At 66.1% G+C, this 115,343-nt stretch carries 106 protein-coding genes (1 of these 106 running past the window's edge); 38 read left to right on the top strand and 68 right to left on the bottom strand.

The genetic code is table 11. The annotated features are described in order from the left end of the window. Positions 1 to 671, top strand: partial view of an RNB domain-containing ribonuclease gene (locus NA3_RS08585; protein WP_062963047.1) — the 3' end only. The gene continues 772 nt to the left of window position 1, outside the view; 671 of the gene's 1,443 nt are visible here — the last part of the coding sequence; its start codon lies off the left edge, out of view; its stop codon occupies positions 669 to 671. Here NA3_RS08585 and NA3_RS08580 read toward each other — a convergent pair. The 8 genes from NA3_RS08580 to NA3_RS08545 all read right to left on the bottom strand — a co-directional run bounded on the left by NA3_RS08580 (position 652) and on the right by NA3_RS08545 (position 8,456). Then, positions 652 to 1,059, bottom strand: coding sequence for a MerR family transcriptional regulator (locus NA3_RS08580; protein ID WP_062963046.1), 408 nt, complete (start codon positions 1,057 to 1,059; stop codon positions 652 to 654). The two genes, NA3_RS08585 and NA3_RS08580, sit on opposite strands and share 20 nt — an antisense overlap. A 34-nt stretch (positions 1,060 to 1,093) precedes the next feature. Then, positions 1,094 to 2,110 (bottom strand): NADP-dependent oxidoreductase, encoded by a 1,017-nt coding sequence (locus tag NA3_RS08575; protein WP_062963045.1) that lies wholly within the window; start codon positions 2,108 to 2,110, stop codon positions 1,094 to 1,096. Between the two features lie 44 nt (positions 2,111 to 2,154). Continuing rightward, a complete protein-coding gene (locus NA3_RS08570; protein WP_062963044.1) occupies positions 2,155 to 3,024 on the bottom strand; it encodes a CHAD domain-containing protein in 870 nt (289 codons plus the stop codon). After that, positions 3,021 to 3,983, bottom strand: a complete 963-nt coding sequence (pip, locus tag NA3_RS08565) for a prolyl aminopeptidase (protein WP_062963043.1) — start codon at positions 3,981 to 3,983, stop codon at positions 3,021 to 3,023. Before pip ends, NA3_RS08570 begins: the two co-directional genes overlap by 4 nt. Beyond that, a complete protein-coding gene (locus tag NA3_RS37595) occupies positions 3,983 to 4,447 on the bottom strand; it encodes a hypothetical protein (protein WP_062963042.1) in 465 nt (154 codons plus the stop codon). The genes pip and NA3_RS37595 overlap by 1 nt, the downstream gene beginning before the upstream one ends. An 88-nt stretch (positions 4,448 to 4,535) precedes the next feature. Beyond that, positions 4,536 to 5,429, bottom strand: coding sequence for a phosphotransferase family protein (locus NA3_RS08555; protein WP_062963041.1), 894 nt, complete (start codon positions 5,427 to 5,429; stop codon positions 4,536 to 4,538). Positions 5,430 to 5,494: 65 nt separating this feature from the next. After that, on the bottom strand, positions 5,495 to 6,832 hold the full coding sequence (glnA, locus tag NA3_RS08550; protein ID WP_062963040.1) for a type I glutamate--ammonia ligase: 1,338 nt from the start codon (positions 6,830 to 6,832) through the stop codon (positions 5,495 to 5,497). Positions 6,833 to 6,905: 73 nt separating this feature from the next. Further along, the gene (locus NA3_RS08545) at positions 6,906 to 8,456 is read right to left on the bottom strand and encodes an alpha/beta hydrolase (RefSeq protein WP_181838449.1); all 1,551 of its coding nucleotides are present in this window, start codon (positions 8,454 to 8,456) and stop codon (positions 6,906 to 6,908) included. Positions 8,457 to 8,662: 206 nt separating this feature from the next. On the opposite strand from NA3_RS08545, the gene panB reads away from it, so the two are divergent. From panB to NA3_RS08525, 4 genes are all read left to right on the top strand, one after another. Continuing rightward, a complete protein-coding gene (gene panB / locus NA3_RS08540; protein WP_104362915.1) occupies positions 8,663 to 9,526 on the top strand; it encodes a 3-methyl-2-oxobutanoate hydroxymethyltransferase in 864 nt (287 codons plus the stop codon). Positions 9,527 to 9,804: 278 nt separating this feature from the next. Continuing rightward, positions 9,805 to 12,813: a bifunctional [glutamine synthetase] adenylyltransferase/[glutamine synthetase]-adenylyl-L-tyrosine phosphorylase gene (locus tag NA3_RS08535; RefSeq protein WP_062963039.1), complete on the top strand. Its 3,009-nt coding sequence runs from the start codon at positions 9,805 to 9,807 to the stop codon at positions 12,811 to 12,813. 385 nt (positions 12,814 to 13,198) lie between these two features. Further along, positions 13,199 to 14,572: a bifunctional lysylphosphatidylglycerol flippase/synthetase MprF gene (locus NA3_RS08530; RefSeq protein ID WP_084491395.1), complete on the top strand. Its 1,374-nt coding sequence runs from the start codon at positions 13,199 to 13,201 to the stop codon at positions 14,570 to 14,572. 375 nt (positions 14,573 to 14,947) lie between these two features. Then, entirely contained in the window at positions 14,948 to 16,402 is a 1,455-nt protein-coding gene (locus tag NA3_RS08525) for a neutral zinc metallopeptidase (RefSeq protein ID WP_062963038.1), read from the top strand. A 49-nt stretch (positions 16,403 to 16,451) separates the two neighbouring features. Here NA3_RS08525 and NA3_RS08520 read toward each other — a convergent pair whose 3' ends face one another. From NA3_RS08520 to NA3_RS08495, 6 genes are all read right to left on the bottom strand, one after another. Beyond that, positions 16,452 to 16,919 (bottom strand): 6,7-dimethyl-8-ribityllumazine synthase, encoded by a 468-nt coding sequence (locus NA3_RS08520; RefSeq protein ID WP_062963037.1) that lies wholly within the window; start codon positions 16,917 to 16,919, stop codon positions 16,452 to 16,454. Positions 16,920 to 16,928: 9 nt separating this feature from the next. Continuing rightward, a complete protein-coding gene (locus NA3_RS08515) occupies positions 16,929 to 17,765 on the bottom strand; it encodes an alpha/beta hydrolase (protein ID WP_062963533.1) in 837 nt (278 codons plus the stop codon). 92 nt (positions 17,766 to 17,857) lie between these two features. Continuing rightward, positions 17,858 to 18,265 carry a DUF3224 domain-containing protein gene (locus NA3_RS08510; RefSeq protein ID WP_030515341.1) on the bottom strand — a complete coding sequence of 136 codons (408 nt, stop codon included), beginning with the start codon at positions 18,263 to 18,265 and terminating at the stop codon, positions 17,858 to 17,860. A gap of 37 nt (positions 18,266 to 18,302) precedes the next feature. Then, a complete protein-coding gene (locus NA3_RS08505) occupies positions 18,303 to 19,661 on the bottom strand; it encodes a M20/M25/M40 family metallo-hydrolase (RefSeq protein WP_062963036.1) in 1,359 nt (452 codons plus the stop codon). Continuing rightward, a complete protein-coding gene (locus NA3_RS08500; protein ID WP_062963035.1) occupies positions 19,658 to 21,340 on the bottom strand; it encodes a CocE/NonD family hydrolase in 1,683 nt (560 codons plus the stop codon). The genes NA3_RS08505 and NA3_RS08500 overlap by 4 nt, the downstream gene beginning before the upstream one ends. A 79-nt stretch (positions 21,341 to 21,419) precedes the next feature. Continuing rightward, positions 21,420 to 22,331, bottom strand: a complete 912-nt coding sequence (locus NA3_RS08495; RefSeq protein ID WP_062963034.1) for an oxygenase MpaB family protein — start codon at positions 22,329 to 22,331, stop codon at positions 21,420 to 21,422. A gap of 196 nt (positions 22,332 to 22,527) precedes the next feature. Here NA3_RS08495 and NA3_RS36765 point away from each other — a divergent pair, with 196 nt between their 5' ends. Next, on the top strand, positions 22,528 to 22,695 hold the full coding sequence (locus tag NA3_RS36765; RefSeq protein ID WP_157126542.1) for a hypothetical protein: 168 nt from the start codon (positions 22,528 to 22,530) through the stop codon (positions 22,693 to 22,695). 73 nt (positions 22,696 to 22,768) lie between these two features. Here the strand turns inward: NA3_RS36765 and glnA (NA3_RS08490) are convergent, their stop codons facing one another. Beyond that, complete coding sequence (gene glnA, locus NA3_RS08490; protein WP_062963033.1) at positions 22,769 to 24,205, bottom strand: type I glutamate--ammonia ligase; 1,437 nt, start codon at positions 24,203 to 24,205, stop codon at positions 22,769 to 22,771. A gap of 463 nt (positions 24,206 to 24,668) precedes the next feature. Between glnA (NA3_RS08490) and NA3_RS08485 the strand changes: the two genes are divergently transcribed. Next, positions 24,669 to 25,130: an RDD family protein gene (locus NA3_RS08485; RefSeq protein ID WP_036500011.1), complete on the top strand. Its 462-nt coding sequence runs from the start codon at positions 24,669 to 24,671 to the stop codon at positions 25,128 to 25,130. Positions 25,131 to 25,139: 9 nt separating this feature from the next. On the opposite strand, the gene NA3_RS08480 is transcribed toward NA3_RS08485, so the two are convergent. Continuing rightward, entirely contained in the window at positions 25,140 to 25,706 is a 567-nt protein-coding gene (locus NA3_RS08480) for a TetR/AcrR family transcriptional regulator (protein ID WP_062963032.1), read from the bottom strand. 84 nt (positions 25,707 to 25,790) lie between these two features. Here NA3_RS08480 and NA3_RS08475 point away from each other — a divergent pair, with 84 nt between their 5' ends. Then, positions 25,791 to 26,651 carry an aldo/keto reductase gene (locus NA3_RS08475; RefSeq protein WP_062963031.1) on the top strand — a complete coding sequence of 287 codons (861 nt, stop codon included), beginning with the start codon at positions 25,791 to 25,793 and terminating at the stop codon, positions 26,649 to 26,651. A 30-nt stretch (positions 26,652 to 26,681) separates the two neighbouring features. Here NA3_RS08475 and NA3_RS08470 read toward each other — a convergent pair whose 3' ends face one another. The 7 genes from NA3_RS08470 to sucB form a co-directional block, all read right to left on the bottom strand. Further along, entirely contained in the window at positions 26,682 to 27,317 is a 636-nt protein-coding gene (locus NA3_RS08470; RefSeq protein ID WP_063917378.1) for an IclR family transcriptional regulator, read from the bottom strand. 152 nt (positions 27,318 to 27,469) lie between these two features. Further along, the gene (locus tag NA3_RS08465) at positions 27,470 to 28,213 is read right to left on the bottom strand and encodes a DUF4191 domain-containing protein (RefSeq protein WP_062963030.1); all 744 of its coding nucleotides are present in this window, start codon (positions 28,211 to 28,213) and stop codon (positions 27,470 to 27,472) included. A 66-nt stretch (positions 28,214 to 28,279) separates the two neighbouring features. Continuing rightward, positions 28,280 to 30,481: an elongation factor G-like protein EF-G2 gene (locus NA3_RS08460; RefSeq protein WP_062963029.1), complete on the bottom strand. Its 2,202-nt coding sequence runs from the start codon at positions 30,479 to 30,481 to the stop codon at positions 28,280 to 28,282. 178 nt (positions 30,482 to 30,659) lie between these two features. Then, positions 30,660 to 31,670 (bottom strand): lipoyl synthase, encoded by a 1,011-nt coding sequence (gene lipA / locus NA3_RS08455; protein ID WP_062963530.1) that lies wholly within the window; start codon positions 31,668 to 31,670, stop codon positions 30,660 to 30,662. 74 nt (positions 31,671 to 31,744) lie between these two features. Next, on the bottom strand, positions 31,745 to 32,296 hold the full coding sequence (locus NA3_RS08450; RefSeq protein WP_305781561.1) for a GNAT family N-acetyltransferase: 552 nt from the start codon (positions 32,294 to 32,296) through the stop codon (positions 31,745 to 31,747). A gap of 102 nt (positions 32,297 to 32,398) precedes the next feature. Next, a complete protein-coding gene (locus NA3_RS08445) occupies positions 32,399 to 33,298 on the bottom strand; it encodes a TIGR01777 family oxidoreductase (protein WP_062963028.1) in 900 nt (299 codons plus the stop codon). A gap of 32 nt (positions 33,299 to 33,330) precedes the next feature. Beyond that, positions 33,331 to 35,166: a 2-oxoglutarate dehydrogenase, E2 component, dihydrolipoamide succinyltransferase gene (sucB, locus tag NA3_RS08440; protein WP_062963027.1), complete on the bottom strand. Its 1,836-nt coding sequence runs from the start codon at positions 35,164 to 35,166 to the stop codon at positions 33,331 to 33,333. Between the two features lie 411 nt (positions 35,167 to 35,577). On the opposite strand from sucB, the gene NA3_RS08435 reads away from it, so the two are divergent. Next, a complete protein-coding gene (locus NA3_RS08435) occupies positions 35,578 to 35,928 on the top strand; it encodes a hypothetical protein (RefSeq protein WP_062963026.1) in 351 nt (116 codons plus the stop codon). Positions 35,929 to 35,989: 61 nt separating this feature from the next. On the opposite strand, the gene NA3_RS08430 is transcribed toward NA3_RS08435, so the two are convergent. Further along, on the bottom strand, positions 35,990 to 37,498 hold the full coding sequence (locus NA3_RS08430; protein WP_062963025.1) for a leucyl aminopeptidase: 1,509 nt from the start codon (positions 37,496 to 37,498) through the stop codon (positions 35,990 to 35,992). 179 nt (positions 37,499 to 37,677) lie between these two features. Here NA3_RS08430 and NA3_RS08425 point away from each other — a divergent pair, with 179 nt between their 5' ends. Beyond that, positions 37,678 to 38,235 (top strand): RNA 2'-phosphotransferase, encoded by a 558-nt coding sequence (locus tag NA3_RS08425; protein ID WP_062963024.1) that lies wholly within the window; start codon positions 37,678 to 37,680, stop codon positions 38,233 to 38,235. Positions 38,236 to 38,286: 51 nt separating this feature from the next. On the opposite strand, the gene NA3_RS08420 is transcribed toward NA3_RS08425, so the two are convergent. Continuing rightward, entirely contained in the window at positions 38,287 to 38,949 is a 663-nt protein-coding gene (locus NA3_RS08420) for a phosphate signaling complex PhoU family protein (RefSeq protein WP_062963023.1), read from the bottom strand. A 375-nt stretch (positions 38,950 to 39,324) separates the two neighbouring features. Between NA3_RS08420 and NA3_RS08415 the strand changes: the two genes are divergently transcribed. Both NA3_RS08415 and NA3_RS08410 read left to right on the top strand, forming a co-directional pair. Then, positions 39,325 to 40,167: a ParA family protein gene (locus NA3_RS08415; protein ID WP_062963529.1), complete on the top strand. Its 843-nt coding sequence runs from the start codon at positions 39,325 to 39,327 to the stop codon at positions 40,165 to 40,167. A gap of 100 nt (positions 40,168 to 40,267) precedes the next feature. Beyond that, positions 40,268 to 41,080 (top strand): class I SAM-dependent methyltransferase, encoded by an 813-nt coding sequence (locus NA3_RS08410; RefSeq protein WP_062963022.1) that lies wholly within the window; start codon positions 40,268 to 40,270, stop codon positions 41,078 to 41,080. Positions 41,081 to 41,269: 189 nt separating this feature from the next. On the opposite strand, the gene NA3_RS38135 is transcribed toward NA3_RS08410, so the two are convergent. The 4 genes from NA3_RS38135 to NA3_RS08390 all read right to left on the bottom strand — a co-directional run bounded on the left by NA3_RS38135 (position 41,270) and on the right by NA3_RS08390 (position 43,636). Next, positions 41,270 to 41,650: a TetR-like C-terminal domain-containing protein gene (locus tag NA3_RS38135; RefSeq protein WP_062963021.1), complete on the bottom strand. Its 381-nt coding sequence runs from the start codon at positions 41,648 to 41,650 to the stop codon at positions 41,270 to 41,272. A 21-nt stretch (positions 41,651 to 41,671) separates the two neighbouring features. Next, positions 41,672 to 42,205: a dihydrofolate reductase family protein gene (locus NA3_RS08400; RefSeq protein ID WP_062963528.1), complete on the bottom strand. Its 534-nt coding sequence runs from the start codon at positions 42,203 to 42,205 to the stop codon at positions 41,672 to 41,674. Positions 42,206 to 42,207: 2 nt separating this feature from the next. Further along, positions 42,208 to 43,125: a helix-turn-helix domain-containing protein gene (locus NA3_RS08395; RefSeq protein ID WP_218021789.1), complete on the bottom strand. Its 918-nt coding sequence runs from the start codon at positions 43,123 to 43,125 to the stop codon at positions 42,208 to 42,210. A gap of 85 nt (positions 43,126 to 43,210) precedes the next feature. Next, a complete protein-coding gene (locus NA3_RS08390; RefSeq protein ID WP_062963019.1) occupies positions 43,211 to 43,636 on the bottom strand; it encodes a DUF1707 SHOCT-like domain-containing protein in 426 nt (141 codons plus the stop codon). A gap of 369 nt (positions 43,637 to 44,005) precedes the next feature. Between NA3_RS08390 and NA3_RS08385 the strand changes: the two genes are divergently transcribed. Next, positions 44,006 to 45,058 (top strand): mechanosensitive ion channel family protein, encoded by a 1,053-nt coding sequence (locus tag NA3_RS08385; RefSeq protein ID WP_062963018.1) that lies wholly within the window; start codon positions 44,006 to 44,008, stop codon positions 45,056 to 45,058. Between the two features lie 19 nt (positions 45,059 to 45,077). Further along, positions 45,078 to 45,932 (top strand): TIGR03621 family F420-dependent LLM class oxidoreductase, encoded by an 855-nt coding sequence (locus tag NA3_RS08380; protein WP_062963017.1) that lies wholly within the window; start codon positions 45,078 to 45,080, stop codon positions 45,930 to 45,932. A gap of 4 nt (positions 45,933 to 45,936) precedes the next feature. Here NA3_RS08380 and NA3_RS08375 read toward each other — a convergent pair whose 3' ends face one another. Both NA3_RS08375 and NA3_RS08370 read right to left on the bottom strand, forming a co-directional pair. Next, positions 45,937 to 47,067, bottom strand: coding sequence for a helix-turn-helix domain-containing protein (locus NA3_RS08375; protein WP_062963016.1), 1,131 nt, complete (start codon positions 47,065 to 47,067; stop codon positions 45,937 to 45,939). Positions 47,068 to 47,173: 106 nt separating this feature from the next. Next, on the bottom strand, positions 47,174 to 48,001 hold the full coding sequence (locus NA3_RS08370; protein WP_062963015.1) for an SGNH/GDSL hydrolase family protein: 828 nt from the start codon (positions 47,999 to 48,001) through the stop codon (positions 47,174 to 47,176). Positions 48,002 to 48,367: 366 nt separating this feature from the next. On the opposite strand from NA3_RS08370, the gene NA3_RS08365 reads away from it, so the two are divergent. The 5 genes from NA3_RS08365 to NA3_RS08345 all read left to right on the top strand — a co-directional run bounded on the left by NA3_RS08365 (position 48,368) and on the right by NA3_RS08345 (position 53,063). Next, entirely contained in the window at positions 48,368 to 48,844 is a 477-nt protein-coding gene (locus NA3_RS08365) for a nuclear transport factor 2 family protein (protein WP_062963014.1), read from the top strand. After that, positions 48,841 to 49,638: an SDR family NAD(P)-dependent oxidoreductase gene (locus tag NA3_RS08360; protein ID WP_062963013.1), complete on the top strand. Its 798-nt coding sequence runs from the start codon at positions 48,841 to 48,843 to the stop codon at positions 49,636 to 49,638. The genes NA3_RS08365 and NA3_RS08360 overlap by 4 nt, the downstream gene beginning before the upstream one ends. A gap of 144 nt (positions 49,639 to 49,782) precedes the next feature. Further along, entirely contained in the window at positions 49,783 to 51,717 is a 1,935-nt protein-coding gene (locus tag NA3_RS08355; RefSeq protein ID WP_063917377.1) for a UvrD-helicase domain-containing protein, read from the top strand. 48 nt (positions 51,718 to 51,765) lie between these two features. After that, a complete protein-coding gene (locus NA3_RS08350; RefSeq protein WP_062963012.1) occupies positions 51,766 to 52,572 on the top strand; it encodes a hypothetical protein in 807 nt (268 codons plus the stop codon). A gap of 74 nt (positions 52,573 to 52,646) precedes the next feature. Next, positions 52,647 to 53,063: an alpha/beta-hydrolase N-terminal domain-containing protein gene (locus NA3_RS08345; protein WP_062963011.1), complete on the top strand. Its 417-nt coding sequence runs from the start codon at positions 52,647 to 52,649 to the stop codon at positions 53,061 to 53,063. 2 nt (positions 53,064 to 53,065) lie between these two features. On the opposite strand, the gene NA3_RS08340 is transcribed toward NA3_RS08345, so the two are convergent. The 3 genes from NA3_RS08340 to NA3_RS08330 all read right to left on the bottom strand — a co-directional run bounded on the left by NA3_RS08340 (position 53,066) and on the right by NA3_RS08330 (position 56,881). Further along, positions 53,066 to 55,183 carry an oxidoreductase gene (locus tag NA3_RS08340; protein ID WP_128145155.1) on the bottom strand — a complete coding sequence of 706 codons (2,118 nt, stop codon included), beginning with the start codon at positions 55,181 to 55,183 and terminating at the stop codon, positions 53,066 to 53,068. A 93-nt stretch (positions 55,184 to 55,276) separates the two neighbouring features. Next, on the bottom strand, positions 55,277 to 55,792 hold the full coding sequence (locus tag NA3_RS08335) for a gluconokinase (RefSeq protein WP_062963010.1): 516 nt from the start codon (positions 55,790 to 55,792) through the stop codon (positions 55,277 to 55,279). Positions 55,793 to 55,999: 207 nt separating this feature from the next. Continuing rightward, entirely contained in the window at positions 56,000 to 56,881 is an 882-nt protein-coding gene (locus tag NA3_RS08330; protein WP_062963009.1) for a sterol desaturase family protein, read from the bottom strand. 76 nt (positions 56,882 to 56,957) lie between these two features. Here NA3_RS08330 and NA3_RS08325 point away from each other — a divergent pair, with 76 nt between their 5' ends. Together NA3_RS08325 and NA3_RS08320 are read left to right on the top strand one after the other, a co-directional pair. Beyond that, entirely contained in the window at positions 56,958 to 57,578 is a 621-nt protein-coding gene (locus NA3_RS08325) for a TetR/AcrR family transcriptional regulator (RefSeq protein ID WP_062963008.1), read from the top strand. Between the two features lie 86 nt (positions 57,579 to 57,664). Then, positions 57,665 to 58,444 (top strand): histidine phosphatase family protein, encoded by a 780-nt coding sequence (locus NA3_RS08320; RefSeq protein WP_227995315.1) that lies wholly within the window; start codon positions 57,665 to 57,667, stop codon positions 58,442 to 58,444. Positions 58,445 to 58,459: 15 nt separating this feature from the next. Here the strand turns inward: NA3_RS08320 and NA3_RS08315 are convergent, their stop codons facing one another. Further along, entirely contained in the window at positions 58,460 to 59,047 is a 588-nt protein-coding gene (locus tag NA3_RS08315) for a TetR/AcrR family transcriptional regulator (protein ID WP_062963007.1), read from the bottom strand. 86 nt (positions 59,048 to 59,133) lie between these two features. Here NA3_RS08315 and NA3_RS38480 point away from each other — a divergent pair, with 86 nt between their 5' ends. After that, a complete protein-coding gene (locus tag NA3_RS38480; RefSeq protein WP_227995314.1) occupies positions 59,134 to 60,060 on the top strand; it encodes an anthrone oxygenase family protein in 927 nt (308 codons plus the stop codon). Positions 60,061 to 60,379: 319 nt separating this feature from the next. On the opposite strand, the gene NA3_RS36755 is transcribed toward NA3_RS38480, so the two are convergent. Further along, positions 60,380 to 60,631 carry a hypothetical protein gene (locus NA3_RS36755; protein ID WP_157126541.1) on the bottom strand — a complete coding sequence of 84 codons (252 nt, stop codon included), beginning with the start codon at positions 60,629 to 60,631 and terminating at the stop codon, positions 60,380 to 60,382. A 236-nt stretch (positions 60,632 to 60,867) separates the two neighbouring features. Between NA3_RS36755 and NA3_RS08300 the strand changes: the two genes are divergently transcribed. Then, a complete protein-coding gene (locus NA3_RS08300; RefSeq protein WP_062963006.1) occupies positions 60,868 to 62,040 on the top strand; it encodes an aminoglycoside phosphotransferase family protein in 1,173 nt (390 codons plus the stop codon). Positions 62,041 to 62,189: 149 nt separating this feature from the next. Beyond that, positions 62,190 to 63,461: a cytochrome P450 family protein gene (locus tag NA3_RS08295; RefSeq protein ID WP_062963005.1), complete on the top strand. Its 1,272-nt coding sequence runs from the start codon at positions 62,190 to 62,192 to the stop codon at positions 63,459 to 63,461. Between the two features lie 24 nt (positions 63,462 to 63,485). On the opposite strand, the gene NA3_RS08290 is transcribed toward NA3_RS08295, so the two are convergent. Both NA3_RS08290 and NA3_RS08285 read right to left on the bottom strand, forming a co-directional pair. After that, positions 63,486 to 63,989: a hypothetical protein gene (locus tag NA3_RS08290; protein ID WP_128145156.1), complete on the bottom strand. Its 504-nt coding sequence runs from the start codon at positions 63,987 to 63,989 to the stop codon at positions 63,486 to 63,488. Positions 63,990 to 64,215: 226 nt separating this feature from the next. Continuing rightward, entirely contained in the window at positions 64,216 to 64,449 is a 234-nt protein-coding gene (locus tag NA3_RS08285) for a hypothetical protein (RefSeq protein ID WP_062963003.1), read from the bottom strand. A gap of 315 nt (positions 64,450 to 64,764) precedes the next feature. On the opposite strand from NA3_RS08285, the gene NA3_RS08280 reads away from it, so the two are divergent. Further along, complete coding sequence (locus NA3_RS08280) at positions 64,765 to 65,625, top strand: CE1 family esterase (protein WP_084491392.1); 861 nt, start codon at positions 64,765 to 64,767, stop codon at positions 65,623 to 65,625. A gap of 171 nt (positions 65,626 to 65,796) precedes the next feature. On the opposite strand, the gene NA3_RS08275 is transcribed toward NA3_RS08280, so the two are convergent. From NA3_RS08275 to NA3_RS08260, 5 genes are all read right to left on the bottom strand, one after another. Then, positions 65,797 to 66,228 carry a hypothetical protein gene (locus NA3_RS08275; RefSeq protein ID WP_062963001.1) on the bottom strand — a complete coding sequence of 144 codons (432 nt, stop codon included), beginning with the start codon at positions 66,226 to 66,228 and terminating at the stop codon, positions 65,797 to 65,799. 81 nt (positions 66,229 to 66,309) lie between these two features. Further along, positions 66,310 to 66,468: a hypothetical protein gene (locus tag NA3_RS36750; protein WP_157126540.1), complete on the bottom strand. Its 159-nt coding sequence runs from the start codon at positions 66,466 to 66,468 to the stop codon at positions 66,310 to 66,312. Between the two features lie 143 nt (positions 66,469 to 66,611). After that, positions 66,612 to 67,052 carry a hypothetical protein gene (locus NA3_RS38130; protein WP_062963000.1) on the bottom strand — a complete coding sequence of 147 codons (441 nt, stop codon included), beginning with the start codon at positions 67,050 to 67,052 and terminating at the stop codon, positions 66,612 to 66,614. Positions 67,053 to 67,300: 248 nt separating this feature from the next. Further along, entirely contained in the window at positions 67,301 to 69,520 is a 2,220-nt protein-coding gene (locus NA3_RS08265) for a 3'-5' exonuclease (protein WP_062962999.1), read from the bottom strand. Then, entirely contained in the window at positions 69,520 to 75,870 is a 6,351-nt protein-coding gene (locus NA3_RS08260; RefSeq protein ID WP_062962998.1) for a DEAD/DEAH box helicase, read from the bottom strand. The genes NA3_RS08265 and NA3_RS08260 overlap by 1 nt, the downstream gene beginning before the upstream one ends. Before the next feature lie 349 nt (positions 75,871 to 76,219). On the opposite strand from NA3_RS08260, the gene NA3_RS08255 reads away from it, so the two are divergent. The 5 genes from NA3_RS08255 to NA3_RS08235 all read left to right on the top strand — a co-directional run bounded on the left by NA3_RS08255 (position 76,220) and on the right by NA3_RS08235 (position 79,050). Further along, a complete protein-coding gene (locus NA3_RS08255; protein ID WP_062962997.1) occupies positions 76,220 to 76,546 on the top strand; it encodes a WXG100 family type VII secretion target in 327 nt (108 codons plus the stop codon). After that, the gene (locus NA3_RS08250; protein WP_062962996.1) at positions 76,546 to 76,839 is read left to right on the top strand and encodes a WXG100 family type VII secretion target; all 294 of its coding nucleotides are present in this window, start codon (positions 76,546 to 76,548) and stop codon (positions 76,837 to 76,839) included. The genes NA3_RS08255 and NA3_RS08250 overlap by 1 nt, the downstream gene beginning before the upstream one ends. Continuing rightward, positions 76,836 to 78,221 (top strand): WXG100-like domain-containing protein, encoded by a 1,386-nt coding sequence (locus tag NA3_RS38125; protein ID WP_218021788.1) that lies wholly within the window; start codon positions 76,836 to 76,838, stop codon positions 78,219 to 78,221. Before NA3_RS08250 ends, NA3_RS38125 begins: the two co-directional genes overlap by 4 nt. Positions 78,222 to 78,229: 8 nt before the next feature. After that, complete coding sequence (locus NA3_RS08240) at positions 78,230 to 78,529, top strand: immunity protein CdiI family protein (RefSeq protein WP_062962994.1); 300 nt, start codon at positions 78,230 to 78,232, stop codon at positions 78,527 to 78,529. Positions 78,530 to 78,615: 86 nt separating this feature from the next. Next, entirely contained in the window at positions 78,616 to 79,050 is a 435-nt protein-coding gene (locus NA3_RS08235; RefSeq protein ID WP_062962993.1) for a YbaB/EbfC family nucleoid-associated protein, read from the top strand. Between the two features lie 227 nt (positions 79,051 to 79,277). On the opposite strand, the gene NA3_RS39245 is transcribed toward NA3_RS08235, so the two are convergent. From NA3_RS39245 to NA3_RS08195, 10 genes are all read right to left on the bottom strand, one after another. Further along, the gene (locus NA3_RS39245; protein WP_369689783.1) at positions 79,278 to 79,358 is read right to left on the bottom strand and encodes an excalibur calcium-binding domain-containing protein; all 81 of its coding nucleotides are present in this window, start codon (positions 79,356 to 79,358) and stop codon (positions 79,278 to 79,280) included. An 85-nt stretch (positions 79,359 to 79,443) separates the two neighbouring features. Beyond that, complete coding sequence (locus NA3_RS08230) at positions 79,444 to 79,893, bottom strand: DUF4234 domain-containing protein (RefSeq protein WP_128145157.1); 450 nt, start codon at positions 79,891 to 79,893, stop codon at positions 79,444 to 79,446. Positions 79,894 to 80,317: 424 nt separating this feature from the next. Beyond that, positions 80,318 to 84,037 (bottom strand): DEAD/DEAH box helicase, encoded by a 3,720-nt coding sequence (locus NA3_RS08225; protein ID WP_157126539.1) that lies wholly within the window; start codon positions 84,035 to 84,037, stop codon positions 80,318 to 80,320. A gap of 1,015 nt (positions 84,038 to 85,052) precedes the next feature. Further along, a complete protein-coding gene (locus tag NA3_RS08220) occupies positions 85,053 to 85,349 on the bottom strand; it encodes a hypothetical protein (RefSeq protein WP_063917375.1) in 297 nt (98 codons plus the stop codon). A 10-nt stretch (positions 85,350 to 85,359) separates the two neighbouring features. Next, positions 85,360 to 86,733, bottom strand: a complete 1,374-nt coding sequence (locus tag NA3_RS08215) for a hypothetical protein (RefSeq protein ID WP_062962989.1) — start codon at positions 86,731 to 86,733, stop codon at positions 85,360 to 85,362. Next, a complete protein-coding gene (locus tag NA3_RS08210) occupies positions 86,730 to 87,035 on the bottom strand; it encodes a WXG100 family type VII secretion target (protein WP_062962988.1) in 306 nt (101 codons plus the stop codon). The genes NA3_RS08215 and NA3_RS08210 overlap by 4 nt, the downstream gene beginning before the upstream one ends. 4 nt (positions 87,036 to 87,039) lie before the next feature. Next, complete coding sequence (locus NA3_RS08205; RefSeq protein ID WP_227995312.1) at positions 87,040 to 87,384, bottom strand: type VII secretion target; 345 nt, start codon at positions 87,382 to 87,384, stop codon at positions 87,040 to 87,042. Positions 87,385 to 87,608: 224 nt separating this feature from the next. After that, positions 87,609 to 87,800 (bottom strand): hypothetical protein, encoded by a 192-nt coding sequence (locus NA3_RS08200; protein WP_062962987.1) that lies wholly within the window; start codon positions 87,798 to 87,800, stop codon positions 87,609 to 87,611. 178 nt (positions 87,801 to 87,978) lie between these two features. Next, positions 87,979 to 88,122 carry a hypothetical protein gene (locus tag NA3_RS37590; protein WP_167354972.1) on the bottom strand — a complete coding sequence of 48 codons (144 nt, stop codon included), beginning with the start codon at positions 88,120 to 88,122 and terminating at the stop codon, positions 87,979 to 87,981. A 144-nt stretch (positions 88,123 to 88,266) separates the two neighbouring features. Continuing rightward, positions 88,267 to 88,527 carry a hypothetical protein gene (locus tag NA3_RS08195; RefSeq protein WP_128145160.1) on the bottom strand — a complete coding sequence of 87 codons (261 nt, stop codon included), beginning with the start codon at positions 88,525 to 88,527 and terminating at the stop codon, positions 88,267 to 88,269. 249 nt (positions 88,528 to 88,776) lie between these two features. Here NA3_RS08195 and NA3_RS08190 point away from each other — a divergent pair, with 249 nt between their 5' ends. Next, positions 88,777 to 90,270 (top strand): helix-turn-helix domain-containing protein, encoded by a 1,494-nt coding sequence (locus NA3_RS08190; RefSeq protein ID WP_084491391.1) that lies wholly within the window; start codon positions 88,777 to 88,779, stop codon positions 90,268 to 90,270. Beyond that, on the top strand, positions 90,254 to 90,823 hold the full coding sequence (locus NA3_RS08185) for a flavin reductase family protein (RefSeq protein WP_167354971.1): 570 nt from the start codon (positions 90,254 to 90,256) through the stop codon (positions 90,821 to 90,823). Before NA3_RS08190 ends, NA3_RS08185 begins: the two co-directional genes overlap by 17 nt. A gap of 138 nt (positions 90,824 to 90,961) precedes the next feature. Here NA3_RS08185 and NA3_RS36735 read toward each other — a convergent pair whose 3' ends face one another. The 11 genes from NA3_RS36735 to NA3_RS37580 all read right to left on the bottom strand — a co-directional run bounded on the left by NA3_RS36735 (position 90,962) and on the right by NA3_RS37580 (position 103,689). Continuing rightward, positions 90,962 to 91,714, bottom strand: a complete 753-nt coding sequence (locus NA3_RS36735; protein WP_157126538.1) for a hypothetical protein — start codon at positions 91,712 to 91,714, stop codon at positions 90,962 to 90,964. Positions 91,715 to 91,733: 19 nt separating this feature from the next. After that, positions 91,734 to 92,612 (bottom strand): HAD family hydrolase, encoded by an 879-nt coding sequence (locus NA3_RS08180; protein ID WP_062962983.1) that lies wholly within the window; start codon positions 92,610 to 92,612, stop codon positions 91,734 to 91,736. Positions 92,613 to 92,819: 207 nt separating this feature from the next. Continuing rightward, entirely contained in the window at positions 92,820 to 97,436 is a 4,617-nt protein-coding gene (locus NA3_RS08175) for a DNA methyltransferase (protein ID WP_062962982.1), read from the bottom strand. 2 nt (positions 97,437 to 97,438) lie between these two features. After that, positions 97,439 to 100,324, bottom strand: a complete 2,886-nt coding sequence (locus NA3_RS08170; RefSeq protein ID WP_062962981.1) for a helicase-related protein — start codon at positions 100,322 to 100,324, stop codon at positions 97,439 to 97,441. Between the two features lie 125 nt (positions 100,325 to 100,449). Beyond that, positions 100,450 to 100,734, bottom strand: coding sequence for a DUF2510 domain-containing protein (locus tag NA3_RS08165; RefSeq protein ID WP_218021787.1), 285 nt, complete (start codon positions 100,732 to 100,734; stop codon positions 100,450 to 100,452). Positions 100,735 to 101,062: 328 nt separating this feature from the next. After that, on the bottom strand, positions 101,063 to 101,518 hold the full coding sequence (locus tag NA3_RS36730; RefSeq protein ID WP_128145162.1) for a hypothetical protein: 456 nt from the start codon (positions 101,516 to 101,518) through the stop codon (positions 101,063 to 101,065). Between the two features lie 116 nt (positions 101,519 to 101,634). After that, positions 101,635 to 101,805: a hypothetical protein gene (locus tag NA3_RS36725; protein WP_157126537.1), complete on the bottom strand. Its 171-nt coding sequence runs from the start codon at positions 101,803 to 101,805 to the stop codon at positions 101,635 to 101,637. Between the two features lie 102 nt (positions 101,806 to 101,907). After that, complete coding sequence (locus NA3_RS08155) at positions 101,908 to 102,531, bottom strand: DUF4352 domain-containing protein (protein ID WP_062962978.1); 624 nt, start codon at positions 102,529 to 102,531, stop codon at positions 101,908 to 101,910. A gap of 10 nt (positions 102,532 to 102,541) precedes the next feature. Further along, entirely contained in the window at positions 102,542 to 102,859 is a 318-nt protein-coding gene (locus tag NA3_RS08150) for an Rv1352/Rv1906c domain-containing protein (RefSeq protein WP_062962977.1), read from the bottom strand. A gap of 30 nt (positions 102,860 to 102,889) precedes the next feature. Next, positions 102,890 to 103,258, bottom strand: coding sequence for a DUF732 domain-containing protein (locus NA3_RS37585; RefSeq protein WP_062962976.1), 369 nt, complete (start codon positions 103,256 to 103,258; stop codon positions 102,890 to 102,892). 53 nt (positions 103,259 to 103,311) lie between these two features. Further along, positions 103,312 to 103,689 carry a hypothetical protein gene (locus NA3_RS37580; protein ID WP_167354970.1) on the bottom strand — a complete coding sequence of 126 codons (378 nt, stop codon included), beginning with the start codon at positions 103,687 to 103,689 and terminating at the stop codon, positions 103,312 to 103,314. Between the two features lie 218 nt (positions 103,690 to 103,907). Here NA3_RS37580 and NA3_RS08140 point away from each other — a divergent pair, with 218 nt between their 5' ends. Genes NA3_RS08140 through NA3_RS08130 form a run of 3 tightly spaced genes read left to right on the top strand, consistent with a single transcriptional unit; the run spans position 103,908 to position 107,983 of the window. Beyond that, the gene (locus tag NA3_RS08140) at positions 103,908 to 105,881 is read left to right on the top strand and encodes an N-6 DNA methylase (RefSeq protein ID WP_062962975.1); all 1,974 of its coding nucleotides are present in this window, start codon (positions 103,908 to 103,910) and stop codon (positions 105,879 to 105,881) included. Continuing rightward, a complete protein-coding gene (locus tag NA3_RS08135) occupies positions 105,878 to 106,513 on the top strand; it encodes a restriction endonuclease subunit S domain-containing protein (protein WP_062962974.1) in 636 nt (211 codons plus the stop codon). Before NA3_RS08140 ends, NA3_RS08135 begins: the two co-directional genes overlap by 4 nt. A gap of 39 nt (positions 106,514 to 106,552) precedes the next feature. Next, positions 106,553 to 107,983 (top strand): serine/threonine-protein kinase, encoded by a 1,431-nt coding sequence (locus NA3_RS08130; protein WP_227995311.1) that lies wholly within the window; start codon positions 106,553 to 106,555, stop codon positions 107,981 to 107,983. A 191-nt stretch (positions 107,984 to 108,174) separates the two neighbouring features. On the opposite strand, the gene dapA is transcribed toward NA3_RS08130, so the two are convergent. Next, positions 108,175 to 109,065: a 4-hydroxy-tetrahydrodipicolinate synthase gene (dapA, locus tag NA3_RS08125; protein ID WP_062963522.1), complete on the bottom strand. Its 891-nt coding sequence runs from the start codon at positions 109,063 to 109,065 to the stop codon at positions 108,175 to 108,177. A gap of 81 nt (positions 109,066 to 109,146) precedes the next feature. On the opposite strand from dapA, the gene NA3_RS08120 reads away from it, so the two are divergent. From NA3_RS08120 to NA3_RS08110, 3 genes are all read left to right on the top strand, one after another. Next, the gene (locus NA3_RS08120) at positions 109,147 to 110,145 is read left to right on the top strand and encodes a DUF3048 domain-containing protein (RefSeq protein ID WP_308189537.1); all 999 of its coding nucleotides are present in this window, start codon (positions 109,147 to 109,149) and stop codon (positions 110,143 to 110,145) included. Between the two features lie 728 nt (positions 110,146 to 110,873). Next, positions 110,874 to 111,236, top strand: a complete 363-nt coding sequence (locus NA3_RS08115; protein WP_062962972.1) for a trypco2 family protein — start codon at positions 110,874 to 110,876, stop codon at positions 111,234 to 111,236. Positions 111,237 to 111,251: 15 nt separating this feature from the next. Then, positions 111,252 to 112,571 (top strand): bifunctional trypsin-like peptidase domain-containing/SEL1-like repeat protein, encoded by a 1,320-nt coding sequence (locus NA3_RS08110; protein ID WP_062962971.1) that lies wholly within the window; start codon positions 111,252 to 111,254, stop codon positions 112,569 to 112,571. Positions 112,572 to 112,580: 9 nt separating this feature from the next. Here the strand turns inward: NA3_RS08110 and NA3_RS08105 are convergent, their stop codons facing one another. From NA3_RS08105 to NA3_RS38120, 3 genes are all read right to left on the bottom strand, one after another. Further along, positions 112,581 to 113,981, bottom strand: a complete 1,401-nt coding sequence (locus tag NA3_RS08105; RefSeq protein ID WP_084491454.1) for an SNIPE associated domain-containing protein — start codon at positions 113,979 to 113,981, stop codon at positions 112,581 to 112,583. A 437-nt stretch (positions 113,982 to 114,418) separates the two neighbouring features. Then, on the bottom strand, positions 114,419 to 114,877 hold the full coding sequence (locus NA3_RS35815; RefSeq protein ID WP_084491386.1) for a DUF488 domain-containing protein: 459 nt from the start codon (positions 114,875 to 114,877) through the stop codon (positions 114,419 to 114,421). Between the two features lie 203 nt (positions 114,878 to 115,080). Further along, the coding region (locus tag NA3_RS38120) for a hypothetical protein (RefSeq protein WP_218021785.1) at positions 115,081 to 115,343 on the bottom strand (263 nt) is incomplete at its 5' end.

The following is a 115,343-nucleotide window of genomic DNA, read 5'->3' as shown; positions in this document are numbered from 1 at the left end:
GCGATTCCGATGCCCGCATCGGATTGCTGCGCACCATGCCGGCGCCGCCGGCCTCGGCGATCGCGTCCATGCGCCGCACCGCCGCCGCGCTCGGGGTGCCGTGGCCGGCGGGTATGCCGGTGGGCCGGATGCTGGCCGGACTCGACCCCAACACCCCCGCCGCGCTGGTGCTGAACTCGGAGGCGACCACCCTCCTGCGCGGCGCGTCCTACACCGTGCTCGACGGTCAAGCCCCGGATGTGGTGCAGCACAGTGGCATCGGCGCCTCCTACGCGCACGTGACGGCGCCGCTGCGCCGCCTCGCCGACCGGTACGCCACCGAGATCTGCCTGGCTCGCTGCGCCGGCACCCCGGTACCGCGGTGGGTTCGCGACGGACTCGGCGCCGCCGCCGAGGCGATGCGGCGTAGCGACGCGGTCGGTGGCAAACTCGAACGCGCGTGCATCGACCTCACCGAATCCACCGTTCTCGCACCACGTTTGGGTGACGTTTTCGAGGCCGTGGTCATCCGCGAGGGCAACGGCAACCGATCCGCCGAAATCTTCGTCGCCGATCCGCCGGTGCTCGCCAAATGCACCGGCTCGCCGCCCGAAGGGCGGCGGGTGCGCGTACGCCTGGACATCGCGGACCCCGATAAACGCGTGGTGGGCTTCAGCTTCCCGGCGGACTGACCCGTTCGTGGCCGGAGACGTGCTCCGGATCGAGCCACGGCATCCGGCTCACCAACTGATCCCGAAGGCGTGTCAGCCGGGTGATGCGCTCGTTCAGCTCCGCCACCCGTGGCGGTCCGACCACCGCATATCCGGAGGCGCAGCGTGGCTCGTAGGGAAAGACGTCGGGAAGCTCCCGGTCCAGATAGGGAGCGAAGGCACGCACGTCCTCGACGGTGAATCCGAGTTGCAGCAATTCCCGTATGTTGCCTACCCGGGCCACCGCATCCTCCTCGTATTCGCGGTATCCCGCGGAGGTGCGCCCGGAGGTGAGCAGTCCCTGTTCCTCGTAGAAGCGCAGCGCCCGAGTCGTGACTCCGGTGCGGGCCGCCAGTTCGCCGATCAACATCCCGCGTCTCCTCTCTGCCGTCTCACCCTTGTGCTCAACGCGCCAGCCGCACCACAACCTTCCCGGTGTAGCGCCCCCGGACCGCGTCCAGCAGTGCGCGCGGCGCGTTCTCGAGGCCGTCGATGACGGTTTCGGTGCGTACGATGTCTCCCGCTGCCGTCCATTCCCGCAGCTTCCGGCCGAATTCCGGGGCCAGATCCAGGTGATCGAGAGTGGTGAAGCCGCGCAACGTCAATCGCTTGCCGATCACCGACAGCAGATCACCCGGCCCCGCATCCGGCTCACCGCCCGCGCGCTGCCTGGCCAGAGCTCCGCAGAGCGCGATGCGTCCGCCGGCATTCATCACCTCGATCGCCGCACGCAATTGGCTTCCGCCGACATTGTCGAAATACACGTCCACGCCGTCGGGCGCCGCGGCTCGTAGCCGATCGACGAAGGGTTCGTCGTGGTAGTCGACGGCGGTGTCGTAGCCGAGTTCGTCGACGATGTAGGCGGCCTTACGCGGTGAGCCGACGCTGCCGACGACACGACCGGCGCCGAGCAGTCGCGCGATCTGCCCGGCCATGCTCCCGGTCGCACCGGCGGCGCTGGACACGAAGACGGTGTCGCCGGCGGTCAAGCCGGCGACCAGGGTCAGCCCGACATAGGCGACCAGACCGAAGCCCAGATATCCGGACGGCGAGGGATAGGCATCCGGATCCACCACCCGAACCGTCTGCGCCTCGGCGAGGGCGTGTTCGCGCCAGCCGAGCCGGTGCAGGACCAGCGCGCCCTCCGGCACGGTCGGATCGCCGGATTCGATCACCTCGCCGATCGCGTCGCCGGACAGCACGTCACCGATCGCGAACGGCGGCATCGGGATTCCGGGATAGGCGCCGATTCGCATGAGGCTGCCGGGGTCGATCGACATGAAGAGATTGCGGATCAGCAGCCGGCCGGCCTCAGCGGACGGCATCGGATGCTCGACCATGCGGAAATCGGTGAGTTCGGGGAAACCGGCCGGGCGAGCGGCCAGGTGGATCGAGCGGGTGGTCGCGGTCGTGGAGGTCATGGGGCGACCGTAGGGGTTGACGTATACGTGAAGGTCAAGCCCGATCAGGACAGGTAGTCGTAGTTCAGGAATTCGATGAGGGACGGGTACTGGTCGAGGGCGGTGCGCGCGGCTTCGACTTCGGCGGCGCACAGCAAGTCGTAGGGGGTCGTATCGTCGCCGCGGCCGCGCACGATGTCGGCGCGGGCGGTGATGGTGGCCAGCGCCTCGATGGCGTCGCGGTGGTCGCCGAGGACGCCTTGCACCTTCTTGGCGCGGCGGGCCAGGTCCTCGGCGGGGCCGTCGAGGACATCGGTGGCGGCTTCGGCGCTGTAGCGTAATCGCTTGGCGGCCTTGCGGATATCGTGCAGCGCTTCGACGCGATCGGCGTCCTCGACGTCTCGCTCCGCGTCGACTCGTGCCTTCAGCCGGCGCAGGTCCGCGCGCACCGCGGCCGCGAACACGCGGTCGGCATCGCGGCGGGCGCGTTTGCGGCGCAGCGGCGGATCGGTGCGCAGGCCGACCACGCGCGCACGCAGCAGGGCATAGCGCTCACCGTCGAGTTCCCGCAGCACGGTGTGGTGGGCGTCGGTGTAGGCCGCGCGTTCCGCGCTCACCAGCCGCCGCCCGAGATGCCGCTGCACATCGGGATATTCGTCCAGCAGCGCGGCGAACCGGTCGGCGCGCACCTCGGCGTCGCGGGCGATACCGAGCAGCCCGGCCAGCCACCGCAATTCGTCGCGGATGGCATCTATTTCACTGCGGTGGAATACCTTTCGATACGACCGCAGCACCGACCGTAGCCGCCGGGTGGCGACCCGCATCTGATGAACCGAATCCGCCTCGTCGGCACGCACCTTCGGTTCCGCCGACAGCAGCCGGTCCACGTCCTCGCCGAGGGCGGCGACGACGGCGGGACCGGCCGCGCCGCTCATCGCCGATCCCGGAATCCGTCGGTGGCCTCGATCAGATGATGGGTGGTCCCCGGCTCGGCCGCGGCATGACCGGCGTCGGCCACCAGATGCAGGCGCGAACCGGGCCAGGCCCGATGCAGATCCCAGGCGCTGACCGCCGGGCAGACGATATCGTGGCGGCCCTGCACGATCACCGCCGGAATATGCGCGATGCGGTCGATATCGCGCAGCAGCTGGCCCTCTTCCAGGAATCCGCCGTGCACGAAGTAGTGGTTCTCGATGCGGGCGAAGGCCAGCGCGAAGCGGGGTTCGGCGGATTCGGCGACCCGTTCCGGTTGCGGCAGCAGCGAACTCGTCGCGCCCTCCCAACTGGACCACGCCACCGCGGCGGCGGTCGCCACCTCGTGATCGGGGGAGTGCAGCAGGCGGTGATAGGCCGCGACCAGATCCCCGTCGCGCTCGCCGTCCGGGATCGGCGCCAGGTACCTCTCCCATTCGTCGGGATAGACGAATCCGGCGGCGCCGTTGTAGTACCAGTCGATTTCCTTGCGCCGCAACAGGAAAACGCCGCGCAGCACCATCTCCGTCACGCGTTCGGGGTGGGTCTGGGCGTAGGCCAGCGCCAGTGTCGAACCCCAGGACCCGCCGAAGACCTGCCAGCGCTCGATGCCCAGATGGGTGCGCAGCCGCTCGATATCGGCCACCAGATGCCAGGTGGTGTTGACGTCCAGGCTCGCCCCGTCGGCCACGTGCGGCGTCGAACGCCCGCAACCGCGCTGGTCGAACAGCACGATCCGGTAGGCGGCGGGATCGAAGAATTGCCGGTGCATCGGATCGGTGCCGCCGCCCGGGCCGCCGTGCAGGAACACCACCGGCTTGCCGTCGGGGTTGCCCGACTCCTCCCAGTAGAGGTGCTGACCGTCGCCGACGTCGAGCATGCCCTCACGGTGGGGCTCCAGCGGCGGGTAGAGGGTGCGCATCAGAAGGCGATTCCCGAGGCGAGATCGGGCAGCTCCAGCGCCTGCAGCGCCTGCGTACGAGTATCCGAGCAGGTCTTGGTGGTGATCCGGTCCACCACGGCCTTGTCGCCGAGCACCGCCAGGTTGATGCCGCCGTTCTCCGCGGCCCACTGGTGCACCGTGATGTTCAGCGCCACCTTGCCCAGCGTCGGGCCCTGGACCCGCCAGTCCGACAGCTGCGGCGAGATGGCGTCGCAGAGCTTCTGCGCGACCGGGTCGGGAACCTGGACGGGGCTGGTCTGTCCCGGCTTGGCGGTGACGCCGGCCGAACCGCTGGGCCGCGCGGCCGTCGACGTCGCCGAGGCGCCGGATTTCTCGGGGCCGGCCGAACCCGTGCTTTGGCCACCACATCCGGCGACCAGCGCGACGGCCAGCGCCGCACCGACGGCGAGCGGTCCGCGAGTCAACCAACGGCTCTGCGACATCTGTTCCCTTTGTTCGATTCCGGCGTTCAACCGGAGTTCCTGCTGTGGTCCTACGAGTCTGCCACCTCGCCGCGGGTGGCCGGGTGGCTCAGGCGAAGTTCGCGCGCAGCAGGTCCAGCATCTCGGTGACGAAGGGCGCGAACCGTTCGCCCGGGCGGCCCGGCGCGGTGTCGATGGTCAGCCAGGAATGCAGGGTGGTCAGGGGTGCGAGGCGTTCGGCGAGTTCGATCTCGCGGTCGGTGACGGTGGTCAGTTCCCGCCAAGCGTCGAAATACGCCGACCGCTGCGGATCCCGGAACGTGCGCACGGACAGGAAGGGGTGGGTGATCAGCGCGTCGCCCCAGTCGAACACCGCGGCGGTGGTGCGGAAGACGTGGCCCGGATACAGGTCGTTGTGTTCCACGCTCAGCCGGCCGTACCGCGCGAGTTCGGCGGCGGCCGACTCGATCGCGGACTCCAGTCCGGGGGCACGATCGGCGAAGTGTCGGTAGACCTCGATCAGGCGCGCGGGTGGAAGGTGCGGAGTTCCGGTGTCGCGCAACGACTCCGCGTGCGCGCACAGGGTGTGCTGCAGGCCGGCATAGGACCGCAGCACCGATTCCCATTCCGGCGGACGCGGCGGTGGCGCGTCCGTACCGTCGAGTGCGAACCCGCGGTCGAGGGGTCCGGTTCGCAGGGTCTCGCCGCCGTCGCCCGCGAGGAACCATCCGTTCTCGCGGTGTACCGCAAGGGGTTTCGGCACCGATCCCGGAACCAGCCGATCCAGCGCCGCCAGCAGCGGGCCCTCGTGGGCGAACGCACGCGCACTCGCCTTCGCCCAGACAGCTCCGCGGTTGGTATCGATGCGCGCGAGCAGCGTCCAGTCCCGGCGCCGCATCTCCTGCGCGCCGGTCACGGTGAGTCCCAGCCGCGCGAGTTCCCGGGTGGCCCAGTCGGTCAGCGGTTGCAGTGGTTGATCGGCGACCGATACAGGCGCGTTCATCGGGACAATCTAACCCGCTCACGGATCGTCGGTGCGCCCGGCCGAAGCCGGTCTCGCACAGGCGATCATAGGGTCAGGTACTCGCCCAGCTCCCACGGGGTGACCTGCGCGCGGTAGGTGGCCCACTCGTGGCGCTTGTTGCGCAGGAAGAAGTCGAACACGTGCTCGCCCAGTGTTTCGGCGACCAGCTCCGACCGTTCCATGGCCTTCAGCGCCTCGTCCAGGGTCGAGGGCAGCTCGCGGAAGCCCATCGCGCGGCGCTCGGCGGTGGTCAGCGACCACACGTCGTCCTCGGCCTCGGGCGGCAGCGTGTACCCCTTCTCGATACCGCGCAGACCGGCGGCCAGCAGCACCGCGAAGGCCAGATACGGATTGCAGGCCGAGTCTGGGCTGCGGATCTCGACTCGCCGTGAGGACTGCTTGTTCGGCGTGTACATCGGAACCCGGACCAGCGCCGAACGATTCGACCGCCCCCAGGACGCGGCGGTCGGCGCCTCGCCGCCGTGGATCAGCCGCTTGTAGGAGTTCACCCACTGGTTGGTGACGGCGCTGATCTCGTTGGCGTGTTCGAGAATGCCCGCGATGAACGCGCGCGCGGTCTCGGACAGGTTGTTCGGGTCGTCGGGATCGGCGAAGGCGTTGTGCTCGCCCTCGAACAGGCTCATGTGCGTGTGCATGGCCGAACCCGGATGGTCGGAGAAGGGTTTGGGCATGAACGAGGCCCGCACGCCTTCGTCGATGGCGACCTCTTTGATGAGGTAGCGGAAGGTCATCACGTTGTCGGCCATCGACAGCGCGTCGGCGTAGCGCAGGTCGATCTCCTGCTGGCCGGGCGCACCCTCGTGGTGGCTGAACTCCACCGAGATGCCCATCGACTCGAGCGCGTCGATGGCGTGGCGGCGGAAGTTCGGGGCCTCGTCGTGCACGGCCTGATCGAAGAAGCCGCCGTTGTCGGCGGGCACCGGACGGCCGTCCTTGAGCGCCGAGCGGATCAGGAAGAATTCGATCTCCGGATGCACATAGCAGCTGAACCCCAGGTCACCGGCCTTGTTCAGCTGCCGGCGCAACACATGCCGCGGATCGGCCCACGACGGCGATCCGTCGGGCATCGCGATATCGCAGAACATGCGGGCCGAATGCTGGTGGCCCTTGCTGGTGGACCAGGGCAGCACCTGGAACGTCGACGGATCGGGCTTGGCGACCATATCGGCCTCCGACACCCGGGCGAAGCCCTCGATCGCCGAGCCGTCGAATCCGATGCCCTCCTCGAAGGCGCCTTCCAGCTCCGCGGGGGCGATCGCCACCGACTTCAGATATCCCAGGACGTCGGTGAACCAGAGTCGCACGAAGCGGATGTCCCGCTCCTCGAGCGTCCGCAGCACGAATTCCTTCTGGCGATCCATACGCGCGAGCGTAGGCACCCGCGGTTAAATCCGTGTTACATCGTGCAACAACCGCCGGTCCGCATGTGTGGCGTCAGCCGCAGGTGAGTCCTTCCGGCGGTGTCTTCAGGTCGATGAGGTAGGCGAAGACGGCGTCGTCCACGCACGCAACCCCGCCGGAGAGGAAGGCGGTGTGGCGGGTTCCCTTGTTGGTGATCAGCGCCGCGCCCAGCTGATGGGCCAGATCGACACCGGCCTGATACGGCGTGGCCGGATCCGCGGTCGTGGAGATGACCACGGTCTTGGGCAGTCCCGGCGCGGAAATGTTGTGCGGGGAGGCGCTGTTGGGCACCGGCCAGAACGCGCACATCTGGAGCGGCGCCTGCCCGGTGGCGTGGCCGTCGTCGAGGAACGGGGCAACCTTGCGGTATTCCGCGTCCTGCTTATCGGTTTCGGTGCGGTCCTTGATGGCCGGATCGTCGACGCAGTGGATGGCCAGGAACGCGTCCTGCGAATTGTCGTAGGTGCCGTCCTTGCTGCGGCCGTCGTAGAGATCGGCGAGCTGCAGCAGGATGTCGCCCTTGCCCTTGGCCAGCTGAGCCAGGCCCGCGCTCAGCACATTCCAGCTGTCCTCGGCGTAGAGGGTGTTCTGCACACCGGTGACCGCGTCGTTGTAGGTGAGCCCGCGGCCGTCGCGAGTGTCGGCCGGGTGGTTCCAGAGCGGGTTGACCAGATCGTGGAAGCGGGCCACCGCCTGGCTCGCGTCCTGGCCCAGCGGGCAGTCCGGTTTACTCGCACAATCGGCGGCGTAGGCGTCGAACGCCTTCTGGAATCCGGCGGCCTGCTGCACCGATTCCTTCTCCGGATCGGCGTTCGGATCGAGGGCGCCGTCGAGCACCATGGCCCGCACCTTGTCCGGGAACTTCTCGGCGTAGGTGTAGCCGAGCCTGGTGCCGTAGGAATAGCCGACGTAGGTCAGCTTGTCGTCGCCGAGTACTCCCCGGATGATGTCCATGTCCTGCACCACCTCGCGGGTGCCGACGTGGGCGAGGAATTCGTTGCCGGTCTTCTCGGTGCAGTGCGCGGCGAAATCCTTGTTCTCCTGCTCGGCGGCCGCGATCCCGGCGGGGGTGTAGTCCTTGGGCGGTTCGGCGCGTTGCTGATCCCACTGCTGCCCGGTGAGGCATTCGATCAGCGGCGTGGACGCGCCCACACCGCGCGGATCGAAACCGATGCGGTCGAACCGCTGCGCGAGCGGGGTGTCCTGTCCTTGCGCGGCCATCCACAGTCCGGCCTGGCCGGGCCCGCCCGGGTTGAACAGCAGCGATCCGATGCGCTGTCCGGTCGCCTTGATCCGGGAGACCGCGATCTGCGCCGTCGCGCCCTCGGGCTTGTCGTAATCGATCGGCACCGAGATGTGTGCGCATTCGGTGCCCTGCGGGAACCGGGTCGAGGAATCGCCGAATCCGTCGCAGCTGCCCCACGCCGGAACCTGGGTGTAGTACTTCTGCAGCGCGGCCGGACTCGGCGCGGACGACTGGGCGACGGGGTGGTTCTTCGACGTCGACGAGCAGGCGGCGGCCACACACATCAGGGCCACCGCGGCTGCGACGCGACCGGATCGCGACAAGGACATGCGCGCCATCCTTCCATCTCCGCCTGTGTCCCTCAGCGGTGTCCGCGGGGGCCTCCGCGGGTACGCAGGCTGCCTCCTCCGGCCACGTCGCTCCCACCGCTGTGACAAATCCCATCCCGGGCACGCCTTAAATGCGGCCCTGTCGCGGTGGCAGACTGGACGGGTCATAGCAACCCGGGGACCCGATCGGGCCTCGAGGACGGACGAAAGGGACGATGATGTCCGCTGCTCAGGATAATCCTGCTTCCGAAACCACCGCCTACGGTGCCGCACCGACAACTTCCCGGCGGAAGACGCGAGTACAGCACCTGCAGCAATGGAAATCCGCGGGCGAGAAGTGGGCGATGCTGACCGCCTACGACTACTCCACCGCGAAGCTGTTCGAAGAGGCCGGCATCCCCGTGCTGCTGGTCGGCGATTCGGCGGCCAACGTGGTCTACGGCTACGACACCACCGTGCCGATCACGATCGAGGAACTGCTGCCGCTGGTACGCGGCGTGGTACGCGGGGCGCCGCACGCCCTGGTGGTGGCCGACCTGCCGTTCGGCAGCTACGAGGGATCGCCGGAACAGGCGCTGGCCAGCGCCACCCGTTTCATGAAGGAGGGTGGTGCGCATGCGGTGAAACTCGAAGGTGGAGAACGCGTTTCCGAGCATATCGCCCGGCTCACCGCCTCCGGCATCCCGGTGGTGGCGCATATCGGCTTCACCCCGCAGAGCGTGAACACCCTCGGCGGCTACCGCGTGCAGGGCCGCGGCGACGGGGCCGAACAGCTGATCGCCGACGCCATCGCGGTGCAGGAAGCCGGGGCCGTCGCCGTGGTCATGGAGATGGTGCCCGCCGAGCTGGCCGGGCAGGTCACCCACAAGCTGACCATCCCGACCGTCGGAATCGGCGCCGGCAGCGACTGCGACGCCCAGGTCCTGGTCTGGCAGGACATGGCCGGCTACACCAGCGGCAAGACGGCCAAGTTCGTCAAGCGCTTCGGCCGTGTGGGCGACGAATTGCGCAGCGCCGCAGCGGAATACGCGCGCGAAGTGGCGCAGGGGACCTACCCGGGGCCGGAACACAGCTTCTGAGGAACGGGGTCGACCGCGGGTGCGTGCGCGCGATCCGCGGTCGATCCGACCGCACCGTCGACGCCGATGCCGCGTCTCGCGCCCGGCGGCGGCGCGGGGCGTTCGGATCGAGGCCGGGCTCGCGACGGATACAGCCGGCCCGTGGTCCCGATAGCCCGCCGGCCGGACTGCGTTCCTCCGGCCTGGCCGAGCGGAATCGACTCCGTCGGCCGAGCACCCCTCCACGGCCTGCGAACAGGCAACTTCCGCATGCTCGGCCGTAACGGTAATTTGAGAGAATGGTCCGGCCACCGACTGCACGTCCCGCAGTGCCCGGTGCCGGTCGGCTGGGATTGCTGGAGCCGACGGCAGCCGCGTCGTTACGAGAGCTCGCCTGGGACAATGTCGACAGTGTTGCACTGCTGTGGGCGTTGTCGCGGTCGCCGGATGCCGATCTGGCGCTGCTGACCCTGATCCGCCTGCGCGAGGCGCTCGGGTCCGATTGGGCCGCATTGGATTCCGCGTTGCGCACCGATCTGTCGTTGCGCGGCAGGCTGTTCGCGCTGATCGGCTCGTCGAGCGCGTTCGCCGACCATCTGGTCGCGGACCCGGCGAGCTGGCAGCTGTTGCGGCGCGAACTGCCGAGCACGCGCGAGATGCTCGACGATCTGCTCGACGCGGTCGGCGCCGCGCCCGAGACGGGACCGAATGCCGCGCCGATGCTCTACCGCGCCACCCACGCCGGACCCGACGCGATCGCCTTGCTCCGCAAGCGATATCGCGATCAGCTGATGGTGCTGGCCGCCCACGATCTGGCCGCCACCGTCGAGAACGAACCGGTGCTGCCGTATCAGCAGGTCGGCAACCATCTCACCGATCTCGCCGATGCCGCGCTCACCGCCGCGCTCTCGGTGGCGGTGGCGCGGATCTGCCCCGACGACCCGGTTCCGGTCCGCCTGGCGGTGGTCGCGATGGGCAAATGCGGTGCGCGCGAACTCAATTACGTCTCCGATGTCGATGTGGTGTTCGTCGCCGAACCCGCCGACACCACCGCAACCCGGCTGGCCGCGGAGCTGATGGGCATCGCCGGCAGCGCGTTCTTCGACGTCGATGCCGCGCTGCGCCCGGAAGGCAAGGCCGGGGCGCTGGTGCGCACGCTGGATTCGCACATCACCTACTACAAGCGCTGGGCGCGCACCTGGGAATTCCAGGCCCTGCTGAAGAACCGCCCCGCCACCGGCGATCTGGAACTCGGCAGGCAGTACAGCGAGGCCCTGATGCCGATGGTGTGGAGCGCCTCGGAACGACCGGATTTCGTCAGCGACGTGCAGGCGATGCGGCGGCGGGTCGAGAGCCTGGTGCCCGAGGAGATGCGCGAGCGGGAGCTGAAACTCGGCCACGGCAGCCTGCGCGACGTCGAATTCGCGGTACAGCTGTTGCAGCTGGTCCACGGCAAGGCCGATGAATCGCTGCACGTGCCGGGGACGGTCGAGGCGCTGACCGCGCTGGCCGCGCGGGGCTATGTGGGCCGCGACGATGCCGCGAATCTCACCGCCTCCTACGAATTCCTGCGCCTGCTCGAGCACCGCCTGCAGTTGCAGCGGCTCAAGCGCACCCACACCTTGCCCGCACCCGACGACGAGGAGGGGATGCGCTGGCTCGCCCGCGCCGCGCATATGCGCCCCGACGGTCGCCAGGACGCGGTCGGGGTGTTGCGCAGCGAGATCAAGCGCAACACCCTGCGGGTGCGCCGGCTGCACGCGAAGCTGTTCTACCGCCCGCTGCTGGAATCGGTGGCGCGCCTCGACGCCGCCGCACTGCGGCTGAGCCCCCAGGCCGCGGTCCGCCAGCTCGCCGCGCTCGGCTACGCCGCCCCGGAGAACGCCCTCGGCCACCTCAAGGCGCTCACCGGGGAGGTGGGGCGCAAGGGCCGCATCCAGGCGCTGCTGTTGCCGACCCTGCTCGAATGGCTCGGTGACACACCGAATCCCGATGCCGGGTTGCTGGCCTACCGGCGGGTGTCGGAGGGCCTCGACGACCAGATCTGGTTCCTGCGTGAACTCCGCGACGAGGGCGCGATCGCGCAGCGGCTGATGATCGTGCTGGGTTCCTCGGCCTATCTGCCCGATCTGCTGATCAACGCGCCCGAGACGATCCGGATGTTCGCCGACGGACCCGACGGGCCGCTGCTGCTGACCCCGAAGGCCGAGGACGTGCGCGCCAGCATCCTGGCCGGGGCCGCCCGCTACGACGATCCCCGGCGCGCCGTCGCCACCGCCCGCTCGCTGCGCCGCCACGAGCTGGCCCGCATCGCCTCCGCCGACGTGCTCGGCATGCTGGAGGTGCCGCGGGTGTGCCGGGCGCTGTCGTGGGTCTGGGTCGCGGTGCTCGAGGCGTCGCTGCAGGCGGTGATCCGGGCCTGGGAGGCCGAACACGCGGCGCCGGCGCCCGCGGACTTCGCCGTGATCGGCATGGGTCGGCTCGGCGGAATGGAGCTGGGCTACGGATCCGACGCCGACGTGCTGTTCGTCTGCGATCCGCGTCCCGGCGCGGACGAGACGGTCGCGGTGAAGTGGGCGATCGGCGTGGCCGAGCAGGTGCAACGGCTGCTCGGCGCGCCCAGCACCGATCCACCGCTGCAGGTCGATGCCGGACTGCGGCCCGAGGGACGCAACGGTGCGCTGGTCCGCACGCTGGCCGCCTATCGCGCCTACTACCAGCAGTGGGCCCAGCCGTGGGAAGTGCAGGCGCTGCTGCGCGCGCATCAGGTCGCCGGCAACGAAGAGCTGGGTCTGCGGTTCCTGCATTCGATCGATCCGGTGCGTTATCCCAAGGGCGGGGTCTCCGAGGACGCCGTGCGCGAGATCCGGCGGATCAAGGCGCGGGTCGACTCCGAACGTCTGCCGCGCGGCGCGAATCCGGCCACCCACACCAAACTCGGCCGCGGCGGTCTCGCCGATATCGAGTGGACCGTGCAACTGCTGCAGCTCCAGCACGCGCACGAGGTGCCCGAACTGCACAACACCTCCACCCTGGAATGCCTCGCGGTGATCGAACAGAACAAGCTGCTCGACGCCCTCGATGTGGAGCTGCTGCGCGACGCCTGGCTCACCGCCACCAAGGCCCGCAACGCCCTGGTGCTGGTGCGCGGTAAACCCGCCGACCAGCTGCCCGGGCCCGGGCCGTTGCTCTCGGCCGTGGCCCGGGTCGCGGGCTGGCCGACCGACGACGGCAGCGAATTCCTCGACCACTACATGCGGGTCACGAGGCGCGCGAAGACGGTCGTCGAACGCGTCTTCGGCGGGTGAACGGGGCGTAGATCCCACGCTGGGGCGTAGATCCCACGCCGCGGGGTACGCGATGAACGACACCGCTGCATTGTCGTGGTCACGTGGCTCACCGGGGCGCCACGCGGGCGTATTCGTGGACCGGCGATGAATTCTGGCGATACGGCAGGCCCGGCGGGCCGAAAACGTGTTGCGGGGAACAGACCGGACGCGATATCGGTTGATACAGAGTGTGCTGTGCCGTCGTCACCGTGCGAGGGGCCCCGCAGAGCCGGAACGAGCGTTCCGCATACTGTATCGGTACGCGACCATTCGGGAGGACCGCCATGGTGAGGATGTTCGTGGACGTGCGCAACGCCCACCGGCTCGATGACACACGCGCCGCGCTGTGTGATCGGAGACGGTGATGGCTGAACTCAATTCGGCCGTCACCGGTTACCGCACCTATCGGCACGCCGCCCTGAATCCGACCCGCGCCGTGCGGGTTCCGTTGATCGTGGTGCTGCTGCTGGTCGGCGTGGTGCTGCTGTACGCGGCCGACCGCGCCTCCCACGAAGGTGTCGATCGCGGCTGGTTCGTGGCGGTGTCGCTGTCGGGCCTGTTCGTGGCGCGCGGACTGCATCTGCGGCGGCCGATCACGCTGCCGCACTTCACCGTCGCGCTGATCGTGCTCGGGGTGTCCAATATCGCCTACCGCAGCGATCACGGCACCGTCGGCTTCATCTGCCTCGCCTCCACCGGCCTGATCCTGATGCTGCCGCAGAGTTCGCGCCCGCAACCGGATCAGCAGCATCGCATCGCCGCGCTGGTCGACCGCACGGTCGAGGATCCGCTGGCCCCGTTCGCCCTGCATTCGGCCAAATCCTATTTCTTCAGCGCGGATTCGAACGCCGCGATCGGCTACCGCACCCGCTTCGGCATCGCGGTCGTCGCGGGTGACCCGGTCGGCAACTGCGCCGAATTCGGCCGGCTCATCGCCGAGTTCTCCGAATTCGCGGCCGCCCACGGCTGGCGGATCGCGGTGCTGGGCGCCAGCCCCGCGGTCACCGAACTGTGGCGCACCCGCGCGGCCGATCACCATGGCTTGCACGCCATTCCGATCGGGCGCGACGTGGTGGTCGAGGTCGACTCGTTCGACATGGTCGGCCGCAAATTCCGCAACCTGCGCCAGGCGGTCAGCCGCACCCGCAACTTCGGCGTCAAGACCGAGGTGATCCCCGAACGCGAACTCGACCGTGAGATGCGCGAGACGCTGCTGGGCATCGTCGACGAGTGGGGGACCGGCCGCCAGACCCGCGGTTTCTCGATGATCCTGGACCATCTGCTCGACGGCCGGAATCCGGGCATGCTCGTGGTGATCGCCCGCGACGGTGAGGGCCGGGTCGCCGGATTCCAGCGCTACGGATCCTCCAATCACGGCAGTGAACTCAGCCTCGACGTGCCGTGGCGGCGCAAGGACGCCCCGAACGGCTTGGACGAGCGGATGATCGTCGATCTGGTCGACTACGGCCGCGACCACGACGTGCACCGCATCTCGCTGGCGTTCGCGGCGTTCCCCGAGCTGTTCGGCGACAAGGAACGATCGCGTTCCAAGCAGGCCATCTATGTGCTGGCCCGCACGCTGGACCCGCTGATCCGGCTGGAATCGCTGTATCGGTTCCTGCGCAAGTTCAATTCCTTCGGCAATCAGCGCTTCGTCCTCATTCGCTGGCGCGAGATCGTCTTCACCGCGCTCGCGTTGCTGACCCTGGAATTCGTGCCGCACCGCAAGCAGGACTGACCGGCGATCACGCCAGACCGGGGAGTGCCGCGGCTGTCGGCACCGCAGGTGTAACCGCGCCCGCCCGCGATGACGGTGGCACCCGCTGGGTGGGCGGTTCCTGCCCACAGGCAGCCGGTGGCGGGTTGGGCACATCGGCCTCTCTGCTCGCCGTCGAGCATCTACTATCTACGTAGGTAAATAGTAGTTGAACGCGTGGTGTGCGCCATGTCGTGGTCGTCGCCGTGCGGCATCCGCGCCGATATCGAGACATCCGTTGCGCATTCGGGCGGGCGCCCGATTACGATGTGAGCGCTCGGGAGACGGGGGACCGCTGTGCGGAATCCGGATCGTCGTCGGTCCGGGCGTCGACAGTGGTATCGGGGAGGACACGAGATGAGACACGACAGGCGGCTGCGCCGTGCCGCGACGGCCGGGCTGCTGGTGCTCGGGGCGGTATTGGCCGGATGTGGCACCGAGGCGAAAACGACTGTGGCACATGATGTTGCCGCGACGAACGAGAATCCGTGGGCGCTCAGCGGCGCCGCGCCCAATGCCTCGGGGCCGAGCGGTCCGCGCCCGGGTGTTCCCGACGCGCCGCTGCACGCCGACAACGGTGACGGTGGCGAGATGGACCGGCTGGCGCTCAATACGCTGTCGGATCTGCAGGACTACTGGGGTGCCGAGTACGGCAAGAACTTTCCGGGCACCTTCAAGCCGGTCGACCACTTCATTTCCTGGGATGCCAACGCGCCCAAGGAACAATCGGTCACCTTCTGCCGGTCCAGCACCTATCACGTGGTGAACGCGGCCTACTGCAAGATCGACAAGACCGTCGGCTGGGATCGCGGCAAACTGCTGCCGCTGATCTCGAACAAGTACGGGAAGATGGCCGTGGTGATGGTGCTCGCGCACGAGTACGGTCACTCGCTGCAGGACCAGGCCCGGCTCAACGGCTTTCTCACGCCCGGAATCGTGCTCGAACAGCAGGCCGACTGCTTCGCGGGTGTGTTCCTGCGGCATGTGGCCGAGGGCGGTTCGGCGCATTTCACGCTGAACACGACCGACGGGCTCAACGGTGTGCTGGGTGCGACGGTCGCCGTGCGCGACCGCGACCCCGACAACCCGAAGAATGTGCACGGGTCGGCGTTCGAGCGCGTGACCGCGGTGCAGATCGGCTGGTCCGACGGTGCGGCCGGATGTAAGGGCATCACCAAGAAGGAGATTCAGCAGCGCCGCGGCGGCTTGCCTACCACCTTCGAACCGGGCGACGAGGAGAACCAGATGGGTGTCGACGTCGACGGTCTCACTGCCGTCGCCGCCGCGCTCGGGCGGATCTACCCGTTGCCGCAACCGCCGGTGCTCGACTATTCGGGAATCGTCAAGAACTGCCCGAAAGAGGTTGCGGTGGAGCCGGTTTCGTACTGCCCGGCGAGCAATACGGTGGGCACCGATGTGCCGGAACTGGCCAAACGTGCCGGTCAGCAACCAGGCGACGAGGAACCGCTGTCGGCGGTGGTCGACGGCAATTACAACGCCTACGTCGTGTTCATCTCCCGCTACCTGCTCGCCGTGGAACGGGATCGGCATCTGTCGCTGCAGGGGCCGGAGTCCGCGGGGCTGCGCACCGCCTGCCTGTCCGGCGCCGTCACCACCAAGCTCAGCGATCCGGCCAGTGATCCCCGGCTCACCGCGGGTGACCTGGACGCCGCGGTCTCGGGTCTGCTCGCCGACGGCCTGGCCGCGAGCGATACCGACGGCAAGGTGGTGCCCAGCGGGTACCAGCGGATCGACGCGTTCCGCGCCGGAGTGCTCGACGGGGAGACGGCCTGCCTGAACACCTACAAATAACGAGCGGGGGCGACCGGATCACCGGTCGCCCCCGACTCGGGCGGCGGTCTCAGACCGCGCTGGTGGGGAGGGTGCGCAGGGAGCTGAGCGTGGTCGCGACCGCGCGAGCGGCCTCGGCGCCCTTGGTCTGGAAGTGCTTGGTGAAGTAGTCCACGTGCTCGCTGTGCTCGTGGAAGTGGTGCGGGGTCAGCACCACGGAGAACACCGGGACGTCGGTCTCGAGCTGCACCCGCATGAGTCCGTCGACCACGGCCGAGGCGACGAAATCGTGCCGGTAGATGCCGCCGTCGACGACCAGCGCCGCGGCCACCACCGCCGCGTACCGGCCGGTGCGGGCCAGCCGCTGCGCGTGCAGCGGGATCTCGAACGCGCCGGGCACGTCGAACACCTCGACGGCATCCGCCGAATATCCCAGATCGCCGTACTCGGCCAGGAAACCCGCATAGGCCTGGGTGACGATGGACTGGTGCCAGTTGGCCCGGATGAAGGCGATACGTCCCTGGTCGGTAGTGCTCATTCTCGGATGCTACTGCGCGCCGGTGTGCTCCTCCAACCAGTGCACCAGGTCGCCGAGTACCTTCTCGCGCTCGGGTTCGTTGAAAACCTCGTGGTAGAGGCCCGGATAACGAATCACCGTGAGATCGGTCGCGGTGGCGCCGGCCTCGATCCGATCGGCGCCCACCGGGGCGGCCAGGGCATCCTCGCCGCCGTGCAGCACCAGCGTCGGCACCCGCAGCGCGTCCAGGTGAGCGAGGACGAAGTCGGCGCCGCGCAGAATTTCGGTGGCCGTGCGGGCCGGCAGTTTGCCGCGGTAGACCAGCGGATCCTGATCGTAGGCGCGCACCACCTCCGGATCGCGGCTGATCTGCGTCGAATCCAGTTGCAGCACACCGAGGTTCGGCACCCAGCGGCTCAGCGCGGGGGCGAGCAGCCGTTGCACCGGATTGCCGGCCTCGATCACCACCGGCGGTGCCGACACCGCGATGCCCGCGACCTCCAGCGGCGCCCGCGTCGCCAGATACAGCGTGATCAGGCTGCCCATGCTGTGCCCGAGGACGAACCGGGGCAGACCCGGATGCTTCGCGCTCGCGATGTCGAGCATGGTGTTCACATTGTCGGCGGCCGCGTCGATCGATTCGATATTCGACCGCCCGCCGCCGGAGCGGCCGTGTCCGATGTGGTCGAAGGCGTAGACCGCGAAACCGCTGTCCGCCAGTCGTTTACCCACGTGGTCGTAGCGCCCCGAGTGTTCGGCGACGCCGTGCACCAGCACCACGACCGCGCGCGCCCGGTCGGGCAGCCAGGCCCGCCAGAACACCTGCCCGCCGCGGGCGTCGAATTCGCCGGTATCGCCTGTCGTCATCGCTGCCTCCGTCTGCGCCGTCGCTGCGCCGCCATTGTCGCGCACGGCGGGCCGAATCGTCGCGCATCGGCCCGCTGCGCCGGGATCGGCCGTCAGCCCAGGTCGTAGTCGAACCAGATCCGGTGGGTGCCGTCGGCGTCGACCGCCAGTCCGCCGGTTCCGGTGATCTCGCTCAACTCTCCGGTGCCGCTGCTGGGCACGATCGTGAAGAATTCGGCGCTGCGGTCCTCGCCCGCGGTGGTCGCCGAATGGGCGAAGTTGAACGTGCCGGCCAATCCGTTGAGCGAGCCCTCGAACGACTCCATCGCGACGTAGGTGCCTCGGCCCGACAGCTGATCGAACGCGGCGGTGAACAACGTGGCCGAGCGTCCGACCGCCTCACCCTCGAAATGCTTTTCCAGCCGGGCGATTCCGACCGGCGTCGCGGTGGGGATGTCCGGATCGGGCAGGACGTCCGTGGCGACGAAGGATTTGACGGTGAACGTTGCTGTAGCTCGCACCCGTTGAGGGTAGCGGCGGACACCGACATTCCCGGCATCAGCCGCCGGCGCCGGTGTAGTGCGCGAGGACGCGGCGGTTGAACTCGATCAGCCGCGCGTAGTTGGCCCGGGAGAGCCGTTCGTCGGTGCCGTGGATGCGCTCCAGATCCGCCGCGTCGACCACGATCGGTGCGAAGTTGCAGCGCGTGGCGGCCAGGCCGTCGTAGTGGCGCGAATCGGTGGCGCCGGGCACGATGCCCGTGGTGACCACCGCTTCGGGCACCAGGGCACGGGTGATGTCGGCGATCACGTCGAAGGCCGGTCCCGGCCCGGTGATCCGCGAAGGTTCGGAGGCCGTGCCGAGCACCTCGATCGCCACGCGCGGGTCGGCGATCACGCGGCGGCAGTGATCGAGGACGTCGGACACCGAATCACCGGGCAGGATACGGAAATTCACCAGCGCCTCGGCGCGCTGCGGCAGCACGTTCGCCTTCACCCCGCCGCGGATGACGGTCGGTGCGGTGGTGGTGCGGACCAGGGCCTCGGTCTGCGGCCGCGCCGCCATCATCCGGGTGATCACCCTGCCCGCGAGCGGCGCGAGCCGCAGGGCGGAACGGCGCGGTTCGGCCATGGCGGGCCGCATCCGGGCCAGCATGTCGGCGATCACCGGCGTCATGCGCAGCGGCATCGGATGGTCCTGGATGCGCGCGACCGCCCGCGCGATCCGGCCCACGGCGGTTTCGCGGCCGGGCATCGAGGAATGACCGCCGGTGTCGGTGGTGACCAGTTGCACCGTGGCCCAGCCTTTTTCGCCGAGCATGATGGAAGCCACGGGTGCGGTCGCCCCGTCGGCGACGCCCTGGGTGATCACCCCGCCTTCGTCGAGCAGCAGATCGGCGCGCACCTCGAGCTCGCGCAACCGGGCCGCCATCCGGGTGGCGCCGGCGCGGCCGAAGATCTCCTCGTCGTGGCCGAAGGCGAAATAGATGGTCCGGCGCGGACGGCGGCCCTCGGCCAGCAGCGATTCGGTGGCCTCGAGAATGGCCAGCACCCGGCTCTTGTCGTCGATCGCGCCTCGGCCCCAGATGAATTCGTCATCGACCACACCGGCGAACGGCGGATGGGTCCAGCGGGCCTCGTCGTCGACCGGAACCACATCCTGGTGGGCGAGCAGGACGGCCGCCGTCCCGGATTCGGTGCCGGGCCAGCGATACAACCGGCTGTGGCCGAACCGCTCCAGTTCCAGATTGCTGTGCACCAGGGGAAATTCGCTGTCGAGAAGGCTTGCGAGCCGGTCGAATTCCACCACGTCGGCGTCGGCGTCGTCGCGGGAGACGGTGACGCAGCGCAGGGCGGCCGCGAGTCGCTGTGCGGTCGCGTCGTCGACGGTGGTGGGGGTCGTACCGGTCGCTGTCATCGATCTCCTCGTCGTTGCGGGAAGTCCACGGACACACCGGGATCGCGCAGGACCGCGGGTGCCAGGCCGGTCACCGAGCGCGCACGCCATTTGCCGAGCGCTTCGCTGCTGCCGCCGGTCAGATCGAAATTCCGGGTGCCGGTGAGCAGCGGCAACTCCACGGTGCCCGAATGCACGCTCACCCGCGCGTTCGCCGGAGTGTGCGACCAGACGGTGTCGACCACATCGGTGATGCGCACACCGATCCGATGGCCGGCGGGCACGGTCCAATCCTGTGCCAGCAGGCGGATATTCGCGGTCTCGGCGACCTGCGCGATACCGCGGGTGATCACGGTGCCCGTGCCGTCCGGCGCCACATCGTAGAGTTCCGCGGCCACCGTGGCGTTCGGTGGGCCACTCAACGCCAGTGTGGCCGTGGGGATTCCGGACAGATGCTGATCGGAGGGCAGCGGCTGCGAGAGCGTCCAGTACTCGCGGTCGGGACCGGGGAGCAGCCCGCGATCGGTGTATTCGCCGGGCCGGATCGGCATGGTCACTCGTGCGGAATCGGCGGGTGGCCAGGCATTCTCGCTGCGCCACCGGCCGTCGAAACTACCGACGGTGACGCGCGGGCCCGGAATCCGGACGTCGCGTTGGGCCACATACTTGTCGAAGAAGGCCAGCGCCTCGCTGTAGAACTGCGGTGTACCGCATGCCTCGTGGCAGTTCTGGTGTCCCCACTGGCCGAACCACCCCTTGTCCTCGGGGAGATCGTGGTTCTTCCAGACGTCGAACACTCGATAGGCGCGGGTGTTGTAATCGAGGAAACCCTGGCTCAGGAACAGCGGAATCTTGCTGCCGCGAACGCGGTCGGTGAGATCACGATCGCGCCAGAACCCGGTGCCGCCGTCGTGGTCGGTGGTGCCCGCCAGATAGGACTGCGCGCATTCGATCGGTAACCGCGCCGCGTTGGCCTTGTATTCCGGTGAGTCCGAGGGGTGTGCGGGGGTGGAGGAGATCAGCAGATGTTCGAATCCGGCCATATCGCCGGGGCGAATACCGTCCTCGGTCACCGGTTTTCCGGAGAACTTCCACGAAATGCCCTGCATGTACAGGTAGCTGTAGGGGTCGACCACGGGTTCGAACGACGCCACCGCCGCCAGCCCCTTCGGGTTGGTGGCCAGACCCATGATGCCGGTCCATGCCTCGTAGGAGGTGCCGGTCAGACCGACCCGTCCGGTCGACCACGGCTGCGCCGCAGCCCATTCGACCGCGGTGCGCACATCACTCTGCTCACCGGGACCACCGAAGTCGGGGCAGCCGCTGGACCCCCCGAAACCTCGCAGGTCCACGATCACATAGGTGTAGCCGGCGTCGAGGAACAGTTCCGAATACAGATCGCGCAACGACGGCCCGCCCTGCGGATGCAGCTCGGCGGTGAATGCCAGATGGTTGCGATACGGGCTCACCGTCATGACGACGGGGGTGCGCACGTCGTCGGCCATGCCGGCGGGCCGGAGGATGTCGGCGTGCAACCGCAGACCGTCGGGGGTGGTCAGGAACTCCTCGCGCCATTGATACGCCGGGCCCGGTGCGGCGGTCGCGGTGACCGGCGCGGCCGCCGCGATCAGCAGGACCAGCCCGCACAGCACGCGCGTGAGCACGCGCCGGGCGCGTGGCGATGAATTCTCGAGCACCATAGGACTATCGAGTCTGCACGGCCACCCGTCCAGCCCTCAGAACCGGGGTCGGGAACCGGCCGATCCGCCGGCGCATCGGCTACATCGGGCGCAGATCGAGCACCCTGCGCAACCGGGCGCGGTCGCGCTCGAGTTTGCGCGCCTCGTAGGCGATGGGGAAGTAGCGGATCCGTTCCGGCAGCAGCGGCACCAGCCGGGCCAGCACCCAGCCCAGGATGCGCAGGTTGCGCTCGTCCTGCGCGGTCCAGGTCAGTCCGAGTTTGCGGCGCGCCGGTTCCGGCGTGGTGCCGACGGTGCAGAAGTACTGCATGCGGCCCAGCGGTGAGGCGGCCAGTTTCCACAGCGGCACCAGCGGTGTGGGCAGCGACTTCGGCGGGGCCACGTGTCGGATCGTCTTCAGATAGTCGCGCGCGGTGTCGGTGGCGACCAGGTGGTTCTCGACGGTGTCGGCGAAGAAGACCTCGAAATCGGCGTAGGTCGGCGGAATCTCCTTGGGCGCCACCGAGAACATGCGCAGCAGCTGCAGCACCTCCTGGTAGTACTGCTCCTTCTCCGCGTAGGTGAGCGGCGTGCGGCTGAAGTACTTCGAGCCCTCGTTGAAGGCATAGGTGCCGGTGTGCAGCACCCAGGCCCACGGTCCGGAGGCGAGTGCGGAGTGGCGCTTGCCCTGCGCGTCGACGGTGTTGAGCGAGGCGTGCATCCGCCGCAGGCGGTCGGCCTCGGCGACGGCCTCGTCACCGCCGTAGGTCCAGGTCATCACCGCCGCGAGACTGCGCATCGCGCGGCCCATCGGATCGGTGCGGAAGGTGGAGTGCTCGTCGACGACCGCGGAGATCGTCGGTTCCATGGTCTGCAGCAGGAACGCCGATCCGGCGGTGAGGGAGAAGGTGATCAGTCCTACCTCGTCCCACATGCGGGTTCCGGGCTCGATCGGCGTGCGGGGGCCGAGTTCGTGTTCGGTGCGCTCGGCGCGGGCGGCGGAGGCGGTCATTCGTGATCTCCTTCGACCACTCGACATGATGAGAGAATTACATGCGAATCATCTCACTCTCTTTCGAGCTTGGCAACCGGCCGTCGGCCGGCGACTCGCCGCGCAACCGGAAGTGAACACAACCTGAAATCTCGGTGAACTGGTGGAAGAATGGGATCCTCGCCACGTCGAACGTTCAGGGAGGAGGGATCCAGCCATGATCCACACCCACGTCCACCCCTCGTTACTGGGGACCTTGCGCACCTACGCCCGCCGCGCGCTGGCCCGCCACACCCTGACCGCCGAGGAACGCCGCAATCTCGCTGCCGCCCAAGCTCATCCGGCCGTCTACAGCGCATCCCTGGGCAGCCATCCGCATCTGTGACGAGCCTCGCAACGCACCGAAGCCCCAGCCGGATTCGGCTGGGGCTTCGTGAATTCCGCTGTGCTGTAACGACTTACACGTCGTAGTACAGCTCGAACTCGTAGGGGTGCGGACGCAGGTTCACCGGCGCGATCTCGTTGTCCCGCTTGAGCTGGATCCATGTCTCGATGAGGTCGTCGGTGAAGACGTTGCCCTCGGTGAGGTACTCGTGGTCCTGCTCGAGGCGGTCGATGACCGAGGCCAGCGAGGTGGGGGCCTGCGGGATGTTCTTGGCCTCCTCCGGCGGGAGCTCGTAGAGGTCCTTGTCGACCGGGGCCTTGGGCTCGATCTTCTTCTTGATGCCGTCCAGGCCGGCCATCATCATGGCGGCGAAGGCCAGGTACGGGTTACCCGAGGAGTCGGGCGCGCGGAACTCGATGCGCTTGGCCTTCGGGTTGTTGCCGGTGACCGGGATGCGGACCGCGGCGGAGCGGTTGCGCTGCGAGTACACCAGGTTGATCGGGGCCTCGTAGCCCGGCACCAGACGGTGGTAGGAGTTCACGGTCGGGTTGGTGAACGCCAGCAGCGACGGCGCGTGGTGCAGGATGCCGCCGATGTAGTGGCGGGCCAGGTCGGACAGGCCGCCGTAGCCGGCCTCGTCGTGGAACAGCGGCTTGCCGTCCTTCCACAGCGACTGGTGCACGTGCATGCCCGAGCCGTTGTCACCGAACAGCGGCTTCGGCATGAAGGTGACCGACTTGCCTTCCTGCCACGCGGTGTTCTTCACGATGTACTTGAACAGCTGCAGGTCGTCGGCTGCCGAGAGCAGGGTGCCGAACTTGTAGTTGATCTCGGCCTGACCGGCGGTGCCGACCTCGTGGTGGCCGCGCTCGAGCTCGAAGCCCGCGTTCTGCAGATTGGTCGAGATCTTGTCGCGCAGGTCGACGTAGTGGTCGTAGGGGGCCACGGGGAAGTAGCCACCCTTGTTACGGACCTTGTAGCCCAGGTTGCGGGTGCCGTCCGGGTTGAACTCCTCGCCGGTGTTCCACGAGCCGGAGACGGACTCGATCTCGTAGAACGCGCCGTTCATGCCGGAGTTGTAGCGCACGCCGTCGAAGATGTAGAACTCGGCCTCGGCACCGAAGAACGCGGTGTCGGCGATACCGGTCGACCGCAGGTACTCCTCCGCCTTGCGCGCGATGTTGCGCGGGTCGCGGGAGTAGGCCTCACGGGTGAACGGGTCGTGCACGAAGAAGTTCAGGTTCAGCGTCTTCGCGGCACGGAACGGGTCGATCCGGGCGGTGGAGAAGTCGGGCAGCAGCAGCATGTCCGACTCGTCGATCGACTGGAAACCGCGCACCGAGGAGCCGTCGAACGCCAGGCCCTCTTCGGCCAGGTCGGAAGTGAACGACTTCGCCGGGATGGAGAAGTGCTGCTGAACGCCAGGAAGGTCCGAGAAGCGTACGTCGACGTATTCGACGTCCTCCTCCTTGATGTACTTGATGACCTCGTCGGCCGTGCTGAACGCCACTTAGTACTCCTTACGGATCGGTTCCCAGCCTGTGCCGATTGCTGGGTTTCAGCGCTGAACGGTATGGATGCGGTGTTTCCCCGCAATCAAGGCTGTGTTTCGCCAGTGTTACACGTGCTGCTGGCCGGGTCGGCGGCATCCCCCGGCAACACCGCGCGGTGGGTTGTTCACGATGCGGTGCCGGACCAGCACCGTTATCCTGCCACCACGGCATCCGGTGCTCGATTCGAGGACCGCGCATCGTCGCCGATCGGTGCGCGCGAACGGCGAGAGTTTCCCGGCCGCAACCGCTTTGGGGCATCGTCCCGGCGGGGCCTCGTGCTGCCGTCGCCGCGGACGGCCGAAGGTCCTGATGCGGAGCTGCCGGCGGGTAACCGGAGGCCGGCGGCCGCTGTTACGTGGCAGCCGGCGGCGGGCCCGGGTGTGACGTAATCCTCACCGTCACCGCGCCTAAGCTGGGAGCATGGCGCGAATTACCGGTTCCTGGCTGTCCGGCCCGAATGCGGCCCATCCCGGCGAGCCGCAGCCCGACGACTATCCCGGCAAGCTGCTCGGCCTGCCGCAGGAGGGTGTGGGGTCGCTGGCGCCCATGTCGCGCCGCATCGTCGCGCTGTTCGTCGACTACTTCATCGCCATGGGTATCGCCGCACTGATCGTGCGCGGCGCCGGATCGCTCAACACCGTCACCTACCTGATCTGGTTCGTGATCGGCGTAGTGACGGTCATGCTGTTCGGGTTCACGCCCGGGCAGTACTTCCTGGGAATGCGCACGGTCCGCATCGATGCGTCCGCGCCGGTCGGATTCGTGCGATCGGTGGCGCGGCAGGTGTTGCTGACCTTCGTAGTGCCGGCGTTGTTCACCGACGGGGATCGGCGCGGTATGCACGACCGGGCCACCGGGACGGCGCTGATCCGCGCTCGGTGACGCGAGTGCCTACGGCCTGCTCACGCTCGCGCGCAGACCGTCGAGCAGGAGGTCGAGGAGCCGGTCGATCTGCTCGCGGTCGATACCGGCCAGCGTCGCGCCCGCCATCGCCGCGGTGATGTCCTCGGGCCGGACGTCGTCTCGCAGTGTGCCGGCCGAGATTCCCGCATCGAGGACGGAACGGATTGCCGCACTGAGTCTTTCGCGTGTCTGCGCCGAGGTCACCGCACCGGAGGCGATGACTTCGCGCAGTGCCTCGGCCATCCCGCGTTTGGTGGCCACGAAGTCGGCGTAGCGGCCGAGCCAGATGCGCAGCGCGTCCTCCGGGGCGTGGTCGGCGAGCAGGCTCGCCGCCTGATCGCACAGCTGTTCCAGTTCGCTGCGATAGACGGCTTCGATGAGCGCTTCCCGCGAGGGGAAGTGCCGATACAGCGTGCCGATGCCCACTCCGGCGGATTTGGCGATCGATTCCAGGCTGACCGTGCCTTCTTCACCGGTGAACGCGGTGAGAGCGGCATCGAGGAGCAGTTGGCGATTGCGCTGGGCATCGCGGCGGCCACGCGGCTGTCCGGACAAAGTGGAGGGTCCTCCGTTTCTGTACTACTCTGGACTTGAGCGGAGGATCCTCCGTTTGATGTCAGGGTAACGAGGGAGACCCGAATGACGGTCATGACGCAACCGCGTGACGGCGAACTGGCGGGACGTGCGGTCGGCCGGATCGGCTACGGCGCGATGCAGCTGGAATCCGGCGCGGACGGGGTGGCGGTGCTGCGGCGGGCGGTGGAACTGGGCGTGAGCCATATCGACACGGCCGGCTTCTACGGCAACGGCTCGGTCAACGCCCTGCTCCGGGAGGCGCTGCATCCGTATCCGGACGATCTGCTGCTGGTCGACAAGGTCGGCGCCATGCATACGGGCGATGGCCTCGTGCCGGCGCAGCGGCCCGGGCAGCTGCGGGCCGCGGTGGAAGCGGATCTGCGGGCGCTGGGCGCCGAGCAGTTGGCGGTGGTCAACCTGCGCCGGGTCGACGGTCCGCCCGGAATCGTGGCCACCGGTGATCAGATCGTGGATCTCGACGACCAGCTGGCCGAACTGATGTCGCTGCGGGACGAGGGCAAGGTCGGCGCGATCGGACTGAGCAATGTCACCGTCGAGCAACTCCGTCGCGCCGCCCCCGCGGGTATCGCGTGCGTGCAGAATCTGTACAACCTGCTGGAACGCGACGAGGAGCCGATGGTGGCGGAATGTTCTTCGCGGGGAATCGCTTTCGTGCCGTACTTTCCGCTCGGATCGGGATTTCCGGGCCGGCCCAAGGTGGCCGGTGACGACGTGGTGCGCGATATCGCCGGCCGCCTCGAGGTGACGCCGAGCCAAGTGGGTCTGGCGTGGTTGCTGGCCCGCGATCCGCACATCCTGCTGATCCCGGGGACTCGCCGCATCGGCCATCTCGAGCAGAACCTGGCAGCGCGAGATGTGAGGCTGGATGCCGGGATGCTCGCCGCGCTCGCAGAACGGGCCTGAGGACCGGCGGCTCACCGCGACGAGCGTTGTTCAGCCCAGTGCGGCGTACAACCGCTCGGCGGCCCGGCACACCGCATCGGCCATCGCCGGAGTTTCCTGCCCGATCAGCGTGACCACGCCGACGGACGCCGGGGGACCGGGCAGTCCCGGCAGGGACGCGACCACGCCGTGCGCGCCGGGAACGAGCTTGCCCTCGCTCTCGAAGACCCCGCGCTCGCCCCGCTGGGACGCCTCGATCGCCTCACCGAGGGCACCCTGTCCGCGCCCGGTGCGGGCACCGACCCGATAGGCGACGTGGAAGGTGGTGAACGGCGGTTCGACGACCGCGACGGCGAGCACGTCGTCCCCGTCGGCGACGCAGAAATGCGCCGTGGCCTCCACCTCGCGGGCCAGGTCCTCGAGGATCTCGCGGGTGGCCTCGCGCACCGAGCCGAGTACGTGCTGGGTCAGCACCAGCGCGCCCGCGGAGACGCTGACCGTGCCGTCCTCGGCGCGGCGCACCAGCCCGTGTTCGACCAGCGTGCCGACCAGGCGGTAGACGACCGTGCGGGACAGTCCGAGCTCCTGTGCCAGTTGCGCGGGGGTGCGGGCATGGGGGCTGCTCGCTAGCAACTTCAGCACGTCGAGTCCGCGGCTCAAGGTCTGCGAGGTGTCGGGAGCCGGCATGGCGGAAATCCTACGTGGGCGGTGCCTCGATCAGCTGGCGCTCGGCGGCCCGCAAAATATCGCCGCCACACCCCGATGCGGAGGGTGTGGCGGCGATTCGGTACTTCAGCTGGGCGGCAGCTTGCGCATGCGGTGGTGCTGCCGAGCGTCTGTCAGCGGCGGCGGATGGTGCGCTGCACTCCGCGCATCTTCGCGCCGGCCGGCAGCGGGCCCTTCGGCAGGGCCGGTCCGCCGCGGGTGGCCAGTGCGGTGAGGCGGCCCTCGATGAGGTCCATCCGCTTGGCGTCGATATTGCGGGGGAGTTTGGTGAGGTGGCGCTGCAGGTTCTTCAGCGGAACCTGGCCCTCCTCGTTGCCGATCACGATGTCGTAGATCGGGGTGTCGCCGACCAGTCGGGCGGTCTTCTTCTTCTCCTGCGCCAGCAGCGATTTCACCCGCTGCGGCGACCCCTCGGCCACCAGGACCACACCGGGCAGGCCGATCACCCGGTGGACGGCATCGAGCTGGGTGGTGGCGGCGACGGCCTGGGTGGCGCGCCACTTACCCTGCAGGTTGTCCAGCACCCACCAGGCCGCACCTGCCTGCCCCTCGGCCTTGGCATAGACGTTCTTCTGTACCCGGCGCCCGAAAATGATGAAGGCGACCAGCGCGCCCAGCAGGATGCCGACCGGCAGCAGGAACCACTGCATGTTGAACAGGAAGCCGATGAGGAACAGCACCACGGTGATGCCGACCAGCGCGCCGATCATCAGCGGCAGCAGCAGTTTGTCCTCTTTGCGCACCATCTGGAACGTCTGCCAGAGCTGCTGACGCCGCTCCTTCGACGCCTGCCTGCGCGCCGCCTTCGCCGCGGCCTTCGCTTCCTTCGACGGTGTGCCGCCCTTACCTGCTGCCATACCTCTCAGGATAGTGGTCGAGCGGGACTTACCCCGCACGGGCCGGGCACAGGTGCGACGCCCGCCTCACACGGTGGCTTCGCTGCGACTGCGCAGGTCTGCGGCGATCTGGCTCGGCATCGGTTCGTGCCGCACATAGGTGCGGTCGAACTGGGCCGCGCCGCGCGAGAGTGAGCGCAGGTCGATGGCGTAGCGGCTCAATTCCAGTTCGGGGACCTCGGCGCGGATGACGGTGCGCCCGGCGGTGGCCGGTTCGGTGCCCAGCACGCGGCCGCGGCGGCCCGCCAGATCGCCGAGGATGGTGCCGACGAAATCGTCGGCGACGGTCACCCGCACCTCGGCGATCGGTTCGAGCAGATCGATCCGCGCCGCGGTGGCCGCCTCCCGCAGGGCCAGCGCCCCGGCGGTCTGGAAGGCGGCGTCGGAGGAGTCGACCGAATGCGCCTTACCGTCGAGCAGAGTCACCCGCACATCGACCAGCGGATAGCCGGCGGCGACGCCGCGCTCGGCCTGTGCGCGCACGCCCTTCTCGACCGAGCCGATGAATTGGCGTGGCACCGCGCCGCCGACCACCTTGTCGACGAATTCGATCCCGGAACCCTCCGGCAGCGGTTCCACCTCGATATCGCAGATCGCGTACTGGCCGTGGCCGCCGGACTGTTTCACATGCCGGCCGTGCCCGGATGCCTTGCCCGCGAACGTTTCTCGCAATGCCACCCGATACTCGTCGACATCGACCTGCACGCCGAACCGGGACCGCAACCGTTCCAGCGCGACATCGCGATGCGCCTCGCCCAGACACCACAGCACCAGCTGATGGGTGCGCGGATTCTGCTCCAGGCGCACCGTCGGATCCTCGGCGACCAGGCGGGCCAGGCTCTGCGACAGCTTGTCCTCGTCGGCCTTGCCGTGGGCGCGCACCGCCACCGGCAGCAGCGGTTCGGGCAGCGGCCACGGCTCGATCAGCAGCGGAGAATCCTTGGCCGACACGGTATCTCCGGTTTCGGCGTGCCCCAGTTTGGTGACGTAGGCGATATCGCCGGCGATGGCCTGGCCGATCGGGAACTGTTGTTTACCGAACGGCGCCGTCACCGCGCCGACCCGTTCGTCGACATCGTGTCCGTTGCCGTCGGTGTGCCCGCAGATGTGCACGGTGTCGTCGGCGTGCAGGGTGCCGGAGAACACGCGCACCAGCGACACCCGGCCCACATACGGATCGGAAGCCGTGCGGATCACCTCGGCGGCCAGTGGTGCGCCCGGATCGCAAGTCAGTGCGTGCGGCGCCGCGCCGTTCGTCGGGCAGCGCGCCGCGACCGTGTGTTCGGCGGGGGTGGGGAAGCCGCGGGTGATCAGCTCCAGGATCTCGACCATGCCCAGGCCCTCTCGGGTGCCCTCGGGCGGGGGTGCCGCGATGAGGATGGGATGGAAGCGGTCGCGTGCCACCGCGCGTTCCAGATCCGCGATCAAGGTGGTGAGGTCGATCCGTTCACCCTCGAGGTAGCGGTCCATCAGGGTTTCGTCTTCGCTCTCGGCGATGATGCCCTCGATGAGCCGGTTGCGCGCGGTCTCGATCTGCGCGGTCTGGTCGGCGGTCGCGTCGGTGCGGGTGTGCGCGCCGCCGGAACAGTCGAAGACCTGCTCGGTCAACAGGTCGATCACTCCGGTGACCGGGCGGTGCCCGTCGGCGCCCTTCGGGCCGTACACCGGCAGTTGCAGTGGCAGGATCGCGTCGGAATCGCCGTCGCCGAGCAGGTCCGCGCAGGTCTGGGCCATCAGATCGAAATCGGCGCGGGCCGCGTCCAGATGGGTGATCACCAGCGCCCGCGGCATCCCGACCCGCGCGCACTCCTCCCACAGCGCCAGCGTCTGCCCGTCGACCCCGTCGGCGCCCGCGGCGGCCGAGACCACGAAAAGGGCCGCATCCGCAGCTCGCAGACCGGCCCGTAGTTCGCCGACGAAATCGGCATACCCTGGCGTGTCGATCAGATTGACCTTGATGCCGTTCCAGGCGACCGGCACCACCGACAACTGCACCGAACGGTGCTGGCGCTGCTCGATATCGTCGTAATCCGATACACAGGTGCCGTCCTCCACGCGGCCGGCTCGGGTGAGCGCCCCGGCCTCCATGGCCAGTGCCTCCACCACGGTGGTCTTGCCGGAGCCGGTATGCCCGACCAGGACCACATTGCGGATGCCGTCGGGCTGTGATGCCTCGATCACTCTGCCGGTGGCACTGTTACGGGCGGCGGTGCTCGCTTTCTCGGCCATGTCTCTTCACTTCCCGGAGTCGACACGTGCGGTTGCTTCGAGCTTCCCACCGGCACGCGGCTGTGTCACCCGTTCCGGGGATCCGCACCCCATCCGTGGTGAATCCGCACCCCGTATGCAACGAACGACCGGCCGAACGGGAATTCGGCCGGTCGCTGCGGGGTGGCTGGGAGTCGGTTCAGCTGCCGAATCGGGCGAGGACCGAGCTCGCCTCCTGGCTCGCCGAACCCTCTTCGGCCAGATGCGCCATCTCCGGTGCGATCTCCCGCCCGTGATGCGCCATCGCCTGCGCGTACAACCGGCCGGCGCGGTAGGAGGAGCGCACCAGCGGCCCGGCCATCACGCCGGCGAAGCCGAGTTCGGTTGCGACGCGGGAATGTTCGACGAATTCCTCCGGCTTCACCCAGCGGTCCACCGGATGGTGGCGCGGCGAGGGCCGCAGGTACTGGGTGATGGTGAGGATGTCACAGCCGGCCTCGTGCAGATCACGCATCGCCTGGGTGACCTCTTCGGGGGTCTCGCCCATGCCGAGGATCAGATTCGACTTGGTGACCAGACCGGCCTCGCGGGCCGCGGTCAACACCGCGAGCGACCGCTCGTAGCGGAACGCCGGGCGGATCCGCTTGAAGATGCGCGGCACGGTCTCGACATTGTGCGCCAGCACCTCCGGCCGGGAGGAGAACACCTCGGCCAGCTGATCGGGGTCGGCGTTGAAGTCGGGGATCAGCAACTCCACGCCGGTGTGCGGGTTGAGTCGCTTGATGGCGCGCACGGTTTCGGCGTACAGCCAGGCGCCGCCGTCGTCGAGGTCGTCGCGCGCGACGCCGGTGATCGTCGAATACCGCAGGCCCATCGCCTGCACGCTCTCGGCCACCCGGCGCGGTTCGTCGCGATCGAGCGCGGCGGGCTTACCGGTGTCGATCTGGCAGAAATCGCAGCGGCGAGTGCACTGTTCGCCGCCGATGAGGAAGGTGGCCTCGCGATCCTCCCAGCATTCGAAGATGTTGGGACAGCCCGCTTCCTCGCAGACCGTGTGCAGCCCTTCGCGTTTGACCAGGCCCTTGAGCTCGGTGTACTCGGGGCCCATGGTGGCGCGGGTGCGGATCCACTTCGGCTTGCGTTCGATCGGGGTCTGCGCGTTGCGGGCCTCGATGCGAAGCAATTTGCGACCGCCTGATTCCCGTACCAGGGAATCGGAGGACGAAGTGGCCGGCGCGGCGGTGTGTGCCGTGCCGCTGTTCGATGTCGGGGTGTCGACGGAGGTCACTCGAACGACTCTACGCCCGCCGAAATCGGGCCCGGCAGCGTGCGCTGCATCAAGGTCAGATCCATCCAGCCGCCGAACTTGTGACCCACCTCGGGCAGCTGGCCGACGATCCGGAAGCCGAACTTCTCGTGCAGCAGAATCGAGGTCTTGTTCGAGGTTTCGATCGCCGCGATCACGGTGTGCACCCGGCCCGACTCCTCGGCCCGCCCCAGCAGTGCCGTCAGCAGCGCGGTCGCCGCGCCGCGGCGCTGGAACCGCTCCGAGACGTAGACCGAATTCTCCACGCAGTAGCGGTAACCGGATTTCGGCCGCCACTGCGCGTAGCTGGCATATCCGGCCACCTGACCGTCGATGATGGCGACCAGTACCGGATATCCGGCGGCCACCCGGTCGCGCCACCAGCGCAGGCGGTCGTCGAGGTCGACCGGCTGGGTGTCCCAGATGGCGGTCGTCTCGGCCACGGCGTCGTTGTGGATGGCGAGGATCGTGGGGATGTCGCGTTCCTCGGCATCGCGAATGCGCGGTCCACCCGACTGGATATCGGTCACCGCCTCAAACTATCGGTAAACCAGCGGCGGCGGCGAGCCGATCGGGCTCGGAGCGGGCGGTGTCGACGCAGGTGTGAGCGGTGTCACCGACCACTCGGCCGATCAGCGGTCGCCGCCGATCACCGAGGCCAGCGCCTGCCCGATGGTTTCGTGGCGGAAGGTGAAGCCCGCGTCCTCGAGCACAGTGGGAATCGCCCGCGGGCCACGCAGGATCGCCTCCTGGGCCAGTTCGCCGACCGCGGCGTGCAGGGCGACGGCGGGCACGATGAACGGCGCCGGACGACGCAGCGCCCGCGCCAGCGCGCGATTGAATTCGGCATTGGTCACCGGCGCCGGGCCGACCAGATTGACCGGTCCGCGCACCGACGGATTCGTCAGCACGAACGAGATGCCGGCGACCTCGTCGTCGAGGGAGATCCATGGCTGATACTGACGCCCACTGCCCAGGCGTCCGCCCAGCCCGATCGAATACAGCGGCCGCAACAGGGCGAGCATGCCGCCGTGGCGCGACAGCACCACCGCACTGCGTACCTGGACCACCCGCACCCCGGCGTCGACCGCGGGCTGGGTGGCGGCCTCCCAGTCCCGGCACAGCGTCGCCAGGAAACCCGTTCCGGCGGAATCGGATTCGGTGATCACCCGGTCGCCGGTGTCGCCGCCGTAGAAATGCACGCCGCTGGCGTTCACCAGCGTCGGCACTCCGGCGGCGGCGACCGCGGTGGCCAGCACATCGGTCGGGCCGATGCGGCTGTCGCGCAACTGCTGTTTGTAACTGCCGTTCCAGCGCCGCGCGCCGAGTCCGGCGCCGCAGAGGTTGACCACGGCATCCGCCGCTCGCAGGGCCGGTGCCGGCACCTGTGCCCGCACCGGATCCCAGCTGAACTCGTCCTCGGCCGCGGCGGGACGGCGCACCAGGCGAGCCACCTCGTGCCCGTCTCGGCGCAGCGCGGCGACCAGCGCCGTCCCGACGAGTCCGGACGAACCGGCGATCACAACCTTCATGTCGTCACCGAATCGTCATGTCGCGCAGCGATTTACAGGCCGAGATCGGCCTCGAACGCAGCCTCCTCCAGCCGGTGCCTGATGGTGGTCAGGAAGCGGCCGGCGTCGGCGCCGTCGATGAGGCGGTGATCGTAGGTCAGCGGCAGGTAGCACATCGAGCGGATGCCGATGAACTCGCTGCCGTTGTCGGAGATCACCATCGGGCGCTTGACGATCGCACCCGTGCCCAGCATCGCCGCCTGCGGCGGAACCAGGATCGGGGTGTCGAACAGGGCGCCCTGGCTGCCGATGTTGGTGATGGTGAACGTGCCGCCGGCCAGCTCGTCGGGCTTGAGGCCGCCGGTGCGGGCGCGGTTGGCGATATCGGCGATGGCACGGGCCAGTCCGGCCAGCGACAGGTCACTGGCGTTGTGGATCACCGGCGACAGCAGACCCTGCTCGGTGTCGACCGCGATGCCCAGGTGCACCGAGGAGTGGTAGGTGATCTCCTTGGTCTCCTCGTTGTAGGAGGCGTTGACGTTGGGGTGCACGCCCAGCGCCTCCACGGCGGCCTTCGCGAAGAACGGCAGGAAGGTCAGGTTGACGCCCTCGCGGTCGGCGAACGCGCTCTTGGCCTTGGCTCGCAGCGCCGCGATCTTGGTGACGTCGACCTCGTGGGTCTGGGTCAGCTGCGCGGTGGTCTGCAGCGATTCGCGGGTCTTGGTGGCGGTGATCTGCCGGATGCGGTTGGCCTTCTGGACCGTGCCGCGCAGCGCCTGCAGCTGCGGACGGGCGCCGGCCGGAGCCGACGGCGCGGCCGGGGCGGCAGCGGTGGCCGGAGCGGCGGCGGGCTGCGGAGCGGCCGGGGCCTTGTTGGCCTCCGCCGCCGCGAGCACGTCCTGCTTGCGGATGCGACCGCCGACGCCGGAACCCTTCAGCGTCGACAGGTCGACGTTGTTCTCCTGGGCCAGCTTGCGGACCAGCGGGGTGACGTAGGGGGACTCGCCGTTGCCGGACGGGGCCGAGGGCGCGGCCTGGGCAGGAGCCGGCTGGGCCGGAGCCTGCTGCGCGGGCGCTTCCTGCTTGGCCGGAGCCTGCTGAGGTGCCTGCTGGGCCGGGGCCTGCTGCTGAGGTGCCTGCTGGGCCGGGGCCTGCTGCGCGGGAGCCTGCTGGGCGGGCGCTTCCTGGGCGGGTGCCTGCTGCTGTGCGGGCGCCGGAGCCGGGGCGGGCGCGGACTGCGCGGCGGCGGGCGAGCCGCTGCCGATCACGCCGAGCTGACCACCGACCGACACCACGTCGTCCTCGTTCGCGCTGATCTCGAGCAGCGTGCCGGCCACCGGCGACGGGATTTCGGTGTCGACCTTGTCGGTGGAGACCTCGAGCAGCGGCTCGTCGACCTCGACCTGGTCGCCGACCTGCTTGAGCCAACGGGTGACGGTGCCCTCGGTGACGGATTCGCCGAGTTCCGGCATCTTCACCGGGGTGCCGTCCGCGGCGCCGCCGGACTGTGCGGCGGGGGCGGGCTGCTGCGCGGGAGCTTCCTGCGCGGGGGCCTGCTGGGCGGGCGCCTCCTGCGCGGGCGCGGATTCGGCCGGTGCCTGCTGGGCGGGTGCTTCCTGTGCCGGGGCGGGTGCGGGAGCGGACGCCTCGTCGGCGTCGCCGATCACGCCCAGTTCGCCGCCGACCTCGACGACGTCGTCTTCCTGGGCCACGATCTTGGTGAGCACACCCGCTGCGGGGGACGGGATTTCGGTGTCGACCTTGTCGGTGGACACTTCGAGCAGGGGCTCGTCGACCTCGACCGTGTCTCCTTCCTGCTTCAGCCACCTGGTCACAGTGCCCTCGGTGACGCTCTCACCAAGAGCTGGCATCTGGACGGAGAAGGCCATGTCCGTTGACTCCTCTAACTGCTCGACGGGTTCACAACAGTTCGTCTCTCGGCGGGGGCGCGCCGCGGTCGCGGCGAGCACCCGACTGCCACCGAACATTCCTGTGGCACCGGAGATCCGTGCGGTTCTTGTTCCGGTTCTCCATCCTTGCACTCGCCGTTGCGATACGTACCACAGGGCGGGCGGTCGGCGGGCACGTGGCGACATCACAGCATCCGTGCCGCCGCGGAGAGCTGCCCCGATACCGATCGGCCGGCTCGGCGTGTCTGGTTCGACACCCCGCGCGAAACCGCCGGGTTCGGACACGGTGTCCGCGGCGGACCTGGGCATCCGCCCGAAATGCCCGACAGCTGGCACTATCGATGGATCGGGAGTGCACGCACCCGACATTCGACCAGGAGGTAGGCGGCCGTGGGGTTGCTCGATCGTTTCCGCGGCGGCCGCGCGGGCAGGGGCGCCGACGCCTCCGATATTCGTTATCTCGCCGACTGGGTGCGCACCCACCTGGGTGTCGAGGCTTATATCGAGCCCAAGACGACAGTGACCGATGTCACAGCGATCCTTATAGCCGCCGATGGGGAATGGACGCGCCGGGTCGTGGGCGAGCGCGGCGCCCGCCAATTGTCGGGCCGCCTGGGAATTCCCGTCTACGACGTGGGCCGCACCGGTTACCCGCAACGCATGCGCGACTACGACGCCCGCAAACGCATCGAGCGCAAGCGCGCGCTGGAGGCCGATCTCCGGGATCTGTCCGCGGAATAGCGGGCCGGCCGACCGCGGGTGATGCCGCGATCGGCCGGTCGGCTCGAAGCGCTCGAGTCGCTTATTCGCCCGCGATATCGGTCAGCACGGCGACCAGTGTGCGCACGGGAACGCCGGTGCCGCCCTTGCCGATGTAGCCGAACGGCCCGCCGGTGTTGTAGGCCGGGCCCGCCACATCCAGATGCGCCCACTGCACACCCTCGGGGACGAATTCCTTGAGATAGGTTCCGGCGACCAGCATGCCGCCCCAGCGGTGGGGGGACACGTTGGCCATATCGGCGACCTTCGAATTCAGGTCGGCGCGCAATTCGCTGGGCAGCGGCATCGGCCAGCCGTTCTCGCCGACCTCCTGCGACAGTCGCGCGACCCGGTCGCGGAACTCCTCGGTGCCCATCACGCCGGGGGTGCGGGTGCCGAGGGCGACCATCTGCGCGCCGGTCAGCGTCGCGACGTCGATCAGGTAGTCCGGGTTGTCCTCGCCCGCGCGCACGATCGCGTCGGCCAGGATCAGCCGGCCCTCGGCGTCGGTGTTGATGACCTCGATGGTGGTGCCGCCGTACTGGGTGAGCACATCACCGGGACGCTGCGCGGTTGCCGAGGGCATGTTCTCGGCCATCGGCACCGTCGCGACGACCGTGATCGGGAGCCCGAGCCGCGCCGCCACCAGGGTGGTCGCGATGACCGCCGCGGCGCCACCCATATCGGAGGTCATGTTCTCCATGTTGGCGGCCGGCTTGATCGAGATACCGCCGGTGTCGAAGGTGATGCCCTTACCGATGAGGGCGACCTTCGTGTCGCCGCCGGAGTAGGTGATGCGGATCAGCCGCGGCGGCCGCGAGGAGCCCTTGCCGACGCCGACGATGCCGCCGTAACCGGCGGCCTCCAACTGCTTCTCGTCGAGGATTTCCACCTCGAGGCCGGCCGCTCGCGCCAATTCGGCTGCGCGCTCGGCGAATTCGGCCGGGAAGAGGGCGTTCGGGGGCGTGTTGACGAAATCGCGCGCGGTCGCGACCGCCTCGGCGACGGCCTGGGCGCGGAACAGTTCCTCCTCGCCGGAATCGGCTGTGGGAACCAGGAATTCGACGCGCTGCAGCGGCCGCTCGGCCGGCTTGGGCGCGGACTTGTCGGACTTGAACGCGGTGAACGTGTAGGCGCCGAGGTAGAAGCCCTCGGCGGCGGCGCCCAGATCCAAGCCGGACAGCGTGGTGACGGCCGTGGCGGTGCCGGCGAGCGAGCGGGCGGCCACACCGGCGGATTTGCGGATCTGCTCGGCGTCCAGCGCGTCCTGTCCGCCGAGTCCGACCGCGAGCACGCTGGTCACGCCGAGCCCGTCCGGTGCCGGGATCCGGGTCAGTTCCTCGGCCTTACCCTTCGCCCCGACGGCCAGCAGCGAGACCAGCAACTGCTCCCGGGTGCCGGCATCGAGCACCGCGTCGAAAACGTCGGCCGCGGCGATCACGGGCCCGTCGTCGGTGGACAGAAGTCCCACCACGAGGACATCGGTGTCGGGGCCGATGCTCTCGGTACGTGCCAGTTCCGGGCCGAGTGAACGATCTGCAACAGCTGTCATGCGCCCAGGTTACTGGGTGGGTTCCGGGGTCAGCGGTGGGAGCGACGCGGCCGGAGGTGGCAGCCTGCGTGACCACGGAGGCCGCCGCGTACACCGTCACGGGATACAGCTGTGAGTTCTGCGGCGCGAATTCGCTGGTGCCTTCCCCTCGTGGCATGCCATCGTGGGGATGAACGACTATGAACGATCGAGAACTTGTGCGCTTGTCGAAGCGCCTGTCGAAGTGGTTGCGCCACGACCCGCGGGGGATCGGCCTGGAACCGGACCCTGCCGGCTGGGTGCCGGTGGACGTACTGTTGCGGCAGGCGAATGCGGCCGGAACGACGCTCACCCGCGACGCCCTGGACGCGGTCGTCGCGCGGAACAACAAGCAGCGCTACGAATTCGACGAGACCGGGACCTCGATCCGCGCCCGGCAGGGGCATTCCATTCCCGTCGAGCTCGGCTACACCGCGACGGAACCGCCGTCGATCCTGTTCCATGGCACGGCCGAGCACCTCGTCGAGGCGATCATGGCCGAGGGGCTGCGTCCGATGCGCCGGCATGCGGTCCATCTGTCGGCGGATGTGGACACCGCACGCGCGGTGGGCGCTCGGCACGGTCGCCCGGTGATCGTCGACGTCGCGGCCGAGCGGATGTATCGCGACGGACACTCGTTCTACCGCACCGGCAACGGCGTCTGGTTGGTCGATGCGGTCCTGCCGGTATATCTCGCGATCAGCGATTCCGCGGGCTGAGCTGGAGACTGCTTCGAGTCCGGTGCGCGGCTGCCCGCGTGCGGGGGCGGCTCACTCCTCGTCGGTCTGCGCCGACAGCGGCACGCCGGTGTGGAAGAACCGGATCAGCCGCCCGATCCGCACGCAGTGTGCGGCGCAGCGCTCGAAATGGTGTGCCAGCAGGGCTGTTTCGACCGCCATCGTAGTGCCGTGCTGCCAGCCGTCGTCGGCGACCGCGCGCAGCAGTTGCTGCTGGAGCTGTTCGATCGCCGGATCCGGCGGAATCAGCGTGGTGTCCGGTTCCACCTGCTGAGCCGAGATCACCGCGATGGCCGCGGCCGTCAGCTCGACCAGCGCCGCGGCCATCGCCGAGAGCTGGCGCGTGATGTCCTCGGGCGCCACGGGTTCCGGGAATTTCCGCACCACACCGTCGGCCACCCGGCTGAGCCCGCCCGCGATGCCGGACAGATCCTCCGCGATCTGGATGGCGGTCACCACATTGCGCAGATCCCGCGCGACCGGCGCCTCCAGGGCGAGCAGGATCACCGACCGGTCCTCGCATTTGGCGTGCTCGGCCTGGATTCTCTCCTCGAGCGCGAACACCTCGTAGGCAGCGGTCAGATCGGCGTTCTCGATCGCCACCGCGGCGCGTTCGGCCGCCTCGTGTGCCAACCGAGCCATATGGGCGAGCTCTTCGGTGAGCGCCGCGAGTTCGGAGGAGAATTTCGTTCGCACTCTGGTATCTTCGCCGCCCGCCGCGCCGAACGTGCAATATCGCAGGAAAAGTCATCGAATATCCGCCTCGCGGGCCGGTGTCGCGCAGTGCCGCAGCGGGTGTCGATCATTAAGGTGTAGCGCACCGTGCCGACGGTTGTGCGAATGGAGGGTCTCGGGCTGGTGGAGTTACGAAACGAGACATTATCCGGACAGCGCATGGAATCGGTGGAGGTCGTGGGTCAGCTCGATGCGGGGCAGCCGGCGAACACGACGGGGGGCGACGAGGACGGTTTCGATTGGCTGGGCCGGACCCGGGCCGGCCGGGTGCTGCGGCTGGAACGGCCGCAACGGATCTGGGAGGCCGAGCGCACACCGGGGCGCTCGCGCCCGTACGTGGTGGCGACCTTCAACCTGAAGGGTGGGGTGGGCAAGACCACCACCACGGCCGCGCTGGCCGAAATCCTGTCCGCCGAATTCGACAAGCGGGTCCTGCTGATCGATCTGGATCCGCAGGCCAATCTCACCGCGATGATGGTCGGCGAAAACCGCTCGGTGGAACTGGATTCCGCCGGCCACACCCTGGCCGCGATCTTCGCCGCCGCTCTGGCCGGGCGCCCGGCGCCCGATGTGCGTGCGCTGATCCAGCGCGAGGTGTCGCCCATGCACGCCGTCACCACCGTCGATCTGCTGCCCGCTTCGCCGAAACTGATTGCGCTGCAGGACGAGATGCCCACACTGCGCCACGGCGAGCCCACCGAGGTGCTGGCCCGGGCGCTGTCGGGGGTGCTCGAGGACTACGACTACGTCCTCGTCGACTGTCCGCCGAACCTCGGCCCGATCACCCAGAACGGCCTGCGGTTGTCCGACGGGTACGTGATCCCCACCATCCCGGACATCATGTCCACCTACGGAATTCCGCCGGTGCAGGCACATCTGCGTCATCTCGCCGCGCGCTGGGGCGACCCCCTGGAGGAGCTCGGCGTCGTGGTCACCAAGTACCGTCGTTCCTCCGCGGTGCACCGAACCACCCTGGAGATCCTGCAGGCCAATCGCACCCTGCCGCGGCTGTTTCCGACCCGCATCCCCGACTCCAACCAGATCGCCGCCGCGGCCGCGTTCACCGACTTCGGAAGTCTGCGAAGGAAATACGGGACGGGCGGGCAGTTCCTGGCACTGCGCGAACTGACCGCGGACTTCCTCGCGACGACGCGGATAACTCTCGCGTGGGGGCGGTGAGGACCGGAACAGAATCGATGACTCGTCAATCGCGCATTGACGAATTCGAAATCGTCAACTGATGGTTGACGAAAGTAAGTGCCCGCCATAGCGTGGGCGCATGTCCTCCACCGAACCGCCGGCGCCGGCGATCACACCCGACCAGCGCCGCGCGACCGGCGAGTCCTTCGGCATCGATCCGGCTCGCTACGACCGCACTCGCCCGCCCTATCCGCAGGCCATGATCGACCGCATCGTCGCGGCGAGCCCCGGCCCCAGGTACCTGAACGCCGGCTGCGGAACCGGTATCGAAGCGCGGCAGTTCCGCGCCGCGGGCTGCACCGTGCTGGGTGTCGAACCCGACGCCCGGATGGCCGCGTTCGCGCGCCGTGACGGCCTGGATGTGGAGGTGGCCCGGCTCGAGGAGTGGGATCCGGCCGGACGCGTCTTCGATGCCGTGGTGTCCGGTACCGCGTGGCATTGGATCGATCCGGTCGAGGGTGCGCGCAAGGCCGCGCAGGCGCTGCGTCCCGCCGGCCGGTTGGCCTTGTTCTGGCACGTCTTCGACCTGCCGCCCGCCGTGGCCGAGGCCTTCGCCGAGGTCTACCGCCGGTTGCTCCCGGATTCGCCCTTCCGCCCGCCGACTCGCCCCGACCGGGCGGTGGATCCCTACGAGTCGATACTCGTCGACTCCGCCGACGGGATCCGCGATGCCGGTGGATTCGGTGACGTGCGGCGGTGGCGCTTCGACTGGGAGCGTCGCTACACGCGCGACGAGTGGCTGGACCAGATGCCCACCCAGGGCACACTGACGCAAGCTCCGGCCGAGGTGGTGGAGCAGGTGCTCGCGGGCGTCGGCGAGGCCATCGACGCGCTGGGCGGCAGCTTCACGATGGGGTACGCCACCATGGTGCTCACCGCCGCCCGGCTGTGAGCTGGCTCACATCCCCGGTCCGGTGGAACCGCCGCGCCTCGAAAGCGTCCAAACCCATGACGGACAACATCTTTCGAGACAAGGAACCGGCATGATCCGCACTACTGCCGCACTTCTCGCCTCCGCCGCGATCGCGGGCCTCGGCCCGACGGCCGCGCAGGCGGCGGCTCCGCTCGCACCGGCACAGCATCAGGCCGTCGAACCGTCGGCCGCGCAGAACGGCTGCCCACCGCCGCCGATCGGCCCGGACGGTCGCCCGCTGCCGCCGCCGCGGGGCGTGGACGGCAAGCCACTGCCCCCGCCCACCGGTGCCGACGGTAAGCCGTGCCCGCCGCCGACCGGTCCGGACGGCCGTCCCTTGCCCCCGCCGCCCGGCGCCTGACGCGGTATCGGTCCCGCGCGCACGACCATCACGGCCGGTGGTGCCGTGCGCGCGTGATCGAGCAGCAGGCGATACCAGAGCACGCCGTACACCACGTCGATCATCAGATCCGGATCCATATCGTCGGCAACCTCGCTCCGCGCGATCGCGCGATCGATGATCTGCCGCAACGCTTGGAGGCGCGACATGCGCCGGAAAGCTTGCGGCTGCTAGCGGACGATGTCGTAACGGGCGCAGGCGAATTCACCGTTCTGCGCAAGTTCGGTCAGCTTCATCTCGACCCGGCGGGGCAGCAGCGGCTGTCCGGCCCCGAGGGTGATCGGCGCGATCGAGACACACACTTCGTCCAGCAAACCGTGGTCGGCGAACTGTCCCGCGAGTTCGCCGCCACCGACGATCCAGATGCTCTTGCCCGCCGCGGCCTCGGTCATCTCCTTGTGCACCACGGAGATCGGCTGCTGCGTGTATCGCACGTCGGCCCCGTCGGTGCGCGGCTCGAAGTCGCGGTGGGTGAGGACCCACGCGGGCATCGAATACGGCCAGTCGATCTCGGGATGGTTGTCGAGGATCCATCGATAGGTGTTGGCGCCCATGGCGATGGCGCCGATATCGGCGATGAACGCGTTGTAGCCCATCGGTCCGTCGTTGTCGACCTGCCGGGTCAGCAGCCAGTCCAGCTGATGGTCCGGTGTGGCGATGAATCCGTCCAGCGTGGTGGCGGTGTAGTACACGGTGCGGGGCATGGTCATCCTCTCCTGCGCAACCACATGATCGGGTCGCCGTTGTCGTGTTCGGTTGTCTGATCGGGAAATTCGCTGTCGATCCATCGGCGAACCAGCAGGCGCCGATAGGCCGAATAGGTCAGGACGTGGGCGATCACGGAGCCGAGGACGAAACTCTCGGGCGGTTCGCACAGGGCGTCGATCAGGGTGTCGTCCCAGCCGCCGCGGCGGTCGATGTCGCGGACGGTATCCAGCCACCGCGGCACCACCTCCTCGAATCGCCGCGTCACCTCGGGCAGGTCGTCGGATCCGCGGTCGGGTTGATCGGTGCCCTCGATCGAGGCCAGCCACACCTGTTTGGTCCACACCAGCGTCGCGAGGACGGTCGCGATCGACGCGTCCGGTCCGTCCCACGACAGCACCGCGGCGGTCGAACGCTGCCGCCGGTACTGCTCCTCGTCCAGACCTTTCGCCATGTCGAGGAGTTCGCGCGTGTCCTCCACGTCGTGGTGCAGCAGCAGCGACGTCGGATCCATATCGTGTCTGCCTTTCGGTTCGCCCTCGACCCACAGCGACATCGGCGGGTGGAAATGGATCCCGTTCACCGCGGGCAGCCAGCGGGTGCGGGATGCGGCCGGCGTCGCGCTGGGCGGATGTCCGTAGGCGCGGCTGTAGGCCCGGCTGAAACCCTCGACCGAGTCGTATCCGGCGGCGAAGGCCACGTCCGTGACCGCCGCGCCGCCGCTCAACTGCCAGGCGGCGCGTTCCAGCAGCACCCGCCGCCGCATCGCCACCGGCGACTCGCCGGTGCCGCGCGAGAATTGCCGGGAGAAGTGATACGGCGAGACGAAGGCCCCCTGCGCCATCGCGCTGAGCGTGGTGTTGTTCTCGTCGAGAACGGAATCGAGCAGTTCCCGTAATCGGTCACGTCCGGTCGTCACACCGTTCAGTGTGGTCGCCGCGGGTCATGTCGCGCTTGACCGATCTTGCGCATGTCCGCGCGAACCGGCGCTCCGTGCCGTGACCTCACACCCGGTAGTGCCGCCGGGGGCCGTATCCGGGTGGGCCGTATCCGCCGCGGCGGTGGTGGATGAACAGGAAGAACAGCGCCGGGAAGACGAAGAACGGAATCATGTGGGTGGTGGCGACGATCACGACCGCGACCACCACGGCGGCCAGCAGCAGGGCCGGGAACACCGGTCGCGGGCGCCGCTGTTCCCGCTGCGGGCGGGCCGGTGGGGCCGGTTGCGGACGCGGCAGGTCGGTGAACAGGACGACCAGGTCGGCGGCCGTTTTCGCGGCATAGGCGCGGCTCACGCGCTCGTCGTATTCGTCGAGCTCGAGGCGCCCGGCCGCGAAATGCTCGCCGAGCGCGGCCGCGGCCTGTTCCCGTTCGGCCGTGCCGACGCGGACGCTCGGCGACCCGAATACCGCGGGGTCGAAATCGGTCATGGCAACCGCCTCACCGGAAAGACGAAATCACGATGCACCCAGCGTAGGACGCTTCGGCGAATCGTGCCTGCGCCCGCGGGCGTATCCGCGGCTACGCCCCGCGACGGACCCGGCGCGTGCCGGCCGCGCGGACGGTGTGGATAAGCTCTCGATGAGCCCCGGACGAGCTCCGCGTGAACCCGGGATGAGCGCTGAAAATACCCGGAAGCCTTGGGCTGAAACACTATTCACCGCGTCGGCGCAGGTCGCGAAAGTGTCGGATTTCGCACAGCCGCGGGCGGCGGCGACCTCCGGTTCCGCTCGGTAGCGTGGCTGGATACCCGAGAGACAGTAAGCCCGAGATACAGCCATCGCGAGGAGTGGGAAGCCTTGGAGGAGGTACTTCGACCGCTGGTGGTCTTCGCCGCGACGCTCGCGGTGACCATCGCAATCGGCGCGGTGGTCGACCGCCTGTTGAATCACGCCGCGCAGCAGCATCCCGGTAACCGACTGCCCGGTCTGCTGCGTCGCGTCCACCTGCCGTTGCAGGTGTTCCTGGCGACGATCGCCCTGCATTTCACCTATCCGCTGGCAGAGCTCCACCTGCGCCACGACGCGGTCGTGCTGAACATCCTCGCCGCGGTGGCGATCCTGTCCGCCGCCTGGGTGGTGATGCGCGCCGTCGACGCGGTCGCCGAGAACACGCTGGACAAGTACGCGCATCGCACCAGCGACATCGCCAAGGTGCGGCGGCTGCATACGCAGCTGACGTTGGTCCGGCGCATCATCACCACGGTGCTGGCGATCACCACCGCGGCGGTCGCGATCCTGCTGTTGTTCCCGGACCTGCGCACCCTCGGAACCTCGCTGCTGGCCTCGGCAGGCATCATCGGCGTGATCGCCGGTGTCGCCGCGCAGTCGACGCTGGGCAATCTCGTGGCCGGGCTGCAGATCGCGTTCGGCGATTCGGTGAAGATCGGCGACACCGTCGTGGTCGAGGGGGAGTGGGGCACGGTCGAGGAGATCACGCTGTCGTTCCTCACGGTCCGCATCTGGGACGACCGCCGCCTCACCATGCCGGTCTCGTACTTCAATTCCAAACCGTACGAGAACTGGTCCAAGGGTGGCCCGCAGATCACCGGCACGGTCTTCCTCTACCTGGACACCAGCACGCCGGTCGCCGAACTGCGCGAACATCTGCGCGACTACCTGCGCACCCGTGACGATTGGGACGGCCGCAACTGGAATCTGCTGGTCACCGACAGCACCCCCTTCGGCATCCAGGTCCGCGCCTCGATGTCGGCCCGCAATGCCGACGACGTGTGGACGCTGCGCTGCGCGGTGCGCGAGGAACTGCTGGCCTGGCTGCGCACCGAGCATCCGAACGCGCTGCCGAAGGTTCCCACCAGTGTGGTCGACCGCGAGCATGCGATGGCCGAGTAGCCGCCTATAGAGTCGTGGGGTGCGCGAATTCCGCTTCGGAGTCAATTTCCTCAGCCCCGGGTCCGCCGACGAGTGGGCCGCGAAATGCCGGCGGGCCGAATCCCTCGGCTACGACGTGCTGCTGGTCCCCGACCACCTGGAACTCCCGGCGCCCTTCCCGTCGGTGCTCGCCGCCGCGCAGGCCGCCGAACGCCCGCGGGTGGGCACCTTCGTCCTGAATGCCGCGTTCTGGAATCCGGTCCTGCTGGCTCGCGATGTGGTGAGCACCGCTCAGCTCACCGGCGGCCGGCTCGAGCTCGGCCTCGGAACCGGTTACGTGCGAGACGAATTCGAGGAGGCCGGCATCGAATTCGGCACTCCCCGCACCCGGGTCGACCACCTCGAGAAAACCCTGACCGAGCTCCGGCGACTGCTGCCCGAACCGCGTCCCACCATCCTGCTGGGCGGCAGCGGAAACCGCATGTTGCGGCTGGCCGCCCGCCACGCCGACATCATCGCCTTCACCGGTGGCGAACCCGTCCCCGGCGCCACCGACGGCTCGATGCGCCTGTCCAGTGCCGAGACCGTCGACGAACGCGTCGCCGCGGCACGGCGTTTCGTCGCCGAATACGCCCGCGATCCGGAATTCAACATCCTGATCCAGCAGGTCGTCGAGACCACCGACCGCAAGGCCGCCGCCGGCGAGATCGCCGCGCAGATGGATCATTTGAGCGTCGACGAGGTACTGGAGGCGCCGACCCTGCTGATCGGCACGCCCGCCGAGATGGCCGATCAGGTGCGCGAACGCCGGGAACGGTACGGGTTTTCCTATGTCACCGTGCTGGAGCCCGCGATGGAGGGGTTCGCGAAGGTGCTGGCGGAAGTGCGAGGCTGAGCGGCTAGTGCACGACCGACAGGTGGGGGCCGACCTGCGCCTCGCCGAGGACTTCCGCGAGATGCCATGAGGTCCAGCGCAATTCGTCGGTGAGTTCGGCGCGCCCGAATCCCGCGTCGCGCGCCCGCACCACGGCCTCGGCGAGCAATCCGGGACCCTCGCCCGGATATTCCGCGACCGGCTCGCGGTCCCGGTACAGGGTCCGGGTCGCTTCGATGCTGCGCATCCGAGGCGCTCGGTCCCGCACGATCCGCCTGACTACCTCGGTCGGCACACCCCACTGGCGTGCCAGCGCCGCCGGACTGGGGAAGTGGATCGGCGACGGGCACAGCCGGTCCATCTCCTCGGCGGGAACGAGCAGTTCGGCGGCGAACCGATCGGCCTCCTGGGCCTGCGTTCGGTCGCCCGGCAGCGGGCAGGGGTGCAGCAGCAGATGGCCGAGGGCGCGCGCACAGGCGAACCGGTAGCCGTAGACACATTGCGCATGCCGTGCGGCCACGACGATCAGCGAGCGGCCCCAGGTGTGCGTGGCATAGGTGCCGACCCGGGCCATGGCAGCGCTCGTCGCCGGGGCCAGCGCCACCACGATGCCGCGCGACTCGAGGGTCGCGCCGAGATGCGCCAGCGCACCCGGTGCGATTCCCCAGTGGTCGCGCAGCAGGCGCGCGGCGTCGGCGGGCGATATTCCCTCCTCGAGAGCGGGCAGGTCGAGCGCCGGGAACCGCATCCGGGAGGCCAGCGTGTACGCCAGCTCCCAGATGTACTCCGCGAACACCACCGCCTTCGCCCGATCCGATGCGGAGGCCGCACCGGGATCGTCGAAATGCACGTCGGCGGCGTCGATCCGGCACATCGGGCGCCCGGTGGCGAAGTAGTCGACGGGGACCTTCAAGACCCGGGCCAGGTCGGCCGGAACGTCCGGATCGGGCTGCACGGCGCCGATCTCGTACTGTTCCACGACCGCGGCGGACAGACCTGCCGCGTCCGCGAGTTCGGCGACGGACAGCTCGGCCCAGCGCCGCGCCTGCGTCAGCCGCATCGGCTCGAATGCCGACGCTACGAATTCGCCCGGCTCGCCGCTGCGGTCGGTGAGGAGTTTCAGCCCGCGTCGGTCCTGCCGACCGTCACTGTCCACCCGAATTGTTTACCGCATCGATGATGGCTGCGGGGGATCCGACCCGAGGAAAAATTCGGTTTCCGACGAAGCGGACAAACTCGGCCGCGGCGAATTCTCCCGCTTCTCAGGGCATTCCACCGGGCGCGACCGGCCGCAGTTCCGGGCGTTTCGCCGGTCGGCCGTCACCGGTCGACACGCCGCGCAGCCGCCGCCATACCCACGGGCGCAATGTGGCTGCCACCCAGGCGAGTTCGCTGGCCGCGCCGGCCGCTCGGAACCCCTCGGAGCCCTCCGGTGGGTGGGCCCAACTGTGGTCGGCGCCGTCGAGGCCGAGTGCCTCCGCGGCGGCCAGTGCGAACCGCTCGTGCCCCAGTTCGGAACCGTGCAGCCGGTCCGCGCTCCACATGCGCAGATCGGCCATCGATGCGGCGCCGTGCAGGTCGACCAGGCGCAGTCCGTACCGGCTCGCACACAGGCGAATTCGCTCGTTGATCAGGTCGACGCGTGGCCCGATGTAGCGGGCGGCCAGGGGCACGATGCGGCGCACGTCCGGGAAGGTCGTCGTCACAACCGTTGCGCCGCAGGCGGTCAGCTTCGCGTACAGCTCCTCCATCAGGTCCAGTGCCGCCGCGAAATCGGTGCCGGGCGCCGTGACGTCGTTCATGCCCGCGCAGATGCCGACCAGATCCGGGTCCATCGCCAACGCGGCGTCGAGCTGTTCGTCGCGGACCTGCGCGAGGCGGCGTCCACGCACCGCCAGATTGGCGTACCGGATCTCCGGATTGTCCTGAACCAGGCGCTCGGCCAGCCGATCGGCCCATCCGCGCAGACCGCTGCCGTCGTCACCGTCCCACAAACCTTCGGTCTGGCTGTCGCCCATCGCGACGAAACGTTCGTAGCGGTTCGGCGCTGCTGGCGGACCGTCCGAACGCGGCGAGGACACCGTCGTCATGGCAGACCTCCGACACGTGAAGAGGGGATGCGGGAGCGGCGTGACGGGCCCGCCATCGCCACCGGCCGACCAGGGTACATCGGGACCGTTCGGCGGAATCGGAGCCTCCGGGCCACGGTGATCCGCGCCACCGGAACCGCTGCCGCACCGGGTGGCAATCCGCGCGCCCGCCACCCGACAAGTCCTGCGACCCGATTTCGCGTTCCGGCGATGGTCGCTCGGGCACGAACACGGCGCTCGCCCCGTCCCGATGTCCGGAACGGCGGCCCTGCCATGCCTGGACATGCGCTATTACTCGACCGAAAGGGCCGGACCGCCGCCTTCGCCGGAGCCGTCCGGCCGCCTGCCCATCGGAAGGATGTCGCCGTGAGCGAACTGGCCGAACTGCACCGACGTCTGGCGCGCATCGAGGACGAACGCGCGATCGAGCGGTTGATCGCCTCGTACGGCCCGCTGGTCGACGCCGGCAACGTCGCCGCCGCCGAGCTGTGGTCCGTGGACGGCACCTACGACGTCGAGGACTGGCAGATGCGCGGTCGCGCCGACGTGGCCGCCATGGTCGGCTCCGAGGCCCATCAGGGTCTGATCGGGCGCGGCTGCCTGCATTTCCACGGTCCGGCCGTGGCCACGGTCGACGGTGACGAGGCGGTCGCGGTGTGCGAATCGATCCTCGTGGTCCAGCACAACGGCCGCAATGTGGTGGCCCGCACCGGCGCCAACCACTTCACCCTGCGCCGCATCGACGGCCGCTGGCAGATCACCGCCCGCACCACCCGCACGGTCGACGGCGATCCGGCGGCCCGTGAACTGCTGACCGCCGGCATCGAAGGCGTGGCGCGATGAGCGGCCAGCTCGCCGGCAAGGTCGCCCTGGTGACAGGTGCCGCCGCCGGCATCGGAGCCGGCATCGCCCGCCGCTTCGCCGACGAGGGCGCGCACGTGGTGCTCACGGACCTCGACGAAGCATCGGGCCGCATGATCGCCGACGAGATCGGCGGCCGGTTCGTCGCCGCCGACATCCGCGACCGCGCCGATGTCGAAAACGCGGTGAGGGCAGCGGTTTCCGACTACGGATCCATCGACGTCCTGGTCAACAACGCCTGGGGCGGCGGAACGATCGGCCGCGTCGAGAACAAGTCCGACGAACAACTCGCCCACGGCATAGCCCTCGGCTACTACGGGCCCTTCTGGGCGATGCGCGCCGCGTTCCCGCATATGCGCAGTCGTGGGTGGGGGCGAGTGGTGAACATGTGCAGCCTCAACGGCGTCAACGCGCACGTGGGGTCGCTCGAATACAACGCCGCGAAAGAGGCATTGCGCGCCCTGACCCGCACCGCCGCCCGCGAATGGGCGCCCACCGGCGTCACGGTGAACGCGGTCTGCCCGGCCGCCAAGAGCCGCAGCTTCCTGCGCGTACTGGGTGATCATCCCGAGATGGAAGCGATGGCGGACGCGGCGAATCCGATGGGGCGCATCGGAGATCCGTACGACGACATCGCTCCGGTGGTCGTCTTCCTCGCCTCCGACGGCTCGCGGTATCTGACCGGAAACACCTTGTTCGTCGACGGCGGGAGCCACATCAACGGCGTGGCGTGGGCGCCGGATCTCGATGCCGCCGAACGGGACCGGCCGGTCTAGACCGCTCCCGCAGCGATTCGCCGTCTCATATCCTCTGCGCTTCCTTGTTCGATGTAATACCTTGATAGACAGAGGTTTTGGTAGCCAGGGGTGTGGCGGCTCCACCGAAGGACCCGCCCGGCTACGCCGGCAAGGGGGTCCGAGATGCCCGATATTCACTTCGAGCGGCGGCGTCAGCGTGTGGCGCAACAGCTCGGCGAACTGACCGTGCTCACGCCGGCCTGGCGGCGATTCCTGTCGGTGCCGCTGATGCGCAACGGCTGGCATGTGCTCGTGGAACGCGAGAACAGCCGTTCCGATCGCTTCGACGCCTATGCCGTCGGCCCGGGCGGTGTCTTCGCTCTGGTCCTCACCGAGGTGGTACCGCCCGCCGCGGAACTACGCCGGATCCGCTGGCGTGCGGAGGAGACGTTCGCGAATGTCACCGCGGGCCGCACCCGGTACGTGCCGCATATGATCGAGGTCTTGCTGCTGATGGACGAGGCGCCCGACACGCCGGCCGAGGCCCGGTATGTCGTGGTCGACCTGACGACCATCGCCGCGCGGCTGTTCGCCGAAGCGAGCCTGTCCAGCCGCAGCGCCCGCCAGATCGCTCTGACTGTGGCCGAACGCAACACCTGGTTCGCGCTGCTGTCCGCCGAGAGCGGCCCGGCGCCCGAAATCCCGCCCGCCGAAGGACTTTTCGAGACGACGACGCTGCGCGAGGAAGAACGAGAGCGGGCGCTGAAGCGACCGTTCAGCGAATGGATGACATTCCTCGACCCGGCCCAACTCGACCTCGTCTACCGAAACTACAACGGCCCGGCGAGATTCAGCGGTCCGGCGGGAACCGGAAAGACCGTCGTCGCCCTGCATCGCATGGCACGGCTGTCCAAGGAAGGTGCCGGGCGGCAGCTCTTCACCAGTTTCGTGCGGACGCTGCCGACCTATCACGAATCGGGATTCCGGCGCCTCGCCCCCCATGCGGGTGAGCGGGTGGAATTCACCGGACTCCACTCCTGGACCACTCATTTTCTCCGCAGTCGCGATATCGGTTGCCGCCCGAGCAGCGGTGACAACGCCTTCTATCACGCCTGGCGCGATGCCCGCCGTCACCTCGAACCCATCGAACCGAATCCGAGCTATTGGAAGGACGAACTGCATCGGGTCATCAAGGGGCAAGGCATCGACCGGGACATGTATCTGAAAATCGACCGGGTGGGCCGAAACCGCCTGCGACTGGACAAAACGCAACGCGAACTCGTCTGGAACAATTTGTATGTGCCGTATCAAGCGGCGCTGCGGGACCTCGCGACGGTGGATTTCAACGACGTGATCGATCTGGCGATCGACGAACTGCGCGCGGCGCCGCTGGACGCACCCTACGACCTGGTGGTGGTCGACGAAGTCCAAGACTTCACCCTGATGGAACTCAAACTCGTCCACCAGATCGCCGGTGGCACCTCGACCTCACCGCTGCTGCTGGTCGGCGACGGCCAGCAGCAGGTCTATCCCGGCGGCTGGCGCCTGTCCGATGCCGGTATCCCGATCGTCGGCCGCGGCGCCGTGCTGCGCACCAACTACCGCAACCGCGCCGCCGTGCACGACTACGCCAAGCGGGTCGACGCCACGAATACGGTCGACGACCTGGACGGCGCCCCCGGATTCGTGCTGCGCGACAGCGAGGTCGTGCTGCCGGGCGGCACGGCGCGCTCGGAGACCTTCTCGCGGTCCCGAGCCGAGGAGAAGGTGATCGCGGCCCTGATCGACTCCGGATATCCGAACTCCGACGTCGCCGTGATCACCGACACCAACCGTCAGGCCGAGAGAATCCGAACAGCATTGCACCGCAAGAGGATTGCGTCCGTCTCCCTCGAACACTACGACGGCACCCAGCACGATGCGGTGAAGGTGGGGACCGTCCATCGCGCTAAGGGTATGGACTTCGCCGCGGTGTTCCACCTCACCGACGCGCCGACGGCACCCGTCGACCGATTGCGCGGCAGTGAGCGCGACCGGGCGGAGCTGGCGGCACGACAGACCATGGTGGCGCTGACCCGCGCACGGGACCACATCTGGATCGGGTTGATGAGGGATTGAGGCGCGCGAGTCGGTCTTTCTCAGCTGAATCGGTTACCTTCGGCATCCATGACCGACGCATCACCGGGTCCGGCCGGGCCGCGCGCCCTGCCGGAATCGACGCCGACCGCACCCGCCCGAGATCGCCGGCCACGACGCCTGGGCACGGTTCGCCAGGTGGTCGTCTCGGTGATGCTGGCGGCGATGACCGCCATGGTGCCGCTGGCCTTCGCGCCCGCCATGCCCGCCTCGGCGGCGGTGGCGAAGCCGGGCGTGGAGAATGCGCAGGCCCGCGCTGCGGTCACCGATCTGGTCGGCGATCATCCCTGGTCGGTGGCCGTGCCGGCCGATTTCGCGGCCGAGGCGGGCTACCGTCCGGTGGTCGAGGACGGGATACTGGTCGATCCCGACGGTGACTGCTCGTCGCCGATTCAGCTCCCGGCCGAGTTCACCGAGGCGTGCAAGGCACACGACCTGGGCTACGACATGCTGCGCTATGCCGAACAGCGGCAGCAGCCGCTGCAGCCGTGGGCGCGCCAGGCCATCGACGCCACCCTGCAGCGCCGCATGCACGCCGCCTGCGATACGCGCCCCGATACTGCCGCACGTGCCCGATGTGACGTCCTGGCTACGGTCGCCACCACGGGCGTCGACCTGAACTCCCGGCGGCAGAACTACGCCACGCCGGATCCGGAGTTCCTGTTCGGCACGCGACTGTCGGGCGAACGGCTCAGCGACCAGATACTGCACTTCGGTGGTCCCGCCGCGGTCGGAGCGGTCTCGGCGGCGATCGTCGGCATCGTGGCATGGCGGCGTCTGCGGCCGGCTCGGCTCGCGGCCACCGATGCCATCGCGGAAGCCGGGGCCGCCGGGTGACCACCGTGACAATGCCGAGCACAACCCCGCGGGCGAATTCGACGACGAAGCCTCGTCGGCACCGGCCTCTCCACGTGCGTCCGCGCATCGATACGGTCGTCGCCGTCACCATCGCCGTCGTGATCTCGCTGCTTCCGGCCGTGCTGCCGCGCACCTCCGTCTCCCAGGCCATCCTGACCGGTGTGCCGGTGGCACTAGCCATCGGAGTGTCCGGTCTGCTGCGCATCACGCTGCGACGCTGGCGTATCGATCTCGACGAACGCTTCGGCCGCCATCGCGTCCCGATCCTGCTGATCTGCGGCTTCGTGGTGACAGCGGTCGTCGTGCGCGCCGCCGCGTGGCAGAACGGCCTGCACGCGGCCATGGGGGAGGCCCCGGTCGGCGCGGCGTACTGGCTGCGCTGCGCGCTGGGTGCGGCGGTGGTCGTGGTGGTCCTGGTGGTGTCGGGGCGTGGAATGCGGTGGGGGATAAGGAAACTCCTGCGCGTCTGAAGTTACAGTGCTGTCGCGACCTTCCATGCCGAGTGGATCGCGCCCTCGATGTAATCGACCGAACCGGCATCACCTACGACATGCACCTCGGGGACCATACCCGCCAGCGCATCGGCCAGGGGTGCTTGCGCCGACACCCCCGAGGCCACCACGACCATGTCCGCCGCCGCGGTCGATATCTGTTCGCCGACGCGAAATTCGACGTGCCGCTCGGTGATTCGGAGTACGGTCGCGTGCCGGTGGATGGTGACGCCCGCCTCGCCCGCACGCCGGACGGCCGTCCACCGCCGCGGCATTGCCATCGGCACACCGAGCTGCCGACCTTCCTCGAGGAGCGTCACGGCGCGCCCGCGTTCGGCCAGGAATTCCGAAAGTTCCAGCCCGACAAGCGAACCGCCGATCACCACCACATTCTTGCCCATCGGCAGGAATCGGCGCGTCACCGACCGGATCGCGGCGGGACTCTTCGTGATCCCGGAAACCTTGCCCAGTCTCGCGACGGTACGCAGCAACGGTGGCACCCCGGGAGCGTCGCCGACACCGGTCATCAAGGCGCGCAACGTATCTCCGGTGTGCACGTGCGGCAGGTCGCTGCCGGGCACCGCCGGGCGCTCGCGCACCGCACCGGTGGCCACCACGACCACATCGGGATTCAGCGCCGTGATCGCCGGCACGGTCGCCTCGGTCTTCAATCGGATGTCGATGTCGAGTTGCTCGACCTGCACCTTCAGCCAGTTCAGCAGGCGCTCGTTGTCGGGCGTGGTGAGGCTGGAGAACCAGAGGGTGCCACCGAGGCGATCGGCCTTGTCCAGCACCGTGACTCGGTGTCCGCGCTCGGCGGCGAGACGGGCGACCTCGAGCCCGCCGGGGCCGGCTCCGGCCACGACGACATGTTTCGAGGTCGTGCTGCGAACCAGCGGAAGCAGTTTCTCGTTGCCGAGTGCGGGGTTCACCGCACACAGGGGTGTGTCGTCCCAGAAGTTCTCCTGAACGCACACATAGCAATTGATGCAGGGCCGGACGTTCTGCGGTGCCCCGGCACGCAGCTTGTTCACCAAGTCCGGGTCGGCGAGCAATTGCCGCCCCATCGCCGCGAAATCCGCCTTCCCCTCGGCGATGACCTTCTCGCCGACCTCCGGCAGCACCCGGCCGACAGTGATCACCGGAATCGAGACGGCCTTCTTCACCTCGCCCGCCAATTCCGTATACGCGCCGACATGGTCGGGGAGCGGCCCATCGGTGAAGTTGGAGAACGGATTACGTCCCCAGCCGGTGACATGGATCGCGTCGGCCCCGGCCGCTTCGAACAGCGCCGAAGCCTGCTTCGCCTCCTCGATGGTCAGCGCATCGTCGTCCTCACCGAATTCCCGCCCCGCGATCCGCACCAGAATCGCCAGCGAATCGCCGACCTCGGCCTTGACCGCGCGGATCACCTCGACCGCCAATCGCGCCCGATTCGCCAGCGAGCCGCCGTAGTCATCGGTCCGCTTGTTGTCCGCCCGGCTCAAGAAGCCGCCGAGGATGTATCCGTGCGCGCAGTGAATTTCGACGGCGTCGCCACCGGCTGCCTTCACCCGCCCGGCGGCCTCCGCGAAACACCGCACCACCCAGTCGATATCGTCCTGTGTGGCTTCGTGGTAGGTGGCCTGCTTGCCGCCTGTGACAGCGGCCAGCTTGTGCAGCTCTTCCGGAGTGTTGTCGGCCAGCGCCGACAGATCCGCGGAGCCGCTCGGCACCGACGGAACCAGCAGCGGCCGCCCGTGCACGGTATCGATCCGGGCGATCTTGCCGTGGTGCGTCATCTGCACACACAAGGTGCTCCCCGCGGCGTGAACGGCGTCCGCGAGCGCCCGCAGACCGGGAATGAACCGGTCCTCGGACAATCCGGGTTCCTTCGTGCTCGCACAGCCCACCGGGTAGGCCACAGCGCAGCACCCGGTGATGATCAACCCCGTCCCACCGGCCGCGCGAGCGACGAAATGATCGATATCGCCCTGCTCGATCTCCCCGTCTTCGCAGAGGTTCATATCCATCGCGGGCAGAACGACGCGGTTCGGGACGGTCATCGGGCCGATGGTCCCCGGAGCGAGCAAATGCGGAAAGGTCTGGTTGCGCGGCACGGGTCGAAGCTAGAACTCCCGGCCGCGCCCCGGGGCACATCTCCCGATCACCGAGACATCGACCGCTGTGCCGCCGCCGATGACCGCGCCGAACTAACGCGTATGCCACTCGCGCACGAGAGCGGCGACATTCTCCGCGAGGACCTCCGGAGTCCGATCGGTGTGAACCACAACCCCGTGTTCGCCGGCGTCCAGCGGCTCGAGCGTGCGCAACTGCGAATCGACAAGGGACACAGGCATGTAATGGCCGCGGCGGCGAGACATCCGGGCGACCAAGTCGTCGCGATCCGCGGTCAGATGCACGAAGAACACCTCGGGCACAGCGGCCCGCACGATATCGCGATAACTGCGCCTGAGCGCCGAGCACGCGATCACACCGCCGGTCCCCTCGGCCATCCGCTCGTGCAACCAGCCCCCGACCGCCGCGAGCCACGGCGCGCGATCCTCATCCGTCAACGCGATACCCGCGGACATCTTCGCGACATTGGCGGGCGAGTGCAGGTCGTCCGCATCCGCGAACGGCACACCGAGCCGGTCGGCAAGAAAACGGCCGACTGTCGATTTCCCGGTGCCGGAAACCCCCATCACGACCACACCGGGCGGGCACATGCGGGCGTTCACCCTGGCACGGTATCCGATACGGTCACCGCGCCCGCAACCGATCACGGGCGGATGCTCGTCAGGTCCTCCAACAGGCTGGGATGCGTCGGTTCCCAGCCGAGAACCTCGAGCGGCGAGCGCGGCGCTCGGGTGATGTGGGGGCGACGCCGGTCCGGCACGGCGAGACGACCAATCTGCCGGGCTGAAACCGCGCGGTCAGGCTTCGGGTAGTCGATCGCCGATGTCGCCCCTGCGTGCGGCGGCGGGCTCCCACCCGGGCGGGCCGAACAGATACCCGGCCCATTCGCGAAGTCGCCTGGTGGAGCGCAGGTCTCGCCACAACGCGCCGAACTCGTAGTACTGCAGCGTGAGGACGTTCGAGCTGTCGATGTTCTTCGTGAGTCCGTAGGTGGGCCGGAAGGTCTCGGCGCGGAAGGTGCCGAACATGCGGTCCCACAGGATCAGGATGCCGCCGTAATTGCGGTCCAGATACTCCCGATCGCTGGCATGGTGCACGCGGTGATGGGACGGCGTGTTGAAGACGAATTCGAACCAGCGGGGGAGCTTTCCGATGGTCTCGGTGTGCACCCAGAACTGGTAGACGAGGTTGAACGACCAGGCCGTGAAGATCATCCACGGCGGCACGCCCAACAGCGGCAGCGGCACCCACGCCAGGAGTTCGAACCACGGATTCCATTTCTGGCGCAGCGCGGTCGCGTAGTTGAAGTACCGGCTGTTGTGGTGCACCTGATGCGCCGCCCACACCACCCGGATTCGATGCGCGAGGCGGTGATAGGCGTACCAGAGCAGATCCACCGCGAGCATGACCCCCAGCCACGCCAGCGGATTGCGCGGATCGACCTGCCACGGCGCGTGCACGTACAACACGGCATAGCCGATGAGTGCGGCGAATTTCGCGGCACCGCTGACGAAGAGTGAGACGAAGCCCATGGTCAGGCTCGTCCGTGCGTCGGTCACGTCGTAGCCTGCGCGATCCTCGCCATGACCGCGCAGGGCGGCGATCTCCAGGACCATCGCGAGCACGAAGAACGGCACCGCGTAGGTCACCGGCTGGTTGATCTGTTCCCACAGGGTCATCGCAGGCACTCTCCGGAACGACTATATGACCCTACGGTCACTTCACTGAAAGTGACCGTAGGGTAAGTTCGGGCGCATGTCAACGGCCGCCGGACTCGGAACCAAGGGCATGCCCGCGCAGAACCGGCGCGAGGAAATCCTGATCGCCGCCATGCGGGAGTTCGCCGAACGCGGGTTCGCCGCCGTCTCGATGGTGTCCATCGCCGGCCGCGCGGGCATCTCCAAGGCTCTCGTCTATCAGCACTTCACCTCGAAGGAACAGCTCTACGCGGAGTGCCTGACCGCGCTGGCCGATCCGCTCCTGGAGCGCCTCGACGACGAAATGGACCCCGCCACAGCCCCTTTCGCGATGCCCGGCAACGCCCTGCGCGGCCTCTTCGACACCCTCGGCCCCGACCGCACCGCCTGGCGGATCATCCACGACCCGACCGCACCGGCGACCGGTGCGGTGGCCGATCTGGTGCACGGCTACCGCACCCGGATCGCCGCACACGCCGACTCGGGCGTGCGCCGCTTCCTCGACGCCCTGGGCGACACCGACGAACGCGATATCGAAGCGCTCGCCGGCATCTGGACCGCCGCGGTCGACGCGGTAATGGCCTGGGCCCGAGCGCATCCCGAAGAATCGTCCGCCGACCTGACCGCCCGCTTCACCCGTTTGATCGACATCGTCTTCTCGATCGGAGCAAGACGCTGAATCGGCTCGCGTAGCACCACTGAACGCGAGTTCGCCCAGTACGCGCATCCTGGTCTCAGCAGGGGAACCGAAACAGGGAGGATCGGATGACGGCAATGGATCCGGACCCGACGGGCGCGGCCTCGCATGTGGACCCGGAGATTCGCTCGGCGGCGATTCCGCCGCGGTATCGCATGCGCGACCTCTGGATCGTCCGCCACGGTGAAAGCCGAGCCAATGCCGCGTTCAGCGCCGGTGCCGACGAACCCTTCCCCGGCAGCGACTGCGACGTGGAGCTGTCGTCCACCGGGTACGAGCAAGCCGCTGGGCTCGGGCGGTGGCTGGCCGGTCTGCCCCCGGAGCGAGCGCCACAGCTGGTGGTGTGCTCACCGTATCTGCGCGCGCGGCAGACCTGGGCGGCGATGGCACGCACTGCCGACGGCATCACCGCAGGTGCCGGCGCCGTACCCACCGTGACCGACGAACGCTGCCGTGACCGCGAGATGGGAGTCTTCGAACTGTATCCGCCGCAAGCCATTCGACGCCGAGCGCCGCAGGAGTTCGAGCGCCGCGCCCGCCTCGGAGAATGGTTCTACCGCCCGCCGGGTGGGGAGTCGCCGGCCGATGTCGCGCTGCGAATGCGCGACCTGCTCACCGAACTCGACCGAACCACCGCCGAGAAAATTCTGATCGTCGCCCACGACGCGGTCGTCGTCACCGCCGCGCACGTCCTGGCCGGTGTGGGCGCGAGGCCGCCGGCCGATATGCCGCCCGTGCCGAACGCCTCGATCACGCACTGGCACAACACCGAACATCATCTGTGGCTCGCCGCGTGGGGTATCACGACACATGCCCACGATGCGATGCCGGGGGCTTCCGCCGAGTGAGCGGCGCGACCTCGTTCAGGTGAACAACCGGGCACGCGCGGCCGTCAGAGCCACCTTCGCCGCAGCGTCCGCGGTGCCGTCGTCCACCCGCTCCCCGGTGATCAGCACGCGGAAATAGATCGGCGCCACCAGCGTTTTGATCATCTCCACCGGATCGGTGCCTTCCGGCAGCTCCCCGCGAGCGACCGCACGCGTCACCACCGGCAGCGCTTGCCGAATCCGATCGCGAAAGACGTGCCGTGCGGAGTTCGGGGGAGCGGGCAGACCCGCCGCGGTGGACACCAGCACCGCCAGAACGGCCCGGCCGGAGGCGCTGGTGGCCCAGGCGACGAGGCTGCGCGCGAGTGCGCGGAGATCCTCGTCGACCGAACCGGTGTCGGGGATGGGGATTTCCGTCGCGACACTGTCGGCCAGCGCCTCGGCGATCAGGCTGTCGCGGTCGGGCCAGCGCCGATAGACGGTGGTCTTGTGCACTCCGGTGCGCTGGGCGACGTTGTCGATCGTGAACGCGGCGTATCCACGTTCGCTCAGCTCGTCGACGGTGGCGGCGAGCACGGCGGCGCGGACCTTCGGTCCACGTCCCAGAGGCGCGGACGAACTCATTGCAACTCCTAGTTGCGATATCGCGGACGGGCGGGCATGCTGACGATATCGCAACTCGATGTTGCGATATTCCGATGGGAGTCTCGATGCTGTCGAAGTCCGTCCGGGGAGCCGCACTGCTGTTCCCCGGTTTGCTGGCCGGAGCGTTCGGCTACGGCGCCGTCAACGTGGTGTACGCGTTTCGCGAAGTGCCCCTTGATGTTCGATTCACGTTTCACGTCGCGCTCATGCGAGTCAACGGCCCGGTCATGCAATCGCTGATGGGGCTGGCGGTACTCGGTACCTTGGTGCTCGCGGTGCGCTCGCGGGGAGGGCAGCGTCGGATCGCCGCGAGCGCCACGGTGCTGGTGTCGGTTTCCTTCCTGGTGACGCGGTTCGGGAATGTGCCGATCAACCAGCAGATCAAACGATGGGCGGTGAGCGCCCCGCCCGCGAATTACGCAGAGATCCTGCGCCGCTGGGAGCTGTTCCATTTCACCCGAACCGGTTGCGCCGTAGCCGCATTCGTTCTGGTGATCGTCGCGGTGGTCGGTTTCACCGCAACCGATGACGGCATCCGCAAGGTCAAGGAAAGACCGCACCGGTCGTCCGCGCGACGCACTATTCGCAATCGCCTCGTCGTCATCGCACATCGCCTCGGCCTGCCGTTCGGCCCGATCCATCTGCTCACCGTTGCGGGTCGTTCGACGGGAATTCCCCGGACCACTCCCATCGCCCCGATACAACTCGACGGTGTCCGGTACCTCGTGCAGGCATATCCCGACGCCGAGTGGGTCGACAATGCCCGCGCCGCCGGGCGCGGTGTGCTCACTCGCGGGCGCACGTCCCGGATAGTCGATCTGATCGAGGTGCCCGAATCGCAGCGCCGGCCCGTGCTACGCGCGTTTCCTGTGCAAAATTCCAGGGGCGCACAAGCATTCGTCAGAAATGGTCTGGTCGAATCCGGCTCGCCGGACAGCTTCGCCGACGCGGCGAGTCGCTGTGCCGTCTTTCGGATCGAACCGGTCTCCTGACGCCGAGTGCCGTCGCCGGTGCTATATATCGAGAGGGACAATTGATTCGCATATCGTTCGCGCCGGTCACCGGGCAAGCCTGGGGAATTCTCGCCGACGGCGCCGTCAAGATACTGCTCGCCGCCGTCTACCTCGTCGGTGCCGAATCGCCGAGTTCTCGGCTCGTTGTCCCTTCCTGGCTGATGATCGCCTGCGTCGCAGCCCTTCTCATCGCGGGCGGAAGCGAATTCGCCTACCTGCGCAGCCGCCCGATGGGCACGTATATGCGGCTCATGATCGGCTACGACACCGGCTGGCGATCACCACCGGCGTCGCTGCGCTACTGGCGTGGCAGGGCAACCGAACAGCCGGCCAGCTCTGGATCGGTTACCAGACACTCGCGCCCTTCGCCTTCGCCGGGCTGCTGATCGCGGGCCGCGATTCCGCGTCGAAATGAACGGGGGCCGACCGTCGTCTCGGCGATCGGCTCTTTCGACCACGTCTGCTCGGCGTCTCCGGTGCAGCCGGCGGACGCGAACGGTCCACTGCCTTTCTGCATCGTGCCGAGTCCGCCGATGGGGGCCTCGACCATGGCAGCATCGCGGCTGTTTCCTGCGCGACGGTGAAGTCGCCTGCCGGAATCGAAAACCGACCGGTAGCCCGATCCGGCCGGTCCGCATGAATCAGCGGATAATCGACGCTGTAGGTAATTGATTGTCTTACAACGCTTTCGACTCGGGTAAGGTACTGTGCCTCTGGCGCCGTGTTCGGTGGAGGCGCCGGTTCGCTCGGATAATCGTTGTCTTACAGTGGAATCGAGATACGTGCGTGAATCACAAGCTCTGGTTGCTCGGTCGTTCTGTCACCGTCGGGACCCGGATGCTGGGAGAGAAGATTCGCGGACCCAGATTGCGCTCCCTCGACGACGTACCGATCTCCGGTGACAAGCTCACTCCCGAGTGGCTGACCGCGGTTCTGTGCCGCGAGGTGCCCGGTGCCGAGGTGTCGGGCTTCGAGACCTCCAACGGCAGTAGCGGCACCTCGACGAGGGTGGCCATCCGGGTCGAATACAACGATGTGGGGACCCGGGCGCAGTTGCCGACCCGATTGTTCGCCAAGACCACCACCAGTTTCAGCCAGCGGATCCTGCTGGGCGGCGGGAAGATGATCGACGGTGAAACCCGGTTCTTCCGCGACTTCCGCCCCGCCGTCGACATCGAGGCGCCGATCGGATACTGGGGCGCGTCCGACCCGGCCTCGTGGCGCTCGATCGCCCTGATGGAGGACATCGCGGCAACCCGCGGCGCCGTCTTCAGCGAGCCCACCGCCTCGATCACCCGCGAGCAAGCCGAGGATCTGGTCCGCAATCTCGCCCGCCTGCACGGCACCTTCTGGGAATCCGAGGCGATCGAGGTCCTCAACACCCCGGCGTACATGCTCGACGTGTACCTGTCCGCGATCGATATGAAGAAGCGATGCGAAGTGGGCCTCCGCCGCGCGGCGGAGGTCGTTCCGCCCGCCCTGCACGGCAGCAGCGAACGGCTGTGGGCCGGCGTCGAGCGGGCGGTGACCATCGCGACCGAGGAGATTCCGCCGACCCTGCTGCACGGCGATCCCCACATCGGGCAGACCTACCGCACGAGCGCCGGCCGGATGGGTTTCGTGGACTGGCAGGTCGTGATGCGGGGCGGCTGGGCCCACGATTTCGCCTACACCGTCAATTCCGGATGCGAACCGGAGGACCGCCGAGCATGGGACAGGGACCTGCTCGCGGCGTACCTGGACGAACTGGGGGAGGCCGGCGGTAAGCCCCCGGCCTTCGACGATGCCTGGTTGCTCTACCGGCAGCAGTCGATGTTCGCCTACGCCGCATGGGCTTTCACCATCGGGCGCGCGAGTTACCAGCCGAAGATGCAGTCGAACGAAACCTGTTTGACCCTGTTACGGCGAATCACCACCGCCATCGACGACAACGATTCCCTGGGCGCCCTCGGCGTCTGACGCACCAACGCTTTACCACGAATGATCATCGTGCTGCCGATGATCGTCCCGGCCAGGGTCGTCCGGGTGCGACCAGCGCAGCCTTCGACGCGCGCGACATTCCCTCATGCAGTTCGACACGGCGCGCGATACGACAACTGGAGTGGTTGATGACTACGTCACAGTTCCCGGCCCGCCCGACGATGTGTCCCGTTGCCCACGGCTCGCCGACGAGTTCCGACGGGCCGCGAGTCCCGCTGTTCACCCCCGATTTCTCCGACGACCCGCATCGGGTCTACCGCGACATGCGCAGCAAATACGGCTCGCTCGCGCCCGTCGAACTGGCGCCGGGCGTGCCCGCGACGCTCGTGATCGGCTATCGCACCGCGGTACGAATTCTCAACGACCCCGAACACTTCCCCGCGGACCCGCGCGTCTGGCAGCAGACGGTGCCCGCGGACTGCCCGATCCTTCCGCTGCTGGAATGGCGCCCGATGGCCAGCCGAAGCTCCGGTCCCGATTTCCACCGGTACCGCGAGGCCATCACCGCCGGGATCGACGCCGTCGATCTGCACTCGCTGCGCGCGGCGGTCGAGAAGGCCACGCTTCCCCTGATCAACAGCTTCTGTCAGGACGGCCAGGCGGAACTGATCACCCAGTACATCTATCCACTCGCGTTCGAGCTCGTCAACGTCATGCTCGGATGCCCGCCGGAGATCGGCGCGCAGGTCGCGGCCGGTACCGCCAAGCTGCTCGAAGGCGTCGACGCCGAACAGGGCAACCGCATCCTCGGCGAGGCGCTGATGAACCTCGTACGCCTCAAACGAGCCACGCCGGGCAACGACATCACCTCGGTCCTGCAGCAACATCCGGCCGCCCTCGACGACACCGAGGTGTCCCACCACGTCTCCCAGATCTATGGCACCGGAATCGAATTCGAGCTGAACCTGATCGCCAACACCTTGCTGTTGGTCCTCACCGACAACCGTTTCGGTGGCAGCGTGCTCGGCGGAAACCTCTCCTCCCGCGACGCGGTGGACGAGGTGTTGTTCAACGACCCGCCGCTGGCGAACCTCCTGATCACCTACCCGCGCCAGCCCATGCTGATCGACGACGTCTGGCTCCCCGCCAATCAGCCGGTGGTGATCAGCATGGCCGCCTGCAACAACGATCCCGTGATTCGCAGCGACGATATGACGGGCAACCGCTCCCACCTGGCGTGGGGCATCGGCCCGCACGCGTGCCCCGCCCAGTCGATCGCGTATCTGATCGCCCAGGAAGCGATCGACCAACTCCTCGACGCCCTGCCCGAAATCGAGCTCGCAACCGACGCCCCGAGCTGGCGGCCCGGTCCCTTCCACCGAGCATTGACGGCCTTGCCGGTGACCTTCCCCCGCACCGAGCCGCTGAATTTGAACAACAAGCCGGCAATGCCGGGGTGAGACGGGGCTGTTCAGCCCCGGCGGTTACTTGCGATGGCGCCCGGTGTATTCCTCGGTCGACGGAGAATTCTGAGCACCGTGGGCGCCGTCGCCGCTCTGGACGTCGGATCGATCACCGGCGTTCTTGCCGATTCGGCGCGGTTTGGCGATGCGCCGGATGCCGGCGGCCGGGGCGCCCTCACCGGCTCGCTTCCGCCGCAATTCGTCGAGGTCGACGACGCTGGCGTCCTGGCCGGCAGGTCCCCCGTGAACCGATGCGGGAACTTCGTCGGCCACCATCGAGCCGGTATCGGCCACCGCGGGGCCATGCCACGCGGCACCCGAATCCACCGGCCACGCCCCGGTCTCCCGCTGCAACTCCGACCGCATGACGGGCCTGGTCGGTGCCGGATCGGGGCCGCGACCGCCCTCCGAACGCCAGGTCTTGCGGGGAGGCTTGGCAGCGTCGTCCGCCACCCGCCGGGGACGTCGCGGCAGCTGGACAACCTTCGGCGCGGATCGCGATTCCGGTACTTCCTGATCAGACATCGAATTACCGGGCGACGTGCGCCGCTGTCCCAGTCGCGGCGCCGGTCGGGTCGCCGAGTCGATGTCCACTCGTGTGGCTGATGGTGGTGCTCACATCCCCATTGTCGCAGAGCGCCGCGAGCGGGAGTGAGGTTGGTGCGGCCGGGCGCGTGTCCTTGTGGACGAGGTATCGCGGACGCAGTCTGCGCAAGGTGGACTCCACGGGGCGATGGACGGAGAGTCCGAGTTATCCGACGCAGTACGCAGGGGGAGCCGGACTCCAGCTGCCCATGCAGCCCGCGCCGATGTACGCGAGCAGATCGATCACGGTCGAACCGGTGTGCAGGACGACGGACTCGTTCCCAGCTACCTGGTCAGTATTGCTGTACTCCAACGGGATTCCGGTCCCAGCGGCGGCGATGCCGGCCGGGGCGATACCGAGGGCGGCGACTGTCACGGCGAGGACGGCAAGTCGTTTCATGGGGGTTCCTCTCGAACAACTGCAACAGGTTCCAGCGTTCGAGCCAGCATAGTGTGAAGTGATCGTGTTTCGGAAGGGATCGGCGTACTTCTCGTGCGTCCGCGCCGCAGTTGGCCGCCGGCTCGACCAATTGGTCGCTACCCCGGATGTTCACCGCTGCGGGCGTCCATGCGGAATCTGAACCATCGAGGGTGAGGCTAGGGAGTTGTCACAAATGTGGTCGAACCTCAGCGCGCCAACCTGCTCGGCGATACATTCGAATGGAAGTAATTCAATGTTGTTGCGGGGCGGGAGAATTCGTTGCATCGCATTCGTATGTCCGGACCGGTATGCCGGGCGGTAACAGTCATGTCTGCCATATTCGCGCTGGCGATGCCGAGCGCGGTCGCCGCGGCCGAGCCGGCTTCAGGGGAGTCGGACGCTTCGCCCACGGCCTGCTCGCCGGCCGCCACCTCGGAGACACGCACCATCAACGACCAGCCGTACCTCCTCCGCGTACCCAGCGGCCTGACCAGTGCCGCACCGCTACTGATAGCTCTTCACGGCGGCGGGAGCAATCCCACTACGTATGAAAACCAATCCGGCTGGACACCATTCGCCGCGCAGCACAAGTTCATCGTCGCCTACCCCCTGGGTGGCAAGAAAGACGTACCCGCACCCAACCGCAGCTGGTACTTCGAAAACGGCAACAGAACGGACGTGGACTTCCTCCCGAAGGTCATCGCCGATATCGAGGGCTACCGCTGCGTAGACACCAAGCGGGTCTACATGACCGGCCACTCCAACGGCGGGCAAATGACCTCCCGCATGGCTTGCGCGGCCTCAGCGCAACTGGGCGCGGCGGCGATGTACGCCGGCGGCTCGCACGGCGGATGCGAGGACGGCGTCCCGATCCGCAAACTGTCCTTCGGATTCTTCACCGCCGACAACGACTTCACCCAGGCCCCGGTCTACGCGGCGCACCTCCAATGGCGCGGCACCATCGGCTGCAGCAACGACGCCGCCACCGAAACCGGCCCCGAAGTGGCGGAAGGATACCGATATTCCTGCGACCAGGGCGCAAACGTCGTATGGCGCAAATACAAAGCCGGCAGCCATGATTGGCCGAGCGGCGACCGAGGCGCCGATGTGCGGAATCGGATGTGGCAGCTGTTCCAGAGTCATCCGCTGCCGTGACGGGTGGGCTCCTGTGGACGGTTTACGTTGCGATACAAAGGAATCCAGCAACGCGAACGCTGGCAGTCTCCAGCGAGGCCTCCTGACCGTCAATCGTTGATATTGTCCGATCCGGGGTTGTCCTTCAGAACTGCTGGGGCCTATCAGATCTGGTCGAGAGTAGACAGCCGGTCAGCCGGTGTAAGGCGGATAGCCCCACTCCTCGGCGGTCAGGTCGGGATCGTCGTGCCAGGGGTCACCGTACTTCTCGTACGGATTTCCGAGCGATTCGAGCTTCTTCTTTCCTGATTCGGTAATTTCCGCCCGGAAAACCTCGCTCGACCCGATCTCGGCCTCAGGAATTTCCAGGTAGCCGGGAACATTGTTGAAGCCATCCGCGATACGTCGGATCCCTTCCGCTGTCGACACATTCCACGGTTCCCATGACTTGCCCCCTCCTGGAAAAGCGCCCAGTCGAATATAGCCCGCTTCGGTAAAGTCCCTGATGACATCCAAAACGAACTCTCGGCTGTAGCGCTCGGGGTGGAAGCGCCGCACCGCCTTCTCGAACTCTGCGACTGGTGCCCAGTCGTCCGAGATCCCGAAGAGCAGAAAGTGTTCCATTACAGGGCTCATGACTTAGTTCTCCACCCGGCCAGGCGTTCCGGAGTACTGTTGTTGCACACCAGCGGGTTTCACTCCCTCTCAGAAATCCTGTCTCGTCGACACCAGCACACCGTCCGCATCGCCAGCGGCTACGTCTGGTTGGACCGACATGTGGGCGGAGATCTCGTCGGTTACCAGGTCGCGCAGGCACTCTGCGTCGATGTCGGAGACTTCGACCGTGGATGGTGTGCTCTGCATAGAAGATCCCCCAATCAATACGAATGCTTATGTCGCACAGGCGAGGAACGCAGACTCGCCGAACACGCGAGAGGTGGAAGCCTATCGAGAATTCGACCGCCGAGGGGCGGTTCGACCAGCGGGGCCCGGTTGCCGACCTACGCTTACCGACCGGGAACGCAGCCCGCCGGTACCTGATAGGCGTTGTAGCCGAGGGCGGCGCCGGTGCCGGCGCCGAGGGCCATGCCGAGCGGAACAGTAAGGGGCGCAGCGAGTCCCAGCGTTACCGCGCTCGAACCGGCTCCCGCCGCCGCACCTGCCAGCAGGCCGAACGCGAGACCGAGACCCATCGATTGGTTGCGCTCCAAGATCGCCAGGGGCTCGGGCTGCCCCGGTAGGTAAGTGCAGCCTGCCGCAACGGGTTCGATGGCCGCGGGCCGCGTCGCCGTGTTCCGTTCCGCTGTGTCGGAGTATGCAGTTGCGGTGGAGACGCCCACCACGGTTCCGCCGATGTGGTCGGCATGCGCCGGCGTAGCGGCGATGGCTGTGGCGCCGGTGACGATGGCGGCCAGAGCTGTGCTGGATGCGATCTTCTTGATATTCATCGGTCCTGCTTTCCGATCCAAATCGTTTGGCACGAGCCAACATTCGGGTCAAAGAGTGTCGGCGGACATCCGGGCGATCCGCGCGCTGTCATTCGTTGTATAACGTAGATTGAAATGAAAACATTGTCAACGCATTTGCGGAAGGTAGGCTCTGACAGGGCCGTCGAGTTCACATCAGCCGGATGGTCGGCGCTCGTGGGGGATCACGCCTATGTAGGCCAGGCGTTCTGCATGCCGGGCCGCCGAACCTACCCGGCCCCGAGGAGTGCCGAGGCCTGCCCGCTCCACGTCACGACCAGCTCGTCCCGAGCCCGGCTCGCCGCCACATAGAGCAGTGACCGCTCCCGCAGTTCCGCCTCCGCCCGTTCTTCTTCCGGGACGGTCCGCATGGCCGCCTGCGACGGGACATGGGCGTCGTCCACCCCGGCGAGGATGACCCGCGAGAACTCCATGCCTTTCGACCTGTGCATGGTCAGTACCTGGACGTGCCCAGTCGTCGCCGGATTGTCGTCGAGTGCGCGGGCTTCGATCCCTCGTTCGCCGAGGGCCCGAACGAACTGTGTGCGCTCGTTCTGGCCGCGGGTTAGGACCGCGATCGTTTCGGGTTCGGCTCCTTCGTCGAGCCACTGTCGGACAATCCGTGCCACATAGTCCAATTCATCTGCGAGGGAGGCACATTGGTGGCGATCGGGGTCGGGTCCTAGGCGGGCCGAGCGGTAGCCGAGCGTGGACTCTTCGCCTTCTTCCAGGTCGTGATAGTCGGCGCCGGAGAGGATTCCGACCGCGAACTTCAGATTCTGCGCGGTGGTCCGGTAGTTCAAGGTGAGCCGACGCGAGCGGCCGACGATCTTGATTCCCATGCGCCCCAAGACGACCGGCTGCCCGTAGATACGCTGATGCGAGTCTTCGGCGATGAACAGATCGTTGCGCCCCTCCGACACGAGTGCGCGCAGCAGAGCCCAGTGAGTGGCATGAAGATCCTGGGCTTCGTCCACGAGCACGTGGTCGGCTACGAAAGATCGGCCCGCCGATTGTTCGAAAGTCAGGTGTTCGGCAGCGATAGCCAGGATTTCCGGGAAGCTGAGGCTGCCGTCGGTGCGGCTGTGCCGGCGGAACGCTTCGATCAGTTTCCAGACCGCGATGCGCTGTGCCCGGCTCAGCCGTACGCCGCGCCCGGCCCGCGCAACCCGGAGGTACTGTTCCGGTGTCGTGACCTTGTTGGCCAAAACAACTGAGACGTACTCGTTTTCGAGGAAAGCCGGCGTGGCGAGCCGCTGATCGAGACCACTGCCGCCGGAATGGACGATCTCGCGCCAGACGCGGTCCTGGACCGTGCGTTTCGAGGCGACATCGACGGGCCCGCCGAAGATCGCCGTGGTGGCCGCGGTCAGATCGCCCGCTCGATTCACGATGTCGTTGGCGAGCTTGTCGATACCTGCGACATAGATCCCCGGATCGCCGGGACGTTGTGCGATGGTGACGCCGGGATCGAGGATCCGCAGATCCGCCTCGAGCCCCTTGGCGAGCGTTTTGTTGAACGTGGTCAGGATGATTCGCGCCTGCGGGTCGTTCTTCCACAGCCGATGCGCGCGATGGATCGCGACGACGGTCTTACCCGTGCCCGCGCCGCCGGAGAGCCGAAACGCACCGTTGAAATCCTTCTCCACGTAGGTGCGCTGTTCGGGATGCAGGAACGTGCGCCACGCGGCGAAATCGCCGCCCTCGATAACCCGGCGAAGTTCTTCGGTGTCGTCGATGTAGGTGAACTGCATCCGTGACGCGGGCCGATCGAGCGCGGCGACGATCCGACTGTCCTCATCCAACGTCTCGTCCGCGGAAACGTCGGTGAACGAGTACTTTTCACGAATGTTGTCGATGGAGGTGCCGCAGGCGAGGTCGAGCAGCGCATCCGCCTGCCATCCGTCGACGGCGGCCGCGATCTCGTTGATCGCGTAATCATCGGACGCCATCAACGCCCGCTCGGCGAGGGCGGGATCCAGTCCCAGCCGGTCGACGAGGTCGGTCATGGTGAACCCGGCATCAGCGAGGTAGGAGGGTTTGTCCGCTGCGGCGGCACCGCGAGCTTCGGAACGGGGGAACGGGGAACGCCTTTCGACGGCACCGTCGATCTCCCCGATGATCCCCTCGACCGTGCCGTTGATCTTGTTGACCCGCAATGTGGACTGCTCGGCGAGCTTGTTTGCCTCGTCGTGCTTCCAGGTCCCCATGTAGACGTAGGTGGTGTCCCCACCCTCGGGATCGAGGCGGAACAGGATAGCCCGATAGTTCAGATCGACCCGCCCGGTCCGGACCCGCGTATCGCGGGCTCCCTTGATGGGCTCGATATGCAATCCCGGTGTGGCGTCGTCGTTTTGGAGCTTCTCGAGAAAGTCGTACACCTTGCGCTTGACGGAGCCATCGAGCTTACCCATGGCCTTGGTCTTGGTCGCCATGACGATATACGGCATCACTTCACCCCGTTCGTGTTCAGCGTCGCAACGATTTGCCCGGGGTCGGGCGGGCAGACGGTCCAACCGTCCTCCGCCATCAGCCGCGCGGTTTCGGATTCGGTGTCGAAGAACATCACGACCCGCTGCTGCGGCCACGCGATGTCCAAGACATAACCGGCATCGTTCTCGCCGCCGATGACCGGCAGCGGTGTCTGTGCGGCGGCGAGAGCGAGCACCAACTCCTTCTCGGCGGGGGAGAACGCCTCGCCGTAGACCTGCTGCCACTGTGGCGACAACGCCGATGCGGTGAGCGCCGGCTGCTCCTTCGGAATCTGCACGTCGGTGGCGAGCAGACTCCGTGTGGTGATGGTGTGGTTGTCGCACAGCCCGAACCAATTCGACAGTCGCAGCCATTCTTTCCACGCCTGTCCGTCGAGCGTTTCGAGCTTCTCGTCGCGATCATCGAGGGCGAGCACGGCGTGCATCGTCTTGGTATCGGTCCGCAGGGCGGCGGTAACGGCAAGGGGCCCATCGGCATAGGACCAGCACGCGTAGTTCCCGTCCGGCACCGACGGCGTCCGACCGTCCAGCAGATCGAGGGCCCACGGCACCACGGCGGTCAGATCGCCCGGGGTTCTGTTCTTGCCCATGAACATCATCGGCAGCCAGTGCCCGACGGCTTCCCACGCCTCCAAGTCGGGGTCCTGCATGAACTCCAGCAGCTGGGTGATCGGGTCCGCGGTGATCAAATTGAGTAGCGCGGGCCGTAGGTTGCCCTGCTGCATCGTGGCCTTGGCCATTCTCTGCGAATACCACGACGGAGTTGCCGGCGTGCCCTCTTCGAATCGCACCACATCGTCGTAGCCGAACGACCACACGATGTGGTTGGCGGTCCGCAGGTTTTCCCGTTTCAACGCATCGTCGGCGACGCGATTGTTGCCGGGCATGGCGTGATATCGGCGTCCGTCGGTGAAGATGGCGATGATCGGAACGCTCGAATCGAATGTGCTGAGTTCGTAGTCAGGAAGACTGTTCTCCATCCGCACCTGAGGTTTCAGTTTCCAGGTGCGAATCACCTTGCCCGGCATCGTGATCGTCGCCGTGGGGCTGTAGGTGCCGGGCGTCTCCTTGATCGTCGCGCCCATATTCCGCAGCCGCTCGAGGAAGGCGGCGTAGAACCTGCCCTCGAGCGCTGACTCGTCGCTCTCGACCCGCCGCCGCGGCTGCTGGGTGGTGAGCACGTTCTCCCAATCACTCCATACCGGTTCCGATTCCTGCTCGACACCGAGCAGCTCATCGAGAATCCGTGCGGCGGTTTTGCGCGACACGTGGTCGAGTTCGTGGGGTGCGGCGAAGGGCAGCAGGCATTTGTGGCAGGCGAGGCGCTGTTGCTCCGCGCATTCACAGGTGTGAACGACCTCTCGCGCTGCCCTCAGTACCGACCACACCTTCGCGGCGTCGGCGAATTCGGCGAGATATCCGGTGCCACCCGGCACGGTGTCATGGATCAGTAGGGCCTGCTGACTGGGCGCATGCAAGGCATCGGGGATGATCGCGACATCCAGATGTTCCGGCGACCCACCGATAACCTCCCGAAGACCCAGAAGGATCGCGGTCTTGAGGCTCGGGTAGGTGAACGAGTCGTACTTGAGCCAACTGGGGACGTGCAGCAGTACAGCTTGGGTGTTCAGGGTGCGAGCGAGCGCGATCTCGCGCACGTGCTTCTCATCGGTCGCGTTGCGGAATTTGCACCAGCTCCGATGTTCGTGGGTGCGGTTGTGGCCGGCGATGCGATCGAGTTGGCCGCAGCCCGAGCACACCCGGAACAATGCGCTGGTGGTTTCCTGACCGGCGATTTCGCGCTTACCGCCTTGGGAGGTTCGCTTTCCCATGTTCAGCCAGCGAATGTCGATGCGCTGCAAGTATTCCGCGCCGAAATCACGATCGGTGACGAACCAGCGCTGCGCCACATCGTCGGGATTGATATCGGCGGCCGTGATGACATTGAACGATTCGCGTTTGCGATCGTCGCGGGCATCGTTGATGGACGCTTCGTCCCGGCGAACCTCCGCCGAAACCCGCGACATCTCGACGACCTGGAGCTGCTGGCTCACATCGGCGATGTCAGGCGTGTTGCAGCGCGGGCAGTGCGCCGGTGGCGGGCCGGCGTCGGCGCCATGGGAAATGCCGGCCCACCCACATCGCGGGCACATCCGCCAGGTATGGATATTCGCTTCACCAGGGCCGAGGTCGACCGCGTCGATCTGTACCGCCAGGCCCTGCGCGTAAAACGTTGCGCCCGGTGCCAATTCGGTCAGCGCGACTCGAGAGCCGCGCTCATAGCTGTGAGTGTCTCCGGCGTACTGATTGGTGTCGGGATCGATCCAGGTGATTCCGACATCCAGAGTTACCGAATCGTCGAGCAGTGTGTAATTGGGCAGGACGCCGTAGCGTTCCAGAACACCGACCCAATGCTCGGTGGTCAGATCCTTGATGTGCCGGCCGAGCAACCTCAAAGTCCCTCTTGCCGTGCGTAGTTCACGCCGGTCGTCGTCCGTGGCCGCGGGCGAGGCGGCACGCTTTTCGAATTCGGGTATTGCCGCGTCGACGGCCTTGCGCCGGTTGGTCAGTTCGGTGACGTCGCGATTCCAGCGATGAACCACTTCCCGCAGATGTGACACCAATCCGCTGGGCGCACCGTCTGTCTCGCTGGTCGCCCAGGTGCGCAAGGTGTCTTGCGCGCGAGTGTCGAGCAGACCCTCGAACTGGGCTAGGAAGCTGTCGAGCAGTTGCTTCGATTCGGTGTCGGCGAGGGCGAGAAGCCTTGCCATCCAACTACCTTCGTCGAAGGTGCCCACCACTGTCCGGGCCTCGATGGGGTCTTCCGCGCCCGGTTCGCGCGCGATTTTGTCGATGATATGCGCGACGTACTGGCGTTGCAGGATCTCCTCGGCCGTCAGGAACGTGGCTGGTGGGCGCACCTCTCCCTGGATCACGGAGGTGGGGTCGTACAGCTTCGGCAGGTGCTCGCCCCGTCCGCGCACGAAGGCGAGCACCAGCGAGTTGCCGGTGAGACGTCCGGCGCGGCCGACGCGCTGCAGATACGAGGACACGGTGCGCGGCATCGACCCGAGCATCACCGTGGACAGATCACCGATATCGATGCCCATCTCGAGCGTCGGGGTCGCGACGAGCACATTGGGAGCGGTGGGATCGGAGACCGCCTGTTTGAACTTCGTTTCGTATTCCAGCCGCACATCGGTGGGCAGCAGGGACGTGTGCTCGCGAGCGACGACGCGTTTCATCTCCGAGTCGTCATAGAGCTTGCGGTAGAAGTTCTTACCGCGCGGTGTGCGGTGCAGGGTTCCGGGGCATCGGTCGAGCAGGCAGCATGCGCCGTCGAGTTGGGCTGTGACCGTGGCGGTTCCGGGGTTCGGCGTCTGACACACATCGCAGGTGAGCAGGTTTTCTCCCGCCTCGAGATCTTCCAGCTCGGTGGCGCCGACGAGGACCGACGCCGAACCCAGTTGGTAGACGGTGAGATCCTTCTCGCTCGTTGTCGTGGTGAGGATCCGCTGCTCGGCCAGCGCCGCGAACAATGCCCGGGCCGCGAAACCTCCTTCGAAGGCCGAGACGCCCAGGCATTTACTGGCCCAGCGCGCATACCAGGAGGCGGGAGAGGTTATCGCGTCGAACCCTTCGGGGATCGTCCGGGAGCCGAGGGCCGGAAAAGCGGGCGCCGGACGGCCTTTCGGAAATGCGGGCATCCCTTCGTGTTTGGGCCGTCCGCCCCACACCCACCGCCGGTTCGCATCCTTGACGATGTATTTGTCGAGCCAGGGATGGGCGAGCGCACCCTGCGTGCGCATGCGCTCGACGGTCCCGCGTACCCACCGGGTCACCGCGGCGGGATCGATCTCGGCGAAGGTCAGCTGGTGCTCGGTATTGCCGAGTGCGAGCATGCCCAACTGAAGCACTCGTTCCGGTGCTCCCAGATCTACTTCCGCGACAACACTTCCGGTGAGCTCCAAGGTGCGTCCCAGCCGCGACTGCAAACCGAACTCGAGGTTGATATCGAACTGCAGTCGCTTCCGCACCAAGCGCAGTGCCTTGGTCCGTGCGGCCGATGCGGCGCTGTCGTCCCAGAATGCCCGGAACTCGTCGCGCTCGACGATATCCGGCGCCAGCAGGTGATACCGCCGCATGACATCGGACTGCGCCCGGTCGATCACCGCGTCGCACAGATCCGTCAGCGGCACCAGCCCCGTGTCGGAGGAGGTTGTGCCGAGGGCATTTCGGAGCGTTGATCGAAGACTGAGGGTATGTGAGCGTGCCTGTACGAACCCGGCACGGTGGGCCGCGTCCTGCACGCTGTCGGTGAACATCAGCGCCTTCTTCTCGGCGGCGTCGAGCCCGGCATCGCCGAACATGCTCGACAGCGCGACCGAGAGTTGAGTGGCCACCGCGCTGCCGAGAAAGCGGATTCCGTCCGCGGACCGGCAGGCCGGGCACATATCCTTCTGCGAGTTGTCCTCGGCATCCGGGCCGGTGAGAATCAGGATCGGCAGTACCCGCCCGTCCAGAACGTCGGGGCCTTCGGGATCCGGTGTGTCGTCGGTGATTTCGCGTTCGTCGACATGCAGCCACCGCAGGCCTTCGACATCCTTGCCGAGTTGCGCCTCGACCGGTGCGGAGATCAGCGCGCGGAAGCGCTGACCTCCCGCTGCATGTTGGCGGCGGATATCCTCGTCGGTGACATCGAGGGTCATACCGGTCGGCGCCAGCCGCGCGCCCCATCCGGAACGTCCGCAGTGCCGGCAGTACACGGCCGGCAGATAGGTGGTCCCGGGCGCATCGACGGCGCCGTCGTCGGCCCAGTGAAAGACGGTGGCGGCGGCAAGGTTTCGGTCGATGCGCGACAGTTCCCGAACCCACAGGTGGACATCGACGTTCAGCGCACTGCGCCCGATTCCGGCGCGCAGATGCGACAACGCCGCGAACAGATAGTCGAGATAGCGTTGCCGGCGAGCGATATCGCGCGGTTGCTCGCGGGTGCTTGTGGTGGTCTCCAGGACGGTGTCGGCCAGCTCGGCCAGCGAGACGGCACTCAGGCTCTTGCGGAGCAAGCTCCGGAAGAGATCGTGGCTTTTCAACAGGTCGAGGAGTTCGGTATCGCCGAGCTTGCGCAGATCCGAGGCGCGCTCGCCGAGCCCGCCCTCGAGACCCACCCGTTCGAACAATGTCGCCAGAATCAGTGCGGTCGCCGCGGTATTGTTCGGCGCGGCGTTGACCCGGTCCTCCAGATCGCGCAGATTCGCCTCGTCCAAAGCCGGATAGCGGATCGGGCGATACAGATGGTCGAGAGCGGGACTGCGGTCGGCGAGCCATTCGTCCGGCGTCAGCCTGGTCTCTCCGACCACGGCGTCGGCGGCGAAAACCTCCCCGAAAACCGTGTGCGCGAAATCCAGCATCGCGGTCGGCGCCTTCTCGGAGCCGAGCGTCGCCGATGTCGCGACCGGGGTAATCCGCCCCAGTGGACGTGCGCGGTCCGCGTCGGTGACCGCGGAGTCCGCGGTCCAATACGACTTGATGGTCAAACCGAGGCGCCGCAGCAGCATGGCCACATCGGTGCCCTGGGCACCGTCGTAGGTGTGGAATTCGTCGAGCACCACGTATTGCAGAGATTCCGCCGACTGCCGCCACATCGGCGCCCGATCCGGGCGCAGCAGCATGTGGTCGAGCATCTTGTAGTTCGTGAGCAGGATGTCCGGTGGCGAATCGTGCATGATCCGGCGGTCGGTGATCAGTCCGTCCGCCGAAACCAGTGTTCGGGAACTCGACGACGCCTCGCCGGTGTAGAGCCCGGCCGTCACCCCCGAGAGCTCCGGATTCTTGATGATCAGCTCGGCCAGACGCCGCTCCTGGTCATTGGCCAGCGCGTTCATCGGATAGATGATCAGCGCCTTCATCCCCGCCACGCCGGCCTTCTTCGCCCGCAGCACGTGGTCGAGGATCGGAATCAGGAACGATTCGGTCTTACCCGAACCCGTGCCGGTGGTGACCAGAGTCGGCTGCGGCCGAGACTGAAACTTCGTCGACAGCCGCTCGAACGCCTTGGCCTGGTGCCCGTAGGGCACCCACCCTGGCGGCAGCCAGTCCAGATGCATCCCCCAGTTGCCCGTGGCCTGCGCGAACGGCAGTCGCAACCGCACATAGGGCCCTTTGAACATCCCATCCCGCGGATGATCGATGAAGTCGACCAGCGCACCCTTGGTGTCGGCATCGGTCAGAGCGAAAGTAGTGGCGAGGTAGTCGGTCAATCCCTCCCGCAGCCGACTGGCCTGCAGTGTGGGGAGTAGTGCCCCCATGATCGACTCCCCTTCGCTGTTTGGTCGCTGTGTACGTTTGCTGTGACTGGGATTCGCCGGTATCCACGCCACGAATAGCTTTGCGGGTCAATCCTATTCGGTGCACCGCCGGGCGGTCGCCCGAACAGGCGTAGACCAGTCTGCAAACACATCGTCCGGCGCGCGGATTTGGTTACGTGTGCTCACGAAAGGCGGGCACAGTGTTCGCCCGCGAGGTGGCCGACGACCTACACCATGCCGGACGTGCCTAGGGTGAGCTTGACGATGCATGCCTCTGGAACCGATCACCCGCCGAGACCGTCCTATAGTTTGTACGCGTTGATCATGAGGTCCGGACAGGGGGAGCTACATGGCAGATCGGGTGAACGCAGATCCCGCTGCGATGCATGCGACTGCGGACTGGCTGCAGGGCACTGCCGACGAGCTCGCCGATGTAGTGGACACGCATATGCGTGCGGTGTGGGCATTTCTCGGTGGCGACTGGCAAGGTACGGCGGCGGGTTCGCATGAAGGGCCCTGGTCGGAATGGGAAGAGGGCGCACGCAGAATAATCGGTTCATTCTTCGCTGACGTGGGAGCTTTGCGCAGCGCGGCGGGCGTGCTCGCCACCTCGGACTCCGGCTCGGCGGAATCGATCGGCCGCGCGGGTGCCACGGATAGCCCGGGACCGCAGTAATGCCGGCCAGCTACCGGGTGGATCTCGATGGTATGCAACGGCTGATCGACGCCACCGCGAAGCTCGAGGCCGCGCTCGAAACGAAGGCCGAAGAGATCGCCCGGCGCATCGACGAGTTGCACGTCGATTGGACTGGTGATGCGGCGAAGGCGCATAGGGAGGCGCACGACGCACGGATTGCGGCGGCCGCCGAAATGCAAGGCGCACTTAAGGCGCTACGACAGAAGCTGGCTGCCGCTCGAACGGCCTATCACGGTGTCGGACCTGCCAATACCGGAATGTGGCCGCAATGAGCCCGCCGACGGTACCGATCATTGTTTGCCGTGGCGATGAATATCACTCGGCTGCTGAAGTTTTCGGTCAGATGGCTAATGACACTCAGACCACTCACGGTGGTTTGATGACTGTTCTGTCCACGTATGCGGGTATGGCTGGTGACGACAGTGTCGGAGGGCAGTGGGCGGCGTCGTACGATCAGGCTGCGCAGCTCGCGGTCTCGACGTCGTCCAAGTTGGCGACAGCTTGCGGGCAGACCCGGGATCTGATCGCGATAGGTGCCTACAACCATGAGGTGGCCGAAGTCACTGCGGATCACCGCGACCTGCCTCCACCGACGCAGCCACAGCTATTTCCCGACCCGTGTCTCGCCGAAACGGTGCCGTCTGCGGCGGGTGGCGGCATCCCGGAGCCCTTCGGCTGGTCATTCATCAAAGATCTCGTCGGTTGGACATGGCCGAACGGGCATCAGGACCAGCTGAACTCAGCGCAGACGGCCTGGCATACAGCAGCGGCTGATTTCCGCACGATCGCCGGCGAGGAACAGCAAGCCGTCGACCTCCTCAACAATCAGCAGTCGCCCGAGATCGAAATATCCGTTCAAACGTGCAGCGATCGAAAGGACGATTTCAACGCTCTTGCCGATGCATGCCAGACGATTGGCGATGCGTGCGGAAACTATGCTCACTACCTCGACGAGGCACACCACAAGATCCTCGATGAACTCAAAGAATTCGCGATAGAAACTGCCGCATGGGAGGTAGGCTTCGCAATTCTTGCTCCGATTACCGGATCGTTGTCCGAGTGGGTCGGAAACTCGGCTCTCGCCGGGCGGGTCGCAATGAAGGCTCGCCGTGTCGCCACGATCATCGCTGATCTTGCCGGGAAGGTAGCAAAGATTGTCACCGATGCAGTTGCCCCGCTGATCGAGCGGATGAAGCCGCTGCTCGAACGCATTCGGAAATGGGTCGAGTCCGCCAAGGCGAAGCTGCCTCGACCGGGTGGCAAACCGCCTGTGCCGCGGACAGGTCCCGCAACGACGGCGGCGGAGCGGGACGAGATGATTCGGCAACTGGAGCAAGAGGGGGTCAAGTTCGACCCTGACAAGATCGTGCAGATCGGACGTGATGCGGACGGAAAAGTGATCTTCCTGGAAGAAGGAAACAAGAGGGCAGGACTCCAACACATCCTCTCCCATTCCGGAGACTTCGCGAACAAGGGTGTGCCCGAGGGAGACATTCCTGAGTTGGTGATGCGGGCGGTCACGGAGGGGGAGAAAGTTGGCGTCTCGGGCCGTGACCGCCCCATTTACCAGATCATGCACAACGGCACTATGCTGAAAATCGCTGTTACCGTTGGGAGTAACGGGTTCATCGTGGGCGCCAACCCCGTTTCGTAAGGAGCGCAATGCAGCAGCTGAGGCTTCGTCCTGAGATTCAGTGCTATCCGACCTGGGTCTACCGGAACGGGATGTATGACAACGTATCTCCGGAGTCCTTGGGGATCTCAGTCGATCTTGCGCATGCTCTGAACGAGTGGGCGGATCGGTGGGACGCCACCTACGACCTGGCGAATGATCCTGGAAACCCGCAATTCGAGTCGCCCTCCGAGGAGCGCCTTTTCTGGGAGGACGGCGAGCGGCTCGCGGAGCGTTTGCGGGCGGCGTTGGGATCGGAGTGGGCGGTCGACTTCAATCCCGAGAGTTGATCGGACTAAGGAACGACAGTGAGCGAGAGAACTTAGGTTCGGAACCAAGTCGAGGAGTACGCCGTAACGCTGATCGGCGGGGTGACATGACAGATTTCAAGTCGTGGGAACAACAACTGCAGCAGAGCCTCGAGCAGGTTCGTCGAAACGGTCAGCAGTTGGCAGAGGCTGCGGCCGCCATCCGGGGTCGTGGTGAAACTCAGGGCGTCTTGGTCGAATTGGATGCACAGGGCGACATCACCTCGTTACAGATCGCGCCCGGTGCGATGCGCTGGAGTAGTGCACAGCTGACCAGCGCTCTGCTCGACTGCTACCGCAAGGCGCGTGCCGAGGTCAAGGCGAAGGTTGACCGGCTCATCGCCGCCGCCGATCCGCGTATCAAGAAGCAGGTCGAGCAGGTTCATCCTGCCGCAGTCGGGCCTGGCGCCCAGCGATCGTCCATGACCGATGAAGACATCGCTGCGGCCGACGATGCGTACTTCGAACGGCGAAACCGTTACGGCGGTTGGACCGGCGGATAGCGCAACCTCAGGAGCAGGCCAGCGCGAGCGCTGTTCGCGCGAATGCCGTTCGACTTCGGTCAGAGAGATTCGAATAGGTGCTCGCTGTTGTCGATGTCGATCAGAACCGCATGGACCACGTGCAACTGGTGGTCGTCCGCGGGATCATCGGGACGATGCACGGTCGCTGTCGCTATATGGCGACATCGCCAAGTGTCGCCGTATGACGACAATGGGATCGGTCCGGTCTACCGCTCGCACGCGATCCCGTCGCTGTCCCGGTCCCGCCCCGGCCGGTACCAGGCTCGCCGCCGTAGTGGTTGCCGCACTGGCCGCGTTGGCTGCCGGCAGGCGACGCCTGAATCCCCCGACTTCAGACTTCTTGGTTGCGTCGGCAGACAACGGCGTCTGTTCTCATCGAGTCATTTTCGCTTGCTGGATCTCGGCGAGGACATTGATCCGACGCTGCAGGTACCGTGTCTGCGACGCGAACCATGCGGGCGCCCAGAACCACATCACGAAGGGCGACACACGCACATTGGATCCCGCCTGCGTGTGAGCGTCGTTGAGTAGCTTCGCCATCCGATGAAGCCCGATCAGGTTATAGATCGGGATCAGCTGCGCCCACCACCGCGCCCATGCCGCATGTGGCCTGTCGGTGAATGCCGTCAGCTCCGATCCGATGCGGTGGTACCAGATGAAGTAGTAGACGCCCAGGGTGACCACGCAAAGCCACCACAACGTCCACGCGCCTTGACGACGGATCGGTGGCGGCGACTCGGGGCGTATCGGAAGGGCTGACACTGGCCGAGGGAAGTCGTTGTCGGCGAGATTTGGCTGTTGGCGGCGCATAGGTTCCGTCATGAGTTGCTCCTTATCCTGCGCATCTGCTGACAGATCGCGGAGGAGTGTGACGAGCGTTACACCATGTATTTGCTGGCGCCGGACTGGGGCGGGGTGCAGATCCCGCGCAAGATCGAGAATGCGAGTCGGCGTGCATGCCGGTGGGTGTGGAGTATCGCCCTGACCTCGGCTTTTCGCTCGAGTGGTACCGGTCGATTTCGGCCAGGGACGGGTATTTGAAGAGGCGTTCGCCGTCGTCGATGTCGACCAATACCCAGCGGTTGCTCTGGTTGGGTTCGGCGATGAGTTGGTAGCCGCCGCGGCGGGCGCGGGCTATCAGCGTGAGGTCAGGCTTCGCGTGTGCGCCGATGTGTTGTTCCCGTTCTTGCAGATCTGCCATCGGACGGGCACTCCTCCTCACCGAGTGGAACCGGATTCGGGGCTGCTACCTCAGGCGCCACTCTTTCGAAGTATCGATAACAGTCAAGAGGCCGCCTGTCCCGCGCTTTCCGTGCTGCGCGAGGACGTGAAAGTTGCGGTGATGCGACCACTTCTGGAAGTCGCCGACAACGACGAGCCGCCGACGGGCGCGGGTGACAGCCACATTCAACAGGTTGGGCGTCTTCGCGGCCCACGTGCGCGATCCGTCCTGATCGGCCGCGGTGCCCAGCACCAAGATCACGATGTCGGCCTCTTTCCCCTGGGTGGTGTGGACCGTGCCGACACGGTCCGCTCCCTTGGGAAACCTTTTGGCCACCGACTTCTGTAGCGTTTGCGCAATGTCGCGGAACGGGCTGACGATGAATACGGCCGAAGCGAGGCGCCGGGCCAACTCATCGGCGCGCTCCGTATCGTCGACCGCCCAGTCGGGCAGTTTCAGGCCCGCGTCGGCGAGTTCGTGGTCCATTTGACGGGAGATCCGCTCGACAATTCTGTTCAGCGTGGCGTCGACGTATCGACCTTCCAACGGATTCCATTTACTGCCGCTCGGTCGAGCGCCGACGTCGAGCCACGTATTCTGCGTGAGCAATTCGAACGGCTTGCGTTCGGTGACGCCGTAAACCATCAGACCGTCGTACGCGATCTCGTTGCTGACCTCGAACATGAGCCGATCGCAGCGCCGGTGTACCCGAAGCGGTGACCCGACCCAGGTATACCCGGCATCGCCGGTGTTGGGAATCCAGGTGCCGAATCGATTGATTCGGTCCGCGAGTGACTGGACCGACGTGTTCTGCGGTGTCCATTGCGGGTCGACTCCGAAGTGTCGACACAGGCGCTTCTGCCCCGACCAGGGCAGATTCACGACCGGTTCCAGTTGGAGCGGATCTCCGACCATCACCGCGCGTTGTGATCGCCAGAGCGCACCGACCGCTGCCTGCGGCGCGGCTTGACCTGCCTCGTCGATGAAAAGCCAGCCCAACGACTCGCGTCCGAGGGAGGTGAACATGCGCGACATCGAGGCAAAGGTTGTCGAAATCACCGGCACCACGAAGAAGATCATCTGCCACGCGGCGAGCTTGATCGCGGGTCGCATATCGGATGGTGCGGCACCGCTGACAACATCCATCGCTGCCAGGAGATTGCGCCGTGCGAGGGCCGGCTGAGTGGTGAGCGCTGCGCGATGCAAGTCCAACGCAGCGAGGAAGGCTCGTGACCGCGCGTCGGCGAATTCGGCATCCATCCACGGCGAGGACGTTTCCCGATACTCCATCGCGCCGCGATCGTCCGGATCGGCTGTCCATTCCGCTCCCGGCACAGAGCGGGGCCACCGGCGCCGCGCCTCATCCAGAAGGTCGGCGTCTCGACGGAGCCGTGCTTCTCGATCGGACACCGCTCTGTCCGCCGAGCGAGCGTTCTCGGTTGAGCGCTCGATGTTTCGGTCGCATTGCGAAAGTTGTTGGCAGTATTGACGTTCCGTCTGAATCTTAGTGCTGAGGGTTCGCCTTCGTGCGGTCAACGCGGCCTCGGCAGCATCGAAGTGCGCCTCGGCGCTCGACAGTGCGGCGTCGGCGATCGCCAGTGCTTCTTTGAATGGACTCGCTTCCTTGTTCCACTCGTCCAAAGCATTGCGTGACCAGAATCGTCGGAGCCTGCCCGGCTTTCCCGCGAGATGTGTATTCAACTGCGCACTGGCGAATTGAACCTTTGTGTTGGCGCACGCCACACCGTTGGCCGCGGCATCCCGCGCTTCGAGCGCATTGCTGAGCTCCGCTTCGGCTCGTCTACGTTCTGCCTGGGTGTTGTCGGCGAGCCGTTGCAGTTCGTCGCGATACTGGCGAAGACGGGCGACGTAATCATGTTGTCCCTGTGCGTCATTGCGCAGTGCGATGAGTCGAGGATCCGACTCGGACTCGCGAATGAGGATGTCGGCGATGCGTTGACGTTGCTGCGCAAGCTGTTTCACGCTCTCGATCGCGGCATTGAACCGGTCGACGGCCTCGTTCCATGTCGGCAGATTCGAGTCTGACTCCACTGAGACGGAGTGCTCGAGATCCATCAGGATCTGATGCAGCCCGACCATCTCGGAGGGTTCCTCCCGGTTCTTACTCCGCTTGTCCGTCCCCCACCAGAACCGATCTACGAAATCTTGCCGAAAACTTCGCCGGCCCAATCGGGCGGCGACTGCGCCCCAGCAGGAGGTTCCCGTCAGGATTGTGGCGGGGCCGGCCCAGTAGTCGGCGTCCGGGAACGTCTCCAGATCAATAGTTTTCGACGCTGGTACCTCTAGTGTGATGTTCTCTACGGCGCCGTTGTTGGAAGACGCGACCACAATCTCGAAGCCGGTCAGATCGGCACGCAGCGGATGCAGCTTCCGATGGTACTTCTTGACGGTTTCCTCGGTCGTCCATGCCAGGGGCGTCTTCTGGAACACTTCGGATGCGGACTTCAACCGTGCCAACCTGGTCGCTCGCGCCACCACGATCGCGGCGATCAGATCCCGGAGCATTGTCGTCTTACCTGTTCCGGGCGGCCCGTTGACCGCGTACAAGCCACGAGCGGCTGGATCTGCAAGGCTGTTGAAGATCTCGTTTATGGCGAATTGCTGGCTCAATGCCAGTGGCTCGGTCGGCGGGGAAGGCCAGCGCCCGAGGGGCATGGCGTCCGGCGCCAGCGTACGCAACACCGTTGCCGGCGATCTCCGCAGATCGACACGTTGTGCCATATCGATCGATTCGTCGTCGCGGAGATAATCGGTGAGTGCTTTTCCGGCGTCTCCGGCGGCCAGTGAGACTGCGACCAGTTCGAGGTCCGGGGCGTAGAAGCTGTTCAGGAACTCATCACCCGCCGCATCATCCGCTGTGCGCAATGGGATCTGACGGCTCTTGACACGAATGTTCCTCGGCTCCAGCGCTTCCGCCAGCCCCAGCGTCTCTGCAACCCATCGGGTGATCGCGGCAAGGTCGTCGACGGTGAGCACCTTGGTGCCGAGCCCGGTCGGGGCGGAGCTGTCATCACCCTCGGGGCTTTCAGGTTCCGTGTCTTTCCCGTTCCTGCTCAGCTTCGGTTTGACGGTCGCGTTGATGGTGTCGTTCGCGTCCTTGGCGAGCGAATCGCCGATCTTCTCGATCACCTTCGCGGCGATCGGGCCGACCGTCGGTGCGGCGATTGTGCCGACCACGGACGGTAGCGCCGAGATTCCTCCGGTTGCGACATCGAGCGCAACCCGTGCTGCTGTGCCGGCGACCAAACCGAGTCCGCGGCCCGCGGCTTCCGACGTAGAACTGACCGGAATGCGGCCGTCACCGATTTCGAAGAGATAGCCCAGCAGCTTCTCCTGGTCGTCGTCGAAGCCGTCGAGCCACGCATCGTCATCGGGGCCAGGGGTGAGAGTTCGGCTCACCGCCCACGCACACGAGGACAACGTGATGCTCTCTTTGATCAGATGGCCTGCTTCGTCGACTCCGAAACTCAGCAGCGCACTCGTACCTTTGACCCGGCCATCGAGATCGTGCTCGGATTCGGGCGCGCGCAGCGCTTCCTGGAGCACCTCGCGCACCTTGCGCGTTTCGAAGATTCCGGCGTACACGGTGTGTCGCCAAATTCGTTCCTTGCGCGGGGTCGCCAGCACCCCCGCCTCCCACGGAAGCGGGCGTCCCTTGCTGACTGCTCGAACGTCGTTGTTGGGGTCGACCGCTTCGACTTTGGGTGGGCTGAAGTACTCCACGGCGCGCCAGTACCGCACGATCTGTGCTCGGCTCTCGGCATCACTACGATTGTGCACGCTAACCCCCGCTGGCTCGAAACCTGTTGTTGCACTGTAGAAAAAGGTACCTCATCGCAGATAGGTGCTCGCGGTGATCGCGCAAACCATGGTTCCTCGACACGGGCGGGCGGACTGTGGGAAGGATGTGCCGGCCCGAGATCAGCCCGTGTAGCAAGTCCCTGCGTGCCCGTCCCGCCGCCGCATGTGCTGTCGCGGTGTGAGAACCGTTGTGCACCTTCGTTTCACATGCTGGTAGTAGCACGCGGCCGTGGGATCGGGGGCCTTGTCGCTCGGCTATTCTCACGACGTGCACCTGGTGGTCGTCCTCGGGATCATAGAGTCGATGCACAGTCGCTGTCGTCATATGGCGACAGCGCCAGGTGTCGCCAATGACGACAATTGGATCGGTCCGGCCTACCGCTCGCACGCGCCCCCGTCGCCGTCCCGGTCCACCCCCGGCTGGCACCCCGGCTCGACGCGTGTAGCGGTGCTGCACCGGCCGCGTTGGTTGCCGGCAGGTGACGCTGAATCCCTCGACTTCAGACTTCTTGGTTGCGTCGGCAGACAACGGCGTCTGTCCTGGCTCGCGACCGAATGCCGCCCCGACCCGGGCGGTTCGATTGTGGAGCAGATCCGCACCGAGTGGAACCGGATTCGGCTGGTTGTAAACGATTCGCCGGCTACACTGTGCGTATTATGTCCCCGGGTTCTGCTCGTTCGGATATTTCTCGGGAAAACGCAAACGAGTACTGGCCGGAAGGGGAGCGGTGAATCTCAATACCCTCCAGAACGCCCTGAACGGTTGACTCATCTCCTTTGAGTAGCTCGACCTGATCTCCGACCCAGAATATGTCGCCAGTTCTGCCGACAATAATCGGATTCGGGCGAAAGCTCACCCGAAAGATGTCATCGATCCGGAATTCGCTCAACCGAATTCCCTTCACGTCGAGTCCCGCACGGCGACCGTCGGTACCTCTCAGTCACCACTGAACCACAGGTAACCCTGCTGCCGGATCGCCGATTCCGATGCTCGCCGCAGGACGGAGAAAAGTTCTCGCTCCGCGTCGCTCTGCGGATTCGCGGAATCCAGCTCCTCCAGGAAGAATTTCAGCTGGTATGAATTGAACATGGTGTCGGCGTATTTATGAATTCCGCGCATCATCGGACCCGTGGGTGAATCCAAGACTATATCCGAGAGCGTGTCGGCGGCGGCGCCGGAGAATGACTCTGTCTCGTTGTGGTTCATGTTCTGCACGCTTATCGTTATTCCCAACGCATCCTCCTTATTCGGGGAACATGTTTATGACGGTACCCCACCTGTCCGTGATCACCTTGTACTTGTTCGTCGGTTGGCCGCCGTTGTTCTGCGACCTGTTTCCGATCGGGTGACCGGCATCCACCTCACGTTCGTAGTTGCCGTAATCGTTCGGTCCGCGAGCTGTGACGTTCACCGCGGCCTCGGCCAGTGCATCGAGGTCGGTACCTTCGGGGAAGGTGCTCTTGTCGGGCGTGACGTTGTCGCCGCCCCGAACATGCTTTCCCTTGATGTACTCCTCGGATTCATCGGTGAGGCCGCCGAGTGGAATGCCCGGAGCCTGCGGCAGATCTTCGTATTTGGTCGCCACGGTCATCGCGCCGTCCGCGGCGACGATGACCTTCATGGCGATGATGGTGGCGAGGTTGGTGGCGGCCTTGTCCAGGTCGATCGTGGGTAGGGCGTGAAAGGCGTCGATGGTGCCGGTTGCCCCGGCGGCGAGGGCCGCCAGGCCGATCACGGTCTTCATCCGGCTGGCTTGGTAGGCGGCCTGAATGGCCTCCATGGTGGTGACGACGTCGGCGTCGATGGCCGCAGTCGCGGCGACCGCGGAGGTACCAGCGCTGAACAGAGCCAGCAGACCACCAGCGATCGCAGTGATCGCGATGGTCAGTTCGAGGGTGTTGATCTTGCTACTGGTGTCGCTGGCGAGCGCCACCGTGGCGTCACGATAGTCCGCGACGGGAGCAGCCATCTGCTGGGCGGAGGTGGCGACGGTGTCGGCGCTGGTTTTCAAGGTGGCGAAATGGTCCTGCAGCAGACCGCGGTTGGTGGCGTCGTCCATCCCGTCGAACATCGCCGAGATTCCTGAGATACCGGCGGCGGCGCCGGTGACGGTGGGGTGTTTGGCGAAGGTGTCCCAGACGGTGTGGGCCTTGTCGAGCTTGTTTCTATCGCCGTTGGGGAGCTTCCCGAAGGTGTTGAGCACCTTGGCCAGCAGCTTGTCGAAAAATTCCTTGACCGCACCGTGATCGTCGAGCCCAGGGCCATTGGGAGCTACGGAAGACGGGAGGGAGACCTTGTATTCGCCGACCTGAGTGACGTCAGGTTGTGGCGGGGAGGGATTGGATTTGTTGGCGACCCCGTAGTTGTGGCCCATGGCGTACAAGACCGCACCATAGTTGGTCAGCGCATTGGCCAGGCTCGCGCTGGCCTGCAGGGTTTGTCTGGCGGCGGTGTCGTAGGCCTTGCCCCAATCCGCACAGCCGGGGGCGTCGCCGGACATCCCTAGGCAGTCGCCCTTGATCGCGTCGTGGACAGGTTTGTCGGCCTTACGCAGTTCGTCGGCCAGGTCTCGGCATTTCTTGGCGGCTTCGTAGTAGACCTGCCAGTCGACGATCACGGTTGCCCGCTCCGTAGCATCCGCCCGTTGAGTTCCACTGCCGTGCTGTACGCGGTGTGGGCTTGTCTGGCAGCGTCGCTCATGTCCTTGACGCCTTCGACGAGTTCTTTTGCGCCACTGATCCATTCGCGGTGAGCATCGTCATAGGCGCGGGCGGCCACACCCTCCCAGCCGGTGCTTTGGAGGGCTGCGACACGGTGTTCGATATCGGCGAGATGGTCAGCGATGAAGCCAGCCAGACCGGACAGCCGGGACACGATCTGGTCGAGGTGTTCGAGGTCGACCGAGAACTGTGAAGCCATCGGGCTATGTCCAGTTCAACTTCGGGATATCCAGCACCGCAGCATTGTTCGCGTCCACCGACTGGAAAGTTTCGGCTGTGACTCCGAGCTTTTCCGCCATGGTGGTCAGTGCCGCGAAGATCTGCCGTCCGCCGTCGTGGACCTCGGTCCACCCCTCGGAGAATTCGTCGGCGTAGTCGCCGGTCCAGCTGCCGTTGAGCAGTTCGGCGACTTCCCCGGCCGCGGAACTCAGAGCTCCGGATAAGGTGTCCGCCAAGCCGTAGATGTAGATCCCGACATCACGCACCTGTTCCGGGATAACCGAAAAACCCTGGCCAGGACCTGGAATGTTCCCCCCACTATCAGTCACACTGCGATGCTAGGCGATCAGCGGTCCGTCCGTCCATCATGATCGCGTGTGCCGAACGACGCGTGAACAAGCAGCTGATCGGTCGCGCGGTGATCGGTTTCGACTGGCCACCAAGGTGCTTCGCGACGGTCGAGAGTTCCCGGTCGTGTGGTCCCGGTTTCTCCCCGGAGGGTCAAGTCCGCATGCGTGGTGTATCGGGGTGATTGCCCCGTCGTCATGGAGCGCTATTCGCTCAAGTACCGTTCGACTTCGGCCAGGGAAGCGGATTCGAACAGGCGCTCGCCGTCGTCGATGTCGACCAGAACCCATCGGTTGATCTGTTTGGGTTCGACGATGAGTTGATAGCCGCCGCGGCGGGCGCGTGCCATCAGGAAACGCAGGCGCGCGGTGTCCGGGTTGATGTGGTGGTCGATCATCGCGGCTGTCGGCTATCGGTGTGGGGGCGCCAGTCGCGCAGGGCGTCGGCGACTCGTCTCAATGCCGTGAGGTCCGGGGTGGATAGCTGAGGCAATCGGTCACGGGCGCATGGGATTTGGGTGCGGCCGGGTTCTCGCCGTGGCAGTTCGTCGAGCATGTACTCCTCCGTGGTTTCGGTCAGTAGCCCATGTGCGGTCGGTCGGCCGGGACCATGCGCTGTGCGGTGACGAGGTGGGCTTTGGCTTGCCGCTTGATCGGGCAGACGTCGATGGGGCAGTCGATGTGTCGCTGCATCACCGCATGGGCGAGCGCGGTGGTCATGGCGGGACGCGGTGGTGATCGGTGACGGGTAGCCCGAATGGTTCCGGTACGGCCAACGGACCGGTGTGGAAGTCGGGCGTTCGTGTCGGCTTGTCCGAGTTCGTCACAGCGCTTGGCCCTTCACATTTCGGGATCGAGCGGTGGTCACTGCGCGGCCTCGATGTACTGTGCTGCGAGCCGGAACCGGAGGCAGCCGTGCTTGGCGTGATCGGCCAGCACATGGATGGCGTGTGCTCGCCCGCGAATGGGTTCGGTGCTCTTGCAACGCGCCGGAGAATCGAGGTGACGGAGGCCGGCGGCGACGCGCTCGAGGAGGTCGCGGTTGCGGGTGTGCCACAGGCGCAGGGTGGCCGCCATCGACCGGATGTGCGTGCGCCCGGGAAGTTTCGGGAGGTCATGACGCATGCACTCCTCGACCGGGTGGCCGCCGGTCGGGGTCGGCTCCGCGTCGATCGGTTCACGGGCACTCGTGGCAGGTGTGGGCATTGCGGTCGGCTCCGGAATCTGTCGGGGCGAAAGTCGAGCGTGCGCCTGTGCGGTGTGCGGTAATTGGTTGCTTCCAGCTTTGCCGTGTCGCCGCGTCGGAACGACGCACCGGACCCGTACTGAGCCCGTACCCTGGCGGTACTACAGCGGAGGGGAGAACCCCGAGAGATGACGATCGTCACGTGGACCGGTCTCGAGGTCACCGCACTGCGTACGGCGTTGCGGGACACGCAGGTTCAGTTCGCCGACCGGATCGGGTGTTCGCTGGAGGCGGTCGGCAAATGGGAACGCAGGGGTGCCGACATCACCTTGGGCGCGAAGTACGCCGAGTGCATGGACACCGCATACATACGACTCGATGATGAGCAGAAGGCGCGCTTCGATCAGCTGGTAATCCGGAGAAAGTCCGCGTGGAGGACACGGCACTCCGGAGCTGACGGTGGTCCTCCAGGTGACACATCTGCTCCGCCGGTTACATCGGACTTCCGCTCCCAAAGCGGAGGCGGGGTCACCGTCGCCGACGCCGTTCCGGATGGTCGCGTCGGCGTGGAACTAGGAATTGACTTGCACGATGGAGGTGATCCCACGAACCGTCGAGAAGCGCTGCGCGTGCTCGGCATTTCCGCAATGTCCGGTGGCGTCGGCGTCGCTGGCATGGTGAACAATGCCGCGCGGGAGTCCGCCGAGATGATGAGCACAATAGAGCGCCCGCCCGTCGATCCGGATTTGCTTCACGATGCGGCCGCAGACCTGTATCGGCTGGCATCGGAGTATGCGGTCGATCCGGATGTCTCGCGGACCTTCGTTCGGCTCACTGTTCTGCGTGATCAGATCGCAGCAGCGATCCACCGGACGGGCCGCGTCGCAGATCTTCGTGATCTCTACGTCCTGTTTTCGGCTACCTGCGTATTGCTGGCATCAGTTTCCCACGATCTCGCTGAGCCGCAGGCAGCGATGACACAGACGAGGGCCGCGACCTGGTTCGCCGAACTGGCCGGCCACCGCTCACTTCTGTCCTGGGTGTACTGCACTCGGGCGATGATTGCCTCTTGGTGGGGTCGACCCGCGCAGGTCTTGCGCGAGACCGACAGGGCTGGCGCCAAGTACGGTGTCGCGGGCCTGCGGTCGGACGGCCTCGAAGCGCGCGCTCATGCGCAGTGCGGCAATCGCGAATCGGCGTTGGCGGCGCTGCATGCGGCTCGAAGTCAACGGGAACGCTTGTCCGGCGTGGGTGAGTTGGCCGATCTCGGTCCGATCTTTACTTTCTCGTCGGCGCGCCAGCACTACTACGACGCAACGACTTTCGCGAGCCTACGCGATTGGACGAATACCGCGCGGGAGGCGGAGGCTGTGATCGGCTGCTATGGGCCGAGCTTCGATTCGTCCTGGCCGGTCACGCTCACGCTGGCACAGACGAATCTGGCCCGGGCGCGGCTACACCTCGAAGGTCCGCGCGCAGCTTTCGATACTTTGCTGCCCGCGCTGAAAGTCCCAGTGGTTCAGAGTCTGCCGCAGTTTCACGTCGCACTCCGAGCGATACAGCGCGATCTGGCGGCTCACCCAACGGCGGGCAGTGCCGATAGCCGAATGATGCAGGATGCGATCCGATCGTTCGCGGTGGATACGACAATGGCGAAGGTGGAGGATGACAGGCTCGCTTGATATGGCACACCGGTTACTTGCGCCGCGCATCGCCTACCTGGTTGGCACGAAGGACCAGAACAGCATTGCCAACCTAATCCCCGTGTCCAACCTGACATCGGTGTCCACAAAGCCGCAGCAGGTGGGGATAGCCGTGCTCAAACAGTGGCGGACGTCCGAGAACTTGATGGTGGCAGACGGATTCACGGTGACGGTGCCGACCATTGAACAACTGGAGTCGGTGTGGAAATTGGGTGCGCGTTATTCGAAGTTTCCGGTGGTGGATCCGGTCGAGAAGTTGGCATCGTGCGGCCTAGAGTTGGACTACAACGCCTCGCCTTACGGACCGATCGTGCCCTCCGGGATCGGTTCGCTGAGTTGCCGAGTGGTGGCGCGAATCGATCTGAACGGTGACCACGGCATCACGGTCGGTGAGGTGGAGCAGGTGTGGTTCAACTCGGAGTACCTCACGACGGAGGGCAAACCTGCGACCGCGACGCAGCCGCTGATGCAGCAGACCGGGAATCTTTTTACGACTTCGTCGAAGGCAGTGATCGCAGCGGAATACTATTGACCGCCTTATCTGCCTGCTATCGCAGGACTGCGCCACGTCATCACCGATAGTCCACAATCTGTCTGAGCTGGATGGTATATCCTCGCAGACGACCGCTTCCGTCAGGATCAAAACCTTCCTAGTAATGGCATCGTCACATCATCGACGTGGTGCGGGAGTCCCGGCAACAGGGGAAGTCGAGGATGGCGTATCAGTGGCCGACGAAACCGGTACGGCCGGCGTCTCATCTTTTGGCTTTTGAGGGACTGCCTTTACAGTAGGTGACGGGGTTTCGCTGGCGACTGCGACTATAGCGCTGGTTTGCAGCACCATGGCCACCGCTAGGAATGGGATCGATCCAACCACGTAGAACCAACTGAGCCGCCGGGTGGAGTCCATTGTGGACTCCTCTCCGAGCGCCTTCAGCGGGAGTTTCAGGAACAACCCGAGACGAAATGTGCGATTAGCGAAGGCCCCTGGGTAAACGCTGCTGCTGTCGGACTTGATTTTTTCCGTAAGCTGAGCTTTGGGTAGAAAATCTGCGATCGCATGCTCAAGCTCAAGCCCCTGGGACACAGATGACTTCAGGAAAACGTGATACCAGTAGCGATCGACGAAATAGAATGCATACCATAGTAGCAGTCCAACGGCTGCAATGAGTGCGCCGAGGCTGATTATACCGATGCGCGTACTATCTTTCGCAGCGATGCCAGCTGCGCCAAGCGTGAACGTCGCCACGGTGAGGGCGAGACCGCGGATGCGCCACTGTATGTCGTTGAAGTGTTGCTGTACGTCAACAGACTTCTTCCATATGTCGATATAAAAGCCGACTTGTTCTGCGAGTTTGAGTCTCTCGGGTGGCTGAGCGTCGGAATCAGGGGAGGAGGCAGTGGCTGAAGAATCATCGGGCACACCTAAACGATAGCGCGAGTCAAGCCTCGAAGGCTTGCAGCACCTCGTTGAAGCTGTGAGCGCACACAAGTGAAGGGCGGACCGATCCTCGTCGAGCTGAAAGCTGTCGCTCGCGTTCCACATCCTCGTCTTTCCAATGGGTGACGCGGCGGAGCAAGTCGTACTCTGGCCGATTCTGCGCTTCGCCGTACTTGGCATGGACATCCAGCACCCCGTCGACTGCCTGGGCCATTGCGATATCCTTCATAAGGCTATCGCCGATGTACACGGCTTCGTGCGGCGATGCGCCTTGGTCATCGAGAATGGACCGAAGGATAGCCGGGCTCGGCTTGGTTGCGCCCTTCGGGGTATGCCGGTGAGTGGTCTTCTTGAGGTCGTAACTGTCCTTGTCGATATATCCCGTCCGGAGATCGGTGATGCTCATCCCCTCGGGAAGATCGTGATCCTCGGCGGAATACAGAGTATCGATAATGCCGTCAAGCCCGGTGTGCTTAATACGCCAGGCAGTCCAGAACGCTTGGGACTCGGTGTATCCGGCAATAGTGATACCGTGCGATCGAAGATTGATCAACGTGTCCAGGACACGCGGGTACAGTCTGGTCTCGATTTTTCGCCGAGATCGGAAGCTGTGGAGTGCTTCTTTATACTGCCTGTGGGGAGCTGTAGGTGCCGCGGCAGCTACCAAGGAAGGAATCTCGTCGAGTAGGTTTGAGTATTCGCTTGTACCTCGGCGCTGATGTACCGTGCGGATCTCACTTTCAAGCTTGTCTTCCGACAGGCCACTCTTTCTTGACACCTCGGTAATTAACACAGAGTAGGCCTCGTACCAGGCATGAAACCAGTCCCAGAGTGTGTTGTCCAGGTCCGTGATCAGGAGACGACGATTAGGTGTGGCCATGGAGAGGGAGCATACGGTTTGCCACTGACACGTTGACAAAAGCGCAGGTGGTCCGTGCCGATCATCTGGGTTGTTGTGAGAGAGTGTAGCGAGGGACAGCCTCGTCGGCGTTCGGTCGGTGATTTTGACTGCCTATCCCGGTCTCTTGTATCTGTCATTTGTATTAATGGCAAGTTTGGGACCTATTGAAGTTGCGCAGAATTGCTGTCAGATAGTATCGGCTGAATTTGCCCGCGCTGAAAAGTATTCGTGCGCTCGGCGCATATCTTGTTCACGGTCAGCACCTTTGATCGGTTCCTCGTAGATGATCCCGTCGATGGATAGATCGGACGGGGAGAGGCCGCCCCTTTTGCGGTAATCGGAGGCTAGTTTGGTGGGGAGTTGGCGGCCAGTGGCGTCGTAGAGGGCTTCCCGTTCGTATTTTTGGAGAACAGGGAATTGGGTTCGGTAGATGGTTAGGAGTTCTTCGGCGGTTATGCCGAGCATGACGGCGACTATGGCGTCGATCTCGACGAGGGCTTGTCGGCGGTCGGCATCCGTGCGAAGTGGGGTGCGCCAGCTCCAGTCTGAGCCTACTGCGCCGAGTTCTGGTTTTCCCGCATATGTGGTTGCGATGCCGGGGACCCAGGAGTCTTGTTTCCAGATTTCGGAATACAACTCTTCCCAGAGTGGTGCAAAGGGTGAAATTAGACAGTTGAGGCGCAGCGTTCGGAGGATCAATTGGGGTTCGAGTAGGTGTCCTTTGAGGAATGGGAGTTGCAGCCAGGTTGAGGGCTTAATGTGTGCGCTACCGATGACTTTGATCATGAAGTCCACAACGATCGAGTGGCTTGTGCCTGCGAGTACTACCAGGCTCCTATGATCCTCCGGCAGAGCTAAAGTGTGAATTGCGTGAACATGAGTAGGACCAGGGGGGAGGAGAGCGGATTTTAACGTTCTAACATGCCCGATGTTGCTGTATTCGCGCCACGCTATTCTGAAGAACGCTGAACTCGGGATTTCTTCCCATTGCGGATAGCCGGCGAGATACTCGGTTTCTGGCCGGCAGGGCTGATAGTTTGTCCTGGGTATGAACGTCTCGGGAATGGCAGTTAAGTCGATGTTTGAATAGTCGTTCTGGCTTCGCATCGTGGGATTAGCCTGCTGATGAACTGCGCAGGCCACGTTTAGATGAGGACCCTGAAGAATTACACTGGACCAGGCCTCAGGTATCGCAGAGCGGGACTCGAAATATCCGAGTCGGCGGGCGGTGGTTTCGATCCACCCTGTTGTCCACCTGAATCCGGACCCGATAATGTTGGGAGCAGCAGAAATTTTGTCTATGACGTCTGAACTTGCCTTGTTTACGAGATAGAGCATGTGAGCTTCGGCTGCTGGCGTGTCGGGCTCGTCTATAAGATTTGCCCACTTGGCAAGTTCAATTTTATCAACTCTGATTATCCTGTGCGCGTGAGGTCGGAGGTCCCAGTATCCATCGGGATCCTTTACGCCGGGCATGGGGCCGTCGCCGTTATGTAGAAGCGACCGGACGACGACTTCGGGGTGGTATAAAGCTGAGCCATGTAGGAAATCTACTGCGGACTCTTCACCGTAAACATGCACCCCGAATTGCTTATTGTTGTCGACTTCGGAAAACAATAACAGCTCGTTTCGAAATTGCCAGTGGCGTTTCAAGCGCCTGTAGCTGGCGCTACGAAGAGCAGTTGCCCGGGTATCAGTGAAATGTCCCTCGGGATGGATCAAGGAGGAAATTCCGCGCAGAGACGACGACCGCCATATTCTTTCGATGAAGCAGCGAAATAGGTCTGCCCTTCCAGCTAGAACTGGTCGGTCGACGCTTGAGATAAGATGCTGGCTTTGACCTGCCTGGTCGGCGCGTTCTTCGAGGAGTGTTGATCGGATTAACGGATTGGCGACTGCATTTGCCAATTTCGCCTCCTTCGCCCGCTCCGAGGGCTTGTGGGCCAAACTCCACCAGGGATCGAATTCTGCCAGCACCCCGGCTTCATCCCAATCCGGTCGTACCCATGGCGGGTTACCGACTTGAAGATCGAAACCACCCCGCGCAAACACGGGCGCGAAGTGGAGTTCCCAATGAAAGTAGCCGTCCCGCTTGGCGATATCGGCGGCGACGGTGAGCCACGGGTAGCGATCGAGCACAGTCTCGATTGGCCGGGCGCCGGCGAAGGAGAGGTCCACTTCTTCGGCCTGATCGAGGCCGTTCCAGTCAAGGTCGCAGCCGAAGTTCATCTGGTTCGCGGACAGTGCTTTGTGTTTGGGCACGTTCGGAGTTTTGCCGTGGGGGACCTGGCCGAGGATTGCTTCCATTCCGCCGATCCAGGAGTCCCATGAGGGCGGGGCGATCTCGGTGGTGAGCGGCCAGGACCACAATGCGCACCAGGCGTCCATTGCTCGTCGCAGCCGCTGAAAGACGCCGCCGGGGTCATTGAGGACGGTTTCGATCTGTTCCCGGGTGACGGCTGGCGTGTGGGGCGAGGGCTCGGAACCCCACAACTGGATGTCGCGCCGGATCTCGGATTCCGCGATGGTCAGGCGGCGTTGGGCGAATTCCCATAGGGTCTCCACGCGTTGCGCGAGGCCCTGCAACCTGCCGACTTGGTCTTTCGCGGGCGTCGTGCGAATCGCGTTGCGCCACAACCGAAGGGCTTCGCGTTGGTCGGGTGCGTAGGTCTTGGCTTCGATGGTATCGACCACGGCGCCCCAGCCCTCGGAGGGGAGCAGGAAGTGGTGGATGCCCGCACCGATCTCGGTACCGAGCGGCACGTCTTTGGGGACGGACTTGAGCCATGCCTTCTTGGCGAGTTCGTTCGGCATGTATACCGCGCGACGGGCGCCGATCAAAGAGTTGCCGCGGCGCAGGTGCAGGCCAAACCAGGGGGCCTGTAGGCCGGCGACCATCGTGTCCAACCACAGCGAGATTTCGGCCAGCTCGACAGCGGTTGCATTGAGGTCGACTCCGTATACCTGGTGAAGGGCGATGTGCGCCTTCACCTTCTGGAGCTCAACCGGATACTGATCCGCCTCGATCAGCTCCCCGAGCTCTTCCTGTTTCCGCGTCAGATATTCACCGGCCAGCTGCCGCACAGCCTCGATGGCGAACGCGCCGGACCCGAGAGCCGGCTCGCAGATAGTGAGCTGAAGGATCTCGTCGGCGGTCGTGCGAGTGTCGTTCTGGTCGAGAAGTTCCTCCAACGCTTGCGACACAACAAATTTCGTCAGTACCTCAGGCGTGTAGTACGACGCCGACTGCTGCCGCTCCCGGCCGGCGAGGCGGAAGACAAAGGTGCCCTCGCGGTGGATCACCGGCTTCAGCTCATGCGTATCCGGATCTTCAGCGCGGACGAAATCGGATTCGGAGAGGTGGTCAGCGCGGCCGACGGGAACTACCCACGACCCCTTCTCCGGGTCACCGTTCTTAGCGACCTCGTACAGGTCCTCCTCCGCGAAGAACCCGGTGTACGACATCAGACCCTCATACACCGCCCCGAGCTGGTTGATGCCGAGTTCGGCGTAGCTGATGAAACCGCGGTCGCCGCCCTTGCGGCCTTTCGACTCCTTCGTGAGCAGCAGGTGTTCCAGCACGCGTTGGGTGGCTTCGTTGCCGAGGCCCACCGCGTCGATGAGCGCGGTTGCCTTGGGGGAGAACAGGTCCGCGCGCAGCGGGTTGAATTCGAGACCCGGAGCCGGATCGTCGAGAACGTTCTCCCGCACGGCGGGTGTATGACCGCGATCAACTAGGTCGAACAGCTTCTTCAGCGAGTCGTACAGATGCGTCCCGTTGCGGGCGCGGTGGGAGACCAGTTCGGTGAGGGTGAGTTCGCGCAGCCGGTCGAGGCCGTATCCCTCTTCATATTCCGCGGCACCGGTCGGGAGCACCTGCATCTCCGGCGAGGCTTCCGCATACAGCAGGAACAGGATTCGATACAGGAACCGCAGCGAGTGTTTGGCCAGTTCGTTGCCGTCGATGCCGTCCATCGTGAGCTCACGCTCACGGCGTCGCCGCACCACCTCGTTGGCGATGATTTCGATGGAGAGCCGGATGCCTTCGCGGAGGTCCTTGGAGACGCCGACGGTGTGTTTGACGGAATCTTCGAGGACGCCGGTCCACCAGATGCTGCCGTCGGCGTCGGCCTTCAGGGATTGGTAGCCGAAGATGGCTGCGGCGCGGTCGATTTCGCCGCCCCGGGCCTCGTGGCGGCGTTCGACCACGACCAGCAGGTCCACGGCCAAGTAGCGGCCTTCGGCCCAGCGTTCGGCCTCGGCGAGAAGCAGCCATTGGCCGGCTTGGACCACCGCGAAGGCGGGGGGAGTGTCGGAGCGGAAGGCGGCCGATACTGCCTTCGAGGCCGACTCGATCGGTTTGCCGTCCTCGGTGGCCGGGGTGATCAGCAGGCCGGTTTCCGGCGCCAGCAGATCCTCCAGGGAGTTGACCGGGTTGGCTTGCAGAAACAGCACATCGGAGATGTCGGGTAGCTGGCCGTCGGGGATTTCCAGTTCGGAGCCGGCGCGCTCGGCGGTGAACGGGGTGAGTTCACCTTGGTAGCCGAAGGCGGCGCGGACCTGGGCGTGGGCCTTGGGGGCGGCGTCGGGGTCCTCGGCGAGGGCGGCCAGTGCGGTTTGCAGGTCGCGGGCGGCCGCGAGCAGGGTGCTGCGGACAGTTGGCCGGCCCTCCTTGGCCTCGGCGTCCCAAGTTTTGCGCAGCTCCAGGACCTTGCCGTGGAAGGACTCCTTCACCGAATCGGTGGTGAAGTAGTGCTCGCTGATCCAATCCTCGCCGACGACGATGGAATCGAAAGAGGGCATGGTCACTGATCCTTTTCGGGGACGATCACGAGCAGGGGACGCACCAACTGCTGTGTGGGAGCGAGGGACTCGGCGAGACGCTGTTCCTCGAGGATGCGCTGCGACAGCTTCTCGACCTTCTTCTTCTGGCCGCTGAACAGCTCCAGCTGTTCGGCTCCGGCGTGCCAGCGGTCGGCGCGCTGCCGCCAGGCGTTCAGGCGCTCCTGCGCGGAGGCCTTCTGCTCATCGAGAACCACCTTCATCGACTGGGCCGCCTCACGGACCGCCACCGGGATGAGGGGTTGCAGTTCTTCGAGGTCCTGGAGTGGCCCCGGATTCGAGGTGCCGGGCCGCAGGCCGGTGTCGGTGGTCAGGAAGTTCAGATCCTCGATCGGTTCCACCAGGCAGAAGGTCGGGTTGGCAGGGTTGGGGAATTCGGCGGTCGAGAAGACTCGGGAGACGAGCTGGCCGCGCCGGTTCATCAGGGTGCCCATCAGCAGCACGGTCACCGCGTCGACCCCGCCGCGGATGGCGAAGATCTGGTTGCGCCCCAAGGCGCTCAACGCGCGATCACTCGCCCAGTCCAGGACCGGGTGCAGCGGGCCGAGGAAATGCGCCTCCGGCCACGTTGTGTCGTTGACGCCCTTGCCTTCTCGCGCCGCACGCAATTGAGCGTCTCCGACGGCGGGGGAGGTGGCGAGCTTCAACCGTTCCAGCACGCGGCCGTCGGTGAGATAGTTCTGCGGCAGCTGGCCCAGCCGCTGCTTGAGATCGCGGGGCGGAATCAACTCGGCGATGCCGTGATTGGTGTGCCGCGTCCAGCCGACGCCACCGGCGGCCGGGTCCGCGTGCGGGACGTCGTGAAATGCGGCACGCAACGCCTCGTCCAGGAAGCTGATGTCATCGGCGTACAGGCTGTGGCGCGGTTCCTCGGGGAGGGTTTCGGGTTCGTCGTCGGTCAGATCGAATTGGGCGAAGAAGGCGTCGAGATCGTTCCCTTCGGCCACCTGCTCGATGTCGCGGACCGTCTCGTCCAAGCTGGACTTCCCGGCCAGCACGTCACGGATCGCCGATTCCTCTTCCCCCACACTGTGTTTGCCCATCAGCGACGCCACATCACCGAGGGTGCCGTGCGCCTGATTCTCGCGTTCCAGCAGACGTGACAGCACCCGCAGATCGCCGGAGAACTCCGGATCCGAGGGCTCCAGAATCAGCGACGAGATCACCGGCGGATGCTTCTGGCCGTAGCGGTCGATACGGCCATTGCGCTGTTCGATGCGGATCAGCGACCACGGAATGTCGTAGTGGATGAGGTGGTGACATTGTGCGTGCAGGTTCACGCCTTCGGAAGCCACGTCGCCGGTGACCAGCACGCGGATCGGCGAGGTCTCCAGTTTGAAGCTGTCGACGATCTGCTGCTGCTCCACGTCGGAGAGGCCGCCGTGCAGCATCGCGACCGCCTCGGGCTTCAGGCCCAGTGCCGTGGGCAGCAGGTCGGTGAGCCATTTCAAGGTCGCCACGCGCTCGGCGAAAACCACTGCGCGCGTGTCGGATTTCGGACCGACTCCGATTTCGCGCAGACGATCGACGAGGGCTGCTTGCTTGCCGGCGGATTCGGTGAAGGCCTTGTCGTTGAGATCGGCGAGCCGGTTCAATGCTTCCAGCTCGGCGCGCTGCTCGGGGGTGTGCGGGCCGCCGTTCTCCCGGAGTTTGTTGCGGCGCTGGTTGATCGATTCGCCGAGGGCCGCGGGGGAGGACAGGAATGCCTTCGCCAAGGTCCATGGGAACAATGCCTTCGTTTCACCCGAGTACGGCGAGCGGCCAGACTCGGGATGGAGCCATACCTGCGAAAGCTCCTGCGCCACCAGCTCTTCCACGGGTGAGGGCGTCACCAGACGGTGCACCGGCTCGGCGCGTTCGGCCCAGTCGCTACCGACTTCCGCGGCTACCTCGGAATGATGGCGATGTCGGCGGATCAGCAGTGATTGCACGTCGTCCTTGGTGAACGAACCGTCGGCCGGGACCGCGGTGGGGTCCAGCAGACGCAGCAGTTCGGCGAAGGACTCCTCGCGCCCGTTGTGCGGAGTCGCCGACGCCAAGATCAGCGCCTCGGTGTTCGGCGCGAGGATGCGAGCCAGCTCGTTGTTGAGCGTGCCGACGTTGGTGAGGTTGTGCGACTCGTCGATCACCACCGCATCCCAGTGCTGGCGTTCCAGATGTGCCTTGTAGCGGGGGCTTTTTAGGGTGTCGATCGAGATGATCGCGCGCTTGTAGTAGGTGAACGGGTTGCGGGTCGCGGGCAGTTTCTGCCGGACCTTCTGAATGCCGGCCGAATCGAGACGCACGAACGGCAGCGCGAACCTGCACCACAGTTCGTGCTGCATCTGCTCGAGGACGTGGCGCGGGGTGACGATCAGGATGCGCTCGCCACGTCCGCGTCTGACCAACTCGGACAGGATCATGCCGATCTCGAGGGTCTTACCCAAGCCCACGGCGTCGGCCAGCAGGATTCTCGGTCGAATATGTTGCGGGTCCAGAGCTTTCGCCACCGCGGCACGCTGATAGCCGAGGGAGTCGGCGAGCATGCGGGTCGAGACCGTCAGCGTCTGATCGCCATAGGGGAACGGTGTCTTGCGGAGCAGCGACTCCAGCCACAGCCGGGAGTCGCGGTAGCCGGAGGAACCGTCGGGGACCACCTGCGCCTTGGCCGGATCGAGGACTTCGATGTCGTCGAGACTGCGGTAGAAGGTGGCGGTGGTGTCGGCGACCAGCTCCGACAGCCCACGCACCCGCAGCACCCACCCATCGGAGCCCTGCTCGGCCGAGGTCACCAGCCATTCCTCATCGCGGACCACCACGATCGAGCCGGGGGCTACCTCGAAGGTATCGGGCGGTTCGACAGTGGTCATCGACAGTGCTCCTGGGGTCGGGGTGGGCGGATCAACCTAGTATCGGCGGTGGCGGGCGGGATGTGACACACGACTTGGTCCTATTCGGCTCGCCGGGAAGTTGTGGCCCGAGTGCCGAATCCTCGCTACAGCCCCGGGGGAGGTGGTTGCGTGAACTCGGTCCACTTCTGCCCGTCGAACCAGCGCAGCACACCAGCCTGATCGGGATACCAACCTGGTGGCGGACCCGCGGGCAGCTGCTGCGGCAGGACCACCGGCGGCGGCCGCCTGTCACCGACGCGCACTAGCGCGCGAATCACGATCACCAGCAATGCGATCGGTGCTGCGGCAATCGCTAGAAGGATCAACGCGTGGGATGGCGACATGTCGATATCGCCGGCGAACCAACCGAGCGCGGCCAGCCCGGCCACGATCACGAGCAGTTTGACCCACCACTGCGTCGGTCCTGTCCGCCGGTTTGATGGAATTGGTTGCGACATAAGGGCTCCGGGATGGCAGGGGCAGGTGCTCACGAATCGCGCGCGGCACCCACTGAGAGCGTTAGCCGGCGCAGGGAATGTGCGCGTGCGCTTGGCGCCGGATCGGTTGACGGCGGTGCTGCCGGACCGGTTCGCCGAGCTTGCCGGCACTGACGACTGCAGTGAGGCGTGCGACAGCGGGGATCTGCTTGGCAGGTCGGACAAGGGGGCGAGGAGGTTGGGCGGTATGGCCCGCACGGTCGGGGACGGGGCGGAGCGCCTATCGATGTCCGAGGGTCGGCAGGCCACCAGACACCGTGCGCACACTCAGCCCGTCCTGCACTTCGGGATAGGACGGCTTCCGTTTCTGTCGGCCTTTCGGCGGGACGATCCGTCCAGGCGAGCCGGGACCGCTGGCCATCAGCGCAACAATGCGCCGGCCATCGGCTGTCCGCGCGGGCGGTACGTGTTCGGGTGCGCCGAGTTTTGCGTATGCCAGCAATTCCCGGTGGAGTTCGAGGGCTTGCGCCCGTAGTTTCCGATATCCGATGTGGGTTCGTGCTGGCTGACGTGATGCATCGAGTAGCTTGCTGACCTCGCGGAGCATGCTCCGCGCACGCTGCGCGCGTCTGATTTCGAGTGCCGGTGCCGGGTTGAAGACGTGGCTCCGGGCGCGCGCCCGAAGCATACGCAGCTCGGCAAGGTGCCGGTCGTATCTGTTGGTGGTGCGGCCCATTTTCCGATCGTAAATCCATCCAGCTGGAAGCGAATGCGAATCGGGATGCCCCGATCTCGAGGTGGTCCGATGGTCCCGGCCACCTGGGCCGGATGGCGGAACTCCTCGGCTCGGATTCAGTCACGCGTGCTCCTCACTACGTAGCTGCTGCTGGCGGTCATGAGGACGAGCATGACTGCGTAGATGGCGATTTCGTGGGCCGGTCGGCCAGCGACGATGGCGATGACGAGCAGCACGGCCATGGCGGGCACGGTGGCCAATGCGCCGATGCGGGCGAGTGTGTGCATTGCGGTTCCTTCTCGGATTGTGTCCGGGACCGGGCGGATCGAAAGCCCGCGCTCGGCGCCGGGGTGGGCGCGTGGGTGCCTACCCCGGCGCCGATCACCCGGTCAGCGCAGCGAAACCGTTGCGCCGCCGGAGAACATGGAATCGTGTAGAACGATCCGGTCCGGTTGCGAATCCGCTGGCAGGTCGAAGACGACTTTGGCGGTAATCGTGTTGCCGGGGTTGATGTTTGCGTACATGCTCGTGTCGGCCTGCAGGTTGATCGCGGCCGCGGTGTCGTTGCTGAACTTGCGGTCCTGGGTGTCGTAGAGGTCCTGGTTGCCGGGGGAGAAGCCGTAGGGGACCTTCGAGGTGTTGAGCACCGTCATCGTGACGATCGTGTACGCACCCTGGGCGGTGCGGCGTAGGTAGGGGTTGTCGCCGACCTCTTTGACGCCGGTCTGCACGTCGGTGACGGTGAATTCGAATTTGCCGTCGCGGACCGGAGTGTTGATGCCGGGTGGCGGCGGCTTCGCGGCCTCCGGCGCGGCAGCAGAGTTACCCGCGGTGGTGCTGTGCTTCGAACCGGCCGAGTCCTTGCCACTGAGGCCGGCGATGCAGCCGCCGACACCGCACAGCAGCACGATGCCGACAACCACGATCAGTAGCGCCTTCGGCGACTTGGACTTCTTCTGCTGGATTACATACTGCGGCGGCATCTGCGGATGCGGTCCGGGTTGGTAGGTCATCGCGTCCGCCCTATTCGTGGGTCCAGGTGCAGCCCTCTACGTTGATCACGTCGCCGGCTCGTAGTTGTACGTAGGAGGCGCCCGAATACGACTCGATATCAGTGGCCTCCGAGGATTTCGCGCCCTTGTACGGCAACCACGTGATGAAGCAGTAGCCGTAGTCGTCGGCACCCGGGCCGGAGGTGTAGTAGGTGCCCTCTTCGACATCGGTGCCGACCACCTGCATGCCCTCGTGCAGGGTGGTGGCCGGCGCGGCGGATGCTGTGGCGGCGGCGACGGTCAGGGCTGCCGAGGCGATGAGCAGTGCGGGAAAAGTGTTGCGGAACATGGTCGTAACTCCTTGATCTTGCGAAGAGGATCAGAGCTCGTACTGCGGGCAGTAGGCCTGGATGGCGGCGTCGAGGAAGATGTACGGGTACTTCACGGCACCGCGGGATTTCTCCGCGAGCACGATCTGGTTGTGCGCGGAGTTGCCGTAGGCGTCCAGCCAGTGGCACTCCGCCTGCGCGAGCTGGATCGCCGAGTCCTGGCCGCTGCAGGTGTCGTCGTCCTCGGCGTAATTGCTCAGGAAGAGGTTGTCGGCGCCGCTGCGCGGGCCGCAGCTACTGCCGGCCGAGCCCGAGGACCCGGTGTCGGGGGCCGCGAACGTCGCCGGCGCGGTGACGGTGAGAACGGCGGTAATGGCGCCGGCGGCGAGGAGGGACGAGACGATAGGAGCGGTGTTCATGATGCTTCCTGATGGTGAAAACGGCTGTGGCCGTGATGGTTCGGGGATGAGGATCAGCTGTTGTCTGCGAGCAGGTAGTGGACCAACCAGATCGGCGACCACAGCCCGCAGGTGATGAGGGTGAGCACGAGATGCAGCCCGTGCGGGAAGGACCGTTTGACGACGATCTGCGCGCCTGGCGGGTACTGCTGGATCACGTGCATGATCGGCGGCGAAACAGGCTGGGGGACAGTAGTTTGCGGGTATCCGGTGAGGTGATCCATCGGGTGGTACTGCGGGGCGGCCGGAGGAAACGGCGGATACGACTCGCTCAGCGATCCCGCACTCGGAGGGTAGGGCGGCATCGGCTCCGATGCGGGCCGCTCCGGCGGTGATGTGGCCAGCTTCGGGGGCTCCCATACATCGATGGGTTTGTGGGGTTCGTCAGCCATGGGGAAGTCCTGTCGTCTGCGAGCAGCGTCGATTCGCCCCGCGGAGACGGGACTGCTGCGGAGGGGCCGGGGTCGTGCGGTGGTCCACCGGCGCGCCCTTCGTTTCTGAGGATGATGCAAACAGTAGAATGAGGTGAAAACATTGTCAACAGAATTAGGAAGATTGATTTTTGCTCAACTGTCCAGCAGGGTGTGAGCAGGTCCATGAGAGGAGGGGTATGTCGAAGCCCGTGTCGAAGGTGAGTGCGGCGGAGATCTCGCGCCTCGCCGGTGTTACCCGTGCCACGGTCAGCAACTGGCGCCGCCGCCACGACGACTTCCCCGATCCCATCGCCGGGAGCGAGACCCGGCCGCTGTTCGATCTGCACGCGGTGCGACAGTGGCTGGTGGAGCACAACATCGAGTCGGCGCAGTCGCCCGAGGCGGAACTGCGCACGTTGGTGCGATCTCATGCCACCCCGCTCGCCGTCACACAGGTCATGCAGACACTGCGGCGTGACGGTGACGAGTGGACGGCGCCGGACGCGCACGATCAGGAGCTCGCCGCCCAGGTGGCGTCGGCGTTGCGACTCGCATCGACAGCCGAGGGCGTCCGCACCGCCTTGGACATCCTTTCCGAACACGCGATGGGCGACGCGACCTCGACCGGTGTTTACATCACGCCGCAGACGGTCGCGACAACGATGGCCGCGTTGGCGCGTTCGTCGACCACCCCCGAGGTGCACAGTGTGCTCGATCCGGCCTGCGGCAGTGGATCGCTCCTGCTGGCCGCGGCAGACGATGGTGCCGGCGAGCTGTACGGCCAGGATGTGGTGCCGGTGCAGACCGAGCGGACCCGGCTGCTGCTCGAGGCGCAGACCACGGTCGAGCCGGACGTGCGGACCGGGGACAGCCTGACGGCGGACGCCTTTCCCGACCTCCGTGTCGACGCGGTGCTCTGCAATCCGCCTTACGGACAACGTGATTGGGGATCCGGCGAGCTCGCCTTCGACACTCGATGGGACTACGGACTACCTCCGCGCGGCGAACCGGAACTGGCGTGGGTGCAGCATGCGATCGCGCATCTGCGGCCGGGTGGCATCGCGGTCCTGCTGTTGCCGCCTTCGGTCGCGACTCGAACCTCCGGACGAAAGATCCGGTCCAATCTGGTGCGCACCGGAGCTCTGCGCGCGGTGATCGGGCTGGCGCCCGGGGTCGCGCAACCGCGACATGTCGGTCTGCAGATCTGGGTCCTGCGTCGACCGGAAACGGATGCTGCGGTTGCGGATTCGATGCTGTTCATCGACAGCACCGGATCGGCGGTGCATGCCGAGGGGGACCGTCTGGACCGCGACGCGGTAGTGGAGATGTGGCGCGCTTTCGACGGTGACAGTCCTGATTCGGCACAGGAATCCGGAGTCTCGGCCGTGGTCCGCCTGGTCGATCTGCTCGATGACGACATCGATCTCACCCCGGCCCGCTACGTCAGGTCAGCCTTGGACTCCGCAAAGATATCCGAGCAGATCGCCGCGTCGCTCGACCGCCTGACCGCGGCGGCATCGGAATTGAATTCCATGGTGACGACGGTGCCGGACTGGTCGGAATCGTCGGGAAAATCCTGGCGCTTCGTCACCGTCGCCGATTTGGCCAATCATGGTCAGCTGCAATGGTTCCGGGCGGCGCCGCCCGGCGAGGAACCGCCCGCCGGGAGCCGCCGGGTATTGACCGCACCCGATGTAGCCACCGGGAATCACGCGTCGGGAACCATGGACATGGTGCCGGCGGCGCCCGTCGAGGTGCGCGAAGGTGATGTTCTCATGCCGGCCGTGCGCAGCGATCGTGGCGGACGCAGCGCGCGGGTCGCCACACCGGAAGACGCCGGTGCGCTGCTGGGGGCCCATGTGCATGCGTTGCGCGTCGATCGCGACCGTCTCGACCCGTGGTTCCTCGCGGGATTTCTGACCGGCGCCGAGAATGTTTCGGCCACAAGAACATCCACCGTGCGATTCGACGCCAGTCGCCTCCGGATACCGGTATTGACGCTGGGCGAGCAGCAACGGTACGGCGCACTGTTCCGGCAACTGTTCCTCCTGCGCACCGTGGCGCGGCGGGCTTCCGAGACGGCCGAACACACCGCTGAGCTCATTACCACGGGACTCACAGCGGGCGCGCTCGAGCCGGGTCCGGAATCGATCGGAGGAGAGGAGCTGTGACCGGCCCGGCTGCGCACGGATATCCCGAGTTGCGGACCGAATTGCTCGAGCTACCGGTTCCCGCGCCGCCGCCCCTCGAACCCGAAACCGTTGCGCACGACACTGTTTCGCTGGAGGACCTGGTCGCCGCCGAGGCGCTGAGCGTGTACGAGGCGCCACCGACCGTCGGCGTCGGAAACGGCGAGACGCCGATGTTGACGGCCAAGGATGTTCGGCTCGGGCGCGCAGCATCGCGCACCGGCAACGGGGCGGTGGCCGGTGCGGTCGTCGTCCGTGCCGGGGATGTGGCCGTGGTGATGGGTTCGGAGCCGGCCGTCCATGTGTGCCCCGACGATGGGGTGCTGTTGGGTGCCGGTATCAATCTGCTGCGCGGGAAGGCATCGGTTGTCGACCCGGACTTTCTCGCCGCAGTTCTGCAGGCCGCGATCGAGGACGGACCGGTCGACCTGTACCGGCTGCGGGTACCGCGGGTGCCGCCGGCAGAGCAACGCCGGATCGGCGCCGCGTTCCGGCAACTGTGGGAGCTGGAGGTGGCGTGGCAACGTCGGCGTACCGCGATCGAGCAGCTGGTGCGCACGGGTGTGAGGGGCCTGGCATCGGGCGGCCTGCGACCGGCTACCGTCGATGAGTAGGTTGACGTGTCGGCTGTTGGAGTATTCACGGAGGTAGCGGTGGAGAAACCGCAGATCGACGGCGGCCGGTACGAACTGGTCCGGGAGATCGGCGCCGGCGGGATGGGGCAGGTCTTCGAAGGCTACGACAGCCATCTCAAACGCCGCATCGCAGTGAAACTCACCCATGCCAATCTCGACCAGGACCCCAACTGGACGAAGAGGTTTCTGCGCGAGGCCGAGCTGATGGCGCAGCTCAGCCATCCCGGTATGCCCGCGATTCACGACGCCGGCATTTCCCTCGGCCCGCCCGAACGCCCTTATCTCGTCATGGAATTCGTCGACGGCATCACCCTGGACGCACTGCTCGCGCGGCGCGGGCCGTTGCCGGTGGGGGTGGTCGCGGCACTGGGTGCCCAGGCGGCTGCCGTATTGGCCGCGACACATCGCAACCGGATCTATCATCGCGACCTCAAGCCGTCCAACCTCATGCTGTGCGCGGACGGGACGGTGAAGGTCCTCGACTTCGGCCTCGCCGTCACCACCGACACCGACATGACGCGCTACACCAATACCGGAAATACGCTCGGCACACCGGCATTCATGGCGCCGGAGCAGGTCGAGGGACGCGCCGTGGTGGCGCAGACCGACCTCTATGCGCTCGGGCTGGTGTTGTACGAGCTGCTCACCGGCGACCGTGTGATGACAGGAAGTTCGCCATATGTGGTGTGGCAGAACCAGGTTCACTTGATCCCCGCAGAGATCCGGCGGGAGCGACCCGAGGTTCCGGCGGACATGTCGCGGTTGATCATGAGCATGCTCGCCAAGTCGCCTGATCGTCGGCCCGAGGACGCCGCCACGGTCCACACTGTGCTGATGCGCCACGCCAACGGTCTCGGCGATCTGGCGGAAGTCGGCGACTTCCATGGTCCCGCGCGGATGTATTCGGCCGCGGTGAGTGCGGCCGGCGCGTCGCGCACGGCAGAGACGATCGTGGCGCCGACGAAGATCATCGCCGTCGACGAAACGGCTGCCGCCCCGCCTCGCAGCACGGACTTCAGCCGGTCCGACATCCAGCGCGCGATCCGCCGCGCTCGCGATCTCGCCGCCGAATCCCGCTACACTCCCGCCATCAACGACCTCGAAACCATTGTAGAACAGGGAGTTTCACAGTTGGGCGCCCGGGACGCGGACGTAGTGGAGGCACGGCTGAGCCTGGCTGCCCTCCGCTTCGACAGCAACGACTTCGCCGGCGCCGCAGCACTTTTCCGTACACTCGTCGATGACCTCACCGCCGAACGTGGCCCCTACGACGAACAAGTCATGCATTGCCAACGTCAGCTGGCCACCTGCGATGTGCAGAACGGTGACATCGATGCGGCGCTGAAACGGCTGCGCAGGCTGCACAGCCAGATGGCGGTGCGGTACGGGGAGCAGGACCGGCGGGTGGTTGATCTGGCGGCGCAGATTCGGCATATCGCGGCCGGGTGATTGGTGGAAGCCGCAGGTCTTGGGGGCATGAATCCTCGTGTGGAGGCTTCGTGGGCAGCAGTCTCCAGCGATTCGCCCGGTGTGGACCGCCGCGGTGAATGCGTCCCACACGAGCGCCGGACGGCCTGGATTCTTGGGGTCCGGACGGGTGCGAGCCGTACGGTGAATTTGCCGTTCCATCCCTGTCGCGTTTACAACAGACCGGATTCCTCGAGTCCGGCACGCAGACGTTCCTGATGCTCCGGCGGGCCCTGTCGGTATGGCATACGCAGCGCATCGGAGGAGATGACGCCGAGCATTTTCATCGCGGCTTTGGCCTGGATGGCGCCTTGTGAGACGTGCATGATCGCATCGACGGCGGGGATGAGACGCCGGTGGATTTCGCGTGCCCGAGGCAGGTCGCCGCGGTCGACGGCGGCGATCATCTCCGCGTAGTGATCGCCCGCGACGTGACCGACCACCGACACGATGCCAGTGGCGCCTTGAGCGAGGTGTGGCAGGTTGACGACGTCGTCGCCGGAGTACCAGAGCAGGTCGGTCTGCGACATGAGCCGACTGGCCTCGAAGAAATCACCCTTGGCATCCTTGACGGCGCGCACGGCGGGAATGTCGGCCGCGCGGCGAATCGTATCGGTGCTCAGCGCCGTCCCGGTCCGGCCGGGGATGTCGTAGAGCATGACGGGCACACCGTCGCCGGCCTCGGCGACCAGACGGAAGTGTTCGAGGATGCAGTCCTGCGGCGGTTTGTTGTAATACGGCGTGACGACGAGGAGAGCGTCCGCTCCGCAGGCGACCATCTCGCGCGCCGCACGAGTGGAATGCTCGGTGTCGTTGGTGCCGCAGCCGGCCATCACCTGGACGCGGTCGCCTACGGCCTCGACGACCGCCCGGACGCAGGCGTAGTCCTCCTCGTCGGTGGTGGTGGCGGACTCACCCGTGGTCCCGTTGACCAGCAATCCGTCATGGCCGTGGTCGGCGAGGTAGACGGCGAGGTTCTGCAGGCCGTCGTAGTCGATCGAGCCGTCGGCGTGCATGGGGGTCACCATCGCCGTGATGACTCGGCCAAAGGGGGTCTCCACCATGATCATGAGATTACCTTCGCTCATCACCTCACTACTGCCCTGGTCGAGCGCGGCGTACGTTGGTAGCTAGAGGTTTGCCTCATGCGACAGCGATGGTGGATGTGGATTGCGGCGTTCCTGACGGCATTGGGGATGTGCGCTGTAATCGGGTGCGTCAGCGGCACCCGGCCCGAGCATGCTGCACCCGGCTCGGACACGTCCTCCCGGGTAGAAGGCCCGGGCACATCCCCCCAGGCAGGCGGCTCGGAAGCGCCCTCCCGGGTAGGGGCCCCCGTGTTGGTCGTGAAGGTGGACAACAGTCCGCAGGCACGGCCACCGGTGGGGCTCGGAGCCGCCGATATGGTGTACGTCGAGCCGGTCGAAGGCGGTTTGAGCCGGTTGGCCGCGGTTTTCTCGACCAACAAGCCCCCTGTGGTCGGACCTGTCCGAAGCGCGCGGGAAACGGATCTGACGCTGTTGGCCCAGTTCGGTAACCCGACGTTGGCATCCTCTGGTTCCGCACCCGAGCTGATTCCCGCCATCGACGGCTCCTCGCTCCAGAACGCCTCGGCCAATCGGCAACCCGCGGCGTACTTCCGCGACTACAGTCGCGACATTCCGCACAACATGTTCGTCCGGCCCGATCAGTTGCCCCTAGGTGGCGGCTGGCCGCCGGATTCGCAACTGCACTTCGGCCCTGCGCCCGCCGGCGGCCGGCCCGCGCAACATGAGGAAGCGCGGTATCCGGGCGCGGTGATCGGTTTCGACTGGTCACCCAGCGACGATGGGTGGCTGGTGTCCATGGACGGTGGCGCCTACACCGATGCCGATACCGGACGGCTCACGGCGAGTACCGTCGTGCTGCAGAGCGTGCAGGTGCACAACTCGGCTATCAGTGACGTGGCTGGCAGCGTCTCACCCCTGGCACAGACGGCCGGTAGCGGTCAGGCCCTCGTGCTTCGCGACGGTCAAGAGTTCCCGGCTGTGTGGTCCCGGCCCTCCCCGGAGGCGGGCACAACGTATACAACCCCGACTGGTGCAGTCATCCCCTTCGCGCCGGGACAGGTCTGGACTGTTCTGGTTCCAGAGCAGCTCTGGTGAGCCTGTCCTCACGGTGTGACCGTTGGGGGCGAATTCGCCAGATGTCAGCGACGTACCGACTGCAGGCCAGAGATCATTTCGCCGAGCTGTTCGGCCGTATCAAACGGGGTTGTCGAAACCATTGGATAGTTCGAATCAGTGGGCCATTATTTCGACGGCGGCAAGGGCATTTCCTATTTCTTACTTGTTGTAGCCGGCTCGGTATCTGCCCTCCAAAGGCCCTAGGTGCTGCCACGCTAGCGAAGCGATTGAATGAGTTGACGGTTAGTGGCATCGTCCATGTCGTCGAACATGGCGGAGATGGTGGCGATGTCGGCTGCGGCGTTGGTGAGGGTCTGGTGGGTGGCGAAGGTGTGCCAGGTGGAGTGTGCTTTGTCGAGTTTGGCGGCGTCGGCATTCGGTAGTTTGCCGAAGTTATTGGCGACCTCGAGGACGAGTTCGTCGAAGAACGCTTTCCCACCGCCATGGTCGTCGAATCCGTGGCCGCCGTCGGTGGGGACCGAAGTGGTCGGGTTGACGTGCTTGACGAATTAGGCTATCGCACACAGCTTGACAGCTGAACCGACGGTACGGCACGGCGGCGACACGCTCAGGCCTTTGCCGGAGTCCGGTCGTACACCCTCCTGCCGAACTCGATGCCGCGCTCGTCGTTCAGGCTCATTCTTGTTGTATCCCCTATGATTTCGTAGCGAGCGTGGGATCCGAACCATTCGGCGTGAGGGGAAGCAGTGTCTGAGGAATCTGGAGATGCGCTGGTCGGGCGTGTGTCGTTGTCGGCGGCCGTCGATGCGCTGCGTGCGGAGCTGGCCCGCACTTGGGAGGGGGCGCAATCGGAGACGGTGCGGTTCAAACCGACAGCGGTGGAGCTGACGCTACAGGTAGCGGTGACGACGGCCGGCAAAGCACACGGCGGGATCAAGTGGTGGCTGGTCGATGCTGGTACGGAGGTATCACGGCAGTCGGTTGCGACCCAGACCGTGAAGATGACACTCGAGCCGGTCGTGTTCACCGACAATGAGCAGCCGGCGACCGAGGTGTACATCGACGCAGTGCGCACGAGTTCGCCGCTGCATTCGACCGATCCACGATAGCGGGGCGTCGGAGGAGTGCTGGCTGTCGATCGAGCCGTTCTGATCTGCTACCTCAAGGACCGTCAATCGCACTCGGCCTCGGGCTTTCGTATCGACGGGGAGTACATACTCACGGCAGATCACTGCGCGGAGGGTACGGATTATCGTGTCTTGATCGATGGTCGGAATGTGCAGGCGCGGGTCTACCTTCGGACCGGCCGCCGGGATATCGATCTGGCGATACTGAAGGTCGACGAGTATCTCCTCATTGAACGGGCATCCTGCGCGCGGATACGCACATCCCACGCGGCGAGACTCGACGAGTGCTGCGTATTGGCTTTCCCGGAGTGGAAAGGGAATGGACGAGCTCAGCTCGACGGCTACGTACCGACCGGTGAGGCCGCGGTACTACCGGGACTGGATACGGCCGCCGATACCTCCCAGCTCACCTTCAAATGTCAGACCCCGCCACCCGCATCTGCTTCCCGGTTGGCGGAACTCACCGGCGACCGGGCCAAGAAGTTCTCGAGCCAGTGGCGCGGCGCATCCGGCGGCGCGATCGTACACGACGGATACCTCATCGGCGTTCTCAGCAATCATGTCCTGCCGGAAGGGGATTCGTCACTGGCGTTCACGCCGATGACGGCCGTCGACGGGCTGAGCACGGAGGGGCGTGACAGATTCCTAGCAGTGCTCGGCAGTACGACCACTGCGAATTGGCCTATCGTTCCGAAGAATTGGGCACCGCGGCCCACGCGAGTTTCGGCCGCGGAAACCGGCTCCGCAGCGGTGGTCGATCTACATGCTGGCCCGGATGCAGAATCCGAATCGCTGTTTCATGGAGGCCTACTCTTCGCCGAACAAAACCAGCTCGCTCAAGCCGAGGACTTATGGCGTCGCGCCGCTCGGCAGGGGCATACCGGCGCCATGAACAACCTCGCCAACCTCCTGCACGCCCGGCGAAAACTCAGCGAAGCGCACGACTGGTATCGAGAAGCCGCCGCGCGAGGAAATGTGGAGGCTATGGGAAATCTGGCGGGGCTATTGCTGGCGACACGGCAGGTCCGCGACGCCGAGAACTGGTGGCGCGCAGCCGCGAAGGCCGGCAATACCGATTCGATGTACAACCTCGCCATCCTGCTCGATAAGACTCAGCGCTTCGACGAAGCTCTCACCTGGTATCGCCGTGCGGCCGAAGCCAACCATTGCGACGCCATGCACAACCTCGCGATTCGCCTGCGCTACAGGGGTATTCCGGACGAGGCAGAAGTCTGGTGGCGACGCGCCGGGCACAAGCAGGCACAAAAGCCACGTGAGAAGCTACGTGGTCCGGTATCGCGAACACCGTCGGGGTGAAACGGACCGTCACTCCTGGGAAGTGCCCTGAGCTGCCGCACGGCTTTGGCGAAAGTCCACGGCTTCGGCCAACTCGGTGAATTCGAGTAGCTTGCCCTTTGTTACTTCCTGCAGAAGCTCGCGCACCTCGGCAGGGGTGGCGTAGAAGAATTCGCGGCGCTCGTTGATCCGGTTGACCCGCCTATCCGCCAGTCGTCGATGCAGTTCCGCTTCGATTCCGGCCGCGTCGTCGTCGTAGAGCATAACGTGGACGTCGAACGGAAAAGGTACCGCGGTATTGCTCAGATCGCGTATGCGTTCCTCGGGATCGAATCGGCGGGTGAAGCCGATATGGACCATGCCGTCGCCGAATGCGCCGATGTTGGAAATGACATAGACATGGCCCGCCGACGTGTTCGTCGCCTGATAGTCGACCCGCTGCCGATGGCTTTCGAGCTCTTTCAGCTTATCGCGTACCCTGTCCGCATCGGATGTGCTCCCCTTGCCTACGCGCTCGAACTCGGCGAGAGTATGACGGTACTGCTTTTCCTCACGGTCGATTCTCGCCCGTTCGCGCGCCATTTCCTGCTGTGCCTTGCGCTCCTCGCGCTGACGGTCCCGCTCATCGCGCTCGAGTTGCCTCTGATAGGCGACTTCTTCTAGATGTGCCGCAGTCACTTCCAGTTCGCGATAGCGGAGCCGGTGGTACTCGGGCGCAACTCGTAGGTCCATCGTTCGACCCAGTCGCTCGATCGTGAACGCAACCTTGTCGAGCCGTTTCAGCGCCGTGGGTAGCTTGTAGGGCTTGAGACTTCGTACGAGATTGTCTGCTTCGGCGTTGTACGCACGCAACATGAGTTTCGAGTATTCCCGGACCATTTGGCGGCCTTCGGTAACGGACCCGCGCACGACCCAGGATGTGGACGCCTCGATCGCACGGCCGTCTTGCCGCGCCATCGCCTTGATTTGTCGGTGCAGATCTTCCAGCTCCGCGCGGTGGTTTACCGAGTTCGAGAGTGGATGGTGGTATTCGTAGATGCCGATTTCCTGCAGCATCTGCTCGTCTCGGGTGTGGATGATCTCTTGGCGTAGTTCATCCAGAAGTGCCTGCTCGCTAGCGATCTGCGATGCGAGCTGATCACGAAGCTGCTGTATCTCCGCGATCTCCAGGCTCCCTGTTCGCTCCAGTTGTTCACGCAGCTTCCGGTTTTCGGCTTGCAGGTCGGCGAGCTCCTGGGACTGACGTTTCGCGTGCGCGCGGGCACCGAACAGTGGAACCTTCGACCCCTGCCCGGCGCTATGTTCGATCGGTCCACCGTCAGTGGCCGCGACGGGTCGGCGATCGGCGGTCCACTCGGCACCGTTCCAATACCTTATGAAGCGGTTGTCTTCCGGGTCTGAGTACCAGTCCGCCGGCGGCGTCGAATTCATGCTCCCCCTGCCTGTGATGGCGGTTCGGGCTCAGGTCGACAGTTGAGCACCGTGCCGGACTATTGTAGCTCCGGAAGTGCGAATCAGGTTCGACAACAACCTGATTCAGGCCATCGAGGTCTCACTCTTCACCTTGCTGGAGCCCTTGCCTTACTCCTGTCAAGCGTTGTCCCGAGGCATGGCCGGGAGTGCGTGCTCCGCTTGCTCGCAATCTACGTCGCCCCGTACCTGTCGCAGACGCATGCGGCCCTGTTCACGCACGGTGTACTCCATTCAGTGCCGGCCGGTGTCAATTGTTTCGATCAAAGACTTCGTTAACCTTCTTCATGGGGAACCCGGTGCTGCACCGTAGGTCGTTCGAAGTGCTCGGTGCGTGGTACCCGAAGGTGAGTTCCCGTGCCGAGCCCGACCAGCTGGCCATGCTGTAAGTGGTTGTGTCACAGCTGAATTACTTCCGCAGTAGCGGCATCGCGTACAGCATCGGCGACCATGTGACGGTGGCAGGTGGTGTGGTCGTGCTCGAAACAGAGCAGTGCGACCGGGCCCTGCGCCATGAGCGTCCTGACCGAGTGCAGCGCATCGGCTCCTTCCGGGCTCTCGAGTACATGCGCATATCGGTCGCGCGCATCGGCGTCACCGACGCGGAAACCGTCGCGATTGTCCCGGGGGTTGCCGAGCTCCCTGAGATGCACGTAACGGATGCCGGCCTGGCCCAGGGCCGCCGACAATTTAGTCTTCGATAGTCCCGGTTTGCGCGAGATGGGAGTAAGTCGCACGTCCACGACGGTCGCCACGCCGGCCTCCGTCAGAATCGCGACAAGTTCGTCCGCTCGCCGGCCTTCGTAACCAACGGTGAACAGACGATTTCGTGTACTAGCGGGGCTCGCTACAGGCACGTGGTCATACTTGCACGTCGCTCCGGGTGCGGAGCTGTCGACTCGACTACTGCGCAGACAGGTTTAGCGGGACTCTGGCCCAGGCACCTCATCTGCGCAGAGTCCTAGAGCTGCCGAATGTTCACCATGCCGAAACAGTGCTGGCCCGATCTCCGCGGTGCTGGGTGAACTGCGTGCCGGGACCGAGAGCGGAGCAGAACGGTCTATGCCTCGCCGGACAGCGACCCTCGCGATTCGAACGCCTTCGCGAACCGCGGATGTGCCCTGATCCGTGCCGACTCGAGATCGACGATAGGCCGGAACAGCACGAATGTCGTCGAGCGTCGGTAGAGCAAGTATGCGGCGATCAACCCGAACAGGCCCCAACCCGGGAAGACAGCCAGTACAAGCGGTACGGGAAGGTGGTCTGAGGTCGTTGTTTGGGTGGCTGCGAGGATAGCGAGGATGGCTGCGAGGCCCAGAAGGT

Source organism: Nocardia africana NBRC 100379, assembly GCF_001612635.1.
In the GTDB taxonomy this organism is placed as follows: domain Bacteria; phylum Actinomycetota; class Actinomycetes; order Mycobacteriales; family Mycobacteriaceae; genus Nocardia; species Nocardia africana.
The sequence above is the reverse complement of the archived record's forward strand: the minus strand, read 5'-3'. Positions and strand labels throughout refer to the sequence as shown.

Bases quoted from the DNA above. Each gene is read 5' to 3' on its own strand.
- NA3_RS08580 (WP_062963046.1), bottom strand. From the start codon at position 1,059: ATGTTGATCGGCGAACTGGCGGCCCGCACCGGAGTCACGACTCGGGCG.
- NA3_RS08575 (WP_062963045.1), bottom strand. From the start codon at position 2,110: ATGACCTCCACGACCGCGACCACCCGCTCGATCCACCTGGCCGCTCGC.
- NA3_RS08570 (WP_062963044.1), bottom strand. From the start codon at position 3,024: ATGAGCGGCGCGGCCGGTCCCGCCGTCGTCGCCGCCCTCGGCGAGGAC.
- pip (WP_062963043.1), bottom strand. From the start codon at position 3,983: ATGCGCACCCTCTACCCGCCGCTGGAGCCCCACCGTGAGGGCATGCTC.
- NA3_RS37595 (WP_062963042.1), bottom strand. From the start codon at position 4,447: ATGTCGCAGAGCCGTTGGTTGACTCGCGGACCGCTCGCCGTCGGTGCG.
- NA3_RS08555 (WP_062963041.1), bottom strand. From the start codon at position 5,429: ATGAACGCGCCTGTATCGGTCGCCGATCAACCACTGCAACCGCTGACC.
- glnA (WP_062963040.1), bottom strand. From the start codon at position 6,832: ATGGATCGCCAGAAGGAATTCGTGCTGCGGACGCTCGAGGAGCGGGAC.
- NA3_RS08545 (WP_181838449.1), bottom strand. From the start codon at position 8,456: ATGGCGCGCATGTCCTTGTCGCGATCCGGTCGCGTCGCAGCCGCGGTG.
- panB (WP_104362915.1), top strand. From the start codon at position 8,663: ATGATGTCCGCTGCTCAGGATAATCCTGCTTCCGAAACCACCGCCTAC.
- NA3_RS08535 (WP_062963039.1), top strand. From the start codon at position 9,805: ATGGTCCGGCCACCGACTGCACGTCCCGCAGTGCCCGGTGCCGGTCGG.
- NA3_RS08530 (WP_084491395.1), top strand. From the start codon at position 13,199: ATGGCTGAACTCAATTCGGCCGTCACCGGTTACCGCACCTATCGGCAC.
- NA3_RS08525 (WP_062963038.1), top strand. From the start codon at position 14,948: ATGAGACACGACAGGCGGCTGCGCCGTGCCGCGACGGCCGGGCTGCTG.
- NA3_RS08520 (WP_062963037.1), bottom strand. From the start codon at position 16,919: ATGAGCACTACCGACCAGGGACGTATCGCCTTCATCCGGGCCAACTGG.
- NA3_RS08515 (WP_062963533.1), bottom strand. From the start codon at position 17,765: ATGACGACAGGCGATACCGGCGAATTCGACGCCCGCGGCGGGCAGGTG.
- NA3_RS08505 (WP_062963036.1), bottom strand. From the start codon at position 19,661: ATGACAGCGACCGGTACGACCCCCACCACCGTCGACGACGCGACCGCA.
- NA3_RS08500 (WP_062963035.1), bottom strand. From the start codon at position 21,340: ATGGTGCTCGAGAATTCATCGCCACGCGCCCGGCGCGTGCTCACGCGC.
- NA3_RS08495 (WP_062963034.1), bottom strand. From the start codon at position 22,331: ATGACCGCCTCCGCCGCCCGCGCCGAGCGCACCGAACACGAACTCGGC.
- NA3_RS36765 (WP_157126542.1), top strand. From the start codon at position 22,528: ATGATCCACACCCACGTCCACCCCTCGTTACTGGGGACCTTGCGCACC.
- NA3_RS08485 (WP_036500011.1), top strand. From the start codon at position 24,669: ATGGCGCGAATTACCGGTTCCTGGCTGTCCGGCCCGAATGCGGCCCAT.
- NA3_RS08475 (WP_062963031.1), top strand. From the start codon at position 25,791: ATGACGGTCATGACGCAACCGCGTGACGGCGAACTGGCGGGACGTGCG.
- NA3_RS08470 (WP_063917378.1), bottom strand. From the start codon at position 27,317: ATGCCGGCTCCCGACACCTCGCAGACCTTGAGCCGCGGACTCGACGTG.
- NA3_RS08465 (WP_062963030.1), bottom strand. From the start codon at position 28,213: ATGGCAGCAGGTAAGGGCGGCACACCGTCGAAGGAAGCGAAGGCCGCG.
- NA3_RS08460 (WP_062963029.1), bottom strand. From the start codon at position 30,481: ATGGCCGAGAAAGCGAGCACCGCCGCCCGTAACAGTGCCACCGGCAGA.
- NA3_RS08445 (WP_062963028.1), bottom strand. From the start codon at position 33,298: ATGAAGGTTGTGATCGCCGGTTCGTCCGGACTCGTCGGGACGGCGCTG.
- sucB (WP_062963027.1), bottom strand. From the start codon at position 35,166: ATGGCCTTCTCCGTCCAGATGCCAGCTCTTGGTGAGAGCGTCACCGAG.
- NA3_RS08430 (WP_062963025.1), bottom strand. From the start codon at position 37,498: ATGACAGCTGTTGCAGATCGTTCACTCGGCCCGGAACTGGCACGTACC.
- NA3_RS08425 (WP_062963024.1), top strand. From the start codon at position 37,678: ATGAACGATCGAGAACTTGTGCGCTTGTCGAAGCGCCTGTCGAAGTGG.
- NA3_RS08410 (WP_062963022.1), top strand. From the start codon at position 40,268: ATGTCCTCCACCGAACCGCCGGCGCCGGCGATCACACCCGACCAGCGC.
- NA3_RS38135 (WP_062963021.1), bottom strand. From the start codon at position 41,650: ATGTCGCGCCTCCAAGCGTTGCGGCAGATCATCGATCGCGCGATCGCG.
- NA3_RS08400 (WP_062963528.1), bottom strand. From the start codon at position 42,205: ATGCCCCGCACCGTGTACTACACCGCCACCACGCTGGACGGATTCATC.
- NA3_RS08390 (WP_062963019.1), bottom strand. From the start codon at position 43,636: ATGACCGATTTCGACCCCGCGGTATTCGGGTCGCCGAGCGTCCGCGTC.
- NA3_RS08370 (WP_062963015.1), bottom strand. From the start codon at position 48,001: ATGACGACGGTGTCCTCGCCGCGTTCGGACGGTCCGCCAGCAGCGCCG.
- NA3_RS08360 (WP_062963013.1), top strand. From the start codon at position 48,841: ATGAGCGGCCAGCTCGCCGGCAAGGTCGCCCTGGTGACAGGTGCCGCC.
- NA3_RS08355 (WP_063917377.1), top strand. From the start codon at position 49,783: ATGCCCGATATTCACTTCGAGCGGCGGCGTCAGCGTGTGGCGCAACAG.
- NA3_RS08350 (WP_062963012.1), top strand. From the start codon at position 51,766: ATGACCGACGCATCACCGGGTCCGGCCGGGCCGCGCGCCCTGCCGGAA.
- NA3_RS08335 (WP_062963010.1), bottom strand. From the start codon at position 55,792: ATGTGCCCGCCCGGTGTGGTCGTGATGGGGGTTTCCGGCACCGGGAAA.
- NA3_RS08330 (WP_062963009.1), bottom strand. From the start codon at position 56,881: ATGACCCTGTGGGAACAGATCAACCAGCCGGTGACCTACGCGGTGCCG.
- NA3_RS08325 (WP_062963008.1), top strand. From the start codon at position 56,958: ATGTCAACGGCCGCCGGACTCGGAACCAAGGGCATGCCCGCGCAGAAC.
- NA3_RS08320 (WP_227995315.1), top strand. From the start codon at position 57,665: ATGACGGCAATGGATCCGGACCCGACGGGCGCGGCCTCGCATGTGGAC.
- NA3_RS08315 (WP_062963007.1), bottom strand. From the start codon at position 59,047: ATGAGTTCGTCCGCGCCTCTGGGACGTGGACCGAAGGTCCGCGCCGCC.
- NA3_RS38480 (WP_227995314.1), top strand. From the start codon at position 59,134: ATGCTGTCGAAGTCCGTCCGGGGAGCCGCACTGCTGTTCCCCGGTTTG.
- NA3_RS36755 (WP_157126541.1), bottom strand. From the start codon at position 60,631: ATGGTCGAGGCCCCCATCGGCGGACTCGGCACGATGCAGAAAGGCAGT.
- NA3_RS08295 (WP_062963005.1), top strand. From the start codon at position 62,190: ATGACTACGTCACAGTTCCCGGCCCGCCCGACGATGTGTCCCGTTGCC.
- NA3_RS08290 (WP_128145156.1), bottom strand. From the start codon at position 63,989: ATGTCTGATCAGGAAGTACCGGAATCGCGATCCGCGCCGAAGGTTGTC.
- NA3_RS08285 (WP_062963003.1), bottom strand. From the start codon at position 64,449: ATGAAACGACTTGCCGTCCTCGCCGTGACAGTCGCCGCCCTCGGTATC.
- NA3_RS08280 (WP_084491392.1), top strand. From the start codon at position 64,765: ATGTCCGGACCGGTATGCCGGGCGGTAACAGTCATGTCTGCCATATTC.
- NA3_RS08275 (WP_062963001.1), bottom strand. From the start codon at position 66,228: ATGGAACACTTTCTGCTCTTCGGGATCTCGGACGACTGGGCACCAGTC.
- NA3_RS36750 (WP_157126540.1), bottom strand. From the start codon at position 66,468: ATGCAGAGCACACCATCCACGGTCGAAGTCTCCGACATCGACGCAGAG.
- NA3_RS38130 (WP_062963000.1), bottom strand. From the start codon at position 67,052: ATGAATATCAAGAAGATCGCATCCAGCACAGCTCTGGCCGCCATCGTC.
- NA3_RS08265 (WP_062962999.1), bottom strand. From the start codon at position 69,520: ATGCCGTATATCGTCATGGCGACCAAGACCAAGGCCATGGGTAAGCTC.
- NA3_RS08260 (WP_062962998.1), bottom strand. From the start codon at position 75,870: ATGGGGGCACTACTCCCCACACTGCAGGCCAGTCGGCTGCGGGAGGGA.
- NA3_RS08255 (WP_062962997.1), top strand. From the start codon at position 76,220: ATGGCAGATCGGGTGAACGCAGATCCCGCTGCGATGCATGCGACTGCG.
- NA3_RS08250 (WP_062962996.1), top strand. From the start codon at position 76,546: ATGCCGGCCAGCTACCGGGTGGATCTCGATGGTATGCAACGGCTGATC.
- NA3_RS38125 (WP_218021788.1), top strand. From the start codon at position 76,836: ATGAGCCCGCCGACGGTACCGATCATTGTTTGCCGTGGCGATGAATAT.
- NA3_RS08240 (WP_062962994.1), top strand. From the start codon at position 78,230: ATGCAGCAGCTGAGGCTTCGTCCTGAGATTCAGTGCTATCCGACCTGG.
- NA3_RS08235 (WP_062962993.1), top strand. From the start codon at position 78,616: ATGACAGATTTCAAGTCGTGGGAACAACAACTGCAGCAGAGCCTCGAG.
- NA3_RS08230 (WP_128145157.1), bottom strand. From the start codon at position 79,893: ATGACGGAACCTATGCGCCGCCAACAGCCAAATCTCGCCGACAACGAC.
- NA3_RS08210 (WP_062962988.1), bottom strand. From the start codon at position 87,035: ATGGCTTCACAGTTCTCGGTCGACCTCGAACACCTCGACCAGATCGTG.
- NA3_RS08200 (WP_062962987.1), bottom strand. From the start codon at position 87,800: ATGATCGACCACCACATCAACCCGGACACCGCGCGCCTGCGTTTCCTG.
- NA3_RS37590 (WP_167354972.1), bottom strand. From the start codon at position 88,122: ATGACCACCGCGCTCGCCCATGCGGTGATGCAGCGACACATCGACTGC.
- NA3_RS08195 (WP_128145160.1), bottom strand. From the start codon at position 88,527: ATGCGTCATGACCTCCCGAAACTTCCCGGGCGCACGCACATCCGGTCG.
- NA3_RS08190 (WP_084491391.1), top strand. From the start codon at position 88,777: ATGACGATCGTCACGTGGACCGGTCTCGAGGTCACCGCACTGCGTACG.
- NA3_RS08185 (WP_167354971.1), top strand. From the start codon at position 90,254: ATGACAGGCTCGCTTGATATGGCACACCGGTTACTTGCGCCGCGCATC.
- NA3_RS08180 (WP_062962983.1), bottom strand. From the start codon at position 92,612: ATGGCCACACCTAATCGTCGTCTCCTGATCACGGACCTGGACAACACA.
- NA3_RS08175 (WP_062962982.1), bottom strand. From the start codon at position 97,436: ATGCCCTCTTTCGATTCCATCGTCGTCGGCGAGGATTGGATCAGCGAG.
- NA3_RS08170 (WP_062962981.1), bottom strand. From the start codon at position 100,324: ATGACCACTGTCGAACCGCCCGATACCTTCGAGGTAGCCCCCGGCTCG.
- NA3_RS36730 (WP_128145162.1), bottom strand. From the start codon at position 101,518: ATGGGCCGCACCACCAACAGATACGACCGGCACCTTGCCGAGCTGCGT.
- NA3_RS36725 (WP_157126537.1), bottom strand. From the start codon at position 101,805: ATGCACACACTCGCCCGCATCGGCGCATTGGCCACCGTGCCCGCCATG.
- NA3_RS08155 (WP_062962978.1), bottom strand. From the start codon at position 102,531: ATGACCTACCAACCCGGACCGCATCCGCAGATGCCGCCGCAGTATGTA.
- NA3_RS08150 (WP_062962977.1), bottom strand. From the start codon at position 102,859: ATGTTCCGCAACACTTTTCCCGCACTGCTCATCGCCTCGGCAGCCCTG.
- NA3_RS37585 (WP_062962976.1), bottom strand. From the start codon at position 103,258: ATGAACACCGCTCCTATCGTCTCGTCCCTCCTCGCCGCCGGCGCCATT.
- NA3_RS37580 (WP_167354970.1), bottom strand. From the start codon at position 103,689: ATGGCTGACGAACCCCACAAACCCATCGATGTATGGGAGCCCCCGAAG.
- NA3_RS08140 (WP_062962975.1), top strand. From the start codon at position 103,908: ATGTCGAAGCCCGTGTCGAAGGTGAGTGCGGCGGAGATCTCGCGCCTC.
- dapA (WP_062963522.1), bottom strand. From the start codon at position 109,065: ATGGTGGAGACCCCCTTTGGCCGAGTCATCACGGCGATGGTGACCCCC.
- NA3_RS08120 (WP_308189537.1), top strand. From the start codon at position 109,147: ATGCGACAGCGATGGTGGATGTGGATTGCGGCGTTCCTGACGGCATTG.
- NA3_RS08105 (WP_084491454.1), bottom strand. From the start codon at position 113,981: ATGAATTCGACGCCGCCGGCGGACTGGTACTCAGACCCGGAAGACAAC.